Annotated in this window: 112 protein-coding genes, 2 tRNA genes and 4 pseudogenes (2 of these 118 running past the window's edge); 66 read left to right on the forward strand and 52 right to left on the reverse strand. The window is 65.4% G+C overall.

What is annotated here, in order from left to right; all coding sequences use genetic code 11:
• The 5 genes from PKB_RS29185 to PKB_RS16085 all read left to right on the forward strand — a co-directional run.
• Window positions 1-16: the final stretch of a DoxX family protein gene (locus PKB_RS29185; RefSeq protein ID WP_011489345.1), read on the forward strand. 404 nt of this gene lie to the left of the window's left edge; only the last 16 of its 420 coding nucleotides appear in the window; the start codon falls outside the window, past its left edge; it ends in the stop codon at window positions 14-16.
• 145 nt (window positions 17-161) lie between these two features.
• Window positions 162-1,106: an NAD(P)H-binding protein gene (locus PKB_RS16070; protein WP_038457521.1), complete on the forward strand. Its 945-nt coding sequence runs from the start codon at window positions 162-164 to the stop codon at window positions 1,104-1,106.
• A 430-nt stretch (window positions 1,107-1,536) separates the two neighbouring features.
• On the forward strand, window positions 1,537-2,223 hold the full coding sequence (locus PKB_RS16075) for a TetR/AcrR family transcriptional regulator (RefSeq protein WP_011489347.1): 687 nt from the start codon (window positions 1,537-1,539) through the stop codon (window positions 2,221-2,223).
• Window positions 2,220-2,744: a MarR family winged helix-turn-helix transcriptional regulator gene (locus PKB_RS16080; RefSeq protein WP_011489348.1), complete on the forward strand. Its 525-nt coding sequence runs from the start codon at window positions 2,220-2,222 to the stop codon at window positions 2,742-2,744. Before PKB_RS16075 ends, PKB_RS16080 begins: the two co-directional genes overlap by 4 nt.
• A gap of 21 nt (window positions 2,745-2,765) precedes the next feature.
• Window positions 2,766-3,677 (forward strand): LysR family transcriptional regulator, encoded by a 912-nt coding sequence (locus tag PKB_RS16085; protein ID WP_011489349.1) that lies wholly within the window; start codon window positions 2,766-2,768, stop codon window positions 3,675-3,677.
• Between the two features lie 25 nt (window positions 3,678-3,702).
• Here the strand turns inward: PKB_RS16085 and PKB_RS16090 are convergent, their stop codons facing one another.
• Entirely contained in the window at window positions 3,703-4,002 is a 300-nt protein-coding gene (locus PKB_RS16090) for a helix-turn-helix domain-containing protein (protein WP_011489350.1), read from the reverse strand.
• A gap of 121 nt (window positions 4,003-4,123) precedes the next feature.
• Between PKB_RS16090 and PKB_RS16095 the strand changes: the two genes are divergently transcribed.
• Both PKB_RS16095 and PKB_RS16100 read left to right on the forward strand, forming a co-directional pair.
• A complete protein-coding gene (locus PKB_RS16095; RefSeq protein ID WP_011489351.1) occupies window positions 4,124-4,765 on the forward strand; it encodes a substrate-binding domain-containing protein in 642 nt (213 codons plus the stop codon).
• A 314-nt stretch (window positions 4,766-5,079) separates the two neighbouring features.
• Window positions 5,080-5,690 (forward strand): annotated as a pseudogene (locus tag PKB_RS16100) (LysE family translocator).
• A gap of 143 nt (window positions 5,691-5,833) precedes the next feature.
• On the opposite strand, the gene PKB_RS16105 reads toward PKB_RS16100, so the two are convergent.
• Window positions 5,834-6,718, reverse strand: coding sequence for a LysR substrate-binding domain-containing protein (locus PKB_RS16105; RefSeq protein ID WP_012248462.1), 885 nt, complete (start codon window positions 6,716-6,718; stop codon window positions 5,834-5,836).
• Window positions 6,719-6,887: 169 nt separating this feature from the next.
• On the opposite strand from PKB_RS16105, the gene PKB_RS16110 reads away from it, so the two are divergent.
• The 11 genes from PKB_RS16110 (at window position 6,888) to PKB_RS16160 (ending at window position 18,286) form a co-directional block, all read left to right on the forward strand.
• The gene (locus PKB_RS16110; RefSeq protein ID WP_011489353.1) at window positions 6,888-7,670 is read left to right on the forward strand and encodes a chlorocatechol 1,2-dioxygenase; all 783 of its coding nucleotides are present in this window, start codon (window positions 6,888-6,890) and stop codon (window positions 7,668-7,670) included.
• Window positions 7,667-8,779, forward strand: coding sequence for a muconate cycloisomerase family protein (locus PKB_RS16115; protein ID WP_011489354.1), 1,113 nt, complete (start codon window positions 7,667-7,669; stop codon window positions 8,777-8,779). Before PKB_RS16110 ends, PKB_RS16115 begins: the two co-directional genes overlap by 4 nt.
• A gap of 26 nt (window positions 8,780-8,805) precedes the next feature.
• Complete coding sequence (locus PKB_RS16120; protein WP_012248464.1) at window positions 8,806-9,789, forward strand: Bug family tripartite tricarboxylate transporter substrate binding protein; 984 nt, start codon at window positions 8,806-8,808, stop codon at window positions 9,787-9,789.
• 21 nt (window positions 9,790-9,810) lie between these two features.
• Window positions 9,811-10,521, forward strand: a complete 711-nt coding sequence (locus PKB_RS16125; RefSeq protein WP_011489356.1) for a dienelactone hydrolase family protein — start codon at window positions 9,811-9,813, stop codon at window positions 10,519-10,521.
• Window positions 10,518-11,576 carry a maleylacetate reductase gene (locus PKB_RS16130; protein WP_011489357.1) on the forward strand — a complete coding sequence of 353 codons (1,059 nt, stop codon included), beginning with the start codon at window positions 10,518-10,520 and terminating at the stop codon, window positions 11,574-11,576. The genes PKB_RS16125 and PKB_RS16130 overlap by 4 nt, the downstream gene beginning before the upstream one ends.
• A 115-nt stretch (window positions 11,577-11,691) precedes the next feature.
• Window positions 11,692-12,675 carry an AraC family transcriptional regulator gene (locus PKB_RS16135; RefSeq protein ID WP_011489358.1) on the forward strand — a complete coding sequence of 328 codons (984 nt, stop codon included), beginning with the start codon at window positions 11,692-11,694 and terminating at the stop codon, window positions 12,673-12,675.
• A 795-nt stretch (window positions 12,676-13,470) separates the two neighbouring features.
• Window positions 13,471-14,733, forward strand: coding sequence for an anthranilate 1,2-dioxygenase large subunit AndAc (gene andAc / locus PKB_RS16140; RefSeq protein WP_011489367.1), 1,263 nt, complete (start codon window positions 13,471-13,473; stop codon window positions 14,731-14,733).
• A gap of 2 nt (window positions 14,734-14,735) precedes the next feature.
• Window positions 14,736-15,215: an anthranilate 1,2-dioxygenase small subunit AndAd gene (andAd, locus tag PKB_RS16145; RefSeq protein ID WP_011489368.1), complete on the forward strand. Its 480-nt coding sequence runs from the start codon at window positions 14,736-14,738 to the stop codon at window positions 15,213-15,215.
• Between the two features lie 97 nt (window positions 15,216-15,312).
• A complete protein-coding gene (locus PKB_RS16150) occupies window positions 15,313-16,290 on the forward strand; it encodes a PDR/VanB family oxidoreductase (RefSeq protein WP_011489369.1) in 978 nt (325 codons plus the stop codon).
• A gap of 204 nt (window positions 16,291-16,494) precedes the next feature.
• Window positions 16,495-17,880 carry an MFS transporter gene (locus PKB_RS16155; RefSeq protein ID WP_011489370.1) on the forward strand — a complete coding sequence of 462 codons (1,386 nt, stop codon included), beginning with the start codon at window positions 16,495-16,497 and terminating at the stop codon, window positions 17,878-17,880.
• Between the two features lie 61 nt (window positions 17,881-17,941).
• Window positions 17,942-18,286 (forward strand): YciI family protein, encoded by a 345-nt coding sequence (locus tag PKB_RS16160; RefSeq protein WP_011489371.1) that lies wholly within the window; start codon window positions 17,942-17,944, stop codon window positions 18,284-18,286.
• Between the two features lie 208 nt (window positions 18,287-18,494).
• Here PKB_RS16160 and PKB_RS16165 read toward each other — a convergent pair whose 3' ends face one another.
• The 5 genes from PKB_RS16165 to gacA all read right to left on the reverse strand — a co-directional run bounded on the left by PKB_RS16165 (window position 18,495) and on the right by gacA (window position 23,861).
• Window positions 18,495-20,426, reverse strand: coding sequence for a tyrosine-type recombinase/integrase (locus tag PKB_RS16165; protein WP_011489372.1), 1,932 nt, complete (start codon window positions 20,424-20,426; stop codon window positions 18,495-18,497).
• A 226-nt stretch (window positions 20,427-20,652) separates the two neighbouring features.
• Window positions 20,653-20,728, reverse strand: a tRNA-Gly gene (locus tag PKB_RS16170).
• Between the two features lie 66 nt (window positions 20,729-20,794).
• The gene (pgsA, locus tag PKB_RS16175; RefSeq protein WP_043253139.1) at window positions 20,795-21,355 is read right to left on the reverse strand and encodes a CDP-diacylglycerol--glycerol-3-phosphate 3-phosphatidyltransferase; all 561 of its coding nucleotides are present in this window, start codon (window positions 21,353-21,355) and stop codon (window positions 20,795-20,797) included.
• 34 nt (window positions 21,356-21,389) lie between these two features.
• On the reverse strand, window positions 21,390-23,216 hold the full coding sequence (uvrC, locus tag PKB_RS16180) for an excinuclease ABC subunit UvrC (protein WP_043253140.1): 1,827 nt from the start codon (window positions 23,214-23,216) through the stop codon (window positions 21,390-21,392).
• The gene (gene gacA, locus PKB_RS16185) at window positions 23,217-23,861 is read right to left on the reverse strand and encodes a response regulator transcription factor GacA (RefSeq protein WP_043253142.1); all 645 of its coding nucleotides are present in this window, start codon (window positions 23,859-23,861) and stop codon (window positions 23,217-23,219) included.
• Window positions 23,862-24,203: 342 nt separating this feature from the next.
• Here gacA and PKB_RS16190 point away from each other — a divergent pair, with 342 nt between their 5' ends.
• A complete protein-coding gene (locus PKB_RS16190; RefSeq protein ID WP_043253143.1) occupies window positions 24,204-25,124 on the forward strand; it encodes a pyridoxal-phosphate dependent enzyme in 921 nt (306 codons plus the stop codon).
• Here the strand turns inward: PKB_RS16190 and PKB_RS16195 are convergent.
• From PKB_RS16195 to PKB_RS16260, 14 genes are all read right to left on the reverse strand, one after another.
• Window positions 25,121-25,477, reverse strand: a complete 357-nt coding sequence (locus PKB_RS16195; protein ID WP_277914508.1) for a Rieske (2Fe-2S) protein — start codon at window positions 25,475-25,477, stop codon at window positions 25,121-25,123. The two genes, PKB_RS16190 and PKB_RS16195, sit on opposite strands and share 4 nt — an antisense overlap.
• A 2-nt stretch (window positions 25,478-25,479) precedes the next feature.
• Entirely contained in the window at window positions 25,480-25,791 is a 312-nt protein-coding gene (locus tag PKB_RS16200; protein WP_043253144.1) for a YciI family protein, read from the reverse strand.
• 2 nt (window positions 25,792-25,793) lie between these two features.
• The gene (locus PKB_RS16205; protein ID WP_043253145.1) at window positions 25,794-26,660 is read right to left on the reverse strand and encodes an intradiol ring-cleavage dioxygenase; all 867 of its coding nucleotides are present in this window, start codon (window positions 26,658-26,660) and stop codon (window positions 25,794-25,796) included.
• A 74-nt stretch (window positions 26,661-26,734) separates the two neighbouring features.
• Window positions 26,735-27,802 (reverse strand): maleylacetate reductase, encoded by a 1,068-nt coding sequence (locus tag PKB_RS16210; protein ID WP_043253146.1) that lies wholly within the window; start codon window positions 27,800-27,802, stop codon window positions 26,735-26,737.
• 8 nt (window positions 27,803-27,810) lie between these two features.
• A complete protein-coding gene (locus PKB_RS16215) occupies window positions 27,811-29,274 on the reverse strand; it encodes an aldehyde dehydrogenase family protein (protein WP_043253147.1) in 1,464 nt (487 codons plus the stop codon).
• An 82-nt stretch (window positions 29,275-29,356) separates the two neighbouring features.
• Window positions 29,357-30,376, reverse strand: a complete 1,020-nt coding sequence (locus PKB_RS16220) for a hydroxyquinol 1,2-dioxygenase (RefSeq protein ID WP_043253148.1) — start codon at window positions 30,374-30,376, stop codon at window positions 29,357-29,359.
• Window positions 30,377-30,407: 31 nt separating this feature from the next.
• Window positions 30,408-30,899 carry a cupin domain-containing protein gene (locus tag PKB_RS16225; RefSeq protein ID WP_043253149.1) on the reverse strand — a complete coding sequence of 164 codons (492 nt, stop codon included), beginning with the start codon at window positions 30,897-30,899 and terminating at the stop codon, window positions 30,408-30,410.
• Between the two features lie 150 nt (window positions 30,900-31,049).
• Entirely contained in the window at window positions 31,050-31,979 is a 930-nt protein-coding gene (locus PKB_RS16230) for a LysR family transcriptional regulator (RefSeq protein WP_043253151.1), read from the reverse strand.
• Window positions 31,980-32,621: 642 nt separating this feature from the next.
• A complete protein-coding gene (locus tag PKB_RS16235; protein ID WP_043253152.1) occupies window positions 32,622-33,641 on the reverse strand; it encodes a branched-chain amino acid ABC transporter permease in 1,020 nt (339 codons plus the stop codon).
• Complete coding sequence (locus tag PKB_RS16240) at window positions 33,641-34,504, reverse strand: branched-chain amino acid ABC transporter permease (RefSeq protein WP_043253153.1); 864 nt, start codon at window positions 34,502-34,504, stop codon at window positions 33,641-33,643. Before PKB_RS16240 ends, PKB_RS16235 begins: the two co-directional genes overlap by 1 nt.
• Window positions 34,505-34,506: 2 nt before the next feature.
• Complete coding sequence (locus PKB_RS16245) at window positions 34,507-35,199, reverse strand: ABC transporter ATP-binding protein (protein WP_043253154.1); 693 nt, start codon at window positions 35,197-35,199, stop codon at window positions 34,507-34,509.
• The gene (locus tag PKB_RS16250) at window positions 35,193-35,924 is read right to left on the reverse strand and encodes an ABC transporter ATP-binding protein (protein ID WP_043253156.1); all 732 of its coding nucleotides are present in this window, start codon (window positions 35,922-35,924) and stop codon (window positions 35,193-35,195) included. The genes PKB_RS16245 and PKB_RS16250 overlap by 7 nt, the downstream gene beginning before the upstream one ends.
• A 4-nt stretch (window positions 35,925-35,928) precedes the next feature.
• The gene (locus PKB_RS16255; RefSeq protein ID WP_043253157.1) at window positions 35,929-37,233 is read right to left on the reverse strand and encodes an ABC transporter substrate-binding protein; all 1,305 of its coding nucleotides are present in this window, start codon (window positions 37,231-37,233) and stop codon (window positions 35,929-35,931) included.
• A 17-nt stretch (window positions 37,234-37,250) separates the two neighbouring features.
• Window positions 37,251-38,600: an outer membrane beta-barrel protein gene (locus PKB_RS16260; RefSeq protein ID WP_084166660.1), complete on the reverse strand. Its 1,350-nt coding sequence runs from the start codon at window positions 38,598-38,600 to the stop codon at window positions 37,251-37,253.
• 321 nt (window positions 38,601-38,921) lie between these two features.
• Here PKB_RS16260 and PKB_RS16265 point away from each other — a divergent pair, with 321 nt between their 5' ends.
• A complete protein-coding gene (locus PKB_RS16265; RefSeq protein ID WP_043253159.1) occupies window positions 38,922-39,296 on the forward strand; it encodes an NUDIX hydrolase in 375 nt (124 codons plus the stop codon).
• Window positions 39,297-39,312: 16 nt separating this feature from the next.
• Here PKB_RS16265 and PKB_RS16270 read toward each other — a convergent pair whose 3' ends face one another.
• From PKB_RS16270 to PKB_RS16295, 6 genes are all read right to left on the reverse strand, one after another.
• Window positions 39,313-40,401, reverse strand: a complete 1,089-nt coding sequence (locus PKB_RS16270) for a M14 family metallopeptidase (RefSeq protein WP_043253160.1) — start codon at window positions 40,399-40,401, stop codon at window positions 39,313-39,315.
• Window positions 40,402-40,478: 77 nt separating this feature from the next.
• Window positions 40,479-41,750, reverse strand: a complete 1,272-nt coding sequence (locus tag PKB_RS16275; RefSeq protein WP_043253162.1) for an MFS transporter — start codon at window positions 41,748-41,750, stop codon at window positions 40,479-40,481.
• 21 nt (window positions 41,751-41,771) lie between these two features.
• Window positions 41,772-42,959, reverse strand: a complete 1,188-nt coding sequence (locus PKB_RS16280) for a M20 aminoacylase family protein (RefSeq protein WP_043253163.1) — start codon at window positions 42,957-42,959, stop codon at window positions 41,772-41,774.
• Between the two features lie 98 nt (window positions 42,960-43,057).
• Entirely contained in the window at window positions 43,058-43,966 is a 909-nt protein-coding gene (locus PKB_RS16285) for a LysR substrate-binding domain-containing protein (protein WP_043257429.1), read from the reverse strand.
• A gap of 305 nt (window positions 43,967-44,271) precedes the next feature.
• Window positions 44,272-45,630, reverse strand: a complete 1,359-nt coding sequence (locus tag PKB_RS16290; RefSeq protein ID WP_043253165.1) for a DUF1329 domain-containing protein — start codon at window positions 45,628-45,630, stop codon at window positions 44,272-44,274.
• Window positions 45,631-45,649: 19 nt separating this feature from the next.
• Window positions 45,650-47,512, reverse strand: coding sequence for a DUF1302 domain-containing protein (locus PKB_RS16295; protein WP_043253166.1), 1,863 nt, complete (start codon window positions 47,510-47,512; stop codon window positions 45,650-45,652).
• 275 nt (window positions 47,513-47,787) lie between these two features.
• Here PKB_RS16295 and PKB_RS16300 point away from each other — a divergent pair, with 275 nt between their 5' ends.
• The 11 genes from PKB_RS16300 to PKB_RS16350 all read left to right on the forward strand — a co-directional run bounded on the left by PKB_RS16300 (window position 47,788) and on the right by PKB_RS16350 (window position 57,475).
• On the forward strand, window positions 47,788-49,110 hold the full coding sequence (locus tag PKB_RS16300) for a CapA family protein (RefSeq protein WP_043253167.1): 1,323 nt from the start codon (window positions 47,788-47,790) through the stop codon (window positions 49,108-49,110).
• A 110-nt stretch (window positions 49,111-49,220) separates the two neighbouring features.
• A complete protein-coding gene (locus PKB_RS16305) occupies window positions 49,221-49,880 on the forward strand; it encodes a glutathione S-transferase family protein (protein ID WP_043253169.1) in 660 nt (219 codons plus the stop codon).
• Window positions 49,881-50,035: 155 nt separating this feature from the next.
• Window positions 50,036-50,428 carry a hypothetical protein gene (locus PKB_RS16310; protein WP_043253170.1) on the forward strand — a complete coding sequence of 131 codons (393 nt, stop codon included), beginning with the start codon at window positions 50,036-50,038 and terminating at the stop codon, window positions 50,426-50,428.
• Window positions 50,429-50,532: 104 nt separating this feature from the next.
• Window positions 50,533-50,985 carry a hypothetical protein gene (locus PKB_RS16315; protein WP_043253171.1) on the forward strand — a complete coding sequence of 151 codons (453 nt, stop codon included), beginning with the start codon at window positions 50,533-50,535 and terminating at the stop codon, window positions 50,983-50,985.
• Window positions 50,986-51,063: 78 nt separating this feature from the next.
• A complete protein-coding gene (locus tag PKB_RS16320) occupies window positions 51,064-51,312 on the forward strand; it encodes a DUF2933 domain-containing protein (protein WP_043253173.1) in 249 nt (82 codons plus the stop codon).
• 3 nt (window positions 51,313-51,315) lie between these two features.
• Window positions 51,316-53,499, forward strand: coding sequence for a copper-transporting P-type ATPase (locus PKB_RS16325; RefSeq protein ID WP_422613514.1), 2,184 nt, complete (start codon window positions 51,316-51,318; stop codon window positions 53,497-53,499).
• Between the two features lie 97 nt (window positions 53,500-53,596).
• Window positions 53,597-53,866 (forward strand): heavy-metal-associated domain-containing protein, encoded by a 270-nt coding sequence (locus tag PKB_RS16330; protein WP_043253174.1) that lies wholly within the window; start codon window positions 53,597-53,599, stop codon window positions 53,864-53,866.
• A gap of 15 nt (window positions 53,867-53,881) precedes the next feature.
• Window positions 53,882-54,331, forward strand: coding sequence for a DUF411 domain-containing protein (locus PKB_RS16335; RefSeq protein ID WP_156958040.1), 450 nt, complete (start codon window positions 53,882-53,884; stop codon window positions 54,329-54,331).
• Window positions 54,332-54,521: 190 nt separating this feature from the next.
• Window positions 54,522-56,222, forward strand: a complete 1,701-nt coding sequence (locus tag PKB_RS16340; protein WP_043253177.1) for a copper resistance system multicopper oxidase — start codon at window positions 54,522-54,524, stop codon at window positions 56,220-56,222.
• 9 nt (window positions 56,223-56,231) lie between these two features.
• The gene (locus PKB_RS16345; protein WP_043253179.1) at window positions 56,232-57,071 is read left to right on the forward strand and encodes a copper resistance protein B; all 840 of its coding nucleotides are present in this window, start codon (window positions 56,232-56,234) and stop codon (window positions 57,069-57,071) included.
• A gap of 44 nt (window positions 57,072-57,115) precedes the next feature.
• Window positions 57,116-57,475, forward strand: coding sequence for a copper resistance protein CopC (locus PKB_RS16350; protein ID WP_043253180.1), 360 nt, complete (start codon window positions 57,116-57,118; stop codon window positions 57,473-57,475).
• A gap of 7 nt (window positions 57,476-57,482) precedes the next feature.
• Here PKB_RS16350 and PKB_RS16355 read toward each other — a convergent pair whose 3' ends face one another.
• Entirely contained in the window at window positions 57,483-58,451 is a 969-nt protein-coding gene (locus PKB_RS16355; RefSeq protein ID WP_043253181.1) for a GlxA family transcriptional regulator, read from the reverse strand.
• Window positions 58,452-58,544: 93 nt separating this feature from the next.
• On the opposite strand from PKB_RS16355, the gene PKB_RS16360 reads away from it, so the two are divergent.
• Complete coding sequence (locus tag PKB_RS16360; RefSeq protein WP_043253182.1) at window positions 58,545-59,342, forward strand: MBL fold metallo-hydrolase; 798 nt, start codon at window positions 58,545-58,547, stop codon at window positions 59,340-59,342.
• A gap of 60 nt (window positions 59,343-59,402) precedes the next feature.
• On the opposite strand, the gene PKB_RS16365 is transcribed toward PKB_RS16360, so the two are convergent.
• The gene (locus PKB_RS16365; RefSeq protein ID WP_043253183.1) at window positions 59,403-61,109 is read right to left on the reverse strand and encodes an amidase; all 1,707 of its coding nucleotides are present in this window, start codon (window positions 61,107-61,109) and stop codon (window positions 59,403-59,405) included.
• Between the two features lie 547 nt (window positions 61,110-61,656).
• Between PKB_RS16365 and PKB_RS16370 the strand changes: the two genes are divergently transcribed.
• Window positions 61,657-62,466 carry a helix-turn-helix domain-containing protein gene (locus tag PKB_RS16370; RefSeq protein ID WP_043253184.1) on the forward strand — a complete coding sequence of 270 codons (810 nt, stop codon included), beginning with the start codon at window positions 61,657-61,659 and terminating at the stop codon, window positions 62,464-62,466.
• Here the strand turns inward: PKB_RS16370 and PKB_RS16375 are convergent.
• Together PKB_RS16375 and PKB_RS16380 are read right to left on the reverse strand one after the other, a co-directional pair.
• Entirely contained in the window at window positions 62,457-63,695 is a 1,239-nt protein-coding gene (locus PKB_RS16375) for a cytochrome-c peroxidase (protein ID WP_197539225.1), read from the reverse strand. The genes PKB_RS16370 and PKB_RS16375 overlap by 10 nt on opposite strands.
• 41 nt (window positions 63,696-63,736) lie before the next feature.
• Window positions 63,737-64,189: a FixH family protein gene (locus PKB_RS16380; RefSeq protein ID WP_197539226.1), complete on the reverse strand. Its 453-nt coding sequence runs from the start codon at window positions 64,187-64,189 to the stop codon at window positions 63,737-63,739.
• A 270-nt stretch (window positions 64,190-64,459) separates the two neighbouring features.
• Here PKB_RS16380 and PKB_RS16385 point away from each other — a divergent pair, with 270 nt between their 5' ends.
• Both PKB_RS16385 and PKB_RS16390 read left to right on the forward strand, forming a co-directional pair.
• Window positions 64,460-64,648 carry a YgaP family membrane protein gene (locus PKB_RS16385; protein ID WP_043253186.1) on the forward strand — a complete coding sequence of 63 codons (189 nt, stop codon included), beginning with the start codon at window positions 64,460-64,462 and terminating at the stop codon, window positions 64,646-64,648.
• Between the two features lie 25 nt (window positions 64,649-64,673).
• A complete protein-coding gene (locus tag PKB_RS16390; RefSeq protein WP_043253187.1) occupies window positions 64,674-65,120 on the forward strand; it encodes an OsmC family protein in 447 nt (148 codons plus the stop codon).
• Here PKB_RS16390 and PKB_RS16395 read toward each other — a convergent pair.
• A complete protein-coding gene (locus tag PKB_RS16395) occupies window positions 65,117-65,650 on the reverse strand; it encodes a flavin reductase family protein (RefSeq protein WP_197539281.1) in 534 nt (177 codons plus the stop codon). The genes PKB_RS16390 and PKB_RS16395 overlap by 4 nt on opposite strands.
• Window positions 65,651-65,842: 192 nt before the next feature.
• Between PKB_RS16395 and PKB_RS16400 the strand changes: the two genes are divergently transcribed.
• Window positions 65,843-66,517, forward strand: a complete 675-nt coding sequence (locus tag PKB_RS16400) for a nitroreductase (RefSeq protein WP_043253189.1) — start codon at window positions 65,843-65,845, stop codon at window positions 66,515-66,517.
• A gap of 257 nt (window positions 66,518-66,774) precedes the next feature.
• Complete coding sequence (locus PKB_RS16405; protein ID WP_043253190.1) at window positions 66,775-67,395, forward strand: FMN-binding negative transcriptional regulator; 621 nt, start codon at window positions 66,775-66,777, stop codon at window positions 67,393-67,395.
• Between the two features lie 91 nt (window positions 67,396-67,486).
• Here PKB_RS16405 and PKB_RS16410 read toward each other — a convergent pair whose 3' ends face one another.
• The gene (locus tag PKB_RS16410) at window positions 67,487-68,050 is read right to left on the reverse strand and encodes a DUF6436 domain-containing protein (protein ID WP_043253191.1); all 564 of its coding nucleotides are present in this window, start codon (window positions 68,048-68,050) and stop codon (window positions 67,487-67,489) included.
• Between the two features lie 239 nt (window positions 68,051-68,289).
• Between PKB_RS16410 and PKB_RS16415 the strand changes: the two genes are divergently transcribed.
• The 3 genes and pseudogenes from PKB_RS16415 to PKB_RS16425 all read left to right on the forward strand — a co-directional run bounded on the left by PKB_RS16415 (window position 68,290) and on the right by PKB_RS16425 (window position 71,458).
• On the forward strand, window positions 68,290-68,754 hold the full coding sequence (locus PKB_RS16415; RefSeq protein ID WP_043253192.1) for a winged helix-turn-helix transcriptional regulator: 465 nt from the start codon (window positions 68,290-68,292) through the stop codon (window positions 68,752-68,754).
• A gap of 13 nt (window positions 68,755-68,767) precedes the next feature.
• Window positions 68,768-69,892 carry an HlyD family secretion protein gene (locus PKB_RS16420; RefSeq protein ID WP_052355309.1) on the forward strand — a complete coding sequence of 375 codons (1,125 nt, stop codon included), beginning with the start codon at window positions 68,768-68,770 and terminating at the stop codon, window positions 69,890-69,892.
• Window positions 69,889-71,458, forward strand: a pseudogene (locus tag PKB_RS16425) (DHA2 family efflux MFS transporter permease subunit). The gene PKB_RS16420 and the pseudogene PKB_RS16425 overlap by 4 nt, the downstream one beginning before the upstream one ends.
• Before the next feature lie 10 nt (window positions 71,459-71,468).
• On the opposite strand, the gene PKB_RS16430 reads toward PKB_RS16425, so the two are convergent.
• The gene (locus PKB_RS16430; protein ID WP_043253193.1) at window positions 71,469-72,398 is read right to left on the reverse strand and encodes a MerR family transcriptional regulator; all 930 of its coding nucleotides are present in this window, start codon (window positions 72,396-72,398) and stop codon (window positions 71,469-71,471) included.
• Between the two features lie 153 nt (window positions 72,399-72,551).
• Between PKB_RS16430 and PKB_RS16435 the strand changes: the two genes are divergently transcribed.
• The 7 genes from PKB_RS16435 (at window position 72,552) to PKB_RS16465 (ending at window position 78,109) form a co-directional block, all read left to right on the forward strand.
• Window positions 72,552-72,998: a PAS domain-containing protein gene (locus PKB_RS16435; protein WP_043253194.1), complete on the forward strand. Its 447-nt coding sequence runs from the start codon at window positions 72,552-72,554 to the stop codon at window positions 72,996-72,998.
• Window positions 72,999-73,132: 134 nt separating this feature from the next.
• Window positions 73,133-73,555 (forward strand): nuclear transport factor 2 family protein, encoded by a 423-nt coding sequence (locus PKB_RS16440; protein ID WP_043253195.1) that lies wholly within the window; start codon window positions 73,133-73,135, stop codon window positions 73,553-73,555.
• Window positions 73,552-74,307: an SDR family NAD(P)-dependent oxidoreductase gene (locus tag PKB_RS16445; RefSeq protein WP_043253196.1), complete on the forward strand. Its 756-nt coding sequence runs from the start codon at window positions 73,552-73,554 to the stop codon at window positions 74,305-74,307. The genes PKB_RS16440 and PKB_RS16445 overlap by 4 nt, the downstream gene beginning before the upstream one ends.
• A 3-nt stretch (window positions 74,308-74,310) precedes the next feature.
• Window positions 74,311-75,558, forward strand: coding sequence for an NAD(P)/FAD-dependent oxidoreductase (locus tag PKB_RS16450; protein WP_043253197.1), 1,248 nt, complete (start codon window positions 74,311-74,313; stop codon window positions 75,556-75,558).
• Window positions 75,555-76,352 carry a DUF1365 domain-containing protein gene (locus tag PKB_RS16455; RefSeq protein ID WP_043253198.1) on the forward strand — a complete coding sequence of 266 codons (798 nt, stop codon included), beginning with the start codon at window positions 75,555-75,557 and terminating at the stop codon, window positions 76,350-76,352. Before PKB_RS16450 ends, PKB_RS16455 begins: the two co-directional genes overlap by 4 nt.
• Window positions 76,342-77,610, forward strand: coding sequence for an SAM-dependent methyltransferase (locus PKB_RS16460; RefSeq protein WP_043253199.1), 1,269 nt, complete (start codon window positions 76,342-76,344; stop codon window positions 77,608-77,610). The genes PKB_RS16455 and PKB_RS16460 overlap by 11 nt, the downstream gene beginning before the upstream one ends.
• A 1-nt stretch (window position 77,611) precedes the next feature.
• A complete protein-coding gene (locus PKB_RS16465; RefSeq protein ID WP_043253200.1) occupies window positions 77,612-78,109 on the forward strand; it encodes a DUF2878 domain-containing protein in 498 nt (165 codons plus the stop codon).
• Here PKB_RS16465 and PKB_RS29190 read toward each other — a convergent pair.
• From PKB_RS29190 to PKB_RS16485, 6 genes and pseudogenes are all read right to left on the reverse strand, one after another.
• Window positions 78,050-78,211 carry a DUF2256 domain-containing protein gene (locus PKB_RS29190; RefSeq protein WP_084166661.1) on the reverse strand — a complete coding sequence of 54 codons (162 nt, stop codon included), beginning with the start codon at window positions 78,209-78,211 and terminating at the stop codon, window positions 78,050-78,052. The genes PKB_RS16465 and PKB_RS29190 overlap by 60 nt on opposite strands.
• Complete coding sequence (locus tag PKB_RS16470) at window positions 78,208-79,749, reverse strand: cryptochrome/photolyase family protein (protein WP_043257439.1); 1,542 nt, start codon at window positions 79,747-79,749, stop codon at window positions 78,208-78,210. Before PKB_RS16470 ends, PKB_RS29190 begins: the two co-directional genes overlap by 4 nt.
• Window positions 79,746-80,051 carry a DUF6482 family protein gene (locus PKB_RS29895; protein WP_167333393.1) on the reverse strand — a complete coding sequence of 102 codons (306 nt, stop codon included), beginning with the start codon at window positions 80,049-80,051 and terminating at the stop codon, window positions 79,746-79,748. The genes PKB_RS16470 and PKB_RS29895 overlap by 4 nt, the downstream gene beginning before the upstream one ends.
• Window positions 80,052-80,071: 20 nt before the next feature.
• Window positions 80,072-80,732, reverse strand: a pseudogene (locus PKB_RS29900) (SDR family NAD(P)-dependent oxidoreductase).
• Entirely contained in the window at window positions 80,732-81,268 is a 537-nt protein-coding gene (locus PKB_RS16480; RefSeq protein ID WP_043253201.1) for a DUF3833 domain-containing protein, read from the reverse strand. The pseudogene PKB_RS29900 and the gene PKB_RS16480 overlap by 1 nt, the downstream one beginning before the upstream one ends.
• A complete protein-coding gene (locus tag PKB_RS16485; protein ID WP_043253202.1) occupies window positions 81,265-81,789 on the reverse strand; it encodes a chalcone isomerase family protein in 525 nt (174 codons plus the stop codon). The genes PKB_RS16480 and PKB_RS16485 overlap by 4 nt, the downstream gene beginning before the upstream one ends.
• A 254-nt stretch (window positions 81,790-82,043) precedes the next feature.
• On the opposite strand from PKB_RS16485, the gene PKB_RS16490 reads away from it, so the two are divergent.
• Genes PKB_RS16490 through PKB_RS16520 form a run of 7 tightly spaced genes read left to right on the forward strand, consistent with a single transcriptional unit; the run spans window position 82,044 to window position 88,365 of the window.
• Entirely contained in the window at window positions 82,044-82,721 is a 678-nt protein-coding gene (locus PKB_RS16490; protein WP_043253203.1) for a thermostable hemolysin, read from the forward strand.
• Window positions 82,711-84,177, forward strand: coding sequence for an AMP-binding protein (locus tag PKB_RS16495; RefSeq protein ID WP_043253204.1), 1,467 nt, complete (start codon window positions 82,711-82,713; stop codon window positions 84,175-84,177). Before PKB_RS16490 ends, PKB_RS16495 begins: the two co-directional genes overlap by 11 nt.
• A gap of 8 nt (window positions 84,178-84,185) precedes the next feature.
• Window positions 84,186-84,872, forward strand: a complete 687-nt coding sequence (locus PKB_RS16500) for an iron-containing redox enzyme family protein (RefSeq protein WP_043253205.1) — start codon at window positions 84,186-84,188, stop codon at window positions 84,870-84,872.
• A complete protein-coding gene (locus PKB_RS16505; protein ID WP_043253206.1) occupies window positions 84,859-85,665 on the forward strand; it encodes an SDR family oxidoreductase in 807 nt (268 codons plus the stop codon). Before PKB_RS16500 ends, PKB_RS16505 begins: the two co-directional genes overlap by 14 nt.
• Window positions 85,662-86,303 (forward strand): tetratricopeptide repeat protein, encoded by a 642-nt coding sequence (locus PKB_RS16510; RefSeq protein WP_043253207.1) that lies wholly within the window; start codon window positions 85,662-85,664, stop codon window positions 86,301-86,303. The genes PKB_RS16505 and PKB_RS16510 overlap by 4 nt, the downstream gene beginning before the upstream one ends.
• Window positions 86,304-86,305: 2 nt before the next feature.
• Window positions 86,306-86,968, forward strand: coding sequence for a response regulator (locus PKB_RS16515; RefSeq protein ID WP_043253208.1), 663 nt, complete (start codon window positions 86,306-86,308; stop codon window positions 86,966-86,968).
• On the forward strand, window positions 86,965-88,365 hold the full coding sequence (locus tag PKB_RS16520) for a sensor histidine kinase (protein WP_043253209.1): 1,401 nt from the start codon (window positions 86,965-86,967) through the stop codon (window positions 88,363-88,365). Before PKB_RS16515 ends, PKB_RS16520 begins: the two co-directional genes overlap by 4 nt.
• Window positions 88,366-88,370: 5 nt before the next feature.
• Here PKB_RS16520 and PKB_RS16525 read toward each other — a convergent pair whose 3' ends face one another.
• The 4 genes from PKB_RS16525 to PKB_RS16540 all read right to left on the reverse strand — a co-directional run bounded on the left by PKB_RS16525 (window position 88,371) and on the right by PKB_RS16540 (window position 90,531).
• The gene (locus PKB_RS16525; protein ID WP_043253210.1) at window positions 88,371-88,652 is read right to left on the reverse strand and encodes a DUF3303 domain-containing protein; all 282 of its coding nucleotides are present in this window, start codon (window positions 88,650-88,652) and stop codon (window positions 88,371-88,373) included.
• 271 nt (window positions 88,653-88,923) lie between these two features.
• A complete protein-coding gene (locus PKB_RS16530) occupies window positions 88,924-89,136 on the reverse strand; it encodes a hypothetical protein (protein ID WP_043253211.1) in 213 nt (70 codons plus the stop codon).
• Between the two features lie 102 nt (window positions 89,137-89,238).
• Window positions 89,239-89,583, reverse strand: coding sequence for a hypothetical protein (locus tag PKB_RS16535; RefSeq protein WP_043253212.1), 345 nt, complete (start codon window positions 89,581-89,583; stop codon window positions 89,239-89,241).
• 78 nt (window positions 89,584-89,661) lie between these two features.
• Window positions 89,662-90,531, reverse strand: a complete 870-nt coding sequence (locus PKB_RS16540) for a LysR family transcriptional regulator (protein WP_043253213.1) — start codon at window positions 90,529-90,531, stop codon at window positions 89,662-89,664.
• A gap of 168 nt (window positions 90,532-90,699) precedes the next feature.
• Here PKB_RS16540 and PKB_RS16545 point away from each other — a divergent pair, with 168 nt between their 5' ends.
• Complete coding sequence (locus tag PKB_RS16545) at window positions 90,700-91,692, forward strand: NAD(P)H-quinone oxidoreductase (protein ID WP_043257443.1); 993 nt, start codon at window positions 90,700-90,702, stop codon at window positions 91,690-91,692.
• 160 nt (window positions 91,693-91,852) lie between these two features.
• Here the strand turns inward: PKB_RS16545 and PKB_RS16550 are convergent.
• Window positions 91,853-91,940, reverse strand: a tRNA-Ser gene (locus tag PKB_RS16550).
• A gap of 129 nt (window positions 91,941-92,069) precedes the next feature.
• On the opposite strand from PKB_RS16550, the gene PKB_RS16555 reads away from it, so the two are divergent.
• The 7 genes from PKB_RS16555 to PKB_RS16585 all read left to right on the forward strand — a co-directional run bounded on the left by PKB_RS16555 (window position 92,070) and on the right by PKB_RS16585 (window position 96,318).
• Window positions 92,070-92,735: a Bax inhibitor-1/YccA family protein gene (locus PKB_RS16555; protein ID WP_043253214.1), complete on the forward strand. Its 666-nt coding sequence runs from the start codon at window positions 92,070-92,072 to the stop codon at window positions 92,733-92,735.
• 115 nt (window positions 92,736-92,850) lie between these two features.
• Window positions 92,851-93,243 carry a sulfurtransferase complex subunit TusD gene (tusD, locus tag PKB_RS16560; RefSeq protein ID WP_043253215.1) on the forward strand — a complete coding sequence of 131 codons (393 nt, stop codon included), beginning with the start codon at window positions 92,851-92,853 and terminating at the stop codon, window positions 93,241-93,243.
• Window positions 93,243-93,602, forward strand: a complete 360-nt coding sequence (gene tusC, locus PKB_RS16565; RefSeq protein ID WP_043253216.1) for a sulfurtransferase complex subunit TusC — start codon at window positions 93,243-93,245, stop codon at window positions 93,600-93,602. The genes tusD and tusC overlap by 1 nt, the downstream gene beginning before the upstream one ends.
• Window positions 93,602-93,901 carry a sulfurtransferase complex subunit TusB gene (tusB, locus tag PKB_RS16570; protein ID WP_043253217.1) on the forward strand — a complete coding sequence of 100 codons (300 nt, stop codon included), beginning with the start codon at window positions 93,602-93,604 and terminating at the stop codon, window positions 93,899-93,901. The genes tusC and tusB overlap by 1 nt, the downstream gene beginning before the upstream one ends.
• A complete protein-coding gene (locus PKB_RS16575; RefSeq protein WP_043253218.1) occupies window positions 93,898-94,233 on the forward strand; it encodes a TusE/DsrC/DsvC family sulfur relay protein in 336 nt (111 codons plus the stop codon). Before tusB ends, PKB_RS16575 begins: the two co-directional genes overlap by 4 nt.
• Entirely contained in the window at window positions 94,230-95,228 is a 999-nt protein-coding gene (locus PKB_RS16580; RefSeq protein ID WP_043253219.1) for a glycosyl transferase family protein, read from the forward strand. Before PKB_RS16575 ends, PKB_RS16580 begins: the two co-directional genes overlap by 4 nt.
• An 88-nt stretch (window positions 95,229-95,316) precedes the next feature.
• A complete protein-coding gene (locus tag PKB_RS16585) occupies window positions 95,317-96,318 on the forward strand; it encodes a glutathione S-transferase family protein (RefSeq protein WP_043253220.1) in 1,002 nt (333 codons plus the stop codon).
• Between the two features lie 153 nt (window positions 96,319-96,471).
• Here PKB_RS16585 and PKB_RS16590 read toward each other — a convergent pair whose 3' ends face one another.
• Genes PKB_RS16590 through ftsK form a run of 6 tightly spaced genes read right to left on the reverse strand, consistent with a single transcriptional unit; the run spans window position 96,472 to window position 103,966 of the window.
• Window positions 96,472-96,804, reverse strand: coding sequence for a lysozyme inhibitor LprI family protein (locus tag PKB_RS16590; RefSeq protein ID WP_043257445.1), 333 nt, complete (start codon window positions 96,802-96,804; stop codon window positions 96,472-96,474).
• A 14-nt stretch (window positions 96,805-96,818) separates the two neighbouring features.
• Window positions 96,819-98,204 carry a siroheme synthase CysG gene (cysG, locus tag PKB_RS16595; RefSeq protein WP_043253221.1) on the reverse strand — a complete coding sequence of 462 codons (1,386 nt, stop codon included), beginning with the start codon at window positions 98,202-98,204 and terminating at the stop codon, window positions 96,819-96,821.
• 1 nt (window position 98,205) lies between these two features.
• Entirely contained in the window at window positions 98,206-99,486 is a 1,281-nt protein-coding gene (gene serS, locus PKB_RS16600; protein WP_043253222.1) for a serine--tRNA ligase, read from the reverse strand.
• A gap of 42 nt (window positions 99,487-99,528) precedes the next feature.
• Window positions 99,529-100,854, reverse strand: coding sequence for a replication-associated recombination protein A (locus PKB_RS16605; protein ID WP_043253223.1), 1,326 nt, complete (start codon window positions 100,852-100,854; stop codon window positions 99,529-99,531).
• A gap of 40 nt (window positions 100,855-100,894) precedes the next feature.
• Window positions 100,895-101,518 (reverse strand): outer membrane lipoprotein periplasmic chaperone LolA, encoded by a 624-nt coding sequence (gene lolA, locus PKB_RS16610; RefSeq protein WP_043253224.1) that lies wholly within the window; start codon window positions 101,516-101,518, stop codon window positions 100,895-100,897.
• Window positions 101,519-101,530: 12 nt separating this feature from the next.
• Window positions 101,531-103,966 carry a DNA translocase FtsK gene (gene ftsK / locus PKB_RS16615; protein WP_197539227.1) on the reverse strand — a complete coding sequence of 812 codons (2,436 nt, stop codon included), beginning with the start codon at window positions 103,964-103,966 and terminating at the stop codon, window positions 101,531-101,533.
• 193 nt (window positions 103,967-104,159) lie between these two features.
• Between ftsK and trxB the strand changes: the two genes are divergently transcribed.
• From trxB to infA, 4 genes are all read left to right on the forward strand, one after another.
• Window positions 104,160-105,113 carry a thioredoxin-disulfide reductase gene (gene trxB / locus PKB_RS16620; protein ID WP_043253226.1) on the forward strand — a complete coding sequence of 318 codons (954 nt, stop codon included), beginning with the start codon at window positions 104,160-104,162 and terminating at the stop codon, window positions 105,111-105,113.
• Between the two features lie 37 nt (window positions 105,114-105,150).
• Entirely contained in the window at window positions 105,151-105,831 is a 681-nt protein-coding gene (gene aat, locus PKB_RS16625; protein ID WP_043253227.1) for a leucyl/phenylalanyl-tRNA--protein transferase, read from the forward strand.
• Between the two features lie 55 nt (window positions 105,832-105,886).
• Window positions 105,887-106,594, forward strand: coding sequence for an arginyltransferase (locus PKB_RS16630; RefSeq protein ID WP_043253228.1), 708 nt, complete (start codon window positions 105,887-105,889; stop codon window positions 106,592-106,594).
• 103 nt (window positions 106,595-106,697) lie between these two features.
• Entirely contained in the window at window positions 106,698-106,916 is a 219-nt protein-coding gene (gene infA / locus PKB_RS16635; RefSeq protein WP_002553999.1) for a translation initiation factor IF-1, read from the forward strand.
• A 92-nt stretch (window positions 106,917-107,008) separates the two neighbouring features.
• On the opposite strand, the pseudogene clpA reads toward infA, so the two are convergent.
• A pseudogene (gene clpA, locus PKB_RS16640) lies at window positions 107,009-109,061 on the reverse strand (ATP-dependent Clp protease ATP-binding subunit ClpA) (its annotated part continues 212 nt past the right edge of the window); the annotation flags it as partial.

The following is a 109,061-nucleotide window of genomic DNA, read 5'->3' on the forward strand; positions in this document are numbered from 1 at the left end:
TCGTTCCGGCAAATAGGCGCCCAACCGCCGTTTTAGTTGGCCCATGCGTTTAGACGGGTCTGGTGCAAGCTGGAGTTGCTCGTGCATTGATTGAGCTTTGCAGCCGGAGCGCTGTTATCTTGTGGTGGCATCTGATTTGATCTACGCCGCGGGAATTAATCATGTTCGATTTCTCCTATATTCGCATCCTCACTGCTTCTGGCGCCGTGCCTAGTCGCCGGATGGCAGAGGTACTGCTTGGCGCAGGAACCACCTCCATCGTCGCACAAGGCTTGCACGCAAAGCAGGTTACCCAGCTTGCCTCACGACACTCGACGAATTTGAAAGTCGACTTTCACGATGCCGCTTTGCTCAGAGATGCGCTGCATGGGGTCGATCGACTTTTGATAGTGCCGGCCAGTAGGGCTGATGCTGCCGTGTACCACTTGGCTCAGGTACAAGCGATTGTGCAGGCTGCAATCCAGGAGCGCGTACAACACCTTATCTATCCCTCGGTGGCGGCCGTCTCGCTGCCCTGGGCATATCGGCATCTGGCCTCGGAGCGCCTCATTGCGCAAAGCGGTATTGGATTTACGATCTTACGCATTGGCACCCTGGCCGACTGCATTTTTCATCGGTTGCCGATAGCCCTGAGATCCGGTGTATGGCCGACTTCCGCAGGCAAGGGCCGTACGAGCTACGTTTTACGTGACGACGCTTTCAGTGCCAGTGCTGCTGCACTAAATGCACACACTCTGCCAGGCGCTGACTTGGTTATTTCGGGCACGCAAGACTTTTCTATGGGTGAACTTGTGCGCGAGATCAACCTCATCTTTGGTGCACACATCGAGCCTGCCCATGTCGATGACGACGTCGTCCTGGCAACGCTCACGGGCGCCGGCGTGCCGGCATCGATTGCAGCAGGACTGGTAGCAACGGACCGAATCATGCGGCGCGGCGACGCTCACGCTGTCGGCGAAGGAGTTAGGCAACTGACTGGCAACCCCGCTGTTGCAGTGCGAGAGTTCCTTTTAGAGCGACGGATTGATGTCCTTCTGGCCAGCAAATACGGTTGGAGTCGGGATGTCGCCTTCACTCGCCCACCTTCGTCGGTGCAATTCCTCTAGGCGCACTTCACGGAAAGCCCTGATCGCGGCTTTGCGTTGTCCTCATCCGATTGACGGCCGTCGCTGCCTGCCAATCTCGGCATCTCACCACAGCACGAGCTGCGTGGCCTGCAATTGGGCTGCTGTCGCAGCAGCTCTTTTGGGCAAGTCGTTGGCGGCATCCTCGTCAAGGTCGGAAGAGCCCGCTGGCAGGAATGAACTGCGCCGACGCTGGCCAGACACTACTCGTCTACCACTGGCGGATGCAGCACGCTGGTGTACCGAATCGCTCGGTGTGCCATAGCGCAATTAAGATCAAACTGGCAGCTATCTCACAAGTCGATATAAGCAATGCGCCGGCGCGCTAGGGAATGTGCTATTCAAAGTTGAAGCGTACCGAGCGGTTTGGTACTATGCTTCATCTAGGCCCTTGTGTCGGGAATCCCGCTCCATGCAGATGCAACGCACTAACCAAGTCATGACCACCTTGCCACCGAGCAGCGGCGAGCTGAACGCCAAGGCTCTTACCGTCCTGCGCGCGGCACGCCACGTCTTCCTGACCCATGGGTTCAGCGCGGCAACTACCGACATGATCCAGCGCGAGGCTGGGGTGTCGAAGTCCACGGTATACGCACACTACGCGAACAAGGAAGCCCTCTTCACAGCGGTGATCGAGGCCGAATGTGCGGCGTTCACGAACACGGTGCATGGCATCGAGTTCCGCCCTGGAAAGCTGCGAGAGACGTTGACCATGTTAGCCCGGGCCTACCTGGACATCGTGCTTTCGCCCAGCGGGTTGGCCGTCTTTCGCGTCGTGATCGCTGAAGGCCCGCGCTTTCCCAAGCTCGCACGGACGTTCTACCTGGCTGGCCCGCAGGTCATGACGACGATGGTGGCCGAGCAACTGGCTAACGCAGCGGCATCCGGTGAGGTCGATCTTGGTGAGATTGGCCGTGAGACGGCTGCCAGTCTGTTTATCAACCTGGTTCGGGGCGAGCCTCAGCTTCAGTGTCTGACCCATCCGGATGCCGCGCCTTCCTCGGCGCAGATTGACCAGTGGGCGAACGCGGCGGTGGTGACATTCATGCGTGCCTATGGCCGCCGTGAGGAAGCGTCCAGTAAACGCTCCCGATCATGATGACGAGTGGGTCAAGCGGCACACAGCAATTTGATGCGGCCCTTCGGCTGATGGAGCTTTCTACGGCCATCACGCGACTTTTTGCTGCACGGAATCAAGTGCTGAATCGCTTGGCTGCTCCATTTGGTTTGACTGCGGTTCAAGTGATGGCGCTACACCACATGTCGGCTATTCCAGCATGTACGCCCAGCACGTTGGTTCGTAGTCTGGTAGTCGATTCCTCTTCGGTGACGAGGCTGTTAGATCGGCTTGAGAAGAAGGGCATGATCCAGAGAGCGGCGCAAGAGCGCGCCGATCGCCCGCACGATCGAAGAGTGATCGAAATTGTTCTGACTGAGCGCGGAAACAAGGCGATAGACGAGTTGAAGTCTCATTGGCGCTCCGCGCTTGCGGAATTGACGGAGGCGCTCAAACAAAGCGAGATACATGCCTTATTGCGCCTGCCGCAATTGTGCAATCAGGACGCGCTTCAACTTGACCTCGATAGCAAACCGTTGTCCCTCACAGAACCACGGCCGTGAAACGGGAATCGGGGGCGCTTCATGGAGCTACGTCACCTTCGCTACTTTGTTGCCCTCGCTGAAGAACTGCATTTCACTCGTGCCGCCGAACGTCTGCATATCGAGCAGCCCCCCTTATCCCGGGCCATCAAGGAGTTGGAAGATGAGCTAGGGGTCTTGCTCTTTGATCGGGACCGCAGGGGAACCCGGTTGACCGCAGCAGGCACCGCGTTCCTGCAAGACACTCGCCGATTGTTCACCGTCCTGGAGCAAGCAAGAGAGAATGCCAAGGCCGTTGCGGCGGGCTCGCGAGGCAGCCTGCGCATCGCAGTATCCGATGGCGCGATCGATCCCTGGCTATCGGATTTTCTCGCCAGTTGCCGCGCTGAAGAGCCAGACATCGAGATCCGCTTGTCCGAGGTACCTTTGTCCGAGCAACTGCGTGGCCTGCGAGCCGGCGACTTCACCCTCGGGTTCGCGCACACGGCCGAAGTCGGCGAGGGCATTGTTGCTGAGCCGATCTGGCAAGACCCGCTGGTGATCGCAGTACCTGTCAGGCATGAGCTGCTTGCCCACAAGGCAGTCCCGCTCCATGAACTCGGCGGCCATCCCCTTGTACTCTGCGATCCACAGGTGTGCGAAGGTTACTGCCGTGAACTGGCTCGGCTTCTACTGCTTCTGGAGCGCGAACCGAATGTGGTCGAGCACGTATCTTCGCTGGAGATGATGCTTACCTTGGTCAGCGCGGGCTTTGGCGTCGGCTTCACGACGGCGACCAGGGTTGCTGTCAGTCCACGACCAGATGTGCTGACCCGCCCCCTGGCGGTGGATTCGGCAGTAATCACGACCTATCTGCTCCGACTCGGCGGCGGCGATGACGTGCCGGCGTCGTTGGAGCGCTTCATCGTTCGTCTGCGTGATCTCGTCCGCCTACGTGAGAATCTAGGTGGCTGACAGAGCCAACCACGGACGTTCAGCTTCAAGAATCGGTCCGGGCGCCGATGCCAAGGTAGTGCTCCGTTGCAGCCATCAGGTCAGCGGCGCTTATTCTGAGCGCCATGGCAATTTTCAATATGACAGGAAGCGTGGGCACGTGCTCCCCGCGCTCGATCTTGCCCATGTGCGAGCGCGAGATGCCTGCCCGGGATGCAAATTCGTCTTGAGCAATACCTTGAGCGACGCGCGCAACGCGCACGGCCTGTCCGAAGGCCAACGCTGGTTCGGATTCATACGTCGATGTGCCAGCGGGGCGGCCTGGCTGAATAGTGGGCTTCTGCATTTGCAGAAGCGTCGGACAAACCTCTGAAATTAACCACGTTAAATTTATAGACGTTAAAGTTCACTCTTGCTTATCATATGGGCTCCTCCTTGACCTGATTAGCCGCCTCTGCGGTGCCCTTATGCACAACGCTACCGGCCAGTCCCCCCGTCTCAGGCTCGCCATAGCGCCAGGCGCGCCGTCGCCACAGTTGTCGGCACTGCTGGCGCTGCAACGCGCGGAAGAGCCCGATGTCGCTCTCGCCTTCTTTGAGGTTTCAGGTCGCGATCTGCATGCGGGACTACATGACGGCCGTTACGACGCGGGGGTTTCAATTCAGGTATCGAGCGACGCGGCGCTTAAAGCGCAGCCGTTGTGGGCCGAGTGCATGGCCGTCGCCATGCCGCTACGATTTCCATTGCTTGATCAGGCGACACTCACGATCGCCGATCTGCTGGACTTCGCCCTGTATCGCTGGCAGGCGGAAATCTGTTCCAAGTTGGATGAGCGGCTTTCCACGCCCCTGCCGACAGGTCGACAGAACATCCGGTACGTCACTTCGTTTGGCCTGTTGGCCACGTGGGTCGCGGCCGGCTACGGCGTCGGGGTGTCCGCGCAATCGCGCATCGAGCACGCTCACAGATGGGGGATCACGATGCGGCCGCTCATCGATGGCCCCTACGAGATCGTGACACACCTGCAGCGGCCCCAGGAGCCAACCAGTTCCGTTGTGGAGCGATTCGAGCGAAGAGCGTTGCAGGTCGCAAGGGCGAGTGCTGCATAGTGGACGCGCTCTTGAGGACTGGATTGGTCAGGAATACGCGCCGGCTACGCTGCTCACGCTACCGCGATGCGTTTTCGAGTGAACGTGCCACGCGGTTGACTGCGCCGTGGGTTAGATGCGACTCGACCATCGCACGGCTGAATTCTCCAAGTGGGCGGCAGCCTCGAAACAGCGTAGCACCCGCTAGGAAGGCTGACGCGTACCGGAAGATGTCGAATTCAGTTCTCCATTATTGGCCGGAAAGATCGATATTCCTTCACGTTGATTTTGAATATCATCTGCCTTAATTTCATTGTTTCCGACCGGATACGCCAATGACCGAATTAATAGCTGTCGTCACAATCACCTTGCTGGCCGTCATCAGCCCTGGGCCGGACTTTGCAACGGTTACGCGCAATAGCTTGATGCTGTCGCGCCGCGCGGGCGTGCTGACCGCATTGGGCATAGGCTTAGGCATACTGGTACATATCACCTATACGTTGATCGGCGTGGGCCTGCTAATCCAGCAATCGCTTTGGTTGTTTAACACCATCAACTGGTCGGTGCTGCCTATCTAATTTATCTCGGCATAAAAATGCTGTGCACGAAAGCTGGCGGCGCACTGACCGAAAAGCGTATGGCGCCGCTCTCGGATGGCGCTGCGCTGCGTACCGGTTTCCTGACCAATACGCTGAACCCCAAAGCCACGGTATTCATCGTCAGCCTGTTTATGCAGGTGGTGCGGCCCGACACTCCGCTGGCAGTGCAGATTGGCTATGGCGCTTTCATCGCTGCGGCGCACATGGGCTGGTTTAGCCTGGTGGCCTTATGCTTCTCTGCCGGTGCCGTGCGCGATCGTCTGCTGGCTTTCCGCCATTGGATCGACCGTGCCTTCGGCGGGCGGCTGGTCGGCTTCGGAGTACTGATAGCGGTGGCCCGGCGCTGATTGCGTCGGGCATTGCCCTCGCTGCGCGTGCCTTCCTTTTAGCGTGAGCCATGTCGCAGTAAGAGTTGGAGTACAGCGATTGATGCCCGCTTTACGGCCAGTGTTATGCCGAATTGCGGGCTCGACAACCTAACGATTGGCATCTATTGCGATTCTCGAATAGGTAGCAAGTTCAAGAATGTTTTCAGAATCGGCGCAATGTGATCGTGACGGTAGATACAACTGACCGGTACAGTGGCCTTGGAGCCCACGAGTTCAGTGAAGCCGAAGTCAGGCCACGAAATCATGGCTACTGTCTCGGGAACAATTGTCACGCCGACGCCGGCCAACGCCAGAGCCATGGCTGCATTGACGTCTTCAACTATGGCGACAACCTTTGGCTCCACTCGCGCGTTTTTGAATACGCCGATGACTTCGTCTGCGAAACTGGGGCGTCCTTCTCGCGGGAACAGGATCAAGGGCTCGTTACGAAGCGCGCTGCAATGAACTTGCTCACCAAACGAGCGAGCGCGCGACTTTTGCGCACCCAGAAATAGCCTCTCATTGGTTACGTTTCGGACAACTACACCCTCCTGATAGGGGTAGAAACGCCCGAACCCGATATCGATGGTGCCAGCGTCCAGCGCTTCAATCTGGCGGTTCTTGCTCATCTGCGTCAAGGACACAGTTGCCGAGGGAGCAACCGACAAGAGTTGCCGCAGCAGTAGCGGTAGCGTATGCAAAACGACGGTTCCGAAATAGGCGACGCGCAATTCCCCGATTTCACCGCGCGATGCTGCACGTGATCTCACCCTTGAGATCTCGGTAACGTGCAGTAGGCGCCTGGCATCCTCTAAAAATGTTGTACCCGCTGCCGTCAATTCGACGCCGCGGTGCGTGCGTTCAAACAGCACCACGCCGAGATCCTGTTCCAGGGCCTGTATTTGGCGGGTAATGGGCGGCTGGGAAATATGCAGGCGTCTTGCCGCAGCACCGATATTTCCCTCTTCTGCGACCGCGATGAAATAGCGAAGCTGCCGAAATTCCATTTAAGACCTCTGGTTTTCCCTAGGGGTGGACACCGCTAAGCCATACCGATCCCGTATTGCAAAGGCTAAAAAAAGGTATTGGACCGCATGACACGCGAATCTTAGCATTCATGTTTGAAGCACCAACTCATCGGTGTTTCAACCATGAGATCTTGAAAGGAGACGAGTCATGGATAAACGAGTTGCCGAGGTCGCAGGCGCGATCGTCGAGGCAGTACGCAAAATTTTGCTGGACAAGCGCGTCACGGAAGCCGAATACCGCGCGGGTGTCGACTATCTCACCGAGGTCGCACAGACGCGGGAAACCGCGCTGCTTCTGGACGTTTTCCTGAACAGCACCATCATCGAAGGCAAGGCGCAGCGCTCGCGGACCTCTGCGCCTGCGATCCAGGGGCCGTACTTCCTGGAAGGTGCTCCTGTAGTTGAAGGCGTCCTCAAGACCTACGATACCGACGACCACAAACCGCTGATCATTCGCGGTACGGTGCGCTCGGACACGGGCGAGTTGCTCGCTGGCGCTGTCATCGACGTGTGGCACTCGACGCCTGATGGCTTGTACAGCGGGATCCACGACAACATCCCCGTGGACTACTACCGCGGAAAACTCGTGACGGATTCCCAGGGCAACTATCGCGTGCGCACCACGATGCCAGTGCCATACCAGATCCCCTACGAGGGGCCGACTGGGCGTCTGCTGGGCCACCTGGGCAGCCATACCTGGCGTCCGGCGCACGTGCACTTCAAGGTGCGCAAGGACGGTTTCGAACCGTTGACCACGCAATACTACTTCGAAGGGGGCAAATGGGTGGACGATGACTGCTGTCACGGCGTCACCCCCGACCTGATTACGCCCGAGACGATCGAGGACGGGGTGCGGGTCATGACCCTGGACTTCGTAATCGAGCGTGAGCAGGCCGAGCAACGCAAGTCGGCTACGGAGACAGTGGCATGAAGATCGAAGCGATCGATGTGACGCTGGTGGACGTCCCAGCTTCGCGTCCCATCCAGATGTCGTTTACCACGGTGCAGAAGCAGAGCTATGCGATCGTGCAGATCCGTGCGGGCGGGCTTGTCGGCATCGGCGAGGGCAGCAGCGTAGGTGGGCCGACTTGGAGTTCCGAATGCGCTGAAACCATCAAGGTCATCATCGAAACGTACTTGGCGCCGCTCCTGATCGGCAAGGACGCGACAAATCTGCGAGAGCTCCAGCACTTAATGGAGCGCGCCGTAACCGGAAACTATTCGGCCAAGGCGGCCATCGACGTTGCGCTGCATGATCTGAAGGCACGCTCTCTGAACCTGCCGCTGAGCGATTTGATCGGCGGCGCGATCCAGCAGGGCATCCCCATTGCCTGGACCCTGGCGAGCGGCGACACGCAGCGGGACATCGCAATCGCCGAGGAAATGATCGAGCGGCGCCGGCACAACCGGTTCAAGATCAAGCTTGGCGTGCGCTCCCCGGCAGATGATTTGCGCCATATCGAGAAGATTATCGAGCGCGTCGGTGACCGTGCTGCGGTGCGGGTCGATATCAACCAGGCCTGGGATGAGAACACGGCATCGGTGTGGATTCCGCGCCTGGAGGCGGCCGGTGTCGAACTGGTCGAACAGCCGGTGGCACGCAGCAACTTCGATGCGCTTCGGCGCCTGTCGGCCGACAACGGGGTGGCCATCCTGGCCGATGAAAGCCTGAGCTCGCTGGCGTCCGCCTTCGAACTGGCGCGCCATCATTGCGTCGACGCCTTCTCGCTGAAGCTGTGCAACATGGGCGGGGTGGCAAATACCCTCAAGGTCGCTGCGATCGCGGAAGCCTCGGGCATTGCGTCCTATGGGGGCACCATGTTGGATTCATCAATCGGCACCGCTGCTGCTCTCCATGTGTATGCCACATTGCCGACGATGCCCTTCGGATGTGAACTGCTAGGGCCCTGGGTGTTAGCCGACACGCTTACGCAGACCCAACTCGAGATCAAGGACTTCGAGATTCGGTTGCCCTCGGGTCCTGGGTTGGGTGTTGATATCGATCCGGACAAGCTGCGCCACTTCACCCGCGCGGGTTGATTGAAGTCAGTTAGGGGAAAATCACCATGTTGTCTCGTTTATCAATTCGTTTGGTCGTCTGGCTAGGCTGCGTAGGCTTGAGCTTGCTGGCAGTAACGGCGAGTGCTGCAGACTACCCGAGCAAGCCCATTCGATGGATCGTTCCATTCCCGCCGGGCGGTGCAATCGACATGGTTTCTCGTGTCTTGGCCCAGCGCGTGTCGCAAACGCTGGGGCAGCCGGTGACAGTGGAGAATCGTCCGGGCTCGGGCGGGATCATCGGCAGCGCGGAGGTCGCGCGCTCCCCGGCTGACGGTTATACGCTGCTGGTGAACTCGACAGGGCTGGCAGTGGACAAGTGGTTTTATCCGAACGTCGCCTACGATGCTCGGAAAGCATTTGCCCCCGTGGCGCTGTTGGCAACTATCCCCAGCGTTCTAGTGGTGCCGGCTGATTCCCCATACAAGGATGCCAGGAGCCTACTAGCGTACGCAAAGGCCAACCCCGGTAAGGTGTCATTCGCCTCTGCAGGCATGGGGACGTCGATCCATCTGGCGGCCGCTCTGCTGGCCGCTCAGGCCGGGGTTGACCTGCTCCACGTGCCCTACAAAGGGAGCACGCCAGCTGCCGCCGACCTGATCGCGGGGCGAGTCTCCATGATGGTCGATTCGATCACCGCACAGCAGTCGTTTATCAAATCTGGACGGGTGCGTGCGCTGGGTGTCACCAGCTTGCAACCCGCGCCCTCATTGCCTGGGATTCCTCCCCTGGCGCAAGCAGCCGACCAACCGAAGTTCGAGGTCCTGACATGGTTTGGCTTATTTGTGCCGTCACGTACCTCGCCGGACATCGTCAAGGTGCTCAACACAGCAATGAATGAAGCACTGAAGACCCCGGAGGTACAAAAGGCGCTGGCGGATATCGGCGCTTCAGCGCAGGGGGGAACATCGCAAGCTCTGGGCGTCTTATGGGACAACGAGATCGACCGATGGGGCCAGTTGATCGTCCACCATCGACTCAACACCCAATGAACTGTAATCGGAGAGATGAAGATGTTGACTGAAGGGATATCGATTCAATCGTATGACGGGCATACATTCGGCGCGCTCGTGGGCTCGCCGGCCAAAGCGCCCGCTCCCGTGATTGTGATCGCTCAAGAAATATTTGGTGTGAACGCGTTCATGCGAGAAACGGTGTCATGGCTGGTCGACCAGGGGTATGCGGCAGTTTGCCCTGATCTGTACGCGCGCCAGGCGCCAGGTACAGCACTCGATCCGCAGGATGAGGCGCAGAGAGAGCAAGCCTACAAGCTCTGGCAGGCCTTCGACATGGAGGCCGGCGTGGGCGATCTGGAGGCTGCTATCCGCTATGCGCGACACCAACCCTACAGCAACGGCAAGGTGGGATTGGTGGGGTATTGCCTGGGCGGTGCGCTTGCCTTTCTAGTGGCCGCCAAAGGATACGTGGATCGCGCCGTAGGCTACTACGGTGTTGGACTGGAGAAGCAGCTCAACAAGGTCCCGGAAGTCAAGCATCCGGCGTTGTTTCACATGGGCGGCCAAGACCACTTCGTGCCCGCGCCAAGCCGCCAGCTGATTACTGAAGGCTTCGGTGCCAATCCATTGCTGCAAGTGCACTGGTACGAAGAGGCCGGACACTCGTTCGCCAGGACGAGCAGTTCGGGCTATGTGGCGAGTGCCGCGGCGTTGGCCAACGAACGTACACTGGATTTCCTGGCGCCCTTGCAGAGCAAGAAGCCATGAATTTCATTCACGACTATCGTTCCCCGCGGGTGATTTTTGGACCCGACAGCCTCGCCCGATTGCCGCAGGAACTGGAACGTCTCGGCATTGACCGGGCGCTCGTGTTGACCACGCCTGAGCAGGCGCCCCTGGGACGGCAAGTAGCCGAGCCGGTCATCGGCCACGTGGCAGCCTTCTACGATGGTGCGACCATGCATGTACCCGCTTTGGTGGCTGAGGAGGCCTGCAAGATTGCGCGCACGAGTGAGGCTAATGGCGTCATTGCGATTGGTGGGGGATCTACTATCGGACTCGCTAAGATCGTGGCGCTCCGTACAGAGTTGCCCATCGTCGCTGTGCCCACGACATATGCAGGTAGCGAGATGACGTCCATCTTCGGTATCACAGAGGGTGGCGTCAAGAAAACCGGCCGCGACGCGCGTGTCATGCCCCGTGCAGTTATCTACGAGCCCCGGCTGACCCTAGAGCTACCCCTTAGCATCAGCGTGACCAGCGCGATCAATGCAATAGCCCATGCAGTTGAAGGCCTGTATGCGCCAGATGCCACGCCGCTGCTTACCATCATGGCCCAGGAAGGAATCGCAGCGACGGTACGCGCGATTTCCAGAATGTATCAATCACCAAGAGATCTTCAGGCTCGCGGCGACGCGCTTTATGGCGCTTGGCTCTGCGCGAGCGTGCTTGGCAACGTCAGTATGGCATTGCACCACAAGCTGTGCCACACGCTGGGAGGAACGCTCGATCTCCCTCATGCCCAGACCCATACGGTCGTGCTGCCCCACGCGCTGGCCTATAACGCGCGCGCGGTGCCAGACGCAATGCGTGTGCTGCGCATTGCCCTGGGGCATGACGATCCACCCACGGCCTTGTACGAATTGGCTCGCGACAATGGCGCACCCGTGGCCTTGCGCGATCTCGGAATGCGCGAGGAGGATATTGAGCATGTTGGCGACCTGGCATTGCAGGACCGCTATCCCAATCCGCGGGAACTGGATCGAGACGCATTGCTTGCATTGCTGCGCGATGCGTACCACGGACGCCCGCCTTCCGCTTGAGGAGGTTGGCATGGAATTTTCTTTTGATACAAGTTGACGCCCCAGGCGTTGGCCACTCCAGCCGCACAGCCGGGCGGAGTGAACACAACAACACCACCACCACCACGAGGTTGCGATGGCGCATCTGTCCTACTCTCCTCCGAGGAATTTCGACGCCCTTTACCGACAACGTGTATTCCAGTCCCATCAGGCCGTGCGCATGCATGACGCGGCAGCGCGAGAGTTGGCCGACCATAGCCTGACATGGCGTTCGGGCAACGTCGATGCGGCTTTGTACAAGGCACGCGCGCGGCGCCTAACCCTGTTCTCCTTTCGCTATGGTGCAGAGGTCGAAATTGCACCAAGACCGAGCGAGGAGTTCATCGTGGTGCATCATTCGATCAGAGGCGCCGCAGAATTGAGCGTTGACGGCCAGCATATGGTATTGCCCCAAGGGCGCACCGGCTGGATGGCCCCACGGCGAAATTGGCGCATGCGCTGGGAGGCGGGGTGTGAGCAACTCATCCTGAAAATTCCGCGCGACATGATCGAGGCGGGTGGTATCGCACCGATGGCACCACTTGCGACTTTGCCAGCAGGGCTGGATACGCAGTGGCTGCTGCTGGTCCAGGTGTTGCTGGGCGCGTCGTCCGCACCGACCTGCGCGGGAGAGCCCGCCGCGTGGGTGGAGCATATCGAGCAGGGCTTGGCTTCGCTGCTGCGCGCGGCCAGTTCCTGTAGTTTGCCGCGCGAGTCGAGCGATCGGAACTTCGTTGCGCGCGACCCCATCGCCCGGCTTCAGGCCATGGAAGACTATATGCGTGAGCGCCTTGGGGCGCCTATCGGACTGGCAGACCTATCAGGTGCGGCCGGCGTCAGCGCCCGGGTCCTGCAGCAGACCTGTCAACGTCACCGGCAGATGAGCCCCATGGAGTTGCTACGAGACATGCGCCTGGATGCTGTCCATGCGTGGCTATCCGAGCACCCGAGTGCCAACATCACCGAGACAGCCCTGTTCTACGGATTCGGCCACCTCGGCCGATTCGCCGCCTACTACCGGCAACGCTTCGGAGAGTCACCGCACCAGACGGCGCAGCGCCGGTGTTGCGCTCTCTCCTGACTGCGATATCGCAGCGTCAGTGCATGCCGAGCGCTACGGCGTGGCGACGGCCGGTATGTCTCTCGCGAGCACGACTGGTTTGCGCGCTGCAGGATCTGCAGGATGGGCTGCCGCTGTTGCGGGGCCGAACCGTTCGAGGCCTTGGCACCGTCCTTCCAGACCGGCTCAAATCCTTGCTGACCCGCGTAACGGCAACTGGAGTCAATGTTGCCTGACGGATGGGCTGTGGCGTCTTGCCTGGTGTTAGCGAACCGGATTCCCCCATCCATCGCTTCATCGCTTATCTCGGTGCCGCAGACGTGGTGATCCTGATCCTGCCCTTGGTCTATGCCCCATGCTTACGCAGGCGGCGGAGGCAGCCAAGACAGCACCGTAGCAGTACCAGCCTGAGAGCGTGTGTGGACGCCCCGGAGTGCCAAGCCCTCAGTTCGTTAAGGCAATGGATCGCGGTGCGGAGCGTCCTCGGCCATGAAGGCAAGCAAGGTACGGCGCAGCAAAGCTCCACTCTTCATCGCTGACATCCGTCTGATACGGCCTTCTTGGCGCCGCTCCAAGGTACGGAATCGCCCAGCCGATCAATTCAACAATTAAGAAAGTACGCGCACGCGCTAAGGCCGGCCGCATGGCATGTCGCCTGGGGTCTTTCTATTTTCACCAGTTTCGGACTCTGGGGATATCCCTTGGATTTTCGCAATCCGGATTCTGATTCATATACATATTCGCGCAGCGGATAGCTGAGATGAGCAGGCGTTCCTAGACTCCATTCAACGCAATGTTGAAAAAGGAGACTAAGCCATGTCCGAAATGGTCGCCAAGCCGTCTGCGCATGCCGAGCGCACAGTGTCTTTTTTACAGCCCAATGGTTCCGAAGTGCCTTTTCGGGTCTTTAGTTCGCAGGAAGTGTATGACCGCGAGCAGGAGCGAATCTTTCGCGGTGCGACCTGGTCCTTCCTCGGCTTGGAGGCGGAGATCCCGAACGTGTACGACTTCAAGAGCACTTTCATCGGCGACACGCCGGTAGTCGTGACGCGCACGCCCGATGGGTTGTCATGCTGGGTCAATCGATGCGCGCACCGCGGCGCGCAGGTCTGCCGCGAGCTGCGTGGCAACGCCCGCTCCCATGCGTGCGTGTATCACCAGTGGGGCTATTCGGCAAAGGGCGATCTGCTGGGCGTCCCGTTCCGCCGGGGCCAGAATGGAATGGCCGGCATGCCGGCCGACTTCAAGACCGAAGAGCATGGTCTGCAGCAGGTGCGCGTCGCCAGCTACCGTGGGCTGGTGTTCGGCACCTTTCGCCAAGACACGCCGTCGCTGGAGGACTACATCGGTCCGATGATGCGCCCCTGGATTGACCGCATCTTTCACAAGCCGGTGGTCTATCTCGGCTGCACGCGGCAGTATTCCAAATCCAACTGGAAGCTGTACCTGGAAAACGTCAAGGATGGCTACCACGCGAGCCTTCTGCATCTGTTTCACACAACCTTCAACATCTACCGCGTGGGGATGAAGGTGCGCCAGATGGCGGATGTGGGCGGCCTGCACAGCCTCTTGACCTCGACCAAGCCTGAAGTCGATACCAATACCGCTGCGGCCTACGAGGCCCAGAAGGTGCGCACGATGAACAACAAGCTCGTGCTGGAAGACCCAACCCTGCTCGGGCAGATCCAAGAGTACGAAGAAATCACCACCAACAACATCCAGGCCATCTTCCCCCAATTGGTGATCCAGCAGATCCACAACACGCTGGCGGCGCGCCAGTTGCTCCCCAAGGGTCCGAACAACTTCGAGCTGATCTTTCATTTCTTCGGCTACGAGGACGATACCCCGGAGTTGCGCGAACTGCGCCTCCTCCAGGCCAACCTCGTCGGTCCCGCAGGCTACATCTCGATGGAGGACACGGAGGCCACAGAACTGGTGCAGCGCGCCACGCGCATGGATCCGGACAGCCATTCGTACATCGCTATGGCCCAGGACGTTCCAGAGGAGACGGACTCTTCGATCACGGAATACATGATCCGACGCTTCTGGACCAGCTACCAGGCATTGATGGGGTACTGAGCATGGATACGAACAACGCACAACTCTGGACCGAAATCGCAATCTTGCAGCACCAGTACGTGAGCGCGCTCGACAGCGGAAACCTTGAGGCGTGGCCGCAATTTTTCACAGAGGACTGTCGATACGAAATCATTCCAAAGGAGAACGTGGATGCAGGGCTGCCGGCGCCGGTCATCTACTGTCGCAATCAGAAGATGCTACGCGACCGGGTGACCTCGCTGCGCAATGCCAACATCTACGAAAGCCACACCTACCGGCACCTGGTTTCGGGCCTGGTTCTGACGAACGTGGCACAGGACACCGTGCAAACGACGTCAAGTTATGTCGTGGTCATCACCGGCCTGACTGGCGAGTCCTCTATCTATCAGGCGGGGGCCTACCAAGACGAAGTAGTCAAGGCGAACGGCGTTTGGCGTTATCGCGCCAAGCGTGTGATGTACGACACCTTGCGCGTACAGACTCTGCTGGCCACTCCGATCTGAGACTTGGCGGCGATGTTGAGAATGCCGATTTCCGTATGCAACCTCTCAATGCAGGCCGCCACTCAAACGGTGAGGCAATGACTATTTTGTGAGAACGATGAATACTGCCTTCCTTCCCGATCCTGCTTCATTGCGTGTTCGTGTCGTGCGCAAAGAGGCTCTAACAAAGGACATTGTCCTGATTGAGTTGGCCAGTGTGGACGGCCAGCCTCTTCCCACGTTCACCGCGGGGGCACACATCGATGTGCAACTGCCGGGCGGCCTGACGCGCCAATATTCGCTATGCGACACCGCTGCAGAAACCTACCAGATCGCCGTTCTCAAGGAGCCGCAGGGACGAGGGGGATCGGTGGCGATGCACGACCTTGTGCATGCAGGCAGCGAGCTCGTTGTCGGCACGCCAAGAAACCTCTTCGAGTTGAGTGCATCAGCCCAGAGCAGTCTCCTGCTTGCAGGAGGAATCGGAATCACGCCATTGCTTTGCATGGCGCAATCACTGGCGACTGCCCGCCGGCCGTTTTCTTTGCATTACTGCACTCGCTCTGCCGAAGCGACGGCCTTCCGCGGCGCGCTCGCGGCAGCGCCTTACGCGGCGCAGGTGCACCACCACTACGATGATGGCACGCCCGAGCAAAAGCTGGATCTGCCTGCTCTGCTGTCCTGCCCTCAGCCTGGGATGCATCTGTACACCTGCGGGCCATCCGGCTTTATGGATGCGGTCCTCGCAGCGGCGCGGGCCTCGGGCTGGCCCGAGTCTCAGTTGCACTACGAGTTCTTCAAAGCCGAGCCTCCGCAATCAGAGAACGATGGCAGCTTTGAGGTCCAGGTGGCGAGCACCGGCGAGGTCATCCCTGTAGCCGCCGATGAGACGGTGCTAATGGCTTTGGCCGCACACGGGATCGAACTGCCCGCCTCGTGCGAACAAGGCGTCTGCGGTACTTGCCTCACGCGTGTACTGGGTGGCGAACCCGATCACCGTGATATGTACCTCACCCCGGAGGAGCAGGCCCAGAACGACCAGTTCCTACCGTGCTGTTCCAGGTCGAAGTCCGCTCGTCTGGTGCTCGATATCTGAGTTCAGGAGCAATCGCGTAGCACGTGGCCACTGCCAGGCGATTGCCTTTGATCCAGAGTGTCCTGGTGGATCGAAAACGGAGCCTCGATCCGATATCGCGCGTCTGCGTTCAGTGCACCCCCAAAAGCAGGGACTGCAACAACGAAGAGGATGGGGTCGAAAAGGTCCTCATGAGCCCACGTAAATTCTTAACCGGAGAATCGGATGCGTACGATCAACCTTGCCTCCCTCACCGCGGACGCGAAATTCAACCGATTCCATCTCAGCATATTGCTGTGGTGTGCATTGATTATCGTCATGGACGGCTACGACCTTGCCGTCGCCGGAATTGCGCTACCGAGCATCATGCAGGCGATGTCGATCGAGCCGGCGCATGCCGGTTTAATGGTGAGTTCGGCGCTCTTTGGCATGTTGTTCGGAAATCTGCTCTTCGGCACGTTGGGTGAGCGCATCGGCCGCCCCAAAGCCATTGCGATCTGCGTGTTTTTGTTCAGCGCGTTCACGGCCGCGGCCGGCCTGACCAACGACCCCAAGACCTTTGCGCTGGCCCGCTTCGTGGCAGGCCTGGGCATCGGTGGAGTGATGCCCAATGTGATCGCGCAGATGACGGAGTACTCGCCAAAGCGCATGCGAGCCATGTTGGTCGCGCTGATGTTCAGCGGATATTGTGTTGGTGGGGTGCTGGCGGCAGTGCTTGGAAAATCGCTGATTGAGGTCCATGGCTGGCAGTCGGTCTTTCTCTTGGCCGCCGCGCCGATCGTGTTGATCCCGTTCATCCTCCGCAGCATGCCTGAGTCGGTGCCGTTCCTCATTCGGAGGAAGGACGCGCGCGCGTTGCAACAGCTCGCCGCGAAAATTGATCCCACGTACACACCCCATCAGGATGACACCTTTGTCGGCATCGGCGCCGAGCAAGCCGGTGCAACCGCGCCGGTCAGGCAGCTCTTCCAGGACGGTCGCACGCCGAGCACCGTACTGTTTTGGCTGTCATGCGTGATGTGCCTGTTCATGGTGTACGCGCTGAGCTCCTGGTTGACCAAGCTGATGGCTTCGGCGGGCTACAGCATCGGCTCAGCCTTGACTTTCGTGATCGTGATGAACCTGGGAGGAATTTTGGGCGCGATCGCTGGCGGCTGGCTAGCGGATCGGCTCCACATCAAGTACGTGCTCGCAAGCATGTATCTGATTGCGGCAGGCTCGTTGGCCATGCTGGGGCAGGAGGTCAGCACTAGCCTGCGTTATGTGCTGATCGGTCTTGCAGGCGGAACGACCATCGGTACGCAGATCGTAGGCTGCGCCTACGTGGGCCAGTTCTACCCGAACACGATTCGTGCAACCGGGCTGGGATGGTTCCTTGGTGTCGGGCGTGTGGGAGCCATTGTGGCGCCGATCGTGATTGGTGCGCTTGTGGGCGCCGAATTGCCTCTGGGGCTCAACTTCGTTGCCATCGGCATTCCAGGCTTGCTGGCGGCGATCTTGATCTTCTGCATTGACCATGCGAAGTCGGCATCGAATGAAAAGGAGGCGGCCAAGGAATCGTGGGCGACAGGGCGGCCTGCTGCAGGCGTGGTATTGGGCCGCGACTCTTGATCGCTGTGATCTAACGACTCTTCATAGAACATGCCCCACCACAGCTCCGAAAGAACTCGCCATGAATGCCAATCAGCCAGCATCGCCGGAAGGCGCGCCTAGTATTGCTTCTTTCTTCATCGTCATTGCAACCGATCATCCTGGCATGTCTGAAGTGCGTGCGCGGGTACGGCCGTCGCATCGCATTTGGCTGCGCGAGCATCCGGGCCACGCGATCAATGTTGTCCATGGGGGGCCGTTGCTGGACACGCAAGGCGCCATGGATGGCACGCTTCTCGTTGTGCAGGCGGCGCATATCGACGACGTGCACGCCTTCGTGGCCCACGACCCCTACGTACAGGCAGGTCTGTTTGCCGAGCTGTCGGTTCGCACATGGGAATGGACCTTGGGGCGGGGAACCTCATAAATCCTGGGTACAGGCCTCCTACCCGCCGCTCAAGGAACGGACATCCGGACGCGGAGGCGAAAAACCTTACCGGGAGGAATTGCAGTCGGTCTTGGCCGTCTGGTTGATCAGTTCGTTGCAATAGCCGCCCACGACGGGATTTAACGCACTCCTAGCGTCTAGGTAAACACGCGTTGCGGCACGCCGTTGGCGTCGAAGTCCTGGCTCGTCAGCACGGCGCTTCTTCGAGCGCATTCACGTGGCGTTGCAACTGGCGAACGAACTCGGAGAACTGGGGTGTCTCGTCTGTACTGGAGCGCTCGAACTCCTTATAGGGCGTGACGGCTTGCAATACTTTGCCCACGTTGGTCGGTGTGACGACATCGATGGCTGCACGGTTTCCGAGGTTGGAATGGGGCTTGGTCAACAGACGATACAGCGCCCAAGAATCTACATGCGGGCATTGGTTCATGAGCGCTTGGGCCAGCCGGCGCTTGAGCGGCACCAGTTGCCAGTCGGGAACGCGCTGCCCCCGGTTGCCCAAGCTGATGGACAGTAGCTTGCCTGCCTTCAGCTCGCGGTTGATCTGGTCTTTGGACTTCCCAGCCAGCTTCCCGAACAGCGCGACCGGCAGATTGTTCGGCGACTCGTACATGGCCAGCATTTCCTCACGCTCGCGCTGGATGGCAGAGACCTCCGACTCAGGAGCATGCGCCGGAGGCGGCGGCACCTGCGACAGGCGCTGGAACGTGATTCCGCCGCTGTTGGGGGTCACGACGATGGGCGTGGCCGCCACGGGCGGTGAGCCGGAGACACCGGGCTCGGCGACCGTCGGGGCCACGTCCACCGCTTCCTCCACTTCCGCCATCGCTGGCACCCCGTCGATACGGATGGTCAGGTGCGCGCTCGCAGCTTGCACTTCGCCCTGTTCGAGCAGGTCCAGGCGATCGGCCCAGTCCTGCATCATGCGGCGACGCGGCTCCACGTACTTGGCGTGGTTGTAGGCCGAACTCACCTTGTTGGGGTCGGAGTGCGAAAGCTGCGCGTCCACCCAAATCTTCGGGTAGCCGATCTCGTTGAGTGCCGTCGAGATGGTGCCGCGGATGCCGTGCCCGGTCAGGCGCCCCTCGTAGCCCATGAGCTGCACGGCCTTGTTGAGGGTGTTCTCGCTGATGCGTTTCTTGAGTTCGCTGCGGTGCGACAGCAGGTACTTCTGCGCCGGCCGCATCACGCCCAGGAGATAGCGCACGATCTCGATGGCCTGCAGGGACAGGGGCACGATGTAGGGCGGCACGTCCTGCGGCCGCTTGCCGGCCTTGCGCATTTCGTCCTGGAGTTGCTTGACGACCTCCGGCGGGATGATCCAAAAGCCCCGGTCGAGGTCGAACTGCTCGGGTTCGGCCAACCGCAGCTCGCCCGTGCGCACCCCCGTCAGGAACAGTAGCCGCACGCCAAGCTGGGTCTGCCAGCCCCGGGGGTTGTAGCGTCGCAGCTTCTGAAGGAACTCGGGCAGTTCGGGCAGGTGCAGATAGGGGTTGTGGGCCACCGGGGGCTTGGGCTCGGCCACCACGTCCAGGTCCGCAGCCGGGTTGACTTCCAGCCCCTCGGCGATGACCAAGGCATAGCGGAACATCTGGTTGAACCAGGTGCGGACCTTCTCGGCCGTGGTGAACGCCTTGCGCTTCTCGATCGCCGCCAGGACGCCCAGGAGCTGGGGCCGGCGAATGTCATAGATGGACATCTTCCCTAGGGTGGGCAGCACGTCCTTGTTGAAGATGCGCAGGATCTGCGAAAGCGTACTCTGGCGGCCTTCCTTGAGTTCCTTGCGGCGATGCTCGACCCAGGCATCGAAGACGTTCTTGAAGGTGTATTCGCCGGCCAGCTTGGCCGCGTGCCGACGCTGATCGCGTTCGATTTGGGGATCGATCCCCCTGGCGATCAGGGCCTGGGCCTTGTCCCGCTCGGCGCGGGCCTCGCGCAGGCTGAGGGCAGGATAGCCGCCCAGGGCCATGCGCTTTTGCTTGCCCAGCCAGGAGTAGCGGAACATCCAAGACTTGCCGCCTGCGGCAGAGACCATCAGGCTCAGGCAGTCGTTGTCGTAGAGGGTGTAGCGTTTGCCGGTGGTCTTGGCCTGCCGGACGATCAGATCAGAGAGTGCCATTTCGAGGCTCCTAAGTAATGACTTAGGCCCTATGCTCGTCATGGTTCCCGCTCAGCCCCAGCAACTATCCGGAAGCCGCCTCACCCGTATTCCTGTGCCTAGATTGGCGCCTAAAAAAGGCTGGCTGTGGGTGGATTTCCGTGGCGCTCGCTGGAATGAAAAAAGGGGCCGAAGCCCCTCTTTTCAACGACTTACAGACGTCAGTAGAAGTCTGTAGATCATAACTTGGAGCGGGAAACGAGACTCGAACTCGCGACCCCGACCTTGGCAAGGTCGTGCTCTACCAACTGAGCTATTCCCGCGTCGCGTTGACGGGCGCCATTCTAACTTTTTCTGATGCCTCGTCAACCCTTTGATTCAAAAAAAGTTTATTTCTCTTTCGGGGTGGTGCTCAGGTGCGGCCAGGCGGCCAGCAGATAATGCAGCATCGACCACAGGGTAAGTGCGGCGGCGATAATAAGCAGCGCATAGCCGGTCACTACCCAGAACGAGATTACTGGCGAGTTGGCCAACAGGATGACCAGCGCCGCCATTTGCGCGGCGGTCTTCCATTTGCCGAGGCTGGATACCGCTACATGCGCGCGGGCGCCGAGTTCGGCCATCCATTCGCGCAGGGCCGAAACCACGATCTCGCGGCCGATGATGATTACCGCCGGCAGGGTCAGCCAGAGGTTGGCGTGCTCTTCCACCAGCAGCACCAGGGCCACCGCGACCATCAGCTTGTCTGCCACCGGGTCGAGGAAAGCACCGAACGGCGTGCTCTGCCCCAGCTTCCGCGCGAGGTATCCATCCAGCCAGTCGGTAGCCGCCGCCAGGGCGAACACTGCGCTCGCCGCCAGGTGACTGGCCGGGAACGGGAGATAGAACAGCAGGATGAAGAACGGAATCAGGAAGACACGAAGCAGGGTTAACAGGTTCGGAATATTCATCGGGACCACTGGCCGGTGAGTTGAGCCCGGCATTCTACTCGCTGTGCAAAGCAGCATAAATCTGCTCGGCCAGCTTTTTGCTGATCCCCGGGGCTTTGGCGATTTCATCGATACTGGCGCGCCCGAGTTCCTGCAACCCGCCGAAATGCTTGAGCAAGTCGCGGCGCCGCTTCGGCCCCACGCCCGGCACCTCTTCCAGGCTCGACGTACGCCGCGCCTTGCCCCGGCGCGCGCGGTGGCCGGTGATGGCGAAACGGTGCGATTCGTCACGGATCTGCTGGATCAGGTGCAGCGCCGGGGAATTGCCCGGCAGGGTGAACTCGTGCTCGGCGTCGTTCAGGTAGAGGGTTTCCAGGCCCGGCTTGCGCGTCACGCCCTTGGCCACGCCCAGCAGGATGAGGCCCACCACCGAAAGCTCCTGGAGCACTTCCTGGGCCATGGCCAGTTGCCCCTTGCCGCCGTCCACCAGGAGGATGTCGGGCATCTTACCCTCGCCTTCCTTGAGCCGACTGAAGCGTCGCGTGAGCGCCTGGTGCATGGCGGCGTAGTCGTCGCCGGGGGTGATGCCTTCGATATTAAAGCGACGGTAGTCGGACTTCAGCGGGCCCTCGGGGCCGAACACCACACAGGAGGCCACGGTCGCCTCGCCGCTGGAATGGCTGATGTCGAAGCACTCCAGGCGCTGCGGTGGTTCGTCCAGGTCCAGCGCTTCGGCCAGCGCCTCGAAACGCGCGGCCACGTGCTGCCGGTTGGCCAGGCGCGCGGCCAGGGCCTGTTCGGCATTGGTCACCGCCAGTTGCTGCCAGCGCGCCCGCGTGCCGCGCACGCGGTGGCTGATCTCCAGTTCGCGGCCGCGCGCGGTGGCGATGGCTTCGATCAGTACCGGGAAGTCCTCGTGGACCGCATTGACGATCAACTCGGCCGGCAAGTCGCGCTCGTGGTGGCTCAGGTAGTACTGACCAAGGAAGGCCAGCAGCACTTCGTCGAGTTCTTCCTCGATACCGACCTGCGGGAAGAAGTTCTTGCTGCCCAATACGCGCCCGCCACGCACGCTGATCAGGTGCACGCAGGCGCCGCCCGGGTTGACGATGGCGGCGATCACGTCGACGTCGCCGCTACCGCCTTCCATGCTCTGCTGGTCCTGCACACGGCGCAGGATCGCCACCTGGTCGCGCAGTTCGGCGGCTTTCTCGAAGTCCAGGCGCATCGCCGCCTGCTCCATGCCGCTGTTCAGCTCATCGGCCAGCTGGTTGCTGCGGCCTTCGAGGAACATCACCGAGTGACGCACGTCCTCGGCGTATTCCTCCGGGCTGACCAGGCCGACACAAGGCCCCTTGCAGCGCTTGATCTGGTATTGCAGGCACGGCCGGGTACGGTTGCGGAAGTAGCTGTCTTCGCACTGGCGCACCAGGAACGCCTTCTGCAGCAACGCCAGGCTCTCGCGGATCGCTCCGGCACTGGGATACGGGCCGAAGTACCGACCCTTCTGCTTCTTCGCCCCGCGATGGATCGACAGCCGCGGGTACTCGTCCTCGCTGGAGAGGAACACGTATGGGTACGATTTATCGTCGCGCAGGAGGATGTTGTAGGGCGGCCGCCATTCCTTGATCAGCGTCTGCTCGAGCAGCAGCGCCTCGGTCTCGTTGGCGGTGATGGTCGTCTCGACCTGGCTGATGCGCGCCACCAGGGCGGCGGTCTTGGGCGCGAGGCCGGTCTTGCGGAAGTAGCTGGCCAGGCGCTTCTTCAGGTTCTTCGCCTTGCCGACGTAGAGCAGCTTGGCGTCCACATCGAACATGCGGTAGACGCCGGGGCGGCCGCTGCAGGTGGCGAGGAAGGCCGCCGAATCGAACACCGCGCTCATCTAGTTGCTGGCATCCACCATGCCGTGGCGCACCGCCAGCAGGGCCAGCTCGACGTCGCTGGTGATGGAGAGCTTCTCGAAGATGCGGTAGCGGTAGGTGTTCACCGTCTTCGGCGACAGGCAAAGCTTGTCGGAGATGCTCTGCACCTTGTGGCAGTTGGCGATCATCAGGGCGATCTGGATTTCGCGTTCGGACAGCGCGTCGAACGGCGAGCCGTTCTTCTCCGGCTCGAAGGACTTCAGCGCGAGGGTCTGGGCGATCTGCGGGCTGATGTAGCGATGCCCGGCGAACACCTGGCGGATGGCCTGGACCATTTCCTCCAGCGCCGCACCCTTGGTCAGGTAGCCGGAGGCGCCGGCCTGCATCAGGCGCGTCGGGAAAGGATCGTCCTCGCACACGGTCACGGCCAGCACGCGCACGTCCGGCTGGCTGCGCAGCAGCTTGCGGGTGGCTTCCAGGCCGCCGATGCCCGGCATCTTCACGTCCATCAGGACCACGTCGGGCTTGAGCTCGCGGGCCAGCTTCAGGGCGTTCTCGCCGGAATCGGCCTGCCCTACCACCTGCAGGCCGTCGATGTCGGCAAGCATGCGAGAAATACCGGTGCGCACCAGATCGTGATCGTCGACCACCAGCACCTTAATCACGCAGCACCTCATTGCACAGAATTGGGAATTCGGTCGCTCGTCGGAGCACCGTGGAATCCGCGAACCTTAACAGAAAGCAATGCTCTGACCTAGCTTGGAACATGGGTGCCAAAAAGCAAACGCCAGGAAAATATCATGCGTCCCGAGCCGCGGGGCGCACACTTCGCCTGGAAGTCGGCAAGCTGTCAAGGACGGGCATTTCGAGCCTTTCGCTCGGGAACGCGCAAGTCGTCGGTTGACCCGCACGTCGAGAACGCACCGCAGCGCGCCAGGTGCCATGCTGGAGGCATGATTCGACGAGCTGCGTCACCGCCCGTCCCCTGCCCATGAGGACCGTCGACCATGTCCCTGCACATCGAAACCCCTCTGATCGAATCCCTGCCGCTCAGCCGCCAGGCCGGGCGCAGCATCTGGCTGAAGCTGGAGGCATTGCAGCCCAGCGGTTCCTTCAAGCTGCGCGGCATCGGCCTGGCCTGCGAAACCTATGCGCAGCAGGGCAAGCGACGTTTCGTGTCGTCCTCCGGTGGCAATGCCGGCGTCGCAGTGGCCTACGCTGGCCAACGTCTGGGTGTGCCGGTAACCGTGGTGGTGCCGGAATCCACCACCGAGCGCGCGCGGAACCTGCTGCGCGAGCTGAACGCCGAGCTGATCGTGCACGGCGCCAGCTGGGCCGAAGCCAATACCCTGGCACAGTCGCTGCTCGACGATGAGAGCGCTTTTCTCCATCCCTTCGACCACCGCCTGCTCTGGCGCGGCCATGCCAGCCTGGTCGACGAGGTTGCGCGCAGCGGCTTCAGGCCGGATGCCGTCGTCCTATCCGTCGGCGGCGGCGGCCTGCTCTCCGGTGTCATCGAGGGGCTCGAACGCAACGACTGGGGCGAGCTGCCAGTGATCGCCGTGGAAACCCGCGGCGCCGACTCGCTCAACCAGGCGCTGCGCGCCGGCACCCGCATCACGCTGGAAGCCATCACCAGTATCGCCACCTCGCTGGGCGCCAAGCAGGTGTGCGAGCGCGCCTTCGACCTCGCCCGAAGCCATGATGTGCGCAGTGTCGTGGTGTCCGATCGCGCTGCGGTAAATGCCTGCGAGCGCTTCCTCGACGACCACCGCCTGCTGGTCGAACCAGCCTGCGGCGCCAGCCTGGCCATGGCCTACGAAGGCGCCGAGGCGTTGGAAGGCTTCGACAAGGTGCTGATCGTGGTCTGCGGTGGCGTCACCGCGACGGTCGACAACCTGCGCGAATGGGCACGGGTCTGCGCCTAGAAATCCGCATTCGCGGCGGCCGTCAGCAACCACAGGCGGCCCTCCTCCAGGCGAAACGGCTGCGCCTGCAGGTGGGCGCCGGTACAGGGACCGTCGACACACAGGCCATCCTCGAAGCGGAACATAGCGCTGTGATGGGCGCACATCAGCCATTGCCGGCCGTAGGTGCAGAACTCCCCGGAACGAAAATCCAGCGGCACCGAGAAATGCGGACAGCGATTGCGATACAGCCAGGCCTCGCTGCCACGCCGCACCGCCACCAGCGCCAGGCGCTCGCCATCCAAGGCCAGCTCCAGGGACTTGGCGCCGCCGTCGGGGATCTCCTCCAGGGCGCAGAGCTCAGTGGCGTCCACCATCAGCTCCTCAGTTCCGGGTTGCCCAGGCCCCAGTTCCACGGGCGGATCTCGATGCGCTCGAAGATGCCCGCGCGCACATAGGGGTCGTCGTCGAGGAAGGCGCGCACTTCATCCAGTGAAGCGGCCTGCACCACCAGCAAGGTGCCGTTCATGCAGCCATCGGCGGCATCCAGCGTCGGCCCGCCAAGGCGCACGACGACCCGATGGGGCGATGGATCACGCAAGTGCTCCCGGTGCGCCGAACGTATGCGCTGGCGCAGGGCCAACTGCTCCGGCTTGTCGGTGGCGAACACGGCGAAGTACTGGTGCATCGTCAGCCTCGCTCCAGCACGAAGTCGTAGCGCGCCAGGCGGAACTCCCCGGCGAAGTCGAACTCGGCGGCCAGCGCGTGATCGGTCCCGCAAGGCTCGTAGACCACCCGCAGGGAATCCTTGACGCCAAATACCGCGTCGGAATCCAGGTACGGATCGTCGTGGTTGAACAGGTGGGTCACCAGGGTGCGCTGGCCGGCGGCCTCGATCATGAAATGCAGATGCGCCGGACGCCACGGATGGCGGCCGGTGGCCGCGAGCAACTGGCCGACCGGGCCGTCGGTGGGAATCGGGTAGCTGACCGGGACTATCGTGCGGATGGCGTAACGCCCTTCCGCGTCGGTGCGGTAGCGTCCGCGCAGGTTGCCCTGCGGCTGTGCCTCGTCCTGGCCGGAATACATGCCGTTCTCGGCGGTCTGCCAGACGTCCAGCAGCGCCCCGACGACCGGCCGGCCATCGGCATCGAGCACACGGCCGGTGACCAGCGCCGGTACGCCGGGGCTGAAGGCCATGTTCTCGCCATGGCCGCGCTCCGGCATGCCGGCAATGTAGAAGGGACCGAAAACGGTGCTTTCGGTGACGTGCTCGGCGGCGCGGTGGTTGATCGCATCGACCAGCATCGACAGGCCGATCACATCCGACAGCAGGATGAATTCCTGGCGCACCAGGCCGTCGCACTTCTGTCCGGTGGCGGTGAGAAAGCGGATGCCTTCGAACCATTCGGCCTCGGTCAGCTCCACTTCGCTGGCGAAGGCGTGCAGATGGCGCACCAGGCTCTGCACGAGCTGGCGCAGGCGCGGGTCGGCGGTGCCGGCGAAGCTGGCGACCGCCTGGGCAGTGATTCGGGATTCGGGGCTGAGGGTTGTCATTGTTGTTCTCGCTCTCGACGGACGGCGGCGCCCCGCCTGCCAGCCACGGCCGGCAGCCGGGGCGCCGGCGACGATCAGGCCGGTGGCAGGCCCAGGCGGGCGCGCTCGAGCAGCGCCTCGATGGCCGCCTGCTCGAACGGCCGCGGGTTGTAGTAAGGGCTGGCGCAAGCGATGCGCGCGGTTTCCGCGGGGCCGTCCGGCGGCAGGCCGATGGCCTCCAGCGCCAGCGGGATGCCGAGCTTGCGGTTGAGGGCGAACAGCAGTGCCCCCACCTCCTCCGCCCGCTCGCCGCCCAGCGCACGCGCCGCGCGGGTCAGCGGCCCGGCGGCAGCTTCGCGGTTGTAGTGCGCGGCATGCGGCAGGACGATGGCGTGGGCCTGGGCGTGCGGCAGGTTGAAGGTGCCGCCGAGGGTATGGCAGAGCTTGTGGTGGATGGCCATGCCCACCGAGCCCAGGCAGATGCCCGCCAGCCAGGCGCCGTAGAGCGCGCGGCCACGCGCATCTTCGTTCAGCGGATCGGCGACCACCTCCGGCAGGGCTTCGGCCAGGGCGCGGATCGACTCCTCGGCCATCAGGCTGACGATGGGGTTGGCGTCCTGGGCATACAGCGCCTCTACCGCATGGGCCATGGCGTTCATGCCCGAGCAGGCGGAAATCGCCGGCGGCAGCGTCAGGGTCAGCTGCGGGTCGTAGATCACCGTCTTCGGCAGCACCCGCAGGTCGCGCCCGGTCTTCTTCAGACGGTTCTCGGTGAGCCCCCAGATGGGTGTCATCTCGGAGCCGGCGTAGGTGGTTGGGATCGCCAGGATCGGCAATCCGGAATCCAGCGCGATGGCCTTGCCCAGGCCGATGGTCGAACCGCCGCCGACGGCCACACAGCAATCGGCCCCCAGGCGCGCGGCCTCGGCGCGGGCGGCCTGGGCCACTTCCAGTGGTACATGCATCACCGCCTGCGGGTAGACGCCGGCGCTGCGCGCGCCGAGCAGTTCGGCGACGCGCTCACCCTGGGCGCGCTGCTCCGGTGTTGTGAGGATGAGCGCGCGTTCGGCGCCCAGGCGCTGGATCTCCTCGCCCAGGCTGGCCAGCGAACCGGCACCGAAGACCACGCGGCTCGGCATGCCCTGGTAGATGAATGACTGCATGGCGGACCTCAGCGTTTGAAATGCGGCGGAATCTGCGCGTCCACGTTGACCCAGACCGAGCGTGCCTCGGTGTAGTCGTGGATCGCCTCGAAGCCCATCTCGCGGCCATAGCCGGACTGGCCGACGCCACCGAAGGGGCTGCCGGGGCTGACGCGCTTGTAGCAGTTTATCCAGCACATGCCGGCCTGGATGCGCTCGGCCATCCGGTGGGCACGCTGCAGGTCGCGGGTCCAGAGGCCGCTGCCCAGGCCGTAGGCGGTCCCGTTGGCGATGGCCAGCGCCTCCTCGTCGGTGGAGAAGCGCAACACGGTGACGAACGGACCGAACACCTCTTCCTGGGCCACGCGGTCGCCCGGGCGCGCCTCGACCACGGTCGGCTCGACGTAGTAACCGCCGGCCAGCGCCGGATCGCTGGGCGCCTTGCCGCCGGTGAGAATCCGCCCGCCCTGCTCCTTCGCCACCTCCACATAGGACAGCACGCGATCGCGGTGCAGCGCCGAGGTCAGCGGGCCCATCTCGGTGTCCGGGTCCAGCGGGTTGCCCAGGCGGATCGACCGCGCCAGTTCGACGAAGCGGCCGAGGAAGTCGTCGGCGATGCGCTCGTGGAGGATCAGCCGCGAGCCGGCGATGCACGCCTGGCCCTGGTTGTGGAAGATCGCCCAGGCCGCGCCGTTGATCGCCGCGTTGAGGTCGGCGTCGTCGAAGACGATGTTCGCCCCCTTGCCGCCCAGCTCCAGCTGCACGCGCTTGAGGTTGCCCTGGGAGGCTTCGACGATGCGCCGGCCAGTGGCGGTCGAGCCGGTGAAGGCGATCTTGCCCACGTCCGGGTGCTCGGCCAGGCGCTGGCCGGCGGTGTGGCCGTAGCCCGGCACCACGTTGACCACGCCGGCCGGGAAACCGACTTCGTGCATCAGCTCGGCGATGCGCAGGGTCGACAGCGGGGTGATCTCCGAAGGTTTGATCACCACGGTGTTGCCCGCCGCCAGTGCCGGGCCCATCTTCCAGCTGGTGAACATCAGCGGGAAGTTCCACGGCACGATCTGGCCGATTACGCCGATGGGCTTGCGCTGCACATAGTTGAGGAAGCCCGCGTCAACCGGGATCACCGCGCCTTCGATCTTGTCGGCCATGCCGCCGAAGTAGCGGAAGCAGGCCGCGGTGCGCGGCACGTCGAGGTTGCGCGAATCGCGGATCGGGTGCCCGGTGTCCAGCGACTCCAGCTGGGCCAGCTCCTCTGCGTTGGCCTCGATGGCATCGGCCAGCCTGAGCAGCAGGCGGCCGCGCTCGGCGGCCGGCAGCGCCGCCCAGGCTGGGAAGGCGCGCTGCGCCGCGGTTACGGCCAGGTCGATGTCCTCGGCTTCGGCCGCGGCGATGCGGGTGATCAGCGAGCCGTCGGCCGGGCACAGCACGTCGATCTGCCCGCCGTTGATAGCGGGCACGAAGCGGCCGTCGATGAACAGTTGGTTCTGCATGCGGAAACTCTCCATGCGCCACCGGCCAGGCTGGCGGCGTTGGGTTGAACGATCAGCGAAGCCCCCGGTCGGGGGCGGGACTTCAGAAATCCACCGGGTACGGTTTGAGCTCGCCGCTCTCGTAGCGCTGCGGCAGGTTCGGCGTGGCGTTCTCCCACACCAGCAGCATCGAGCGCTTGGTGGAGTAGCCCTGGTGGCGGATATCGGCGGGCATTGCGGCGATGTCGCCGGCGCGCATGGTCAGGCGCGCACGAGGGGTGCCATCGTCCTTGTCGCCAACATCCCAGATGATTTCGTCGGACAGCTGCAGGAACCACTCGATGCGGTCGTTGCCGTGGAACACCGGGAGGATGAATTCCTCGGTGGTCGGGCAGAACAGGCTGGCCTTGCACACCGAGCTGACCGAGGGGTTCCAGGTCACGTCCGAGCGCGACAGGTACTTGAACAGGTTGATCGCGTGCAGCTCGCCCTCGAAACCTTCGGCGGCGTGTACTTCCGGCTCGTCCTGGGGCACGTCGGCGAACTGGCGGTTCACCGGCAGGTCGTCGCGCAGCGGCGAGTCGTCCGGCAGCCCCGGCATGCGCCGGGTGGCGATGCGGAAGCGCTCGATGGCCTCGATGTTGTCGCCATGCTTGCGGCCGAAGGCGCTGCCGGTTTCCTCCGGCGCGGCGAAGGGATCGAAGCCGGCGTTGGTCCAGTCGCGCAGGATGGCCTTGAAGGTGGCCATGATCTTCGGCGTCTCGAACTGCTCGATGTAGTCGACACCGGCCTCCTTGAGCACGCCATTGAAGGTGCCGGCGTAGAGGTCGACCTTGCCGTAGTGGTTGCGGGTGCCGATCACCGCATCGAAGTTCACCCAGCCGTAGAAGAAGCCCCAGGCCACGTCGCGCATCATCGCGCGGAGGAAGGCGTCGGCGGGGATCAGGTGCGAGCGCAGCTGGCCCTTGGCCGGCCACTCGACGCGGGCGAAGTACTCATCGCGGGACAGGGTGAAGGCGCCGAGACGGAAACTGCGGTAGCCGGTGACGGAATCGGGCTGGCTGGCCTCCACCTCGTCGAGGGCGAAGGTGCGGGTCGGTTCGGGGGTTTCGAGCATGGCCATGGTGGGCTCCTTTTATTGTTCGCGGGCGGGCTTACTTGAGGCAGATGTCCGCCCACTTCTCGACCGAGAGCGGGCCCTTGATGGTCTGCTGCAGCAGCACGCCGGGACGCGGGCTCTCGAAGCGGTAGGCGCAGCCGGCCGGCAGCAGCGCCTGGTGGCCGCGCTTGAGCAGGACGTAGCCCATCGGCTTGCCCAGCGGCTGCTCGCCGGCCAGCTCGGTGCCCTCGCCTTCGCGCAGCGGCGCGTCGAGCTTGAGGAAATCGATGCGCACTTCGCCGTCCATGCAGATGGCGAACTCGTCGTGGGCGCAGTGGAACCAGGGGGAGCGGCCTTCGGCGCGCAGTACCTCGATGACGTAGCCGAGGTTCAGGCCGACCACCACCTTCTCGTAGGCGGCGGACTGGCTGGCGACTTCGAAGACGTTGGAGAAGGCATAGTGGCGGGCGTCGCCCTTGACCAGTTCGATGGAGCCCTTGCGATAGTCGTCGAGGGATCCGAAGACAGTACGGAATGCGGCACTCATGTCGTTCACCGTTTGTTGTTGTAGTCGTTGCAAACAAGGTACGAGCCCTCGGCCCCGCCAACAATCACAGGCGGTCCGACAGGAGTGTTCGCAAATCGCAAACAAAAACGGCGCCACCAGGGCGCCGCGAAAGCCTTCGCCGGGCGAGCCTCAGCGCACCCAGCCCTTTTCCAGCAGAGGCCGGTCCCAGGCGGGTTCGTCGCTGATCCGCTCGACCAGGAAATCGATCAGGCTGCGCACCTTGAGTGCGCGCCGCTGGGTGGCGGGGAATACCGCGGAAAAATTGAACGACGACAGCGGATAGTCGATCAGCAGCGGCACCAGCCGGCCGCTCTGCAGGTCGCCGCCGGCCACCAGGGTCGGCAGGCAGACCAGCGCGGAACCGGTCAGCGCATAGTCGCGCAGCAGGTGCACGGAGTTGGAGCGGATCTGCCCCGGCAGGCTCAGTTCGATCACCTCGTCGCCGTGGTGGAAGTGCCAGCGGTTGCGCGTCGGGTAGCCTTCGTAAAGAGCGATGCGGTGCTGCAGCAAATCTTCCGGGTGCAGCGGCGCCGGGTGCCGCTGCAGGTATTCGGGGCTGGCGAGGAATAGCCGGCGCACGCTGAACAGCTTGCGCTCGATGAGCGTCTCGGCCTGCGGCGGGAACATCTGGAAGGCGACGTCGAAGCCTTCCTCGATGGGGTCGACGACGCGGTCGTTGACGATCACGTCGACCTCGATGTCCGGATATAGTTCGGTGAACTCGGCGAGCAACGCGCCAAAGTGGTGAATCGCGAAGCCCGGCAGCATCTGCACGCGCAGCTTGCCGGTGGGCTTGGCGCGCAGGTCGCGCATCTGCTCGGTGAGGGCGTTGAAGCCGGCGACCATGTCGGCGCATTCCTTGTAGTAGGTCTCGCCTACTTCGGACAGGCGCACGTGGCGGGTGCTGCGGTGGAACAGCGGCGCGTTGATGAACTGCTCCAGCTGCTGGATGCGATGGGTGATCACCGAGCGGGTCACGCCCAACTGCTGGGCGGCGCGGGCGAAGTTGCCGGTCTCGGCGACGCGGACGAACGCCTCGATGCTGAGCAGGCGGTCCATGGGTACCTCCGGTTCTTGTTCTTATGAATGCGGCAACGCCGGCCAGAACGGAGTCTAGCCGGCGTCATGCGCGGGCACGATGGGCGGTTCACTGCAGGAGCAGGCCATGCGCGTAATTATTTCGTGGAAAAGGTCCGCTCCTATACATCCCGTCATCCCCGCGAACGCGGGACAGCGCTTGCGCTGAACGCGCTTTAGCGCGGCCCGAAGGGCGAGCGGAGCGAGTCACCCAGAAGCTCGCCGCTTGGTGTCGCGCGCCGCTTCGGCGTGCTCGGATAGTTCCTGTTTCGCCCCCTCGGGCGAGTCCCTTTTTCAAACGCCAAAAAGGAACCAAAAGGCTTGCCCCGACATACGGGTCCGGCGGAGCCGGACTTCCCTCGCACATCCCCACGCACCCGGAGGCCCGCCCCGACAGTACGTCCCTGTACTGATCGGGGCTTTTGCGACATCCATGTCGCGCAACCTCCTCTGCGTGGGCTTAGCTCGGCCTTCTGTAAGGGGCGGCCTGGCGTGCGCGGATGTTTATCTGGAAGACCTAAAGGCTAGAACCAGAGCCTCATGTAGCGCAGATCTTCGTAGGAGCGAGCTTGCTCGCGAACCGATTCGGCACGCGGCCGTTCGCGAGCAAGCTCGCTCCTACAGCTACCGCTGCTCGCTGAGCGTCCGGCGCATCGGCAGCAGTTGCCAGCCGTAGCGCTCGGCGAGCAGCCCCCAGATGCCCTGCGGGGCCTTGAGCATCATCAGCACCGCGACGCTGCCGAGAATGATCATGTACAGCGGCCCGTAGTCGGCGAAGCAGGCGCGCAGGGCGAAGTACACCAGGGTGCCGATCAGCGGCCCTTCCAGGCTGCCGATGCCGCCGATGATGACGATGAAGATCACCGCGGCGGTCCAGTCCTGCACGCTGAAGGCGGCGTCCGGGGAGATGCGCAGTTTCTGCAGGAAGATCAGCGCGCCGACCAGCCCGGTGCCGCCGGCGGCCAGCACGTAGACCAGCAGGCGCGTGCGCCGGGTGTTCACGCCCAGGCTGCCGGAGGCCGCCTCGGAGTCGCGGATCGCGGTCAGCGCCAGGCCCTGCCGCGAACGCAGCAGGAGGAACATGGCCGCCATCAGCGCCACGGCGATGCCCAGGGCGCTGAAGTACAGCAGCGCCTCGCGAGCGTCGCGGCTGGCACCCAGGCTGCGGATCACCGTCGCCGGCAGGCTCTGCCCGGAGCCGCTGCCCAGGCTGCCGACCTGCGCCAGGCCGAGGCGGAAGACTTCGGCCAGGACCCAGGTGCCAATGGCAAAATAGGCGCCGCGCAAACGGAACAGCAGCAGCGCCGAGGGGACCGCCAGCGCGGCGGTAAGCGGCCCCGCCGCCAGCAGGGCGAACAGCGGCGGCAGGCCCAGCTTGCCGGCGAGCAGGAACAGCAGGTAACCGCCGAGGCCGACGAAGGCCTGCTGGCCCACCGAAACCATGCCGCCGTAGCCGGCCAGCAGGTTCCACAGTTGCGCCAGCGCCAGGTAGTAGGCGAACTCGATCACCGCGTGCTGCAGCGCCGGGGACGCCCAGGCCGGCAGCGACAGCAGCAGGCACAGCAGGCCGCCGAGCAGGCCCAGGCCGACGCGGCTGCTGCGGGTGGCGCGTTGCACTCGCCAGACGGGATTCATGGCATTCATCAGTCGACACTCCGGGGGAACAGGCCGCGCGGGCGGACCAGCAGGATCAGCAGGAACATCAGGTGGCCGGCGAGGATCTGCCAGCCGGGATCGATGCGCGCGCCTACCGCCTGCGCCACGCCGAGGATCACGCCACCGGCCAGGGTGCCCCAGAGGCTGCCGAGGCCGCCGATGATCACCGCCTCGAAGCCGTACAGCAGGCGCCCCGGCCCTATCGCCGGGTCGAAGCTGGTGCGGATGGCGAGGAACACCCCGGCGATGGACACCACCGCCATCGCCAGGCCCATGGCCAGGCCGAACAGCTGGCTGTTATCGATGCCCATCAGGCGCGCCGTCTGCGGATCGTCCGAGGTGGCGCGCAGGGCGCGGCCGAGTGCGGTGCGGTAGAACAGCAGCTGCAGGCCGCCGATCACCAGCAGCGCGCAACCGAACACCAGCAGGGGCATGACTCCGACGCTGATTTCGCCGACGCTGACGCTGGCGACTTCCAGCGCGCCCTGGGACAGCTTGCGGCTGTCGGCGCTGAAGCCGGCGAGCAGCGCGTTCTGCACGATCACCGAGAGGCCGAAGGTGACCAGCAGCGGCGGCAGGATGTCGCCGCCGAGGGTGCGGTTGAGCAGCAGGCGCTGCAGCAGGTAGCCCAGGCCGAACATCGCCGGTACCACCAGCACCAGGCTGGCCAGCGGCGACAGGCCGAGACCGTTGCACAGCACCAGCGCCAGGTAGGCGGCCAGCACGATGAAGTCGCCGTGGGCGATATTGACCAGGCGCATGATGCCGAACATCAGCGACAGGCCGACCGCGAACATGGCGTACAGGCCGCCCAGCAGGACGCCCTGGATGAGGGTATTGAGCCAGTCCATATCTAGATTCCGAAGTAGGCCGCGCGGATCTGCTCGCGGCTCGCCTGGTGCGGGCGGCCACTGAGGGACACGCGTCCCTCCTGGAAGCAGTAGAAGCGGTCGGCGACGCCAAGCGCCTGGTTGATGTCCTGCTCGACGAGGATCAGCGAGGTGCCGCCTTCCTTGATCGTCGGCAGTGCCGCGTAGATGTCCTTGATGACCGTAGGCGCCAGCCCCAGGCTGATCTCGTCGCACAGCAGCAGCGCCGGGTTGGACATCAGCCCGCGGCCGATGGCGACCATCTGCTGCTGCCCGCCGGACAGCGCCGTGCCGGGCCGCCGGCGCAACTCGCCGAGCACCGGGAACAGCCGGTAGATGCGCTGCAGGTCCCAGGCGCCGCGGCGTTTGCCCCAGGCACCGATCTGCAGGTTCTCCTCCACCGACAGCGAGGGGAACAGCCGCCGGCCCTCCGGCACCAGCGCGATGCCACGGCGCAGCACCTGGTTCGCCGGCAGCGCGCCTATGGCTTCGCCGCGAAAACGGATGGCTTCGGGCTCGTTGCGGATCAGCCCCGCCAGCGAGCGCAGGAAGGTCGACTTGCCGGCGCCGTTGGCGCCGATGATCGCCAGGGTCTCGCCCTCCTCCAGTTCCAGGTCGAGGTCGAACAGCGCCTGGAAGTCGCCATAGCCGGCGCGCAGCCCGTTCACTGTCAGCATGCAGCACCTCCCATGCCCAGGTAGATTTCCTGCACCCTGGGGTTGGCCATCACCGCCTGCGGTTCGCCTTCGTCCAGCTTGCTGCCGAAGTTGATCACCAGCAGGCGGCCGACCACCGCCAGCAATGCGTGGACGATGTGCTCGATCCAGATGATCGCGGTGCCGCCGCGGTGGATGCCCTGGATGGTTTCCACCAGCTCATGGCATTCGGCCTCGGTCAGTCCGCCGGCGATCTCGTCGAGCAGCAGCAGGCTTGGGCGCGTGGCCAGGGCACGGGCCATTTCCAGCCGCTTGCGTTCGAGCAGCGTCAGCGAGCCGGCCAGCACGTTGGCCTTGCGCATCAGGCCGGTCATCTCAAGCACCTGCGCGCACCACTCGTTTGCGCCGCGCTCGTCCTTGCCGCCACCGAAGGCCGCACCCACCAGCAGGTTCTCGAACACCGTCATCTTCACGAACGGATGCGGGATCTGGTGCGAGCGGCCGATGCCCAGCCGGCAGCGCCGGTGCACCGGCTCGCCGGTCACCTCGACTCCGGCGAAGTGGATGCGCCCGGCGTCGGCGCGCACGCCGCCGGCGATCAGGTTGAACAGGGTGCTCTTGCCCGCCCCGTTCGGGCCGATGACGCCCAGCGCCTCGCCCGGTGCGAGCTGCAGGCTCAGGTCATCGGTCACGGTGACCGAGCCGTAGCGCTTGCGAAGGCCGTCGACGGCCAGCAATGGCTGCATGGCTTCAGCCTCCATAAGTGATGGGCTGCATCTCGCCGCCCAGCGGGATGTTCGGTGCCGTGCGGTTGGCGGTGATCACCAGGTCGTAGCCGAAGGCCCCGCCCTGGCGCCATTGCCCGGCCACCAGCGGGGTCTTGGCGACGTTCTTCACCGGGCCGTGCTTCCAGCTGACCGGACCGACCACGGTGTTCAGTTCGGTCGCCAGCAGCGCCTCGCGCACGGCGTGCGGATCGCCCACCTGGGCGGTGCGGCGGAGGATATCCACGGCCAGTTCGAACAGCGCGTGGACGAACCCCAGCGGCTGGGTCCACTGCTTGCCGGTGGCCTGGGTGTAGGCCGTGGCCAGTTGCGCCGAGGTGCGCCCGTCGAGGGACGAGCTGAACGGGTGCTGCGGGCTCCACCAGATTTCCGTCGACAGGTTTTGCCCGGCCGGGCCGAGCGCCTGCACCGCCGAGGGGAACAGCAACGCCTTGCCCACCGACACCACCTTGGGCCGGAAACCCTGCTGGCGCGCCTGGGTCCAGAAGGTGGCGAGGTCCGGCGGGATGACCACGCCGGTGACGATCTCCGCCTCGCCCTTGCGGAAGGCGGCGATCTGCGCGGAGAAGTCGTCGGTCAGGCTCTGGAAGCGCCCCGGATCGACCAGCTGGAAACCCTTCTGCGCCAGCACCGGCGGGAAGCCCAGCTTGCTGTCGCCCCAGGCGTTGCCGTCGCCGTCGTTGGGGAACAGGCCGCCGACCACCTTGTCGCCGGGCAGTCCTTCCCACATCGCGGTGTAGGCGCCGATCACGTCCTCCAGGCCCCAGAAGAAGTGGTAGGTCCACTCGAAGCCCTGGTCGGGCTTGCCGCCCCGGGTGAAGAACCAGGGCTGCCAGGGGGCCACGGTGGAGATGCACGGCACCTCGTTGATCTCGCACTGGTCGGACACCGGGTTGGTGGTTTCCGGGGTGGAGGACACCAGCATCAGATCCACGCCGTCGGAGAGGATCAGTTCGCTCGCCACCTCGGCTGCGCGGTTCGGGTTGGACTGGCTGTCGCGGACCAGCACCTCCAGGCGATAGGCCTTGCCGGCGATGTCGATGCGGTTCTTCAGCAGCTGCGTCACGCCATCGAGGATGAACCGGTCGGCGGCGGCGAAGGGTGCCAGCGGGCCGGTCTGCGGGCTGACGTAGCCGATGCGGATGACCTTTTCGCCGGCCAGCGCCGGTACGCCCGGCAGGCCGGCCAGCATTGCCCCGCCGGCGACCACGCCGCTGGCGCGCAGGAAGTCGCGGCGGCTGAAGCCACCGGGCAGTTTCTTGTCGTTCATGGGAGACCTCGCGGGGCTCAGAAGAAGAAGGTGACGTCGAAGGAGCCGATCAGCTGGCTGTCCTTGCGGCCGTCGCCGAAGGCATCGCGGCCACTGCCGTTGTGGATGTCATAGCGCAGCTCGGGGCGCAGGCGGACGTTGGAAACCGGGGTCCAGGCCAGGTTGGTGGTGAAGCCGTAGAAGTTGCCCCAGCTCGGGTCGGGGATGCCGGTGTCCGGGTCGATGTTGGCCATCAGCACATGCACCGGCGCGGTGGTGTGGAACCACTCGGCGCGGCTGTTCCACATCAGTTTCGGCGCCAGTTGGTGGTACCAGTTGAGGTCGGTGCCATACCAGCGTCCGACGCGCTCGTTGGCGAAGGCCGCGAAGGCGGCGTCCTCCTGGTAGCCGTAATTGAACTCGACGGCCACGCGGTTGCGTTCGTCCAGCACGTGGCTGACGGTGAGGAAGGAGTCGTAACGGGTCAGGTCCTGGTGCTTGTCGCCGGCGGGAATCGGCGAGCCACACGCGCAGTCGGCAAAGCTGTCGCCGGCACCGTTGCCATAGATGTTTTCCCAGTCGACCCAGGTGCGGAAGTCCGCCGAGCGCCAGCGCATGTTGGCGATCACGTCCGGATCGTGGTTGGGGTCCTGCAGGTTGTTCCAGCCCTGTACCAGGCCCAGCTCGAAGCCGAGCATGCTGCCGCCTTCCTCCTGCGGCAGCTTGAATGAATAGAGCGCGCCGGCGTGCTTGGCCGGGCCGTGCATGAACGAATAGGTGTGCGTATAGAAGTCCGCCGGCGCCGGGCTACCGAGGGCGAAGCCGATCTCGTTCTCCAGCGGCGTGTGGAAGATCCCGACCATCAGGTCGGAACCGCCGAGCACCGGGAAGTAGAGGTCCATGTACGCCTGGGCGATGGTGAAATTCTCGTCCTCGGGACCTGCCGAGCGGTTCACGCCCAGGTCCTCGTCCCAGCCGTAGGTCTTGAAGTAGCGCGCGTCCTTGCCGTAGAGCGCGGTGACGTTGAAGCCCCAGTCCGCTTCCTGCGGCATGGGTCCGGGGAAGGGACCGACGCGGCCGATCACGTTGCTCTTGGGCGCCTTCTCCACCGCGACCGCCAGCTGGTTGAGGTTGAAGCCCTCGTCGTCGTTGAAGAACGCCTGTTTGCTGACGTCGTCGCTGCCGTTGTTGTTGTAGATCCAGCCGGCTTGCGCCCACCCGTGCACCTTGATGCCGTAGTCGCGTTCGAGGCTGTCGCCGAACAAATGGCGGAACAGGGAACCATTGGGGTCCTCGCCGTCGGCGAGGGCCAGGGAGGAGCAAAGCGTTGCGCCCATCGCCACGGGGACGAGCAGGCGCCTGGCAAGCGAAGGCTTGAAGGCGGGCATGGCAGCTTCCTTATTTTTATCGGGCCTATGCCGGAGACCGTGCCGGGCGGGAGCCCGACGTTGTCCGGTGTGGGGAAGCTACAAGCCGGCCGACTGCTCAACAATTAGGCATTCAATGACTGCAGTGTTCGCAAAATCAGAACAGTGCGGCGCGGCGCCGGGCCGACCTTCCGTGTCAGCCCAGACCCCCAGGTGCCGTAAGACGGCGAACAGGCGCGCCGGGCGGCTGGCGCCGTTCTTGCTTGATAAATGTGACAACTTCATGACAACGGTTGTCTGCTATCAAGAAGAGTAGGGCCAGGTCGTATTCGGGGGGTGCCCATGGGAAGCGTGACGAAGGAACGGGCAACTGTAATTTGCCGGCAGGACGACAAGATCCTTTTCGTGCGCAAGGCGCGACGCAAATGGAATCTTCCTGGCGGACGCATCGAGGCCGATGAGGCGCCGCAGCAGGCGGCGCTGCGCGAACTGGCCGAGGAGACCGGCCTGCAGGTCGACGGTCTGGCGTATCTCGCGCCTCTAGAGCTGTACCAGACGCTGCACTACGTCTTCGAAACGGCCTTGCTGGAACCCCAGCGGCCGCAACCGCTCAACGAGATCGCCGACTGCCGCTGGTTCTCCCTCGAAGAACTTGAGCAGCGCAGCGTGAACAAGTCCATCCGCCGCCTGCTCAAGGACTGCCAGCGCCCCGATTGAGCCGGGGCGCCGTGCTTCAGGCCGGTGCGCAGAGCCCGGCCAGGCCCTGCCGCGAGGCTTCCGCGGCCTGCTCCAGGACGCGGCGCTTCCAGCCATCCTCATCGACATAGAAGGCGTCGCGCAGCCGGCGGCGGATGCGCTGCGCCTTTTGCGGCGACGCTTCCTTCGTGTTGCTCAGCCACTGTTCGGCGCAAAGCGCACTCAGCACCTTGGTGCCTGGCAGGGTGCCGTATTCCAGGGTGATGGCGGTCAGCTCGGCCTGCGGGCACTCCTCGCTGGCGGCTCGAATCATCTGGCCCTGCAGCGGCACCGAGATCGAGTCGCCGTCGTAGGAACTGGTCACTTCCCTGCCCCACCAACGGCGCGTGCGCTCCAGCGCCTGCGGATCGTTGGCGCCGACGAAGATGCGCTCGCCGTGGCCCTTGGGGCCGAGCCCGGTGTGCAGGTCGATCCAGCACAGGCGCCGGCACTGGCGGCCATGCTCGCGCAGCACCTCGCGCACGGTCTGGTTGCTCCAGGTGGCTTCCTGGCCGATGAAGAACAGCCCTTGCGGGTGGCTGTTCTGGCCACCGGCGACGGCGCTGTGTACGCCCTTGCGCCCGTGCTTGAGGAGGAAGCCGATGAGTCGCGCGCGGCTCAACAGGCCCGGCGGCCACTGGCGCGGCAGCAGGATGGGGTCGAGCTTGGCGTAGTTCTCGTTGCGCTGGCGCGGCTTGGAGAAGTCGATGAAGTTGCGGTTCAGGTCGACGTTCTCGTGGGTCCAGCGCCGCCACCAGGAAAAGCCGTAGGGGTTCGCCGCATGCAGGTAGAGCACCGCGCAATTGGCCTTCTCGCACTCGCGCAGCCACTCCGGGTCGCTGAGCAGCGCGATCTGCACCGCCGAACCGCAGAAGCCTTCGACGCCATGGCAGCCGCTGCTGATGATCAGCAGGCGCTCGGCGTCGGCCGGGCCCATGCGCGCCACGTCCAGGGACAGAAGTTCACCTTCGCGGCCCGCCAGCGGGTGGCGGTGCGACTGCACCGTCAGGCCGGCGTCCAGGCAGGCGGCCAGGAATTTGCCACGCGCCTCGGCGTAGCTCTGGGAAAAACACGCAGAAGGAAGCATCACCGCTCCGATGATCAGGCAGTTTTCGAGAGAGCCCCGGCGGTACCGGGGCGATGGGAAAAGGAGGAAGTGCGCGGTCAGCTGCTGGCGGCTGCCACCAGCGCGGCGTCGGGCTGCTGTGCCCGGCGGGTACGCTCCGGGTCGACGATGCGCAGGCCGAGCAGCCCGCAGACCAGCGCACCCAGGCCGAACAGCGCAAGGCCGGTCTCGAAGCCGCGGGCGATGTCGCCGCCGCAGGCCTCGACCAGACGGCCCACCAGCCAGGGGGCGAGCATCCCGGCGCTGGTCATGCCGCCGATGTGGATCGCCAGCATGGAGCCGCGCTGCGCCGTCGGTGCGATGTGCGCAACGATGGTGTTGCAGAAGGTCGGCAGCGCGTTGATCAGCACCGCGCCCACGCAGTACAGGCCCAGCACCAGCGGCAGGTCGCCGTGGAACAGCAGCAGTCCGCAGAACGCGAGGCCCGCCAGCGCCGCGCAGACCATCGGCGGTGCCACCAGGGCGCGCTGCACCGACGCTCCGCGCTTGAGCGCACGCTGCGAAAGCGCCGAGATCACCAGGTTGAAGGCCATCACCCCGAGGGTCACGCCCATCACCAGGTAGCCCGACTGCATTGGCGTCATGCCCTGCCCTTTCTGCAGGTACACCGGCACCCAGCTGTAGACCAGCGCGTTGGGCAGGTAGCCGACGAAGCCGACCAGGGTCACCCAGAGGAAAGTGCGGTTGAGCAGCAGGCGGCGGTACGGTTGGCGCTCGCCCGCAGGGCTCCGCCCGACCTCATCGACCTGGTTGCCTTCGCGACCGAACAGCAGCCAGGCCAGCAGCCAGGCCAGCCCGAGTCCGGCCAGCCCGACATAGGCCGCGCGCCAGCCCAGGTGCTGGATCGCCAGCGGCAAGCTGACCGCGCCGAGGGTGGCGCCGAGCATGATCGACACCTGGATCATCGATGACGGCAGTACGCGCTCGCGCGGGCCGAACCACTTGAAGCAGGCGTGCTGGGTCACCGCCGTGCCCGGTCCGGTGCCGGCGCCCAGCAGCAGGCGCCCGGCGACCAATCCGAGGAAGCCATTGGAAAGCGCCACCAGCAGTTGCGCGGCCATCCACACCAGCGACATGCCGGCGAGGATCCAGCGGGTCGGGAAGCGGTTGGCGAGAAAGCCCACCAGCACCCCGGAGATCGAATAGAGAAAGAAGAAGGCACTGCCGATGAAGCCGAACTCGCTGGGGCTGAGTTTCAGCTCGTCGATGATCTTCGGCCCGGCGAAGGCGAAGATGGTCTTGTCCATCACGCTAATGACCATCACCAGCATCAGCAGGACCAGCACCAGGGTGCGACGGGAATTGCCCATGAATCGATTCTCCACCCCGCCTCAGGCGACCAGGTATTTTTCGGCCAGGCGTGCCCAGAGGCTGGCGCCGAAGGGAATGGCCGCGTCGTTGAAGTCATAGCCGGGGTTGTGCACCATGCAGCCGCTCGGCCCGCTCTGGCCGTTGCCCAGGGCGATGTAGCAGCCCGGCCGGCGCTGCAGCATCCAGGCGAAGTCCTCGCTGCCGAGGAAGCCTGCCGGCGGGTTGGACAGCAAGCGCTGCGGCCCCACCAGTTCGCTTGCCACCTCGCGCAGCAGACGCGTCTCCTCCGGCGTGTTGACCAGCACAGGCATCAACTCCTCGTAGCGATAATCCAGTTCGATGCCATGCACCGCCGCTACGCCGTGGGCCACTTCGGCGATGCGCTTCTTCAGCAGCTCGCGTACCTCCGGAATGGTGGCACGCACGCTCAGTTGCAGCACGGCCTGGTCGGGAATCACGTTGGGCGCATCGCCCGCGTGGATCGACCCCACAGTGACCACAGCGGTTTCGGTGGACGGCACGTTGCGCGAGACGATGGTCTGCAGCGCCAGCACCATTTCGGCGGCGGCCACCACCGGGTCCTTCGCGGTATGCGGCATGGCACCGTGGCCGCCGACGCCGAGCAGGCGGATGCTGACCCGGTCGCTGGAAGCCGACAACGGTCCCTCGCGGGTCAGGAAGCAGCCCACCGGCAGGCCCGGGGCATTGTGCAGGGCGTACACGGCATCGCACGGGAAGCGCTCGAACAGGCTGTCGTCCATCATCGCCACGGCGCCGCCGAGCTGCTCTTCGGCCGGCTGGAAGATCAGGTTGAGGGTGCCGTCGAAAGACTTCGACTCGGCCAGGTAACGCGCCGCGCAGAGCAGGATGGCGGTGTGCCCGTCGTGACCGCAGGCGTGCATTTTACCGGCGTGCTGGCTGCAGTGCGGCACGCCGCTGGCTTCCTGGATCGGCAGTGCGTCCATGTCGGCGCGGATGCCCAGGCTGCGCGAGCCGTTGCCCAGGCGCAGCACGCCAACCACGCCGGTGCCGCCGACGCCTTCGTGCACCTCGTAGCCCCACTCGCGCAGCAGGCCGGCGACGAGCGCGCTGGTGCGGTGCTCCTCGAAACCGAGTTCGGGATGCTGGTGGATCTGCCGGCGAATGCGGGTGAATTCATCCTGCAGTTCGACGATTCGCGCAATGGGTGCGAAGAGTGCCTGGCTCATGCCGCGTCCTTGTTCTTGTGATGACGGCGCGCAGCATGCCCCACCCCCGATGCGGCTGGATAATGACCTTCGCACATGCTTATCCAGGCTGGTTATCGTCAGGCGCCGGGCTTCTGCAGGTGGGGCCCCTTGAAGGCGTAGACCAGGTCGTCGACCAGCATCTGCGCCTCGCGGGTCATCAGTTCCGCCGGCCGCGAGACCAGGGAAATGTCGGTACCCGGCACGCGCTCGGCGATGTTCAGCGCATCCAGGGTGCTGGAGACGATCGGCAGGTCGAACACCCGCCGCGACCAGAAGCTCACCGCATCGGTATGGGCCGCGAGCTCCGCGTAGAGCACCACTGAGGCACATTCGACGATGCGTTGCGGCGGCTCCACGCCCTGTTCGCGGAACATCTCGCCGGCCAGGGAGACTTCAAGGGAATCGGGGATCAGCCACTCCTGATCGAGCAGCTCGCGCAGCGAACGCACCGCGCGCAGCGGATGGCCCTTGCGCACCGCCAGGGTGGTCGGCTGGGCGTACAGCTCCTGCCACTGGAAACCGTCGATGTTGCGCGAGGCCGGTTGCGAGGTCAGCACCAGGTCCAGCTGACCTTCGCGCAGGCCTTCCAGCAGCTTGGCCGGGCGCAGTTCGTTGATCTGCAGCTGCACCTTCGGGTAGCGCTTGCGATAGCGCAGCAAGCAGGCGGCGAACTGCTGGCTGGGCGTCACCGGCGAAACGCCGATGGCCACGCGGCCGTCCATCGCGCCCTTGAGCGCCTCGATCTCGTCGCGCGCACGGCGCACCTCCTCCACCACCAGGCGCGCGCGGCGCACCAGGCGGTCACCGTATTCGGTGGCGGTGATGCCGCGATTGGAGCGCACCAGCAGCGGCACGCCGAGCTCGGCCTCGAGTTCCTTGATGCTCTTGGACAGGGCCGGCTGGGAGATGTGCAGCAGGCGCGAGGCTTCCTGGATGCTGCCGCTTTCGCAGATGGCGACGATGGCGCGGAGTTGATGCAGCTTCATGATCGGAGTGCGCATGTTCGAGTGAGGGGGCGCAAGGTAAAGCAAAAATGGGGCCCTGGGACAGCCGGGCGGGTGACCGGTCGGTATCGCCCCCCTGTAGGAGCGGCCCATGGCCGCGAATCGCGGGCGTGGCCCGCTCCTACAAGGTAGGCATGGCGCGGTGCGTTTCGCGGATGAGATCCGCTCCTACGGGACCATTGCCCCCCGGTCTTCGCCGATGAAATCCGCAGCTACGCCCCCACCGAAAAAAAACGGGCGGCCTTCCGGCCGCCCAAATAGAGCTTCGGTGGAGTTGCTCGTTGTTGTCAGCGAATCCCGGTGGCGCGCAGGGCGCTCGGGGTGAAGTCGTTGCTCGAGGTGCGCTGGTCGAAGCTGTAGCTGTGCTTCTCCTCGTTGCGCAGGCCCGACACCGTGTAGCGGCCGGAAATCACGTCGTAGTGGGTTTCCGCGGTCAGCCAGGTGAACTGCTGGTCGTAGAAAGGCCGCGCATGGCCTTCGGCGACGCGCCAGAGGCTGCCATGGCCGTCGTAGGCGTCGGCTTCGGCGATCTGCCAGCTGTCTTCGTCGATGTACAGGTCACGCTTGCTGTAGACGTGCCGCTGGCCTTCCTTCAGGGTCGCCACCACGTGCCACACGCGGTGCAGCTCGTAGCGGGTGTAGTCGGGGTTCAGGTGGCCCGGCTTGACGATGTCGGCGTACTTGGCGGTCGGCGAGTCGAGCTTGAAGCTGTTGTAGGGGATGTACAGCTCCTGCTTGCCCACCAGCTTCCAGTCGTAGCGGTCCGGCGCGCCGTTGAACATGTCGAAGTCGTCGTAGGTGCGCATGCCTTCCGCGCCGGGGCTGTCGTAGCCCACTTGCGGGGCGCGGCGCACGCGGCGCTGGCCGGCGTTGTACATCCAGGCCATGCGCGGTTCCTTGACCTGGTTGATGGTCTCCAGCACCAGCATCACGCTACCCGCGCGGCGCGGCGGCGACAGAATTTCCTGGCGGAAGTAGTAGAGGATGTTGTCCATCTTCGCCGGGTCGTAGTCGCTCAGGCCGAAGGGGAAGGCGAAGTCCTCCTTCATGTAGCTGATGGTGTAGTCGCCGTTGGTCTGCGGGTTCATCTGCGCGGTGGTGCGCTCCATCGTCTTGCCGCGGTAGCGGGTGACGTGGTTCCAGATCGCTTCCAGGCCGTTCTGCGGGATCGGGAACGGGATCGACAGCTTGAAGTGCTCCAGGCCGTTGCCGCCTTCGGCGAGGCTGGTCTGGGTAGCGTTCTGCTTGGCCGCCGCGAGGACGTCCGCCGGCAGGCTCACGCTGCGGTGGCTGGGGTAGACCGGGATGCGGTAGGTATCCGGGAAGCGCTTGAACATCGCCAGCTGGCCGGGGGTGAGCCTGGCCTTGTACTGCTCGGCGTTCTGGGCGGTGATGGTGAACAGCGGTTTGTCGCTGGCGTACGGGTCGGGCAGGAAACCGCCCGCGTCGGCCGCGCCGGCGCTGGCGGTCAGGCCGCCGGTCCAGGCCGGGATGCTGCCGTCGGCGTTGCCGGCCTTCTCGGCGCCCACCGGGGTGAGGTCGGCGCCCAGGCGCGCGGCCTGGTCGGCGGGAACGGCGGCCATGACCTGGCCAGCGAGCAGGCCGAGGCTGAGGCAGCCGGCCTGGATCAGGAGCTTGTGCTTCATCGTGGAGTCTCCAGGGGCGTCAGAAGCTGACGCCCACGCTTACGGCGAGGAAATCGCGGTCGGTGTTGGTGTTGTAATCGCCACCGAAGTAGTCGGTGTAAGAGATGCTGGCGTTGTAGCGGCTGAGGTATTCGCCATCCAGGCCGATGCTCACCGCCTTCTCGCCTTCGCTGAAGGTCGGGCCGTAGCCCTGCACGTCCTGGGCGAACGACAGGTTCGGCTTGAGGGTGATGCCGCCGAGCATGTCGTTGTATTCCAGCTGGCCGCGCAGGCGATAACCCCAGGAGTTGGCGGTGTAGAAACCGTCGTCGTTGCACTCGCCCGGGTTGGCGGTGTTGACCACCTTCTGGCACAGCGCGTTGCCCGACAGGCCGAGCAGCGAGGAGCTGCCGGCCGCGGCCAGTTCGCCGTTGCCGTAGACGCTGCTGCGGCCGAAGCGCAGGTCGCTGCCGTCGGTGGAGCCAAGGTCGCTGATGTGGGTGAAGCCCACTTCGCCGACCAGGGTCAGGCGATCGGCGCGCACCACCGGCAGGTTGTCGAAGGTGTTGGTCAGGGTCACCTGCGCTTGGGTCACCGGCATGCGCTTGTAGCCCTGGATCTGCGAGCCGTAGGCCGAGTCGGCCCAGCCGCTGGCGAAGATCGGCAAGCCGGCGTTGACCAGCGAACTGGTCGAGGCCGAGCCGAGGGTCGCGGCGGCGGAAACGTCGGTGCCGTTGATGCCCAGCGGCATGTTCGGGCGGTAGCTGATCTCGCCGGACACCGCGGTGGTGCCGACCGTGGTGGCGAAGCTCAGGCCGTAGAGGCGGATGTCTTCCGGGTAGGTCAGGTAGTAGCGCGCGGTGCTCTTGCCGCCCTGGCCGATGATGCCGCCGACCGGGTCGCTGAACGCGCCCTTGCCGACCAGCCAGTTACTGTAGGGCGTGCGGCTGTGGTAGTTCATCGCGTAGAGGCCGAACTCGGTCTCGTTCAGCGACTCGGCCATCCAGTGCAGGGCCACGCCGTACTGGCCGCCGTCGCGGGCGTCGTCGTCGCCCAGGCGCGGCACGTAGCCGTAGCCGCCCTTCACGCCGGTGCCGTCGACGTTGCGGTCGAAGTCGCTGCCGTTGATTGCCATGCCGGTGTCGCAGCCCTGGGCCGCGATGTCGCTACCGAAGAAGGTGCCGCAGTTGTCGAGGACGGTCTTCTCCCACTTCAGCTGGTAGAAGGCCTCCATCGACAGGTCCTCGGTCAGGCCCTGGTTGAAGTAGAACATCGGCACCGGAATCAGCGCTTCCTTGACCTCGGAGCCGGGACGGCGCAGGGCCGAGACGTCCACCGGGTTGATGCTGTTGATGCCGTTCTGGATGAAGGTGCTCTCGCCCCAGCTCACCACCTGCTTGCCCAGGCGCACGGTGCCCGGCAGTTCGGCGATGCTGTAGTTGTGGTAGGCGAAGGCGTCCAGCAGTTGCGCGCCGGAGGAGCGCGCGGCCTGGTCGCGGCCGTTGTCGTCGATGTCGTAGAGGTGCTGGTGGCCGTCCTTCAGCTCGAAGTCGTACCAGTACTTGCCACGCAGGAACACGCCGCTGTCGCCGTACTTCAGCTCCAGGTCATGCACGCCCTTGAACAGCTTGGAGAAGGGCTCGCCCTTCTTGAAGTTCAGGCGGTTGTCGTCGGAGGTGGCGCTGGAGGCGGTGCCGCCGTTGCGCGAACCGATGAATTTCTTGTCCGGGTTGTCCATCGCCCAGCTGGCGCCGACCGACAGGGTCGAGTCGAAACGCCCTTCGATCTCGCCGATGTTGAAGGTCGCCGCGTGCACGGCCGGTACGCCGCTAACCGCCATGCCCACTGCCATTGCCAAAGTCGAAGGGCGCATTGCTCCGCCGCCGGCTCTTGTTCTTCTCATGTCGTTCTCCGCCTGGAACCTGCTGGTAAGAGGCGGACCCACCGGGCCCGCCGCCCGGCCCGGCGCCACGAAATAGCGCGGCGATCCTGGGGGGCGGTCGCATGGTAAGAGCCGTGTCACATCGCTGACTTCTGAAAAAAACTTATGCCCATAGCCAAATACGAAGCGCGCATGGCTCGATAACCGGCGGCTATCGCGATAAGCAGGATTCAGCGCAGGCGCGGGCGCTTGTTGCCTATAGTGCGGCGCCATCCCACCCGGCCGATGGAGCCCCCATGAAGATCGCACTGACCGGCGACAGCATCCTGCAACGCCGCCTGAACAGCCGCGAGGACGAAACCCTGCGTCCGCTGTTCGACCTGATCCGCGCGGCGGACGTCAGCTTCACCAACCTGGAAGTGCTGCCCAACGATTTCGAGGGCGACCCGGCCCTGGAAAGCGGCGGCTCGCACTTCGGCGCACCCTCGTGGGTCCTCGATGAGCTGGTGCAAGGCGGCTTCGACCTGTTCTCCACCGCCAACAACCACGCGCTGGACTACAGCATCGCCGGCCTGCACGCCATGCACCGCGAGCTGGACAAGCGCGAGTTGCTCTACGCCGGCACCGGACGCAACCTGGAAGAAGCGCGGCGCCCGGTGTACTGCACCCGCCCCCAAGGCACCGTCGCCCTGCTCGCTTGCAGCGCCACATTCGGCAAGGGCCAGGAAGCCAGCGACCAGACCCGCGACATGCCCGGCCGCCCCGGCCTCAACCCGCTGCGCTATGACACCGTGCACGAGGTGAACCCGACGCAGATGGCCCAGGTCCGCGAGCTGATCGCCAGCCTCGGCCTCGACCGCCTGTACCAGGGCGCCGTCGACCTGGGCTTCGCCCACCCGCTGCCGCATCCGTCGCTGGCGGTGTTCGGCCCCTTCACCCCGCTGCTGTTCCGCGAGGGCCAGCAGACCCGCGTGCGCACCGCGCCACGCAAGAAGGACGTCGACGACATCCTGCGCTGGGTCGAGGAAGCACGGGTGATGTCCGACGTCGTGGTACTGAGCATCCACGCCCACGAACTGGGCTTCAACGCCGAGGGCGACTGGGACCTGGAAGCCCCGGCGGAATTCCTCCAGCCGGTGGCGCGGCGGATGATCGAGGCCGGCGTCGACATCGTCGTCTGCCACGGCCCGCACCTGCTGCGCGGCATGGAGATGTACAACGGCAAGCCGATCTTCTACAGCCTGGGCAACTTCATCGGCCAGAACGAGCTGGTCGAGCGCCTGCCGATCGACAGCTACGAGCAATTCCGCGTCGAGCGCAACCAGACCCCGTCGAAGGTGTTCCAGCAGCGCACCCAGAACGACACCCGCAGCTTCCCCTCGGACGCGCGCTTCTGGGAGTCGCTGGTGCCGGTCTGCCGGTTCGACGGCAACCGCCTGGCGAGCATCGAACTGCACCCGGTGAGCCTCGGCCTCGGCGAGTCGATCCATCGCCGTGGCCGTCCGCGCCTGGCGCAGGGCGAGCACGCGCAGCAGATCCTGCAACGCTTCGCCAAGCTCAGCGCGCCCTACGGCACCGAGCTGCAGTTGGACGGCGACATCGCCCGCATCGCGCTCTGAGCCGGCGGTCCGGACTCGGACCGCCAACAGCCCTTCCGTCAGCAAACCACAAACGCGCCAGCCAGTGGCTAGAGTGGATTGGACTTCCTCTCCTGCCAGGTGCCGCCGCCATGTCGCTCGCGCTCTACGGTCATCCGTTTTCCTCATACACGCAGAAGGTCCTGATCGCGCTCTACGAGAACGCCACGCCGTTCGAGTTCCGTTGCGTCGGGCCCGACTGGCCACAGCACACCGCCGACTGGCTGAACCTGTGGCCGTTGCGCAAGTTCCCGGTGCTGCTCGACGGCACGCGCAGCCTCGCCGAGAGCAGCATCATCATCGAGTACCTGCAGCTCATGCATGGCGGCGCGGTGCGGCTGTTGCCGGACGATCCGCAAGCAGCGCTGGAGGTGCGCTTCCTCGATCGCTTCTTCGACCTGCATGTGATGAGCCCGGTGCAGCATGCCGTCGGCGGCGCGATGAGCGGCGATGAAACCAAGCGCCGGGAGGCCATGGAGAACGCCGTGGAAAAGCTGAGCCTCGCCTACGCCTGGCTCGAAGACGAACTCGCCGGCCGCGCCTGGGCGACCGGCGACACCTTCACCCTCGCCGATTGCGCGGCGGCGCCGGCGCTGTTCTACGCCGACTGGACGCACCCGATCGACGACGGCTACCACACCCTGCGCGCCTACCGCGCCCGACTGCTAAAACGCCCGTCGTTCGCCCGCGCGGTCGATGAGGCCCGCCCCTATCGCCCGCTGTTCCCGCTCGGCGCACCCGACCGCGATTGAACCCGGCCCGCGGCAGGATATGCCGGCGCGAATGACGCAAAGGTGCAACCCGATGGATTTGCACCTTTGGCGAAGAGCAACTTTGCTTGACGTGGATCAAATGGCGCCCGGCTGCCGGCGCTAGTGTCGTGGTACTCATTGGGCGGAATTGACCGATGTCCTGGTTCCGGAACCATCAACGCGCATTGCTCCGCATGGCCCTGATGCTGTGGGTGCTGGCGTTCGCGGTTGCGGTCAGCCATGGCTGCCTGTCCTACCTGGCGCACGATCCTCTGGTCGCCCATCCCGAGGCATCGGCCAGCGCGCATGATCGCTCGCACCAGCTGCATGCCAGCGGTTGCCTGCAGTTCTGCGAGGACGGCGCGTCGGCGCTGAAGCTGTCGCCCGGTCAGCTTTCCTTCGACCAGGTCCTCTGGGCTCTGCTGATCACCCTCCCCGTCCTCCTTCTCCCCGCCGCCAGCCGGCCACGCTTCGCCGCCCGCGCCATCCACCTGCCCGGACCGCCACGCCCGCCGGCACGCCTGAGTTTCGTCCGCTTCAACGATTGACCCGCCTTCCGTGCGCCCGTCCTGCGGACGCACTGCCTCGCCTCGCCTGCCCTGCATGGCGCGGCCACGTTTCGCCTCATTCGTCCCGACACCTGGAGTTCACCATGAACATGACCCTGAAATCGCTTGTCGCCGCCCTGCTGATCAGCAGCCCGCTCATAGCCGTCGCCACCGACGAAAAGACCCCCGAGCAGCCCCCGGCGAAAACCCAGAGCAAGCCTGCCCCGGCACCGGCGCAGGAAGCGGCCATCGCCGAGCACATGAAGAAGATGCAGGCGATCCACGACAAGATCGCCGCCGCCAAGACCCCGGAGGAACGCCAGGCAGCCATGCGCGAAGGAATGCTGGCGATGAAGGAAGGCATGGGCATGATGCAGAACGGCTGCGCCGGCAAGGGCATGGGCCCGCACATGCGGATGATGGACTCGAAGATGATGGGAATGATGATGCAGATGATGGATCAGCAGGCCGGCATGATGGGGCCGCAGACAGGCATGCAAGGCATGCCCATGCAGGGTATGCCCATGCAGACGCCGGCCGAGAAACCCGCGCAGTGATCCTTCGGCGTGGCCTGGTGGGCGCAGGCTCCACCGGGTCGCGTCGGGGTGTCCCGCTTCCACCGCCGGAGAATGGCCATGAACGGTTTACCCCCCGCCAATCGGCAACCTTCCTTCTGGCGCAGCAAGCCCGGGATCGCCATGGGCATGTTGCTTGTCATCGGGATCTTCTACCTGGCCCGCGAGCACTACGGCCATATATCCCTGCTGCTGCCATACGCGATCCTGCTGCTGTGCCCGCTCATGCACCTGTTCGGTCATCACCACGGCGGCCATGGCCATCATGGCCGGACAGGCACCACTCCCAAGGACGATGAAAGAGGCTGAGTCATGCACGGACACCAGCATGCGCATCCGACGCCCCGCGGCGAGCCCCTGGCGGCCGAAGCGGACGTCACCTGGTACACCTGCCCGATGCACCCCGAGGTGCGCCAGCCGGGTCCGGGCAACTGCCCCAAGTGCGGCATGACCCTGGAACCGGTGCTGCCGGAGCTGGAGCAGGAAGAGAATCCCGAGCTGAAGGACTTCTCCCGGCGGTTCTGGTGGACCCTCCCGCTGACCGTCGTCGTCACCCTGCTGGCCATGGGCGGCCATGCCCTGTCCCTGTTCCACGGCGCCACGCAGAACTGGATCGAACTGCTGATCGCCAGCCCCGTCGTCCTCTGGGCGGGATGGCCGTTCTACGTGCGCGCGGTGCGCTCGGTGATCCAGCGCAGCCCGAACATGTGGACGCTGATCGGCCTCGGCACATCCGCCGCCTACCTCTATAGCATCGCGGCCACCCTGGCGCCGTCGGCCTTCCCGATGACCTTCATGATGGAAGGCCGCATCGGCGTCTACTTCGAGGCCGCCGCCGTCATCATCTCGCTCACCCTGCTGGGCCAGATGCTCGAACTCAAGGCGCGCTCGCAGACCTCCGCGGCGATCCGCTCCCTGCTTGGCCTGGCGCCGCGGACGGCGCGGCGGATCAACGCCGACGACAGCGAAGAGGACATCCCGCTGAGCCATGTCCACCCCGGCGACCGGCTGCGCGTCCGCCCCGGCGAGAAGGTCCCGGTGGACGGCCTGGTCGTGCAGGGCGAGAGCGCCGTCGACGAATCGATGCTGACCGGCGAGCCCATCCCGGTGCTCAAGCGCGCCGGAGGCACGTTGATCGGCGCCACCCTGAACACCCACGGCAGCCTGGTGATGCAGGCGCAGAAGGTCGGCTCGGCGACCGTCCTTGCGCAGATCGTGCAGATGGTCGTGCAGGCGCAACGCTCGAAGGCGCCGATGCAGCGCCTGGCCGACGTGATCGCCGGCTACTTCGTGCTGGTGGTCATCGCCATCGCGGTCCTCACCCTGATCGGCTGGGGACTGTGGGGGCCACAACCGGGCTGGGTGTTCGGCCTGATCAACGCGGTGGCGGTGCTGATCATCGCCTGTCCCTGCGCGCTGGGCCTGGCCACGCCCATGTCGGTGATGGTGGCCAGCGGCAAGGCCGCCGGCAGCGGCGTGCTGTTCCGCGACGCGGCGGCGATCGAGAACCTGCGCCGGATCGACACCCTGATCGTCGACAAGACCGGCACCCTCACCGAGGGGCGCCCGGCCTTCCAGGGGCTCGAAGCGGCCGCCGGCTTCGACGCCGACGAGGTGCTGCGGCTGGCCGCCAGCCTAGACCAGGGCAGCGAGCATCCGCTGGCCCACGCCATCGTCGAGCAGGCTCGGGCGAAGGGGCTGGCATTGAGTGCCGCGCAGGAATTCGAGAGCGCCTCGGGCATCGGCGTGCGCGGCCGGGTCGATGGGCATCGCCTGCTGCTGGGCAACACCGCCTTGCTCGCCGATGCCGGGGTGTCCTGCGAGGCGCTGCTGCCGCGCGCCGAGCAGCTGCGCAGCGAAGGCGCGAGCATCATGTACCTGGCGGTGGACGGCCGCGCGGCCGGCCTGCTGGCAGTGGCCGACCCGATCAAGCCGACCTCCCGGCAGGCCGTGGAGCGTCTGCAGGCGGCCGGGGTGCGGGTCATCATGGCCACCGGCGACGGGCCGACGACGGCACGTGCCGTAGCCCGCCAGCTGGGCATCGAGGAAGTGCACGGCGAGGTCAGGCCGCAGGACAAGGAGCGCCTGGTGGCCGACCTGCAGGGCGCCGGACGCCTCGTGGCGATGGCCGGCGACGGCATCAACGACGCACCCGCCCTGGCCCGCGCGGATGTCGGCATCGCCATGGGCACCGGCACCGACGTGGCGATGAACAGCGCCCAGGTGACCCTGGTCAAGGGCGACCTGCTCGGCATTCTGCGCGCCCGCAGCCTGTCCATGGCGACCGTGCGCAACATGCACCAGAACCTGACGTTCGCCTTCGCCTACAACGCCATGGGCATTCCGCTGGCGGCCGGGCTGTTCTACCCGCTGACCGGGCATCTGCTGTCGCCAATGGTGGCGGCGCTGGCCATGAGCGTGAGTTCGGCATCGGTCGTCTTCAACGCCCTGCGCCTGCGCAACGCCTCGCTCGATGGCCAGGCTCGGCAGGCTTGACCTTGCCACGGTGGCAAGGTCGAGGATGGTTTCAGGCCAGGACGGATCGAGTCGCCGTCCCTGGCACAAAGCGTTTTTCCATTGAGGAGTCACCGCGATGAAAAGCACCGATCTGCAAGTTGAAGGAATGACCTGCGCTTCCTGCGTCCGTCATGTGAATGCCGCGCTGGCGCCGATCGCCGGGGTTGCCGATGTTTCGGTGGACCTCGCGGCGGGCCGCGTAAAAGTCAGCGGTGACGCCGACGTCGCGGCGCTGCTGGCCGCCCTGCAGGAAGCCGGTTACCCGGCCACGCTCGCGGCCGCCGCCCAGGCCCCGGAAGCCACCAAGCCGCGCGGCGGCTGCGGCAGTTCCTGCGGCTGCCACTGAGCGAGGAGAAGCATCATGCGCAAGGCACTTCGTCTGACCGCCCTCGCCGGCCTGTTCATGGCGTCCTTCGCCCAGGCCGCCACCCCCATCGACGTCTACCGCGATCCCAACTGCGGTTGCTGCAAGAGCTGGATCAAGTACCTCGAGGCCAACGGCTTCAGCGTGAACGACCACGTCGAGCCGAACATGAGCGCGCTCAAGCAGCGCCTCGGCGTGGCGCCACGGCTGCCGCCCTGCCACACCGCCGTGATCGGCGGGAAGTTCGTCGAGGGGCATGTTCCGGTGGCGCAGATCCGCGAACTGGAGAAGCATCCGGAGCTCCGTGGCATCGCGGTTCCGGGCATGCCGGCCGGCTCGCCCGGCATGGAAATGGGCCAGGCCGCGCAGGCCTACCAGGTCATCGGGCTGACCCAGGACGGCACGGACGAGGTACTGGCCAGCTATCCGGCGTCGTCCACCCAGTGAGCGCGGCCCTCGGACAGCGATGCGCCCTCCCCGGCCATCGCGTCCGCGGGGCTGGCTGACACGAATGTAATCCACACTTCAGCCAGGCGTCAGGCGCAGGCTTCTAGGGTAGTCGGCAATTCGCCGGGGCCTTCGTCGCACAGACGCAGGCCCGGCCACGAACACGATCAAGCGGGAGGGACACCACGACATGCAAGGCGGAACGTCGAGACGCACATTCGTCAAAGGGCTGGCCGCGACCGGCCTGCTCGGGGGCCTGGGCCTGTGGCGCTCGCCAGTCTGGGCGGCCGATGCCGCTGGCCAGGCGAGCGTGCTCAGCGGCAATGCATTCGACCTGTTCATCGGCCAGACGCCGGTGAACCTGACCGGCAAGGCGCGCAGCGCGACCACCATCAACGGCTCGCTGCCGGGCCCCACCTTGCGCTGGCGCGAGGGCGACACCGTGACGATCCGCGTGCGCAACCGCCTGGCCGAGGACACCTCGATCCACTGGCACGGCATCCTGCTGCCGACCGACATGGACGGCGTGCCCGGCCTGAGCTTCGCCGGCATCGCCCCGGGCGGTGTCTACGAATACCGTTTCAAGGTCCGCCAGCACGGCACCTACTGGTATCACAGCCATTCGGGCGCCCAGGAGCAGGTCGGCGTCTACGGCGCGCTGGTCATCGAGCCGAAGGAGCCCGAGCCCTTCACCTGCGACCGCGACTACGTCGTCATGCTCAGCGACTGGTCCGACGAAGACCCCGCGCGGGTCCTGGCCAAGCTGAAGAAAGACTCCGGCTACTACAACTTCCACAAGCGCACGGTCGGTGACTTCATCGATGACGTCGGTGCCAACGGCTGGGCCGCGACCCTGGCCGACAGGAAAATGTGGGCCGAGATGAAGATGAGCCCCACGGACCTGGCCGACGTCAGCGGCTACACGTACACCTACCTGGTCAACGGCCATGCGCCGGACGCGAACTGGACCGGCGTGTTCCGCCCGGGCGAGAAGGTCCGCCTGCGCTTCATCAACGCCTCCGCGATGACCTACTTCGACGTGCGCATTCCGGGGCTGAAGATGACCGTGGTCGCCGCCGACGGCCAGCCGGTGCACCCGGTCGGCGTCGATGAATTCCGCATCGCCGTGGCGGAGACCTACGACGTGATCGTCGAGCCCGCCACGCAGCAGGCATACACCATCTTCGCCCAATCCATGGACCGCACCGGCTATGCGCGCGGCACCCTCGCCGTGCAGGCCGGGCTGGCTGCGCCGGTGCCGCCGCTCGACCCGCGCCCGAAGATCGGCATGGACGACATGGGCATGGGTGGGATGGACCACGGCGACATGGCCGGCATGGACATGTCGGCCATGGATCACGGCGGCATGCAAGCGCATCCGGCGTCGGAGAACGGCAACCCGCTGGTCGACATGCAGACCATGAGCCCCACGCCGAAACTGAACGATCCGGGCCTCGGCCTGCGCGACAACGGCCGCCGCATCCTGACCTACGCCGACCTGCGCAGCACCTTCGAGGACCCCGACGGCCGCGAGCCCTCGCGCAACATCGAGCTGCACCTCACGGGGCACATGGAGAAGTTCTCCTGGTCGTTCGACGGCATCCCCTTCGCCGACGCCAAGCCCCTGCTGCTGACCTACGGCGAGCGCGTGCGCATCACCCTGGTGAACGACACCATGATGACCCACCCCATCCACCTGCACGGCATGTGGAGCGACCTGGAGGACGAGGACGGCAACTTCCTGGTGCGCAAGCACACCATCGACATGCCGCCGGGCTCGCGCCGCAGCTACCGGGTGACGGCCGATGCCCTGGGCCGTTGGGCCTACCACTGCCACCTGATGTACCACATGGAATTGGGCATGTTCCGCGAAGTGCGGGTGCAGGAGTAGAGGATGCGTATGGACCTTCGACAGACCCGCAAGAACTGCCTGGCCGGCCTGTTGCTGCTCGGCATCGCCGGCGCCAGCCACGCCGAATCGATGGACGACGACAGCGACATGCAGGGCATGCAACCCGCCGCGCCCACGCAGAGCCGCACACCGATTCCGCCCGTCACCGACGCCGACCGCGCGGCCGTGTATCGCGGCGAGATGAACCATCACATGGGCGCGCCGCTCAACTCGCTGTTGGTCATCGACCAGCTCGAGTGGCAGGACGCCAACGCCGGCAGCGCGCTGAACTGGGAGGCGCATGGCTGGATCGGCGGCGACATCGACCGCCTGTGGCTGCGCTCGGAAGGCGAGCGGCTCAACGGAATGACCGAGAAGGCCGAACTGCAGGCGCTCTGGGGGCACGCCATCGGCCCCTGGTGGGATGTGGTCGGCGGCGTGCGCCAGGACTTCAAGCCCGGCTCACCGCAGACCTGGGCGGCCCTGGGCATCCAGGGGCTGGCGCTGTACGACTTCGAGACCGAGGCCACCGCCTACCTCGGCGAGGGCGGCCAGAGCGCCCTGCGCCTGAAGGGCGACTACGACATCCTGCTGACCAACCGGCTGATCCTCCAGCCGACCGCGGAAGTGAATCTCTATGGCCGCAACGACCCGCAGCGCGGCGATGGCTCGGGCCTGGCCGACAGCGAGATCGGCCTGCGCCTGCGCTACGAGATCGTCCGCGAATTCGCGCCCTATGTCGGCGTGACCTGGAACCACCTGTACGGCAAGACCGCGGACTATGCCCGCGAGGAAGGCGCCGATCGCAGCGACACGCGCCTCGTGGTCGGCGTGCGCATGTGGTTCTGACCCCATTCCCCACCCCACAGGCGCCCAGGCGCCAGGAGAAAGCCATGCATATCATCCGTAATACTGCCCTCGCCCTGGGGCTGCTACTGAGCGCAGCCGCCCAGGCCGAGCAGAAGCTGGTCGCGTCCTCGCCTGCCGATGGCAGCACGGTCGAGGCACCGGCGAAAGTCGAGCTGCGCTTCGGCGAGAAACTCGACCCGCAGCACTCCGCCGCGAAGATCGTCATGACCGAGATGGCCGGCATGTCCCACGCCTCGCCCATGCCGGTGAAGGCACGAGTCTCGGCCGGTGCCGAGCCGACCGTCATGCTGATCACCCCCGCCTCGGCGCTCACCAGCGGTACCTATCGCGTGGACTGGCGCGCTGGCGAGGCCAAGGGCTCGACGACCTTCAAGGTGAAATAAGCGCCGACTAGAAGCGGGCGAAGCGCTGCCGATACTGCGCCGGGGTGAGCGCGGTCAATCCCTTGAACATCCGCCGCATGTTCGAGTCGCTGCTGAAGCCCAACTCCGCGCTGATCGTATTGACGGGCGTGGAGGTCAGCGTGAGGCGCTCGCCGACCTGGTTCAGCTTGATGCGGCGCGCGTAGGCGGCGAGCGGGATGCCGGTCTCGCTCCTGACCTTGCGCGCCAGGGTGCGCTCGGCCAGGCCGAGCGCGGTGGCCAGGGTCGGCGCCGTCAGCTGCTCGGCGGGCAGCCGCTCCACCAGAGCATGCAAGCGCCGCAACAGCGCGCTGGGCTGCTCGATCAGGCTCATGGCCTGGAAGGCGTCATGCGCCTGCGCCGGACGCGGCAGCACCATCAGCCGTGTGAGGTCATGCAACACGGCCGGGCTGACGACACGCTCGATCAACTGCTGGGCGATCGGCAGATAGCCGTTGACGCCACTGGCGCTCGCGCCTCGTTCATCGAAGATGCAGCTCTGCTCGCTTTGCCAGCACACCTTGGGGAAGCGCCTGAGCACGCTGTCTGCCAACCACCAGGTGACGGTCGCGGCGCGGCCATCGAGGCGGCCGCTGGCGGCGACCAGGCACACGCCGACGCAGTAGCTCCACAAGCGGCAACGCTTGCCCAGGCGCGCCAATGCCGTCACCAGCTCGGCATTGGCCAGCAAGGTCGCCTCGACCTGCTCCGCCGACTCCGCCCAGAAGCCGGGCACCAGCAGCGCGTCGAACGCACCCTCGGCAAAGCCCGCCTGCGCCTGCAAGCGTACGCCGTGCGCGCACTCGACGACGCCGGGCCGCAGCGCCACGAAGTGCAGCTCGAACAGCGCCGCACCGGCACGCCGGTTAGCGGCATGCAGCAAATCGGCAAAAGCCAGCAGCCCAGCGGGCATGCAGCCGGGGAACAGCAGGAGACCGATACGAAGGGTTTTGGGCATTGGCTGAAAATGAATTGATTATGTCCAGGCTCGCCATTATGGACGCGGATGCGCAACGGCACCATGAGGCCACACTGCCAAGGAGGCTTCGTGATGAAGATTCAGCAACTGCGCAACGCAACCATCGTCGTCGAACATGGGCCGTACCGCGTCTTGGTCGACCCCATGCTGGCAGCCAAGGGCGCGCTGCCGCCGCTGCGGTTGTTCAAGGCGCGCCAGCGCAACCCGCTGGTCGAGCTGCCGGAATCGGCGGCGCAGGCCCTGGACAGCGTCACCCACTGCCTGATCACCCACTGCCAGAAAGGCCACTTCGACCACCTGGACCGCGCCGGCACGCGCTGGCTGCGCGAGCGCCAGGTGCCGGTCATCTGCACCCCGCACGATGCGGCCTTCCTCGCCGAACGCGGGCTGAACGTGCAGCCGCTGCCGGCCAATCACGCGGCGCCAAGCCCTTTCCTCGGCGGGCGGATTCACACGGTCCGCTGCACCCATGGCGAAGGCCTGGTCGGCAAGCTGATGGAACATGGCGTCGGCTACCTGATCGAGTGGCCGGGCGAACCCAGCCTGTACCTGGCCGGCGACACCCTGCTGACGCCGACGGTGCGCGACTTCGTGCAGCGTCACCAGCCGCAGGTAAGCGTGATACCGGCCGGCGGCGCGCGCTTCGATATCGGCGACGACATCATCATGGGCATCGACGACGTCCTCGCCTTCGCGCAGATGAGCCACGGCCAGGTCATCGCCAACCATCTCGAAGCCATCAGCCATTGTCCGGTCGGCCGCGCGGAACTCGCCGCCGCGGCGCAAGCGGCCGGAGTGGCGCAGCGGCTCTCGATTCCCGCGGATGGGCAAACGCTGGCGCTGCACGGCCAAGCCGTTGCAGCCCTTTGAAAGGCAAAACGGGGCGGACGCTTGCGCGTCCGCCCCGTTTCAGTTGCCGCAGGCGGCCCGTCAGGCGCCCAGTTTCGGCGTGCGCGGCGGGATCATGCGCTTGCTGCCGGTGGCCTCGAAGGCCGCGGCGAAGGTCAGCAGCGCCGAGTCGTCGTAAGCGCGACCGGCGAAGGTCAGGCCTACCGGCATGCCGATGTCGGCCATCACACCCATCGGCACGGTGACGGTCGGCACGCCCAGGTGACGGATCGCCAGGTTGCCGTTGGCGACCCAGATGCCGTTGCTCCAGGCGATGTCGGCGGACTCCGGGTTGACGTCGGCGTCGGCCGGGCCGACGTCGGCGACGGTCGGGAACAGCACCGCGTCGAGCTTCAGGCCGTCCATCCAGTCTTCCAGGTCGAGCTTGCGGGTCTTCTCCAGGCCACGCAGGCCGTCGGGCAGGGTCTCGATCTGGTCCCAGGTCTTCAGGCCGCGCTTGGCCATGTTCACGTACTCGTCCATGCCCGCGCAGAGGTCGTCCTCGCGGTTCGGCAGGGTGCCCGGGTCGTGCGGGAAGATCTTCGGACCGTCGACGTCGGCCAGCTTGTTCAGCTTCGGATCGCCGTTGGCGCGCAGGAAGTCGTCGAAGCCCCAGCCCGAGAGCTCCCACAGCTCGTCATGGAGGAATTCCTTGGAGACGATGCCGCGGTTGTACACCGTGGGCGCGCCGGGACGGTCGCCCTCGCAGTTGGAAACCAGCGGGAAGTCCACTTCGATCACTTCGGCGCCGGCCGCTTCCAGGGCCTTGCGGGCTTCTTCCCAGAGGGCGATGACCGAGGCGCGGGTGTTGATGCGCTGGCCGGTCGGGCCGCCGATGCCGGGCTTCTCGCTGGTGCCGGCCAGTTCGTCCTTGTTGATGTACATGCGCGGCACGCCCAGGCGCTTGCCTTTCAGGGCTTCGGGGCCGGCGGCGAGGTCGAGGTAGGAGGCCGGGCGCACTTCGCTCACCGGAGGGATCGGCACCCAGGGCTGCAGGCGCCAGAGATCGCCGCGCTTCTCGGTGTCTTCGGCGACGACCACGTCCAGCACTTCGAGCAGGTCGGCCATGGTGCGCGCGTAGGGCACCACCACGTCCATGGTCGGGGTGAGCGGCCAGTTGCCGCGCACCGAGATCACGCCGCGCGACGGGGTGTAGGCGCACAGGCCGTTGTTCGAGGCCGGGCCGCGGCCGCTCGACCAGGTTTCCTCGGCCAGGCCGAAGGCGGAGAAGCTGGCCGCGGTGGCGGTGCCGGCACCGTTGGAGGAGCCCGAGGCGAAGGGCGCGGTCAGGTACTTCTCGTTGTACGGGCTTTCGGCGCGGCCGTAGACGCCACGCTGCATACCGCCGTTGGCCATGGGCGGCATGTTGGTCTTGCCCAGGCAGATGGCGCCGGCGGCGCGCAGGCGCTCGATGGTGAAGGCGTCGCGGTAGGCGACCAGGTCCTTGAAAGCCGGGCTGCCGGAGGCGGCGGTCAGCCCCTTGACCAAGTAGCTGTCCTTGGCCGTGTAGGGGATGCCGTCCAGCGGGCCGAGGGTTTCACCGCGGGCGCGACGGGCATCGGAAGCCTCGGCTTCCTTCAGTGCGTCGGGGTTGCGGACCACCACCGCATTGAGCTTGGTGGGCGTCTCCGGGCCGTCGTAGGCATCTATCCGGGCGAAATAGGCCTTGACCAGCTCGACCGCAGTGGTGCGGCCGGTCTCGAGCGCGTCGCGCAGCTCGGCGATGGAAACCTCAGTTACTTCGATCATGCTGTCACCGCTTTTTGTTCGTTTCTGATGCAGTTGTTGTAGTCGACAATCCCGGTTGCCTGCCCGGCTCCCTGGGCACCGGTGTCGTCTTTTAGTTCGTGGCGGGCCCGCATTCCCTGCCGCTTGGCCGTGCGCAAGGCAGTTGCGCCTGTTACTGGCACCCGCGTCGCTTCTGCACAGAATTTCGAACGCGAGCCAACGCCGGGCGCAGGAGTGTATCAAGTTGCCAGCCCTTGTCAGCTGGTGGCGACAGGGTACCTCAGTCGAAGCCATCTGTAGAAAATTTCTTACACCTTATGGAAAATGGCGTGTATGAATTTTCCGTGAGCCGCTGGCCACCCCGCGCATGCCCACCAGTGCCTGGCCGGGATGCGAGGCTGAACACAGCCGGCGCCCGGATTCTGGACAGCGCGCCCGCGATCTCCGTAGATTGCCGCCAGTTGTGCCCCACCCGCCGGACCGACTTCGTGCCTGATCACCGCTTTTTCCCGCCTTCTTCGCCTGTTGCCCACCGCGCAGCTATCGTCCTGCTCGGAGGCACACGGCGATGAGTGAGAAACTTCCGCGCTACGAAGGCGACTTCCTGGCCTGGACCGGCGGCGGCCTGTTCATCGGCTGCGGCGGCGGCCAGGTAGCGCCCCATGCGCACTATGCGATCCAGCTCGTGGTCGGGGCCCCTTCCGGACTCAAGGTCCAGGAGGGTTCGCGCGGGGCCTGGAAGGCCTGCGCCGGCGCACTGGTGCCGTCGCGCGCGGTGCACAGCATCGATGTCAGCGACTGCGAATGGAATGCCGTGCTGTTCATCGAGCCGGAAACCCCGCAGGGGCGCACCCTGGCGGCCCGCCTGAACGGGCAGATCGAAAGGCTCGAGGGAGAGGAACTGGCGATTCGGGTCGATAGCCTGGGCCACGCCTGGCGTGAGTGCCGAAACAGCAAGACCGTGCAGCAAGCCGCGCAGGCCCTGGTCGACTGGCTGTCCGGCACCCTGCCCCACCTTCCCTCCGATCCACGCGTCCTGCAGGCGATCGAGCACATCCGCGGGCGCGCCGGGGAGCCGGCGAGTCTGGAGGAAGTCGCCGGCGTGGTGCACCTGTCGCCCAGCCGCTTCCGTCATCTCTTCGTCGAGCAGACCGGCATGCCGCTGCGGACGTACCAGCTGTGGCGGAGGCTACTGCTCGCCTGGGAGTTCCTCATGCAGGGCGCCAGTGTGGCGAGTGCCGCCCATGCCGCCGGCTTCGCCGATGCCGCGCACCTCACGCGGACCTGCCGCAGCATGTTCGGCCTGGCGCCCTCGGCGATGCGCATGGCCGGCCCGCTGAGCGACAGGCTCCGCGAGCCGCCGGCGGCTCAGGGCTGAACGACCGGGCCGGTCAGCGAACCGAGAAAGGCCACCAGGTCGTCGATCTCTTCCGGTGCCAGTCGAATGGGCGCGCGCTGGGCGTCGCCTTGACCCGCTCGGGCCAGCTCGCTCCGCCCCAGTGCTGCCGCAGGGGCCTCCACGTAATGCCGGATCACCTCGGCCAGGCTCCGCAATTGCCCGGCGTGCATGTACGGGGCGCGGGCAGCGACGTTGCGCAGGCTCGGCGTGCGGAAAGCGCCAAGTTGGCGCGGATCGGCCGAGACGAGGAAGCTCAGCTCCCCGCACTGATCGGGCCGGGCGTCGCTGAAGGCGCCGAGGCAGTTGAACGGGTCATCGAGCAGCAGGCCAACGGCGGCGGCGCGGCCCGGGTCCGGGTGCTGCGGGTCCAGAGGCGGCACGCCAGTGTTGTGGAAGGCCTGGTCGGAAAGCATGGGGCCGTTGTGGCAGGTGCTGCACTGACCCTTGCCGAGGAACAGCCGCAAGCCCCGGACCTCTTTCGCGGCGAGCGCCGACTGGCCCGCCGCATCCCCGGCCAGGGTCGCGCGGATGTATCGGTCGAAGCGTGCCGGGCCGTATTGCACGCGGCTCTCGTAGGCGGCGATGGCCTTGCCCAGGTTGGCGAAGACACGGTCGACCTGATCCCGCGTCTCCTTCGGCATTGCCCACCAGGCGGCCTGCTCGGACGGCGAACCCAGCGGCGAAGCCGCCGCGGGCAGCGCGTTCAGCGCCGGCAGCGGGCCGAACAGCGCCGCATAGCGGGTGGCATATCGCGCCCGGACGAGGCCCACCAGCCGCACGCGGTTGGTGCCCTGCTCCAGCGGGTTCTCCAGCGGCCCCAGGGCCTGGGACCAGAGGCTGTCCTTGCGCCCATCCCAGAACAGGAAGGGCGCGCCCATCGCCCCCATCACCGGCTGGGTGCGGCGGCTTCCACTGCCCAGCCCCTGCCCCTGGGGCCGGCCATCCTCGAACTGCGCGGATGGCGAATGGCAGCTGGCGCAGGCGATCTGCCCGTTTCGGCTCAGTTGCGGGTCCCTGAACAGGTCACGACCGAGGCTCACTGCCTCGGCGCGTCCCTCGAAGGCATTGGAGGGATCGGCCGAACGCGGTTCGGCCCGGCTCAGCTGCATCGACGCCAGCACCTCCCGCTCGGCCGTCGACCAGGCGTCACGCAGCACTGCCGGCGCCGTCGTCGGCTCGGCAATGGCGAGGGGTATCTCGATCAGCATGCAGGCGACCGCGAGCGTGGCTTTGAGGCGGAGCTTCATGGTCACTGCCCCGAGTCAGAGCCGACGACGAGGTTGAAGGTCACGTGGTCGGCGCCGGGCGCCGCGCGGATGCCGAGCTTCAGCTCCCACCAGCCGGTCATGCTGAACTTCATGCCTTCGAGCAGGTAGGTGCCGGCCTCCAGCTCGCGGGTCACCCGCGGCTGCGTCGGATAACCGTGCCCGTGTTGCGGCATGCCGCCACCGACCAGGAACTGGGCATTGGAGACCGGCTGGCCGCCGGCCGTGAACAGGCGGACCTTCCAGCTGTGCAACTGGTTGATGCCGGCAGCGGGCGAAGGGGCGACGACGGACACTCGATAGAGGCCGCCGTCGCTGGGCTTGTCGCGGGACAGGTCGAGGTCCGTCGGTGGCGTGCTGCAGGCGGCCAGCAAGGCGAGAGCGACGGGAAGGATGGCGAGAGGCGAGCGAAGCATTCGCTCGACAACGATGGACATGGCGAACTCCAGGGGTGTGTATCTGCCCGCCGATTATTCGCACCTGCTCGGGTGCGGGATTGAACGAAAAGGCCAGGGGTACAGCCCTTTCGTTCAAGTACGCCGTCATCCAACCGCCGATGGCAGGCCTTCATCTGGGACGGCGTCGCCGCCGACGGCGCTCGACGGAGAGAGCGGCCGGCCTTTTCCTTGCGGCGAGTTGATGCACCTCAATAGCGCAACGACAGCCTTCTGAAATGCTGGACTCAGCTACCAAGCGAGGAGAGCGTCATGAAGGCAAACGTTGGCAAGGTCGATCGAGTGTTGCGGATCGTCGTGGGCGTGCTGCTGATCCTGCTCAGCCTGTCCGGGGTGATCGGCTGGTGGGGCTGGATCGGCGTGATCCCGCTGCTGACTGGCATCGTCCGTATCTGCCCGGCGTATTCGCTGCTGGGCTTCGACACATGCAAGCGCACCTGAGCGCTGCGCGTCCAAGGGGGGAAACATGAGCCTCAAGACCATCCAGGTGGAAGGCGCCATGGGGGCGGGCTTCGCCGTCGAGGTGAACTGCGGGTCGCACCGGCTGGTCATGGACCAACCGGTTGCCGCCTTTGGTCAGGATGCGGGCCCTACTCCGCTGCTGGTGCTGCTCGGCGCGCTGGCCGGGTGCTTCGGTACCATCGGCCGTTTCCTGGCTCATCAGCGCAAGATCGAACTACGCGGCATGCGCTTCGCCATTGAAGCGGACTACGACCCGGCCGGATTGCTTGGGCGGGATACTGCGGTTCGGGCGGGCTTCGAGGAAATACGCCTGCGCGTCGAGATCGACGCGGACCTCGGTCCGGAGGAGAAACGGGCCTTCCTGCAGGAAGTGGAGCGCCGCTGCCCACTGGCCGACAACCTGCTGCATGGCACCCGTCTGGTGAGTGAGCTGGCGACAGAGGCCGGCTAGACACCCGCCGGCAGCTTGGAGCGCATTGCCTCGCTCCGATCGAACACCTCGCCGTCCGCCACGAAGGTGCCGTCACCCACGGCGTGCAGCCTCCGCTGTTCCGGGCGCGCGTCATCGACATAGGCGGCCACGCCTTCGAGCACCACGATGTTGTGCGCTTCGACGATGTCCACTACGCGGCATTCGATGTTGGCCAGGCACTCGCCGACGAGGGGCGCGCGAACATGCCTGGCCGGAACGGCGGTGAGTCCGAAGCGGGCGAACTTGTCGGTGTCGGCACCCGAGCAGGTGCCGATGCCGACCAGGGTGTCGAGCAGGTCCGCGCCGGGAATGGCGATGACGCACTCGCGGGTGCTTTCCAGCGCCGTGTAGGAGAAATTCCAAGGTCCGGTGGTGAAGGCAAATCGCGGAGTGAAGTCGACCACCAGGGTCCAGGACAGGGTCATGAGGTTAGGCCGCTCGCCGTCGTAGGTGCTGACCAGCACCACCGGGCCGGGTTCGAGCAAGGTAAAGGCCTTGCCGATCTTCATCCGCTTCACGGTCCCCTCCTTCGCCTGCGCGAGTTGGCGTTCGCAGTGTCAGCGCAGGAAGCCTAGCAGCGGGTTCGCCGCCGCAGGCCCCCAGGCGGAATCCACCGCGAATGTGGCGCAATCTGCGCCTGCCGACGCGCGGCCAAGGCGATACCTTAGGAGCCCGTTCCCACCCTGTATCGAGGATCGCGCATGTCCATCGCCGAACTGCTCAAGCAACGCACCTCCATCCGCGCCTTCACCGACCAGCCGGTGGACGCCGCCACCGTCCGCGCACTACTGGACGACGCGCGCTGGGCGCCTTCGGGCGGCAACCTGCAGCCCTGGAAGGTGCTCGCGGGGGCGGGGGGGGGGGGGCAGGCGGTGCAGCGCCTGGCGGTGGAGACGCTGCTGAGGAATCCGGGCGGCGAGGCCGGTGAATACCCGATCTATCCGGCGAACCTGGGCGAGCCCTATCGCTCGCGGCGCTTCAAGGTCGGCGAGGACCTCTACGCGCTGCTCGGCATTCCCCGTGAGGACAAGCCCGGTCGGATGCGCCAGTTGGCGCGCAATTACCAGTTCTTCGGCGCGCCCGTGGGGCTGTTCTTCGTCATCGACCGGCAGATGGGCCACGGCCAGTGGGCGCACCTGGGCATGTTCATGCAGTCCGTCGCCCTGCTCGCCGAGGAGCGCGGGCTGTCGACCTGCATGCAGGAGGCCTGGGGCATGCTGCGCCAGAGCCTGCACCGGCATTTCGAGCTGGCCGAGCATGAGCTGCTGTATTGCGGCATGGCGCTGGGCTATGCCGACCGCTCGGCAGCGATCAACCAGCTGCGCTCCGAGCGCGCGCCGCTGGAGGAGTTCGCCCAACTGCGCGGCTTCGATTGAGCCCGCCGTTACGGCAACAGGGCTGTCACGAAAAAATAATGGCCAATTAGTGGCACCGCTCTATACTCAAGTTCAGGCCGACGGAACGGCCGCCCCTCGAAGTGGCAGTCCGAAAGGCCCCGCGCAGTCCAGCGGGGCCTTTTGTTTGGTGCGCCCTCTGCGGGCGAATTGGCTCCTTCACTCAGGGTCGAAATGGATCTTGGCGAAGGACCACTGCCGGTCGATGATGCCGCTTTCCCCCTGCACTGGATGACCGGATGTACCTGCCAGAACACTTCAGCGAAAGCGACCCCGCGGCGCTGCACCGCCTGATCGAAAGCCATCCGCTGGGCATCCTGGTGACCCGCCAGGACGATCTGCTCGACGCCAACCACCTGCCCTTCGAACTCGACGCCGAGGCCGGCCTGCTGCGCTGCCACGTGGCGCGCGCCAATCCGGTCTGGCGCGAAGCCGATGGCAGCGAGGTGCTGGTGATCTTCCGTGGCGCCGAGGCCTACATCTCGCCGACCTGGTATCCCAGCAAGCATGAGCACCACCGCCACGTACCGACCTGGAACTACCAGGTCGTGCATGTGCGCGGACGCCTGCGGGTGATCGACGAGGAACGCTTCGTACGCGGCCTCGTCGGGCGCCTGACGCGCACCCACGAAGCCGGCGAGGAAAAGCCGTGGAAGATGGCCGATGCGCCGCGCGAGTACATCGAGCAGATGATCGCCGCCATCGTCGGCATCGAGATCGACATCAGCGAGATGACCGGCAAGTTCAAGGTCGGCCAGAACCGCGAAGCGCGCGACCGCCTGGGGGCGGCGGCCGAACTGCAGGCACGCGGCGCCGAGGAGCTGGGCAAGGCCATGCAAGGCGCCGGCAAGGCCGAGTGACCCCGTTACCTCGGCCAGGTCATTCACGAACCCGCCATCGAGCGTCGCGTCGGCGCGGGCCCTGACGGTCATTGCGGCGCGGTTAGGCCGCTCACTTCTTCCAGGCGCAATAGCAGCCGGTGGCCAGGGCGCTCGGCGCCTTCACCGGGCGACCGGCGACCAGCGCCTCGAGCACCGGCTCGATGAAGCTGTTCGCCGAGGTGCAGGTCGCGCCTTCGCTGTACGGGCCGAAATAGGCCAGGTGGCCGTCGCGGTCCCAGATCGCCACCGCCGGGCTCGCCTCGATCGGCGGTGGCCCCGGCATGTCGAGCTCCTTCAGGTCCCACAGGGCGTCCTGCAGATGGCCCTTGGTGCCCGGCTTGCGGAAGGCATAGAAGGTCACGCCCTGCGGCCCGAAGCGCTTGAGCAGCGCGGTCAGGTGCGCCTGGTTGGCGACGTTGCACGGGCACTCCGGGTCCCAGAAGTGCACGACGCGGATCGGCCCGGGCCCGGCCAGGTCCTTCGGCAACTGCAGCGCCTGGCCGTCGAAGAAGCGGGTGGTGTTGGGGTACGGCCGCAGGTACTGCCCGCTGAAGGACCAGAAAGCGGCGGCGAGGATGCCCAGCCAGGCCACGACGAGCACGACGGCCAGGACGACTTTGCGATTGACTTGCATGGCGAACACGGAAAACGAGGGGCCGCTAGCTTGCCACGGATCGGCGAAAGGGCAAGCCTCGGCCGCCGTTCTGCTGCCCTACCGCTCGTCCAGAACCCTTCGAGAAGTCACTTGCATGATGCAAGTGACCGGGTTAGATTACAGTCATCATCCTAAAACCGGATGCGTCTTTCCCCAGGTGCAACCGGTTTTCTGTGGACCTATTGAATGTCGACCTTAATACAAAGCAGGTGACAGCCATGAAGCGAGCCTCCTTCGAACACATGCCCTGCCCCGCCGCCCAGGCCATGGAGCTGATCGGCGATGGCTGGAACCTGCTGATCCTGCGCGAAGCCTTCTACGGCGCCAGCCGCTTCGACCAGTTCGCCGCGCACCTGGGCATCGCCAGCAACACCCTGAGCAACCGCCTGAAGACCCTGGTCGACAACGGCCTGTTCGAGCGTCGCCTGTACAGCACCCGACCCGCCCGCCACGAATACCTGCTGACCGCCAAGGGCCGCGACTTGCGCCCGGTGATCCTGACCCTGATGCAGTGGGGCCGGCGCCACGGCGCACAGGCTGGCCGTCGGGTGCAACTGATCGACACGCGCAACGGCGCGCCGGTCGAAATCGCCCTGGTCGACGCCCGCAGCGGCGAGCCCATAGGCCCGCACCACCAGATCCGCCGCGGCGCCGACGCCGTTGCCCTCCCCGCCACCGCCTGACCGGAATGCCGCCATGAACCAGCCCGTCCAGATTCCCGCCGCCGAAGCCGCCACCCCGGTCAAGACGAAATCCCGCAAGCCGTTCAAGCTCGCCGCCGCCACCCTGCTGCTGATCGGCGCCGGCCTCTACGGCGCGCACTGGTGGACCAGCGCGCGCTTCCTGGAGACCACCGACGATGCCTATGTCGGCGGCGACGTCACCGTCATCGGCCCGCGCGTGGCCGGCTACATCGCCGAGCTGCAGGTGAACGACAACCAGTTCGTCCACGCCGGCGACCTGCTCGCCCGCATCGACGACCGCGACTACCGCGCCGCCCTGGCCAAGACCGAAGGCGCGGTGCACGCCGAAGAAGCGCTGCTGGGCAACATCGACGCCCAGGCCGCGCTGCAGGACGCGGTGATCCGCCAGAGCCAGGCGGAAATCGACGCGGCGGCGGCGGAAGAATCGCGCTCGCGCGACGACAACCGGCGCTACCAGACCCTGGTGCAACGCAACGCCATTTCCGTGGAAGCCGCGCAGCGCGCCGAAGCCACCTGGAAAACCGCCCGCGCCAACAGCGACAAGGCCCATGCCACCCTGCTCGCCGCGCGGCGCCAGCTCGACGTGATCCAGAGCCAGCGCCAGCAGGCCCAGGCCGCCCTCGAACAGGCCCAGGCCGAACGCGAGCGCGCCCGTCTCGACCTCGGCTACACCGAACTGCGCGCCCCGGTTGACGGCTACATCGGCAACCGCCGCGCGCGGGTCGGCAGCTACGTCGCCGCCGGCACCCAGTTGCTCGCGGTGGTGCCCGCCCAGGGGCTGTGGGTCGACGCCAACTTCAAGGAAGACCAGCTCGCGCACATGAAGGCCGGCCAGGCAGTGACGGTGGAAGCCGACATCCTCCCCGGCAAGGTCTTCCACGGCCACCTCGACAGCCTGGCGCCGGCCACCGGCGCGCAATTCAGCATCCTGCCGCCGGAGAACGCCACCGGGAACTTCACCAAGATCGTCCAGCGCGTGCCGGTGCGCGTGCACCTCGACGCGGCCGACGGCAAGCTCGGCGACCTGCGCCCGGGGCTGTCGGTCGTGGTCGAGGTGGATACCCGCAAACCGGGGCATGAGCAGGACGAGCGCGTTGCCCAGGCTGGCCGGCCATGAATTTCTGGTCCTCGGAGACGGTGCCGGTCGAGAGCCTTTCGACTGGCCAGAAGGTCGTCGCCTTCGCCTGCATGTGCGTGGGCATGTTCATCGCCCTGATCGACATCCAGATCGTCTCCGCCTCGCTGCGCGACATCGGCGGCGGCCTGTGGCCTGTCCGCCGCCGCCGACGAAACCGCCTGGGTGCAGACCAGCTATCTGATCGCCGAGATCATCGTCATCCCGCTGTCGGGCTGGTTGTCCAAGGTGTTTTCCACGCGCTGGCTGTTCGCCGGCTCGGCGCTGGGCTTCACCCTCACCAGCCTGCTCTGCGCGCTGGCCTGGAACATCCAGAGCATGATCGCCTTCCGCGCCCTGCAGGGCTTCCTCGGCGGCTCGATGATCCCCATGGTGTTCACCACCGGCTTCATCTACTTCGACGGCAAGCAGCGCGTGGTGGTGGCCGCCACCATCGGCGCCATCGCCTCGCTGGCGCCGACCCTGGGCCCGGTGGTCGGCGGCTGGATCACCGACATCTCCTCCTGGCCCTGGCTGTTCTACGTCAACCTGGTGCCCGGCCTGTTCGTCGCCATCGTGGTGCCGCTGATGGTGCGCATCGACAAGCCCGACCTGTCGCTGATCAAGGGTGCCGACTACCTGGCCATGCTGCTGATGGCTGTGTTCCTCGGCTGCCTCGAATACACCATGGAAGAAGGCCCCCGCTGGAACTGGTTCAGCGACGACACCATCCTCGCCACCGCCTGGATCAGCGGCCTCGCCGGCGTCGCCTTCATCTACCGCAGCCTGACCGGCGCCAACCCGATAGTCGACCTGCGCGCGCTCAAGGAGCGCAACTTCGCCCTCGGCTGCCTGTTCTCCTTCGTCACCGGCATCGGCATCTTCGCCACCATCTACCTGACCCCGCTGTTCCTCGGCCGTGTGCGTGGCTTCAGCGCGCTGGATATCGGCGCGGCGGTGTTCTCCACCGGCATCTTCCAGATCTGCAGCATCCCGTTGTACGCCTTCCTGGCGCGGCGCTACGACCTGCGCTGGATCCTCATGGTCGGCATGGCCATGTTCGTCGGCTCGATGTGGGACTTCACCGCCATCACCCACGACTGGGGCGCACACCAGCTACTGCTGCCACAAGCCCTGCGCGGCATGGGCCAGCAGTTCTGCGTGGCGCCGACCGTGACCCTCGCCCTCGGCGCGCTGCCGCCGGCCCGGCTGAAGCTCGCCTCGGGGCTGTTCAACCTGATGCGCAACCTCGGTGGCGCCATCGGCATCGCCGCCTGCGCCACCGTGCTCAACGACCGCACCAACCTGCACTTCCAGCGCCTGGCCGAGCACCTGAATGGCAGCAACGAGGCGCTGAATCACTGGCTGGTCCCGGCGCTGGACGCCACCGGCAAGGCCTCCGAACAGGCCCTGCAGCAACTGTGGAACCTAACCTACCGCGAGGCGCTGACCATGACCTTCTCCGACGCCTTCCTGCTGGTGGGCCTGTGCTTCGCCGCGACCCTGCTGCTGGCGCCGCTGATGCACAAGATCGCCCCGCCCAGCCAGCCGTCGGCGGATAGCCACTGAGGGCAAAGGATCAGGTGTCCAGACGGCCGTCGATGAAGGCGCGCAAGCGCCGGCCCATGCTCGCGGCGCCGCCGCCGAGGCAGGCGATGGGGCTTTGCTGGACACCCTCCAGGCCGATCTCCGCTGCCTCGCCGGCAAGCGCCAGCAGGCAGTCCAGGCCCAGTTGCAGGCGATGCACCCGGCGCAGTTGCTCGGCATCCAGCGGTGCTTGGGCAAGCAGCACCAGCGCCTGCGGCTGGCGAGCTTCGCAGACCAGCGCCAGCTCGTTCAGCGGCTGCCCTGGGGCCAGCACCTCGACGCGCAGGTCCTCCCCGCCCAGCAGCAGCCCCACGCACAGCAACTCCAGTTCACGGCAGCCGCCCGGCAACGCGGCGAGCAGAACCGGGGCGCCGCTCGCGCGGTTCATCTGCAGGCGCATCAGCACCCTTGCGCGAAGGAAGGCATCGAGGAACAGCCACTGGCTGGTGGCGCCGAAGTCGCTGCGCTGCAGCAGGTCGCGCCACAGCGGCAACAGCACGCTTTCGAACACCACGGCAGGTGGATAGAGGGTGAACAGCTGGCCGTAGAGACGCTCAAGCTCGGTACTGTCGAAACGCGAGACGGCGGCCAGGAAGGACGCGCGCCAATGCTGTCGCTCATCCGCCTCCCCGTGCTGCGCCGCTGCAGACTCGGGGGCACTGTCGCGCTGGCTGGCGAGCAACTCGCCCACCTTGCTGACCGCCACGCCGCGGCCGGTCCAGGTCAGGATGCGGCGGATGGCGTCGACATCCTCGCGCGAATACAGCCGATGCCCGCCCTCGGTGCGCACCGGGCAGATCAGCCCATAGCGCCGCTCCCAGGCACGCAGGGTGACGGGATTCACCCCGGTCTGGCGCACGACCTCGCGCATCGGTATCAACTCGGGGTGGGCGGAGGAAGCAGTTTCGCTGAATTCGGTCATGGCGCGATTCGCGGCGGCGGAAATGGCGCAAGTGTAAACCAGACCGCATGCCGCGCAGACAGGTCCGCGAACGCCTAGGCAGACACACGCAGCAGGGATAACCTTGGGCGGACAACCTTTCCCCCGCCGTACTCGCCGAGGTCCCGCGCCGCCATGATCAACGCCAAGCTCCTGCAACTCGTGGTCGAAGCCTCGAACGACGGTATCGTGGTAGCCGAACAGGAAGGCGAGGACAGCATCCTCATCTACGTCAATCCGGCCTTCGAGCGCCTGACCGGCTACGCCGGCGCCGACATCCTCTACCAGGACTGCCGCTTCCTCCAGGGCGAGGACCATGACCAACCGGGCCTGACCGCGATCCGCCAGGCGATCCGCGAAGGGCGCCCGTGCCGCCAGGTGCTGCGCAACTACCGCAAGGACGGCAGCCGCTTCTGGAACGAGCTGTCGATCACCCCGGTTTACAACGAGGCCGACCAGCTCACCTACTTCATCGGCATCCAGCGCGACGTGACCGGCGAGGTCGAGGCGCTCGAGCGCGTGCGCGAGCTGGAGGCGGAAGTCAGGTCCTTGCGCGAGCGGCTGGCCGGGCAAGACGCCTGAGGCAACCGGAATCTTGTACAACTTTTGAGATAATATCTGTACAAGACCAATTGACACGTACAAGTTTTACGATAGGCTCCGAAAATAGTTGTACAGAATAATCGTCCTGTACAACATTTTTTCGGAGCGCTCGCATGTCCCCCTTTCTGCAACGTTTCGCACAAGACTTCGCTGCGCTCGACCGCCATAACCTGGACAGGCTCGAGCAGCTGTACAGCCCGGACATCGAATTCCGCGACCCGCTGCATCGCATCCACGGGCTGCCCGCCTTGCGCGGCTACTTCGAGCAGCTCTACTCGAGCGTCACGACCCCGCACTTCACCTTCCACAGCTTCGACGAAAGCGGTGAAGGCCAGGGATACCTGCGCTGGACCCTGCAATTCAGCCATCCGCAGCTGCGCGGAGGCCGCCCGATCCGCGTCGACGGCTGCACCTACCTGCGCTGGTCCGATCGCGTCTACCTGCACCACGACTACTTCGACAGTGGCGCCCTGCTCTACGAGCACCTGCCGCTGCTCGGCCGGGTCATCGCCTGGCTGAAGCGGAGGCTGGCATGAGCCGCATCTGGCTTACCGGTGCCAGCAGCGGCCTGGGCGAGGCACTGGCGCAATTGCTGCTGCGCGAAGGTCACAGCCTGGCGCTCAGTGCCCGCCGCATCGCGCCGCTGCAATCGCTGTACGAACGCTTCCCCGGCCAGGTGCTGCTGGCGCCGGGAGACCTGGGCGATCCACAACAGGTCGCCGGCATCGCGCAGCGCATCGAGCAGACCTGGGGCGCGCTCGACATGGCGATCCTCAATGCCGGCACCTGCGAATACCTGGAACCGGGACGATTCGACAGCGCCCTGGTGGAGCGCGTCATACGGACCAACCTGCTCAGCGCCAGCCTCTGCCTGCAGGCCGCCCTGCCCCTGTTGCGACGCGGCCAGCGCCCCTCGCTGGTGGCCATGTGCAGTGCCGTGACCTGGCTGGCGCTGCCGCGCGCCGGGGCCTATGGAGCGTCCAAGGCGGCACTGCGCTACCTGTTCGAGTCGCTGCGCATCGACCTCGCCGCCGAGGGCATCGCCGTCACCCTGGTGAGCCCCGGATTCGTCGATACCCCGCTGACCCGTCGCAACGACTTCCCCATGCCGCAGCGCTGGCCGGTCGAACGCGCCGCCCGCCACATCGCCGAACGCCTGCCGGCGCGCCCGCTGGAGATCGTCTTCCCGCTGGCCTTCACCCTCGCCCTGCGCCTGCTGGGCCGGTTGCCCGCCACCTGGCGCCTGGCCCTGGGCAAGCGCCTGGCGCGCCCGCCACAAGGACGCTGAGACATGCGCATCGCCATCATCGGCAGCGGAATTTCCGGGCTCACCTGCGCTTACCTGCTGGCGCGCCGGCACGCGGTGACCGTCTTCGAATCCAGCGACTGGATCGGCGGCCATACGCACACGGTGGATGTCGACTGGCAGGGCCGCCGGTATGCGGTGGACACCGGCTTCATCGTCTTCAACGATTGGACCTACCCGAACTTCATCCGCCTGCTCGACCGCCTGGGGGTCGCGTCGCGGCCGACCGAGATGAGCTTTTCCGTGCACGATCCAAACGGCGGCCTGGAGTACAACGGGCACAGCCTCGACAGCCTCTTCGCCCAGCGCCGCAACCTGCTCTCGCCGGGCTTCTGGGGCATGCTGCGGGACATCCTGCGCTTCAACCGCGAGGCGGTGGACGACCTGCAAGGGCAGTTGCTCGGCGACGAAGCCTGCCTCGGCGACTACCTGCGCAGCAATGGCTACGGCGCGCGCTTCATCGACCACTACATAGTGCCCATGGGTTCGGCGATCTGGTCGATGTCGCGCGCCGACATGCTCGACTTCCCGCTGGAGGCATTCGTCCGTTTCTTCCGCAACCACGGCCTGCTGTCGGTCAATCGACGTCCCCAGTGGCGCGTCGTCGAGGGTGGCTCGCGCAGCTACGTGGAGCCGCTGTGCGCCGGCTTCCGCGAACATATCCGGCTGAACTGCCCGGTGCAGCGCGTGAGCCGCGACGACACCGGCGTGACGCTGCACAGCGCCGCCGGACCGGAGCGCTTCGACAAGGTGATCTTCGCCTGCCACAGCGACCAGGCCCTGGCCCTGCTGGATGAGCCCAGCACGACCGAAACACAGGTCCTGGGCGCATTGCCTTACGCGCAGAACGAGGTCCTGCTGCACACCGACACCCGCGTCCTGCCGCGCCGGCGCAAGACCTGGGCGAGCTGGAACTATCGGCTCGGCGGTGCGCCCGGCCAACCCGCCGCCGTCACCTACGACATGAACATCCTCCAGGGCCTGGAGGCGCCGGTGACTTTCTGCGTGAGCCTGAACCTGGGGGAGATCATCGATCCGTCCAAGGTGCTCGCGCGCTTCTCCTACGCGCACCCGCAATACGGCGCCTCCACCGTTGCGGCGCAAGCCGCCTGGGCCGCGCTGCAAGACCGGCAGCACAGCTTCTATTGCGGCGCTTACTGGGCGAACGGTTTCCATGAGGACGGCGTGCTCAGCGCCCTGCGCGTGGCCCGCTATTTCGGAGAACAGCTGTGAACAGCAGCCTGTGCCAGGGCTGGGTCCAGCATCGCCGCTGGGCGCCCCGCCCCCACGCATTCCGCTACCGCGTCGGCATGCTCTGCCTGGACCTCGACGAACAGCTGGACCTGCTCGCACTGTCCCCCCTGCTGGGGCGCTGGCGCTTCGCCCCGCTGTGCTGGCGAGAGCGCGACTATCTGCCGGCCTACACCCGCCAGGGCATCCCGTTGAGCGAAGCGGTGCGCGAGCTGGTCGGCGAGGCGTTGGGCGAGGTGCCGCGCGGGCGCATCGAGCTGCTGACCCAGCCGCGCTGCTGGGGGCTCTGGTTCAACCCGGTGAGTTTCTACTTCTGCCACGACGACGACGGCCGCCTCGCGGCGATCCTCTGCGAGGTGCGCAACACGCCCTGGCGCGAGCGCTATCACTACGTGGTGAGCGTGCGTCCGGGCGGCGCCATCGACCAGTGGTTCGACAAGCGCTTCCACGTGTCGCCCTTCCTGCCGCGGGATACCCGCTACCACATGCGCTTCCTGCTCGAGGGGCCGCACATCCGCGTGCACATCGAGAGCTGGCGCGACGAACACAAGCTGTTCGAGGCAGGACTCGCCGTCGAGCGCCAGCCTCTGAGCGCCGAAGCCTTGCGCCGGCATGTGGCGGCCTTCCCGTGGACGACCCTGAGCACCCTGTCCGCCATCTACTGGCAAGCCCTGCGCCTATTGATCAAAGGCACGCCCATCCACGACCACCAGGCGCCGGACGGGCACCTGGGCAGCGGTCGCGACACCCCGGAGGATACCCAGCATGTCCAGTGACGGCCTCATCGCAATCAGGTCCGGCAGCCGTTCGACCCTGGGCCTCGGCCTGTTTCGCCGCGCCGTGCTGGCGCAGCTTGGCGGCTTGCGCCATGGCGGCCTGCAATTGCTGCTGGGCGAGCGCCGGCTGGCCTTCGGCGACCCCGCCAGCCCGCTGCAGGCGGAGATCCAGGTGCTCGACGACGCGGTCTGGGGCCTGGTCGCCGGCAACGGTTCGATCGGTGCGGGCGAGGCTTATATCCACGGCTACTGGCGCAGCCCGGACCTTACCGCGGTGATCCGCGTGTTCGTCGCCAACCTCGAGGTGCTTGATTCCATGGAGGGCGGCCTGGCGCGACTCGGGCGCCCGGCCCTGCGCCTGCTGCACTGGCTGAACCGCAACAGCCGCCGCGGCTCGCGGCGCAACATCACCGCCCACTACGACCTGGGCAACGCCCTGTTCGAGCGCCTGCTCGACCCGACCATGATGTACTCGGCAGCGATGTTCCAGCACCCCGAACAGAGCCTGGAACAGGCCCAGCTCAACAAGCTCGAGCGCATCTGCCGCAAGCTCGACCTGCAGCCGGGCGACCACCTGCTGGAGATCGGCACCGGCTGGGGCAGCCTGGCGCTCTATGCGGCCAGCCACTATGGCTGCAGGGTCACCACCACGACCCTGTCCGAGGAGCAGTACGCCCATACCCGCCATCGCGTCGAAGCCCAGGGCTTGCAGGGACGCATCGAAGTGCTGCGCGAGGACTACCGCGACCTGCGCGGCCGCTACGACAAGCTGGTTTCCATCGAGATGATCGAGGCCGTGGGGCACCGCTTCCTGCCCGAGTACTTCCGTCGTTGCGCCGCGCTGCTCGAAGACGACGGCCTGATGTTGCTGCAGGCGATCACCATCCGCGACCAGCGCTACGAGCAGGCCTGTCGCTCGGTGGACTTCATCCAGCGCTACATCTTCCCCGGCGGCGCCCTGCCCTCGCTGACCGCCCTGCTGCAGACCGCCAGCCGGGAGACCGACCTCAACCTGCTGCACATGGAGGACTTCGGCGGGCACTACGCACGCACCCTGGGGCACTGGCAGGAGAACCTGCGGCAGTCGCGCCAGGCCCTGGCGCAGCTGGGCTACGACGAACGCTTCCAGCGCCTCTGGGAGTATTACCTGAGCTACTGCGAAGGCGGTTTCCTGGAGCGCAGCATCGGCGTCGCCCAGTTGCTCTGGGCACGCCCGGCGGCCCGTCGCGCGCCGCTGCTGGAGTACCTGGACGCCTGAGATGTCGCGGGCCTGGCTGGTCGCAAATGCGCTCTGGCTGCAGGCAGGCTGGTGGGCCTGCGTACTCGGCGCCCACCATCCGCTGTTGCTGATCGGCGTCATAGGCGGGCTGGCCGTCCACCTGGCCGGCTGTCCGCATCCACGCGCCGAAACGGCAGCAATCCTGCGCGTCGCGCTTTGCGGTTGCGCGCTGGACGCCAGCCTCGGCGCCATGGGTCTGTTCGCCTTCGGCCAGGTGCTGCTGCCACCCTGGCTGGTACTGCTCTGGCTGGTATTCGCCAGCGGATTGCGCCACAGCCTGGCCTGGCTCAGGCGCCCACTTTGGCTCGCCATGCTGGTCGGCGCCCTGGCCGGTCCGCTGGCCTATATCGCTGGCGCCAGACTCGCGGGAATCGGCCTGCCGCTAGGGACCGTCCAAAGCGCATTGCTGCTGGCGCCGCTATGGGCGCTCTGGCTGCCGCTGAGCCTGCGCCTGGCGCATGCCCCGGCACCGCGCTGAGCAATAGCGCACCGCGTCCCAGCAGCGCGCCCAGCGCTTGCGCCAGTTGAACGGCCGGCCGCACACCGGGCACAGCTTGCTCGGCAGGTCGGCCTTCTTCACAGAGCCTCCCCGGCATCCAGCCGCGCCAGCAATTCCTCGCCGCGTTGCCAGAGCGCTTCGCGCCGAACCTCGTCCATGCGCCGCAGGTTGCGGTAGGCCATGGCCATGCGCGGGTTGCGTTCGAGGCGCTCGGCATGGCGCATGAGAAAGTGCCAATAGAGCGCATTGAACGGGCAGGCCCGCGGCCCGGTCGCCTCGTCCACCCGGTAGGCGCAACCGCCACAGTAGTCGGACATCCGCTGGATGTAGCGGCCGCTCGCGCAATACGGCTTGGAGCCGAGGTAGCCGCCGTCGGCATGCATCACCATGCCCAGGGTATTGGGCAGCTCGACCCAGTCGAAGGCGTCCAGGTAGACCGCCAGGTACCACTCGCAGATGGCCTTGGGCGCGATGCCGGCAAGCAGCGCGAAATTGCCGGTAACCATCAGCCGCTGGATGTGGTGGGCGTAGCCCAGCTCCAGGGTCTGGCCGATGGCCTCGGCCATGCAGCGCATGCCGGTGGCACCGGTCCAGTAGAACTCGGGCAGCGCACGGCGGTTGCCGAAGGCGTTCAGCTCGGCGTACTCCGGCATGCGCAGCCAGTAGATGCCGCGCACGTATTCACGCCAGCCGATCAGTTGGCGGATGAAGCCTTCGGCGGCATTGAGCGGCACACGGCCCTGGCGATAGGCCGACTCGACGTCCGCGCACAGCTGGCGCACATCGAGCAGGCCGATGTTCAGCGCCGCGCTGATCCGTGCATGGAACAGGAAGGGTTCGCCGCAGGCCATGGCATCCTGGTAGTCGCCAAACGCGGCCAGGGCGAAGTCGAGGAAATGCTGCCAGAGCGCCTGCGCCTCGGCATGGGTCACCGGGTAGTCGAAGCCCTCCAGGCGGCCGTAATGGTCGCCGAAACGTTCCGCCACCAGTTCCAGCACCTCGCGGGTGACATCGTCAGCCAGAAAACGTGCCGGGAACGGCCCGCGCAGCCCCTTGGGCAAGGCCTTGCGGTTCTCCGCGTCGAGGTTCCAGCTACCGCCGCAGGGCTGGCCGTCGGGCTCCAGCAGCAGGCCGCTGCGCCGGCGCATCTCGCGGTAGAACAGCTCCATGCGCAGTTGACGTCGCCCCGCTGCCCAGCGGGCAAAGTCCGCGCGGGAACAGAGAACGCGCCGGTCTTCGTGCCAGTTCAACGGCAGGCCGCTGTCCTCCAGCGCCTGCTGCAGGCGCCATTCGCCGCATTCGGTGATGTGCACTTCGCGGGCCCGCAGCCGATCGCTCCAGCGGCGCAGCTCGCCGGGCAGGCTGCCGCTGTTGTGCGGATCGTCGAAGCGTACGTAGATCACCCGCCAGCCACGCTCTCGCAGCGCGTCGGCGAAGTGCCGCATGGCGCTGAAGATCAGCGCGATCTTCTGCGGATGATGGGCGACGTAGCGCGCCTCTTCGGCGACCTCGGCCAGCAGCAGCACGTCCTCTTGCGGGTCAAGCGCATCGAACAGCGACAAGTCGAAGGACAGCTGGTCGCCCAGGACCAATCCCAGGCGTCGAGCGCTGTCGATCACCACTGCTGCACCAGCGAAAACGGCACTCGCAAGGGTTCGATGGCACCGCTGCGGCTGCCGCACATCTCGTCGTGGATCGAATGCTGCACCAGCTCGCAGGGCACCGCTGGAAGGTCGCGGAGGTATTCGCGGACATGGGTGACCGACAGCAGCCGGAGGACTCCGCCGTGCTCGTCGTGAAGTGCCTTGATGGTGTCTGCGGTATGCACCTGGACGACGTAGAAACCGCCCTCCAGCGACACCACTTCCAGCAGGCGTATGTTCCCGGCTGCTGCCAGCTCGGTCAGTTCCAGCAGATTCATGAGACTCTCCTGTTTCGTCGTCACCAGGGCAGGCGCGCCCCGTCGTAGGCGAAGAAGAGCCGCCTGCGCCGCCGGCCGGGCGTTGGCGGCGCCGTGGAACGGTTGCGACAGGGCCGAGGCCACGGTGCCCGGATGCAGGCAGAGCAGCCGGGCCTGCGGATGCGTGCGCGCCAGTTCGATGGATGCCGTCTTCACCAGCATGTTCAGCGCCGCCTTCGAGGCACGGTAGGCGTACCAGCCGCCCAGGCGGTTGTCGCCAACGCTGCCGACCTTCGCCGACAGCAGCGCCATGGCGCCCCGTCGGTCCAGCAGCGGCAGGAAGTGCCGCAGCACCAGGACCGGCCCGATGGCGTTCACCTGGAACACCTGCTGCAACGCAAGGGCATCGAGATCGGCCAGGCGCTTCTCCGGGCGCAGGCCGTCACGATGCAGCAAGCCGGCGGCGTGCAGGATCAGTTGGAACGGCGCATGCACCGCCACCTCGTGGGCGGCTGCGGCGATGCTCGGCGGGTCCTCGAGGTCCAGGCGCGGCGAACTACGGCGCCCCAACTCCACAACCCGGGCGCAGCGCGGATCGTCCCGCAGCAAGGCGCAAAAGGCCGCGCCTATCGCTCCGCTCGCGCCTATCACCAGTGCCCGATAGCCGTCGCCCAGCGAGGCCATGCCCGCTTCGCCGGCCATCATGGCTGACCACCCGGCGACCGGCGGAAGAACAGGCTGACCTGCCCGAGTTCAACACCGAACTTGCTCATGCTCGACCGGTTGACCAGGGTGTCGGCGTCCATCAGGTACATCCAGTCGTCGAAGTCCACTTCGTAGGTCGAGCCATCCACCGGCAGTTGCATCCGATAACGCCAGCGCAGGGCGTTGCCGGCGACTTCGCCGCGCGCCACCCCGACCACGTCGGCAGCCTGCCCACGCCACCGTCCGGCGCCCTCCGGCGTCAGCGTCCAGACCCGGCGCTGGCGGGTGCCGTCGCTATACAGGAAACGCTCGTCGAGGATCAGTCGCTCGCCTTCGCGATGGCTGGCGATCTGCACGTGGAAACGCTTCGCCACCTCGCCCGAGCGTTTCTGGAAGATGCCCCACGCCTCCACCGGCGCGGCGAAGAACTGCGCGAGGTCCAGCCGCGGTTGCTCGGCGGCATAGCGCTCGACGCCCACACCACCACAGCTGCCCAGCATCAGCAGCAAGCACAGCCCGAGCAGGCGTTTCATGGTTGCTCTCCTGTAGCGATGCCGGGCCCGGCGAGGCCCAGCAGCTCGCGGCGCAACTCCGGCTTGCGGGTGCGCGCATCGAGCCAGATGGCGAAGAAGGCACGGGCGAACTGCGGGTCGTCCACAACCCGTTGCAGGCGCCCGTCGGTGTAGAAGCGGCAGCCTTTACCGGGCAGGTACAGGCCGCTGATGCGCTGTCCCGGACGCACGTCGACGAATGCCGAGCGCATCAACGCTGCCCAGGCCGCGAGTTGCACGTCGTTGGGCGGTAGTGGCGCCAGCCTGCGCATTTCCTCGAGGCTGGCGTCAACCAGGGTGGCGCGGCTGAGTGAACGCCAGTAGGTCAGCTCCAGCACAAAGGGCTGCGTCAAGTCGGGGCGGACCACCGGGCTGAACAGGCGCGCGGAATACACCCGCAGTCCATACCAGTGAAAGTCGCCGGCCCCCACCAGGCGCGCCTCGGGCAGTTGCTCGCGCCAGTCCGCGGCGCCCACGGGGCCGCCCAGCAGCGCCAGCCCCATCAGTAACGCTGCTGCCCGGTTGCCTCCGAATGAGAAACCACGCCATGCCATGACCGCTGCCTCCCGCCGTCAAAAGCTGTACAAGCCATCCTCGACGCACCCTGCCGATAATTGTACATATTTTATTTTTGTACAACTTTTACCATGCCAACCGTCGTCGACGGGAGGTTTCCGGGACGCCGGAGGGCTTCAGATTCCATTCAGACTCCCGCCCGATACTGCTCCCATCGACAGTTCCTGTTGGGGGGAACGACATGAATCACGCCGAATGGGGCGCCCTTTTTCCCTTTCGCTTCGGCCCTGGCGCCGAACGTCAGTCCAGCCTGACGCTGCAACATGAAGGCGATCCTCAGCGCACACAGCTGGAAGCCTTCGTCCATGACTGTTTCGAGCATGTCCACCATGCCGACGTCCATCACTTCCTGCCCGAACTGCTCGGCCTGCACGACAGCCATGGGCGCCTGACCGCAGTCGCCGGCATTCGCCCGGCCAGCAGCGGCAGCCTGTTCCTCGAGCGCTACCTGGACCATCCCCTGGAAGTGCATGTCTCGCGCATCGCTGGCCGCCCGGTGGCGCGCGACGAATTGGTAGAGGTCGGCAACCTCAGCTCGCTGAGCGCCGGCAGCGCGCGCCTCATCATCATCGCCGTGACCTGGCTGCTGGCCGCCCGCGGGCTGCACTGGGTCGCCTTCACCGGCGCCGCGGGGCTGATCAACAGCTTCCACCGCCTGGGCCTGGAACCCACGCTGCTGGCCGACGCCGACCCGATCCGCCTCAACGGCGACCATGAAAGCTGGGGCACCTATTACGAACAGCACCCGCATGTCTTCGCCGGCAACATCCGCTACGGCCACGACGAGCTGGAGCGCCAGGGCGTGTACCAGCGCCTGGGTTTCCCCATGCTGCTCACGGAGGCCGGACATGCAGCCTGAACTGAACCACTTCCACGAACGGTTGCGCGCCCACGCCAGCGAGCGCGGCGACCAGTTGGCCGTGCGCGGCGCCAGCGAAAGCCTCAGCTACCGCCAGCTGTTCGACGAGATCGAGCGCCGCGCCGCCTTGTTGCGCGCGCAACCGCCGGGCGTGTTCGCCCTTGCCCTGGAGAATGGCCCGCAGGCCCTGCTCTGGGACCTGGCCGCGCTCTTCGCCGAACGCCCCTGCGTGATCCTGCCGCCCTTCTTCAGCCCGGCGCAGCGCGCCCATTGCCTGACACAGAGCCAGGCGACCCTGGCGCTGACCGGCGAAGACCTGCACGCCGAGCTGGACGCCAATGGTTTCACCGGCGGCGAGCCGTTCTGGCAGCGCCCGGCGGGGGTCGCCGCTGGCGTCCCGGCCAGCACCGCCAAGATCACCTACACCTCCGGCAGCACCGGCGCGCCCAAGGGTGTCTGCCTGTCCGCCGAGGCCATGTTGCGGGTCGCCCGCGAACTGGAGCTGGCCAGCCGCCCCACCGCCCCACGCAAGTACCTCGCCGTGCTGCCGCTGGCCGTGCTGCTGGAAAACCTCGGGATCTACGCCGCGCTGCTGGCCGGTGCCAGCCTCACCGTGTTGCCGCAGGCGCAATTGGGCATCAGTGGCGCCAGCGGCGTGGACTGGAGGCGCCTGCTTGGCTGCATCGCCCTGAGCGGCGCGGAAAGCCTGATCCTGGTGCCGCAACTGCTGCTCGGCCTGGTCACCGCCATCGAGCGCGGCCTGATGCGCGTCGGCCCGCTGCGCTTTGTCGCGGTCGGCGGTGCGCGGGTTGCCCAGAGCCTGCTGGACCGCGCCGCTGCGGTCGGCCTGCCGGTATTCGAGGGCTACGGCCTGTCCGAATGCGCCTCGGTGGTCTGCCTGAACCACCCCGGGGCCAACCGCCCGGGCAGCGTCGGCAAACCGCTGCCGCACGTGCAGGTGTCGCTGGCCGACGACGGCGAAGTGCTGGTGCGCGGCTCGACCCTGCTCGGCTATCTCGGCGAGCCCGCGTTCACCGGCCAGTGGTGGCCGACCGGCGACCTCGGCCGCTTCGACGACGACGGCTACCTGTACCTCGCCGGGCGCAAGAAGAACCAGTTCATCACCAGCTTCGGCCGCAACGTCAATCCGGAATGGATCGAGGCCGAGCTCACCCAGGGCGGCGTCCTGCTGCAAGCCTTCGTCCACGGCGAAGGCCTGCCGCACAACCTCGCCCTGCTCTGGCCGCTGGACCCGCAGGCCAGCGACGAAACCCTCGAGCAGGCGGTGCAGCAGTGCAACGCCACGCTTCCCGACTACGCCCGGGTGCACGCCTGGAAACGCCTGCCCGAGCCCTTCGGCAGCGCCTCCGGGACGCTCACCGCCAATGGCCGGCCGCGCCGCGAGGAAATCCTCCGGCGCTACCAGACCACCCTTTCCGAACTTGCCAACGATTGAGGTTCGCCATGTCTTTCTTCGAACACCTGCAACAGGCCACTGCCGACGAACGCGCCGCGCTGTTCGGCGTTCCCGTGATCCGTGATGCCTTGGGCGGCGCGGTCAGCCTGGAGGGCTACGTCGCCTTCCTCACCCAGGCCTATCACCACGTCCGCCATACGGTGCCGCTGATGATGGCCTGCGGCGCCAAGCTGCCGACTCGCCTGGAATGGCTGCGCGGCGCGGTTTGCGAGTACATCGACGAGGAATACGGCCACGAGCAGTGGATCCTCAACGACATCGCGGCCTGCGGCGGCGACCCGGACCAGGTGCGCAACAGCCGACCGGCCCTGCCCATCGAGCTGATGGTGGCCTTCCTCTACGACCTGATCGCCCGCGACAACCCGGTGGGCCTGTTCGGCATGGTCAACGTCCTCGAAGGCACCAGTATCGCGCTGGCCACCCAGGCCGCCGGGACCATCCAGAAGAGCCTCGGACTGCCGGCGAACGCCTTCAGCTACCTGAGCTCCCACGGTGCGCTGGACCAGGACCACATGGCCACCTACCGCGGCCTGATGGATCGCCTGGAAGATGCGCGCGACCAGGAAGCCGTCGTGCACTCGGCGAAGGTCGTCTATCGCCTGTACGCCGACATGTTCCGCGGGCTGCCCCGTGCCGAGGCCTCCCGCAGCGAGGTGAACCATGCGCTTGTCTGAATGCCGCGCGGTACTCACCGGCGCCAGCGGCGGCATCGGCCTGCAACTGGCCGAGCAGCTCTGCGCCGCCGGCGCCCATGTGCTTGCCATCAGCCGCCAGCAAGGTGCACTCGCCGCATTGTTGCAGCGCTACCCGCAGCAACTGCGCTGGCAGGCGGCCGACCTGCGCACCGGCCAGGGCCGCCAGGCAGTGGTCGCCGCCGCCCACGAGATGGGCGGCGTGAACCTGCTGCTCAACGCCGCCGGGGTGAACCGCTTCGCCTTGCTCGAGCAGATCGACGAGAGCGGCCTCGACGACCTGCTCAGCCTGAACATCAACGCGACCCTGCAACTGACCCGCGTGATGCTGCCGCTGCTACGCGCCCAGCCGCACGCGCTGGTGGTCAACGTCGGTTCCATCTATGGCTCCATCGGCTATCCCGGCTACGCAGCGTATTGCGCGAGCAAGTTCGCCCTGCGCGGTTTCTCCGAGGCGCTGCGCCGGGAGCTGGCCGACACCGCGGTCGACGTGCTCTACGTCGCGCCACGCGCCACCCGCACCAGCATGAACTCGGCTGCCGCCACCGCCCTCAACCTGGCGCTGAAGGTCGGCATGGACGATCCCGCCGACGTTGCCCGCTCGGTGCTCAGCGCCGTACAGAGGAACCTCAGCGAGTTGTACCTGGGCTGGCCGGAAAAGCTCTTCGTGCGCCTGAACGGCATGCTGCCCGGGTTGATCGACCGCGCGCTGCGCAAGCAACTGCCGATGATCCGCCGCTACAGCGACGCGAATACCAAGGAGCCACTCAAATGAAGCGCCTGATCCTGCTTTGCCTGCTTGCCGCCACGCCTTTCGCCTGGGCTCTCGACCAAGGCGGCGCACACCGCCTGAGCGTCATCCAGGAGCGCTGGGCGGAGATCCAGTACCGCTTCCCGGAAGACCAGCGCGCCGCCGCCTTCGAGAAACTGGCAGCCGACAGCGCGGCCTTCACCCGCGACCAGCCGAACGCGGCCGAGGCCTGGATCTGGAACGGCATCGTCACCAGCAGCTGGGCCGGCGCCGCGGGCGGCCTCGGCGCGCTGAGCAAGGTCAAGGCGGCGCGCGCCAGCCTGGAGAAGGCGCTGCAGATCGACCCCAACGCCCTCCAGGGTTCGGCGTACACCAGCCTGGGCGCGCTCTACGACCGCGTGCCGGGCTGGCCGATCGGCTTCGGTGACGCCGACAAGGCCGAGAGCATGCTGCGCAAGGCACTGGCGCTGAATCCCGACGGCATCGACAGTCTCTACTTCTGGGGCGACCACCTGTATCGTCAGGGACGCTACGCGGAATCCCGCTCGGCTCTGCTGAAGGCCCTGCAGGCGGCTCCGCGACCGGGCCGGGAACTGGCCGACCAGGGCCGACGCGGCGAAATCAATGCTTTACTGCAGGCAATCAAGGAAAAACAGGACTGACCATGCGGCTGCTGCTGGTAGAGGACGACACCGCCCTGGGCGAAGGGGTACGCACCGGATTGCTGCAGGAGGGCTACACCATCGATTGGCTGCAGGACGGCGTCAGCGCCCTGCACGCCCTGCAACAGGAAAGCTTCGACCTGGTGGTGCTCGATCTCGGCCTGCCGCGCCTGGACGGCATCGAGCTGCTCAAGCGCCTGCGCGCTGGCGGCTCGGCCGTACCAGTGCTGATCCTCACCGCGCGCGATGCCACCGAGGACCGCATCGCCGGCCTGGACGCCGGCGCCGACGACTACCTGATCAAGCCCTTCGACCTCAACGAACTGAAAGCCCGCCTGCGCGCGCTGCTGCGCCGCAGCGCCGGGCGCGCCCGGGTGCTGATCGAGCACGCCGGGGTCAGTCTCGATCCGGCCACCCAGCAGGTCAGCTACCAGGGCAAGCCGGTGACGCTCACGCCCAAGGAATACGTGCTGCTGCACGAACTGCTCGCGCAACCGGGCAAGGTCTTCACCCGCGAGCGCCTCACCCAGCTGCTCTACGGCTGGGACGAGGAAGCCGAGAGCAACACACTGGAAGTGCACATCTACCACCTGCGCAAGAAACTCTTCAGCGAACTCATCCGCACCGTGCGAGGCATCGGCTACCTGGTGGAAGGCCAGGCATGAACTCGCTGCGCCAACGCACCCTCTGGCGGGTCATGCTGCTGATGCTGATCGGCAACGGCCTGCTCACCCTGTACAACTACCACGACAGCAGCCACGAGATCGCCGAGGTCTACGACGCCCACCTGGCGCAGAACGCCCGCCTGCTGCAGGGCGTGATGAGCCTGCCGCTGGGCGATGCCGAAAGCCATGTGCTCTACAGCGCCTTCGACAATGCCCTCAGCCAGGCCGGCAAGCACAAGATCGGCCACCCTTACGAGAACAAGCTGGCCTTCCAGGTGTGGCGCGAAAGTGGCGAAATCCTGGTGCACACGCCCAGCGCGCCAACCTTCACCGCGCCGCTGCGCAAGCCCGGTTTCGCCAACTACAAAGTCGAAGGCCACCAGTGGCGCGGCTTCCTGCTGCCGGTGCCGGAGCAGAAACTGCTGATCTGGGTCGGCGAGCGCAACGACGTGCGCGACGACCTGGTGTCGCGCATCGTCCGCCACACCCTGCTGCCTTTCCTGATCGGCAGCCTGGCGCTGGTGCTGCTGGTCTGGCTGGCCATCGGCTGGGGCCTGCAGCCGTTGCAGAACATGGCGCGGGTGATCCGCGCGCGGCACGCGGAATCCCTCGAGCCGCTGCAACTGGTGCCGCTGCCGAAGGAGCTGGAGCCGATGCAGGCCGCGCTCAACCGCCTGCTCGGACAGATCGACAGCCTGCTGCGCCGCGAGCACCGCTTCATCGCCGATGCCGCCCATGAGATGCGCACGCCCCTGGCGATCCTCCGCCTGCATGCGCAGAACGCCCTGCAGGCGCGCAGCGACGAAGAGCGCCAGGCGGCCCTGGACTTCCTCATCGGCGGCGTCGACCGCCTGAGCCGGGTGGTCAACCAACTGCTGACCCTGGCGCGCATCGAGCCCCAGCTCAGCCAGCGCCAGTGGAAGCCGGTGGACCTCGCCGGCGTGGCCACCGATACCCTCGCCGAGCTGACGCCCTGGATCCTCGGCCAAGGCCAGGAGCCGAGCCTGGATATCGCCGAAGGCGACTACCGCCTGGAGAGCGACGGCAACGCCCTGGGCATCGCCCTGCAGAACCTGGTGACCAATGCAGTGAAGCACTCGCCGCCGGGTGGCCAGGTACGTGTGGGCCTGCGGCGCGACGGCGAGCATTTCGAACTGAGCGTCGAGGACGACGGCCCCGGCATCGCCGAAGACAAACTGGAGCGGGTGTTCCAGCGCTTCTACAGCGAGGGCCGCCAGGACGGCGCGGGACTCGGGCTGTCGATCGTCGCCATGATCGTGCAGCGCCTGGGCGGCACCGTGGCGCTACGCAACCGCGAAGGCGGCGGCCTGTGCGCCACCTTGCGGTTGCCCCGCCGCCACGATGCGGCCGACGAGCCCTTGGCCCCGCCCCTGTAGCACCCTCAGCGCTTGGCCGCCAGCGCCGCCAGCAGCGGTGCGGCCTGCTCGTCAGTGAGGGCCGGATACACCTCCATGTGCATGATGTCGTTCCACTCGAGCAACCAGGTCTGCAGCAGCGCCGGGTCGTCCGCCTCGGCCAGGCCGAAGCCGCCGACGCGCCCGACCGCATGCCAGCGCCCTTTCATGGTGACGCCCGCCGGCGGCAGCGCGCCGGTCTTGAGGAAGCGCCCGATGGCGATGTCGCGTTTATCGGGCATGACTGTCCAGCTGACGATGAAAAGCATTTCCCACCTTCTGTCCGGATGGACCATGGGTCTTCGCGTGCCCAGTACGGCACCGCAGCCATGGCACGCCGGTGTTAGCCAAGCGTTACAGCCAGGGGGCTTGGAGCGGTCTCTCAGGCATAGGCATAGCAGGATTCGGCGCGCCGGCAGTGCCGCTCATCCCTAGCTGTTCACGCGAGCGGCAGCAACAGACGGAAGGCCTGGGCCCGTGTCGGGCCGCCAGGACGGCGGGGAAATCAGCAACGGGCCAAGCGCCGTTGCGTAAGGACATTCAGACCGCCACGACTCCGCCGGCCTTCACGCGGTTGGCCAGGTCGTGCGCCTTGTCGACGCATTCATGCACCAGCCCGATGGCCTGCATGAGCGCCTCGATCTGATCCTCCGGCAGCGTCTTGACCACTTGCCAGATGACATGCGCGGCCTCCTCGCCCATCTGTGCGATGTCCTGCAGTTCACTGCGCAGCTGCTGATTGGGTCTGTTCATGCTCTGCCTCTCTTGGGTTTTCCAGGAGGTTAGCCGCTCCTTCGGCGAGCGACCAAACCGACGTCAGGTCCCTGAAACGATCAGACCGTCAAGGGCAGCTATTTAGCCCTTGTTGTTGAGTGCAGTCATGGCTCGTTGCTCTGAAATCGCCACGAGCACCGGATCTGAATATTCGACGTGCATGTAGACAAACCAACGATCCGGCGCGCTGTGAAGGATTCTGTGGACCTCGAACAGCCGTTTCCCGCCCATGCGACGGCTCCCCAGATTCATGTGCTCCTGAAGGGTTTCCACACTTGCAATACCATGCTGCGCCATGGCCTCGCGGAAGGCCTGGTCGATGCTGCTCTTATTGCGGCGCTGATAAGCCAGCCCCTCCTGGTGCAGCCCCAAGCTGAATAAAGCGATGAACACCACCACTCCGAGTCCGAACCAGTACCCACTCATCTTCAGCTCTTCCTTGCCAATGGAGCCAAGATCCTACCTTTCTCCAGCTTTTTTCCGATAGAACTCAACGCCCCCCGCTCAAGCCTCGGCGAACACCTGCACCACCTGCTCGATGACGGCCCGAATCCGCGCGGTGTGGCGCAGGTCTTCGTGGGTCACCATCCAGACTTCGTAGGGCTTGCTGCGCTCACGCTCCGGCCAGATGCGCACCAGGCCGTCCCGCTCGCCTATGTACAGCGGCAGCTCGCCGAGGCCGAGGCCGGCGCCGACGGCCGTGCGCACCATCATGCTGGAGTTGACCGCTGCCACTATCCGCCCTGCGCTTGCCGATTCGCCCACCAGGGTCAGCGCCCGGCCCTCGCTCAGGTAGGGTTCGTAGGCCACCAGGTCATGTCCCCTGAACGCCGTTCCCGGCTCCGGCATGCCATGGCTGTCGAGGTAGGCCTGGGACGCGAAAAGGCACATCGGCCAACGGGTGAGGCGCCGGACGATCAGATCGGGGTTGTCGGGCTTCTGCGTGCGAATGGCGATGTCCGCCTCGCGTCTGGAAAGGTTCAGCAGCTGCGAGGAACTCGTCAGCACCACCCGCACATCCGGATGCTCGGCATGCACCCGGGCGATGGCCGGGATGACGAAGTCGACGGCGAGGAAGTCGGTGGTGGTCACCCGCACCTCGCCCGACAGCGCCTTGTCCAGCCCCTGGGTTCTGCGCACCAGCTCCGTGGCTGCAGCCTCCATGCTTTCGGCGGCCTCGAACGCGGACTCGCCGGCCTCAGTCAGCAGGTAGCCAGTGGACGTGCGCAAGAACAGCGTGGAGCCCAGGGCGCGCTCAATCGCGGCAATGCGCCGCCCTACGGTTGCCTGGTCGACATGCAACACGCGGGCGGCCCCACGTAGCGTCTGCGCTCGGCCGAGCGCCAGAAGCACCCGGGCATCGTCCCAGTTCATGGGTTTACCTCGTGATGCATTTTTGCATCCTCCAGATGAGATAACACTGCGCGACTGCATCATACAGGGCTACTAGCATGGCGAGCGTCCTGACCCGGCCGGCATCGGCCAGGTCCTTCTACCGAGGAAGCCCGAATGCGTGAATCCACTGCCCCCATCCCCGCCCACATGACCGCCATCGAGATCACCCAACCGGGTGGCCCCGAAGTCCTGATGCCGGTGCAACGGCAGACGCCAAAACCCGCGCCCGGCGAAGTGCTGGTTCGTGTTCTTGCAGCGGGCGTGAATGGTCCTGACGTGCTGCAACGCAAGGGCTTCTACGCCCCGCCGGCGGGGGCTTCCGACATCCCCGGGCTGGAAATCGCGGGAGAAGTGGTTGCCCTCGGCAGCGAGCCCAGCCGCTTCGCCATCGGCGACAAGGTCAGCGCGCTGATTCAGGGCGGCGGCTACGCCGAGTACGCGGTGGTCAACGAACTCACCACGCTGCAATGGCCTGAAGGCCTGAGCATGATCGAGGCGGCGGCACTGCCGGAAACCTTCATGACCGTCTGGGTCAACCTCTTCCAGCGCGGCCAGTTCAAGCCAGGCGAAACACTGCTGATCCACGGCGGCGCTTCGGGTATCGGAACCACGGCGACCATGCTGGGCAAGGCGTTCGGCGCGGCGAAGATCATCACCACGGTGAGGAACGAACCGCAGCGCCAGGCCAGCCTAGCACTGGGTGCGGACCTGGCCGTCAATTACCTGCAGGAGGACTTCGTCGAAGCAGTGATGAAGGCCACCGATGGCCGAGGAGCTGATGTGATCGTCGACATCATCGCCGGCGACTACGTGGGCCGGAACTTCCAGGCCGCTGCGCTGAACGGCCGCGTGGTGCAGATCGGCGTCATCAAGGGCGCAGCGAAAGAACTGGACCTCATGCCCCTGCTGACCAAGCGGCTGACCCTCATCGGCTCGACCCTGCGCGTCCGCAGCCCCGAAGACAAGGCACAGATCATCGGCGAGCTGGAAGCGCAGGTATGGCCGCTGATCCAGGCCGGAAAGCTCAAGCCGGTGATCTTCCAGACGTTCGATCTCGCCCAGGCCCGCGAAGCCCACGAGCTGATCGACAGCAGCGGCCATATCGGCAAGATGGTGCTGACCGTGCAGCATCAAGGCTGACAATGGATGGCCCGCTGCGCAGCAGTGGGCCCTCGCACGGAGCCTATAGTTTCGGAACAATCTTAAGGTTTCGGAAATGAACCACTGGCATTGTCTGCGCCAGAAGCCAGGGCCAGAAAAGCAAAAGCCCCGCAGTGCGGGGCTTTCAGCTTGAAGCAGATGGCGGAAGCGTAGAGATTCGAACTCTAGGACGGTTGCCCGTCGGCGGTTTTCAAGACCGCTGCCTTAAACCACTCGGCCACACTTCCGGAAGGGCCGCCATAGTACCGGATCGCAACACACTGTCAAACACTGATCCTGTACGGCCTACCGACGTTTGTTATGATTCCTACAACTACGGTCACGGAGTCCTACTCCGATTACAGGAGTTTCTAGCCATGCAAGAACGGCAATTCATCAGCCCCGCCGCGATCGAGCAGAAAGAGGTCAGTGGCGTTCTGCGCAACACCTACGGCCTGCTCGCCATGACCCTGGCCTTCAGCGGCCTGGTCGCCTATGTCTCGCAGCAGATGCGCCTGCCTCACGTGGGCCCGCTGGTCACCCTGGTCGGCTTCTACGGTCTGTTCTTCCTCACCATGAAGCTGCGCAACAGCGGCTGGGGCCTGATCAGCACCTTCGCCCTGACCGGCTTCATGGGCTACACCCTCGGGCCGATCCTCAACCTGTACCTGGGCATGGCCAACGGCGCCAGCATCATCTCCTCGGCGTTCTTCATGACCGCCCTGGTGTTCTTCGGCCTGTCCGCCTATGTGCTGACGACTCGCCGGGACATGAGCTTCCTCGCCGGTTTCATCACCGCGGGTTTCTTCGTCCTGCTCGGCGCCACCCTGGTTTCGCTGTTCTTCCACATCAGCGGCCTGCAACTGGCGATCAGCGCCGGCTTCGTGCTGTTCTCCTCGGCGGCCATCCTGTTCCAGACCAGCGCGATCATCCATGGTGGTGAACGCAACTACATCATGGCGACCATCAGCCTCTACATCTCGATCTACAACCTGTTCCTCAGCCTGTTGCAGATCTTCGGCATCATGGGTCGCGACGACTGATCGAGCTGATATGTAGGCAAAAGGCCCGTTTCGACGGGCTTTTTGCTTTTTCCGGCCAGCGAAATTTCCACAAGCGCCGTATCATTGCCGGCACGTCCGCCGTACGACTTCAGCCATGAAATTCGCCATTGCCCTCTTCGCTCCCCCGCACTCGCCCGCGGCCCGGCGCGCCCTGCGTTTCGCCGAGGCGACGCTCGCCGGCGGCCATGAAATCGTCCGCTTGTTCTTCTACCAGGACGGCGTGCACAGCGCGTCGAGCAATCCGGTGACCAGCCAGGACGAGCTCGACGTCGCCGCCTCCTGGAGCCGCTTCGTCAGCGAGCACAAACTGGACGCTGTGGTCTGCATCGCCGCCGCGTTGCGCCGTGGCGTGCTCAATACCGAAGAGGCCAGCCGCTATCAGCGCCCGGCAGCCAACCTGCAGGCGCCCTGGGAGCTGTCCGGCCTGGGCCAGCTGCATGAAGCGGCACAACTCGCCGACCGCCTGGTCTGCTTCGGAGGCGACTGATGGCCAAATCCCTGCTGATCATCACCCGCCAGGCGCCCTGGTCCGGCCCCGCGGCCCGGGAAGCGCTGGACATCGCGCTCGCCGGCGGCGCCTTCGACCTGCCCATCGGCCTGCTCTTCCTGGATGACGGCGTTTTCCAGCTCGCGCCGGGGCAGAAGCCCACCAACCTGGAACAGAAAGACCTGCAGGCAAACCTCCAGGCACTCCCGCTGTTCGGCGTCGAAGATCTCTATGTAGCCGCTCGCAGCCTCGCTGAGCGCGGGCTTGCCGCCGACGGGCTGAGCCTGCCGGCACAGGTGCTGGACGACACCGCGCTGCGGCAGCTGACCCAGGACTACGACCAGGTGATCACCCTCTGATGAGCACGCTGCATCTGCTATCCCATTCCCCGTTCGGCGACGGTCGCCTGGACAGCTGCCTGATGCTGCTTGGCAGCGACGACGCCATGCTGCTCAGCGGCGACGCCGTCTACGCCCTGGCCACCGGCAGCGCACCGCGCCAACGCCTGGAGTCGCTGCCCAACGCACTCTTCGCCCTCGACGAAGACCTCCAGGCCCGCGGCCTGCAGGACGCACTGCCGGCCAATGCAAAGGCGGTCGACTACCCCGCTTTCGTCGAACTCTGCACCCGCTACGACAAGGTCAACGCCTGGCTATGAATACGCTCTCGGTCAACGGTCATAGCATCGCCCTGGACAAGGACGGTTACCTGCAGCATCTGGGCGACTGGTCCGAGGCCACCGCCGAGGCCTTGGCACTGCAGGAAGACCTGCACCTCTCCGCCGACCACTGGGAAATCATCACCCTGCTGCGAGAGTTCTATGCCGAGTTCCAGCTGTCGCCGGCCAACCGCCCGCTGATCAAGTTCGTCGCCCAGCGCCTGGGCCCGGAAAAGGGCAACAGCCTGCACCTCAACCTCCTGTTCAAGGGCACCCCGGCCAAGCTTGCCGCCAAGCTTGCCGGCCTGCCGAAGCCGACCAATTGCCTATGACAGTCGCCCCGCTCGTCCTGCAGACTCCCGCCGAACACCCTTTCGCCCAGTTCGTCCGCATCCTCGGCAAGGGCAAGCGCGGTGCACGCAGCATGACCCGTGAAGAGGCCCGCGAAGCGCTCGGCCTGATCCTCGATGGCCAGGTGGAAGAGACCCAACTGGGCGCCTTCCTGATGCTGCTGCGACACAAGGAAGAAAGCGCTGACGAGCTCGCCGGTTTCACCGAAGCGGTGCGCGCTCGTTTGCAGGCTCCGGCCATCCCCGTCGACCTCGACTGGCCCAGCTACGCCGGCAAGAAGCGCCACCTGCCCTGGTACCTGCTGGCCGCCAAGTGCCTGGCCGGCAGCGGTACGCGCATCCTCCTGCATGGGGGCGGCGCACATACCGCGGGGCGCCTGTACACCGAACAACTGCTGGATGTGCTGAACATTCCGCTGTGCCGCGACTGGCATTCGGTTGGCAGTGCCCTAGACGAACACGGCCTGGCATTCGCACCGCTGGTGGACTGGATGCCGACGTTGCAGCACATGATCGACCTGCGCAACACCCTCGGCCTGCGCTCGCCGATCCACTCGCTGGTGCGCCTGCTCAACCCGCTGGGCGCGCATTGCATCCTGCAGAGCATCTTCCACCCCGGCTACCAGGACACCCACCGCGAAGCCAGCCGCTTGCTCGGCGACCGCGCCATCGTGATCAAGGGCGAAGGCGGCGAGATCGAGATCAACCCGGACGGCCCGGCGCAACTCTATGGCGCCGAAAACGGCGAGAGCTGGGATGAGGAGTGGCCAGCCCTTTCCGCGCTGCGCCACGTCAAGCCGGAGCGCCTGGACCCGCAGGTGCTGAAAGACGTCTGGACCGGCGCAAGCGACGATGCTTATGGCGAGCTGGCGGTAACCGCCACAATGGCGCTCGCCCTTCGCGGCCTCGGCCGAGACCGCGAGACTGCCTTTGCAGAGGCGCGCGAGCGCTGGGCCGCCCGAGACAAATCGATCTGATCGATACATAGAAGCGTATTTTTGCGCTTATCTATCGACAGCAAATGAATAGACTGGCTCCCATCGCTTACTTACACGGGAGCCCGTCATGGGACAGCTCATCGATGGCCGCTGGCACGACCAGTGGTACGACACCAGCAAGGATGGCCGCTTCCAGCGCGAGAACGCGCAACGCCGCAACTGGGTCACCGCCGACGGCCGTCCCGGCCCCAGCGGCGAAGGCGGCTTCCGCGCCGAGGCCGGGCGCTATCACCTCTACGTCTCCCTGGCCTGCCCCTGGGCACACCGCACGCTGATCTATCGGAAGCTCAAGGGCCTGTCCGGCCTGATCGACGTCTCGGTGGTCAGCTGGCTGATGCTGGAAGAGGGTTGGACTTTCGACCGCGACTTCGGCTCCAGCGGCGACGCCCTGGAAGGCCTGCGCTTCCTCCACCAGCGCTACACCAGCGACGACCCGCACTACACCGGTCGCGTCACCGTGCCTGTGCTGTGGGACAAGCAGGAGAAACGCATCGTCAGCAACGAGTCGTCGGAAATCATCCGCATGTTCAACTCGGCGTTCGACGGGCTGACCGGCAACGACCTGGACCTCTACCCCGCCGAACTGCGCGAAGAGATCGACGCCCTCAACGCACGCATCTACCCGGCAGTGAACAACGGCGTTTATCGCGCTGGCTTCGCGACCACCCAAGGTGCGTACGAGGAAGCATTCAATACGCTGTTCGACGAACTCGACCGTCTGGAAGCCCTGCTCGGCGAGCGGCGCTACCTGGCTGGTGAATACCTGACCGAAGCCGATGTCCGCCTGTTCACCACGCTGATCCGCTTCGACGCGGTGTATCACGGGCACTTCAAATGCAACCTGAAGCGCCTGGCGGATTACCCTAACCTCTCCGGCTGGCTGCGTGAGCTGTACCAGTGGCAGGGCGTGGCCGAAACCGTGGACTTCCAGCACATCAAGAACCACTACTACGGCAGCCATCGCACCATCAATCCAACCGGCGTGGTACCGCTCGGCCCGCAGCAGGATTTCAGCGCACCGCACGGGCGCGAGCATCTGCCGGGCAAAGGGATCGCGCGCAAAGGCTGAGGCGAGCGAAGGGCGGATAACCTTCGAGGTTATCCGCCGCTTGACCTTACCTGTCGGCACACACGGATTCGAACCAGACGTTTATCGCAGGCGTGCATCGAGCAGATGCCTGGCAGTTCGCCTCCCCGGTTCAGCCAAGAAATGGCCGATACGTCAGAGTGGCTTGTCGATCTTGTCGTAGATCTTCTGCAGTGCAGCCAGGCGCTCCTGGTAACGCTGTTTCAGGCAAGCCTTGTTAGCGCCGCAGGCGCGGCGCTCATCCAGCCAGGCAAGCTGGGCGTCGCCCATATCGCCCCGCACACCCATGGCGAACAGGCCACTGAGCAGGCGGTAGGTGGTAGCCATCTGCACATCCAGCTCGGACAACTGGCGATCGGCACAAATGGCCTTCTCATCTGCGTGCCGGGCCTGCTTGCAATCGAAGCTGGCCGCACTGGCCGGAAGCGCCAAAACAGCCAGGGCACAGGTCGCACCGAAGACTGCCATGGCGCGCCCCCCCATCATTGCTGGCCTTCGAACCAGGCGAGCTTGTCGCGCAGGGAAACCACTTCGCCGACGATCACCAGGGTCGGCGCATGTACTTCGTGCTCAGCGACCAGTTGTGGCAGATCGGCCAAGGTGCCGGTGAACACCCGCTGATGCACCGTGGTGCCTTGCTGCACGAGAGCTGCCGGCGTACTCGCAGCACGACCGTGGCGCACCAACTGCTCGCAGATCACCGGCAAGCCAACCAGGCCCATGTAGAACACCAGGGTCTGACCAGGCGCGACCAGGTCGTTCCATGGCAGATCGGTGCTGCCGTCCTTCAGGTGACCGGTAACGAAACGCACCGACTGCGCGTAATCGCGATGGGTCAACGGAATGCCGGCATAGGCTGCACAGCCGCTGGCTGCGGTAATGCCCGGCACCACCTGGAACGGAATGCCATTGGCCGCCAGTTCGTCGATCTCCTCGCCACCGCGACCGAATATGAAGGGATCGCCGCCCTTCAGACGCAGCACGCGCTTGCCTTCCTTAGCCAGCTCGACGAGCTTGCGGTTGATCTCGTCCTGCGGAACGGCATGGTCGGCACGGCGCTTGCCGACATAAAGACGGTCGGCATCGCGGCGGCACAAATCGAGGATGGCCGGAGCGACAAGACGGTCATAGAGCACCACGTCGGCCTGCTGCATCAGGCGCAGGGCGCGGAAGGTCAGCAGGTCAGGATCGCCCGGGCCTGCGCCGACCAGGTACACCTCGCCACGCGCATCAGCCTGGCCGCCCGCCAGCTTCTCGACCAACAGGCGTTCGGCTTCCGCGGGCTGCCCGGAGAGCGCGCGCTCGGCCACCGGCCCCTGGAAGACTTCTTCCCAGAACTGGCGGCGCTGCTGCAGGTCTGGCAGGCGCTGCTTGACCGCCTCGCGGAAGCGGCTTGCCAGCCCGGCCAGCTGGCCATAGGTAGAGGGAATCCAGGTTTCCAGCTTGGCCCGCAGCAGGCGCGCCAGCACCGGCGCGTCGCCGCCGCTGGACACTGCCACGAGCAGCGGCGAACGATCGACGATGGCCGGGAAGATCACGCTGCATAGCGCCGGCGAATCGACCACGTTGACCGGCACGCTGCGCACATGGGCGTCGCGCGATACCTGTGCGTTCAGCGGCTCGTCGTCGGTGGCGGCGATGACCAGTACGCAATTGCCGAGGTCGCCCTCGGCATAGCGGCGTTCGAGCAGTTCGCCACCGCCCTGCTCCACCAGCTCGCGCAGCTCGCTGTGAACCTGTGGTGCGACCACGCGCAGGACGGCGCCCGCGCTGTCGAGCAGGCGTGCCTTGCGCAGCGCGACTTCACCGCCCCCGACCAAGAGCACGCGACGCCCGCGCAGGATGTGGAACAGCGGCAGCGAATCCATCTCAGCCGATGACCTCGACGCCGCCCATGTAGGGCTTCAGCACTTCCGGTACGCGGATCGAACCGTCGGCCTGCTGATAGTTCTCCAGCACCGCGACCAGGGTACGACCGACCGCAAGGCCCGAGCCGTTGAGGGTGTGCACCAGCTCCGGCTTGCCGGTTTCCGGATTGCGGAAGCGCGCTTGCATGCGGCGCGCCTGGAAGTCGCCGCAGTTGGAGCAGGAAGAAATCTCGCGGAACTTGTCCTGGCTCGGCACCCAGACTTCCAGGTCGTAGGTCTTGGCCGCGCTGAAGCCCATGTCGCCGGTGCACAGGGCCAGCACGCGATACGGCAGCTCCAGGGCCTGCAGGACCTTCTCGGCGTTGCCGACCAGGCTTTCCAGGGCATCCCAGGATTTCGACGGCTCGACGATCTGCACCATCTCGACCTTGTCGAACTGGTGCTGGCGGATCATGCCGCGGGTGTCACGGCCCGAGGCACCGGCTTCGCTGCGGAAGCACGGGGTGTGGGCGACGAACTTCAGCGGCAGCTCCTTCGCATCGAGGATCTGCCCGGCGACGATGTTGGTCAGGGAGACTTCGGCGGTCGGGATCAGGTACAGGTCGGCCTCGTTCTCACGGCCGATCTTGAACAGATCTTCCTCGAATTTCGGCAGCTGGCCGGTGCCCTGCAGGGTCGGCGCCTGCACCAGGTAAGGGGTGTAGGCCTCTTCGTAACCGTGCTCGCGGGTATGCAGGTCGATCATGAACTGCGCCAGCGCGCGGTGCAGGCGGGCAATCGGGCCGCGCATCAGGGCGAAACGCGCGCCGGACAGGCGAGCGGCGGTCTCGAAGTCCAACCAGCCATTACGCTCGCCGAGAGCGACGTGATCCTTGATCTCGAAATCGAAGCTGCGCGGAGTGCCCCAGCGGCGGACTTCGACGTTCTGCTCTTCGTCAGCGCCGACCGGCACCGACTCGTGCGGCAGGTTGGGGATGTTCAGCAGCAGGTTGTCCAGCTCGGACTGGATCATATCCAGCTCGCGCTTGCCGGATTCCAGCTCCTCGGCCATGCGATTGACCTCGGCCTTGAGCGGCGCGACGTCCTCGCCATTCTTCATGGCCAGGCCGATCGCCTTGGAGCGCGAGTTGCGCTCGGCCTGCAGGGTCTCGGTACGGGTCTGCACGGACTTGCGCTGGTTCTCCAGCGCCTCGATGCGCGCCACGTCCAGGGTGAAACCGCGTGCGGCAAGGCGTTCGGCCACTTCCTGCGGCTGGGTACGTACCAGTTTGGAATCGAGCATGGTCTGTTCTCGTGTCTAGTGTCGGCGGCGTGCGGGCGCCGCTCAGGATTTTCTGCGTTTTCTCGGGCTGGCCCGATCCAGGGCCGCCAGGTGTTTGAGCTTCTCGCCGATCTTCAGCTCCAGGCCACGGGGCACGGGCTGGTAATACTGGCGCGGTTCGAGCTGCTCGGGGAAGTAGTCTTCCCCGGCGGCGTAGGCGTCGGGCTCGTCGTGGGCATAACGATACTCTTCGCCATAGCCGAGGTTCTTCATCAGTTTGGTCGGTGCATTGCGCAAATGCAGCGGCACTTCCAGCGAGCCGTTCTCGGCAACATCGCGACGCGCTGTGTTGTAGGCGTTGTAAACGGCATTGCTCTTCGGCGCGCAGGCGAGATAAACGATGGCCTGCGCGATGGCCAGCTCGCCTTCGGGGCTACCCAGGCGCTCCTGTACGTCCCAGGCATGCAGGCACAGGGTCAACGCGCGCGGGTCGGCGTTGCCGATGTCTTCGCTGGCCATGCGTACCACGCGACGGGCGATGTAGAGCGGATCGCAACCGCCATCGAGCATGCGGGCGTACCAGTAGAGCGCACCGTCCGGACTGGAGCCGCGCACCGACTTGTGCAGCGCGCTGATCTGGTCGTAGAAGGCCTCGCCGCCCTTGTCGAAACGACGGCGGCTATCGCCCAGCAGGTTTTGCAGCAGCTCGGCGCTGATCTCGCCACCGTCCTCGGCCAGGTCGGAGGCATTCTCCAGCAGGTTGAGCATGCGTCGGCCGTCGCCATCGGCAGCCGCCATCAGGATGGCGAAGCTCTCGTCCGGCAGGCTCAGGCGACGCTTGCCGAGGCCCTTGTCCTCGTGCAGCGCGCGGTCCACGAGCTTGCGCAGCGCCGCTTCGTCCAGGCTTTTAAGCACATAGACGCGCGCCCGCGAAAGCAGTGCGTTGTTCAGTTCGAACGAGGGGTTCTCGGTGGTCGCGCCGATGAAGATCAGGGTGCCGTCTTCGACATACGGCAGGAAGGCATCCTGCTGGCTCTTGTTGAAGCGGTGCACTTCGTCGACGAAGAGAATGGTGCGGCGGCCGTATTGCGCCGCCTGCTGTTTGGCCATCTCCACCGATTGGCGGATTTCCTTGACGCCCGAGAGCACCGCCGAGAGGGTCTCGAAGTGCGCATCGGAAACCTGTGCCAGCAGCTTGGCCAGCGTCGTCTTGCCGACGCCCGGCGGCCCCCAGAAGATCATCGAGTGCAGCGCGCCCTGCTCCAGCGCCTCGCGCAACGGCTTGCCGCGGGCGAGCAGGTGCTCCTGGCCGACGTATTCGTCCAGGCTGGCCGCACGCAGGCGCGCTGCCAGGGGCTGGGCTACGGGTTCGGAACGAAACAGGTCCACGCTGACTACCTCACGGGCGCCGCGCTCGGGCGGCGACCCTTCACTCCTGGATGACGTCGACGCCCTTGGGCGCTTCGAAGACGAACTGCTTGGCGTCCACCGGCTCGTTCATCTTCACGTCGAAGAACAGGATGTTGGTGCGCTGGCCGACGCTGTCGATCAGTTGCATGTCGTTGACCACGCCGTTGCGGAAGGAAATCCGCAGGCTGTCGAACAGCGTGTCCTTGTCCTTCGGCTTGAGGATGAAGTCGACCACGTTGCCGCCGTCCTTGCCGGTGATGTCGAAGCTCTCGTGGATCTTCGAGATATCGCCGGAAAGCAGCAGCGCCGGGGTCTGGGTCAGGCGCTGGTCGAGCTTCTGGATGGTCACCTGCTGCAGATCCGGGTCATACAGCCAGACCTTCTCGCCATTGGAGATCAGCAGTTGCTCCTGCGGCGCATCGGTGTGCCAGCGGAACAGGCCCGGACGCTTGAGCGCCAGGTTGCCGGCGGTTTCCTGCAGGCGAGTGCCGCTGCCGTCCAGCGTCAGCTGGGAGAAGCGTGCGGTCATGGTTTGCGCCTTGCTCAACAGCCCGCTCAGGCGTTGGGTGGAGGCATCGTCGGCGTGGGCCTGAACGCCGGTAAAAGTCAGCGCAGCAAGCAGCAGCATGCGGATCAAGCGCATGGAATTCCTCGATCAGTCACGAATGGGGGCCGGCGCGACCACTTCGCGCGAGCCATTGGTATTCATCGGAGTGACCACGCCGGCCATCTCCATCGCCTCGATCATGCGCGCGGCGCGGTTGTAGCCGATCTTCAGCTTGCGCTGAACCGCGGAAATCGAGGCGCGGCGGCTCTCGGTGACGAAGCGCACAGCCTCGTCGTACAGCGGATCGTCTTCGCTGCCCTCTCCGCCTTCACCGCCTTCGCCGCCACCGAAGCTGCCACCACCGCCGCCTTCTTCGGCACCGGCGAGGATGTCTTCGATGTAGTCGGGCGCGCCGCGCAGTTTCCAGGCCTCGACCACGCGATGCACTTCATCGTCGGAAACGAAGGCGCCATGCACGCGAATCGGCAGGCCGGTGCCCGGCGGCAGGTAGAGCATGTCGCCATGGCCGAGCAGTTGTTCAGCGCCACCCTGGTCGAGGATGGTGCGCGAGTCGATCTTGCTGGATACCTGGAAGGCGATACGGGTCGGGATGTTGGCCTTGATCAGACCAGTGATCACGTCCACCGACGGGCGTTGGGTCGCGAGGATCAAGTGGATACCCGCCGCCCGCGCCTTCTGGGCGATACGCGCGATCAGCTCTTCGACCTTCTTGCCGACGATCATCATCATGTCGGCGAATTCGTCGACCACCACGACGATGGTCGGCAGCGTCTTCAGCAGCGGCGCCTCGTCTTCCATGCTCTCGCGGCGGTACAGCGGGTCGGTCAGCGGCGCGCCAGCCTCCTCGGCGTCCTTCACCTTACGGTTGAAGCCTGCCAGGTTGCGCACACCCATGGCCGCCATAAGCCGGTAGCGCCGCTCCATCTCGGCGACGCTCCAGCGCAGCGCGTTGGCCGCCTCCTTCATGTCGGTGACGACTGGGCAGAGCAGGTGCGGAATGCCCTCGTAGATCGACAGTTCGAGCATCTTCGGGTCGATCATGATCAGCCGCGCCTCTTCCGGCGTCGACTTGAACAGGATCGACAGCAGCATGGCGTTCACGCCCACCGACTTACCGGAGCCGGTGGTACCGGCTACCAGCAGGTGCGGCATCTTCGCCAGGTCGGTGATGATCGGCCGGCCACCGATGTCATGACCCAGAGCCAGCGGCACGGTGGACTTGTGCTCGTCGTACTCCGGCGACGACAGCACTTCCGAGAAGCGCACCATCTGCCGGTCTTCGTTGGGAATCTCGATACCAACGGTGGTTTTGCCGGGAATGACCTCGACCACGCGCACGCTGATCACCGCCAGCGAACGCGCCAGGTCCTTGGCCAGGTTGGAGATGCGGCTGACCTTTACACCGGCGGCTGGCTGGATCTCGAAACGAGTGATCACCGGGCCCGGGTGCACGGACTCCACCAGTACCTCGACGCCGAACTCTTTGAGCTTGATCTCGAGCAGGCGCGACATGGCCTCCAGCGATTCGGGCGAGAAGCTCTTCTTCTTCTCACCGGCCGGGTCGAGCAGCGAAATGGGCGGCAGCGTGCCTTCCACAGCGGTGTCGATGAACAGCGGCGCCTGCTTTTCTTTCAGGACGCGCTTGCTGGGCTCTGCCGGTGCAGGCGGCGGCGGAGTGTCGATCTTCGGCGCCGGGCGCTTCTCGCGCTCCTGCACGCTTTTGACCAGGGCCTCCTCGCGCTCGATCAGGCGCTCCTTGACCTTGGCCTGCTCGCGGCGGTCGGGCACCACGGGCGCCGCGACTTCGGCCACTACCTCATCCACTTCACGCAGCTGAGCGATCAGTTGGCGATGCTCGTTTCGCGCGCTCCACCAGCGGTTGAAGGCGTTCTGGATCAGTTCGAAGAGGTCGAGCGTGATCTTCCCGGTGATATCCATTACCTGGAACCACGACAGGTCGGCGAACACGGTCAGCCCGAACAGGAAAAGCGCGATGAACAGCAGGGTGCTTCCCTGCACGTTCAAGGCGTTCATCGCCAGTTGACCGAGGCTTTCGCCCACGGCACCGCCAGCCGAAGCTGGCAGGTGGTTGCCGCCGATGTGGAAATGGATATAGGCCAGCGCCGAACCGGAAAGGATCAGGAAGACCAGGCCGATCAGGCGCCAGGAGAACAGCCAGCCGCTCCATTCCCAGGGCATGTGGCGCTTGCGGAAGACCTGCCAGGTCTTGACGCACAACAGCAGCGGGAACAGATAGGCGAAATAGCCCAGCGCGACGAACAGGATGTCGGCACTCAGGGCCCCGAGACGTCCCGCGGCATTCTGCACCTGCTCAACGTGACTGGAATGGCTCCAGCCCGGATCCGACGGATCGTAGGTGAGCAGCGCCATCCACAGGTAAAGGCAGAGCGCGCCGAGCGCGATCAGTGCGCCTTCCTTCAGGCGGATATGCAGTTGCTGACGCCAGGCGGCGGCATGGCTTGCAGTGGTCGAGTCCTTCAAAACACGTCTATTCCTGCGCACGGGGCGCGTCCGAGGGTCTTATGACGGCAAAACGCGCCTATTGTACGGCTTTGGCCGATCGTTGCCACAGGTGCCGCCCTGACGCCTTTTGCCGCTCTTTCAAGGTTCGGTGTAGCATAGCCCACCTAGGTTTCACGGCTGCTCAATTGGAGCATGCAATCTCTTACGTGACAAAGGCTTATGGAGTCTTTTTATGAGTGACGTCAAGCATTCGCGCCTGATCATCCTGGGCTCCGGCCCGGCCGGCTACACCGCCGCCGTTTATGCCGCGCGCGCCAACCTCAAGCCTGTTGTCATCACCGGCATCCAACCCGGCGGCCAGCTCACCACCACCACCGAAGTAGACAACTGGCCGGGCGATGTCGAAGGCCTGACCGGTCCGGCGCTGATGGAGCGTATGCAGCAGCACGCCCAGCGTTTCGATACCGAGATCGTCTACGACCATATTCATACCGCCGAGTTGCAACAGAAGCCTTTCATCCTCAAGGGTGACAGCGGCACTTACAGCTGCGACGCACTGATCATCGCCACCGGCGCCTCTGCTCAATACCTGGGCATGAGCTCGGAAGAGGCCTTCATGGGCAAGGGCGTTTCCGCCTGCGCCACCTGCGACGGCTTCTTCTATCGCAACCAAGTGGTCTGCGTGGTCGGCGGCGGCAACACCGCGGTCGAGGAAGCCCTGTACCTGGCGAACATCGCCAAGGAAGTTCACCTGATCCACCGTCGCGACAAGCTGCGCTCGGAAAAGATCCTCCAAGACAAGCTGTTCGAAAAAGCCAAGAACGGCAACGTGCGCCTGCACTGGAACACCACCCTGGACGAAGTACTGGGCGACGACATGGGCGTCATCGGCGTACGCTTGAAAGACGCTAACACCGGCGAAACCCGCCAGCTGGACCTGTCCGGCGTGTTCATCGCCATCGGCCACAAGCCCAACACCGACCTGTTCACCGGCCAGCTGGCCATGCGTGACGGCTACCTGGTGGTCAAGGGTGGCGGCGAAGGCAACGCCACCGCCACCAGCATCGAAGGTGTGTTCGCCGCCGGCGACGTGGCCGACCACGTCTACCGCCAGGCCATCACCTCGGCTGGCGCCGGCTGCATGGCCGCGCTGGACGCCGAAAAATTCCTCGACGACCAGCACTGACAACGCCTGGGGAGGGCCCGCCCTCCCCTACTCCGCCATGCTCAGCTGGCTCTCCCGCCGAAATTTCGACTTCCCTCCGCTGGATCAGGCGCTGCACGAGCCCAATGGTTTGCTCGCTGCCGGCGGCGACCTGGACCCGCGTCGACTGATCGCTGCCTATCGGCACGGCTGCTTCCCCTGGTACCAGGATGACCAGCCGATCCTCTGGTGGTCGCCCGATCCGCGCACCGTTCTTTTTCCCGACGAACTGCATGTCTCTCGCAGCCTGGCAAAAGTCATGCGACAGGAGCGCTATCGAGTAAGCATCGACCAGGCCTTCGACCGCGTCATCGCCGCCTGTGCGGCGCCGCGGGACTATGCCGATGGCACCTGGATCACCCAGCCCATGCAGGATGCTTACCGCCAATTGCATCGCCTCGGCGTCGCGCACTCGGTGGAAACCTGGCAAGGGGACGAACTGGTGGGCGGGCTCTACGGCCTGGCTATTGGCCGACTGTTCTTTGGCGAATCCATGTTCAGCCGGGCCGACAACGCCTCGAAGGTGGCGTTCGTCACCCTGGTCCGCCGCCTGCGCGAAGCCGGATTCGAACTGATCGACTGCCAGATGCCCACCCAGCACCTGCACAGCCTCGGCGCACGCGCCATAACACGCAGTCAGTTCGCCGACTTGCTCGCTCGCCACCTTGATCAGCCGCCGCTCTGCGATTGGCGTTCGTAGGCGGACTGGCTCCGGCTGACATAAACTTGCCAGAGGGTTATCGCAGGGGTTGATCATGACCGAACTGGCCCGACTGAAGTTCTACGCGACGCAACCGCATCCATGCAGCTATCTGCCCGAGGAACAAGCCACCACGCTGTTCCTCGACCCCAGCCAGCCCATGGACGCGCAGCTGTACGCCTCGCTTTCCGAAGTCGGCTTCCGCCGCAGCGGCGAACACCTCTACCGCCCGCACTGCCAGCACTGTACAGCCTGCATCCCTGCGCGCATTCCGGCCGCTGACTTCCTGCCGAATCGCCAGCAGAAGCGCATCATCAAACGCAATGCCGACCTCAAAGTACTCAAGCGCCGCCCGGCTTTTACCGAGGAGTACTACGGGCTCTACATGCGCTACATCGAGCAGCGCCATGCCGACGGCGACATGTACCCGCCCAGCCGAGACCAGTTCAGCACCTTCCTGGTGCGCGATCTGCCGTTCAGCTGCTTCTACGAGTTCCGCCTGCAAGGTCGCCTGCTAGCAGTGGCGGTCACCGACGTCCTGCCCAACGGCCTGTCTGCGGTTTACACCTTCTACGACCCCGACGAGGAGCGTCGCAGCCTGGGCCGATACGCCATCCTCTGGCAGATTGCCGAGACTGCCCGCATGGGCCTGCACGCTGTCTATCTCGGCTACTGGATCAAGAATTGCCGAAAGATGAACTACAAGACCCAGTACCGACCGATCGAACTCTTCGTCAACCAGCGCTGGGTGGCTCTAAACTGAGCCATTTCTGCGCCCCTTGGCGCGGAGCGGGTATATCAGGCACAATATCGGCCTTTTTTAGGGCCACCCTGGCCATTCATATAGACACCGAGGGTTCTACTGCATGTCGAAAGAAGACAGCTTCGAAATGGAAGGCACTGTCGTCGACACCCTGCCCAACACCATGTTCCGCGTGGAGTTGGAGAACGGGCACGTCGTTACCGCGCACATCTCCGGCAAGATGCGCAAGAACTACATCCGCATCCTGACCGGCGACAAGGTTCGCGTCGAACTGACTCCCTACGACCTGAGCAAAGGTCGCATCACCTATCGCGCTCGCTGAGCCACAGGTGACGCTGGGCAAAAGCCCAGACAGATAGCAAAACGCCCGGCAATGCCGGGCGTTTGCTTTTCCGAGCCGGCAATTACGCCGGCCTCGGCAGCCACCACTTCGAACTCGAAGAAGAGCTCGTCATCCTTCAGATCGACGTGCGCCACACCGCCACGCTCGGCCAGTTCTCCGAACAGGATCTGCTCGGCCAGCGGCCGCTTGATCTTGTCCTGAATCAGCCGCGCCATTGGACGAGCGCCCATCTGCGGGTCGTAGCCTTTCTCCGCGAGCCAGTTGCGCGCCGTATCGCTGACTTCGAGCTGGACACGTTTGTCTTCCAGCTGCGCCTGCAGCTCGGTGAGGAACTTGTCGACCACACTCTTGATCGTCTCGTGACTGAGTCGACCGAACTGGATGATGGTATCCAGGCGGTTGCGAAACTCCGGCGTGAAGCTCTTCTTGATCACTTCCATGGCATCGCTGGTGTGGTCTTGCTGGCTGAAGCCAATGGAGGCCCGAGCCGCCGTTTCCGCGCCAGCGTTGGTGGTCATGATCACGATGACATTGCGGAAGTCCGCCTTGCGCCCGTTGTTATCGGTCAGGGTGCCGTGATCCATCACCTGCAGTAGCAGGTTGAAGACTTCTGGATGCGCCTTCTCGATTTCGTCGAGCAGCAATACGCAGTGGGGCGTCTTGGTGATGGCTTCAGTGAGCAAGCCACCCTGATCGAAGCCCACGTAACCCGGAGGCGCACCGATCAGCCGCGACACGGTATGCCGCTCCATGTACTCGGACATGTCGAAGCGCACCAGCTCCACGCCCATCGCCTTGGCAAGTTGGCGAGCCACTTCAGTCTTACCCACACCAGTGGGACCCGCGAAAAGGAAGGAACCGACCGGTTTGTCTGGCGACTTCAGACCGGCACGCGACAACTTGATGGCAGTGGAGAGCGACTCGATAGCCGCATCCTGACCGAACACCGTCAGCTTGAGGTCACGTTCGAGATTGCGCAGTAACTCCTTGTCCGATGTCGTGACATGCTTCGGCGGAATGCGCGCGATCTTGGCCACGATATCTTCGACCTGAGCCACCTCGATGCGCTTCACGCGCTTCTCTTCCGGCTGCAGGCGCTGATAGGCGCCTGCCTCGTCAATTACGTCGATGGCCTTGTCCGGCATATGCCGATCATTGATGTAGCGTGCCGCCAACTCGGCTGCAGCGCGCAGGGCCTCGTCGCTGTATTCGATGTGGTGGTGCTGCTCGAAGCGTGGCTTGAGCCCCTTGAGGATGCCAACGGTGTCTTCAACCGAAGGTTCTGTGACATCGACCTTCTGGAAGCGCCGCGCCAGAGCACGATCCTTCTCAAAGATGCCACGGAACTCCTGGAAGGTAGTCGAGCCAATGCAGCGGATCTCCCCGGAGGAGAGCAGCGGCTTAAGCAGGTTCGACGCATCCATCACACCGCCGGACGCCGCTCCGGCACCAATGATGGTGTGAATCTCGTCGATGAACAGCACCGCATGCGGACGCTTGCGCAGTTCGTTGAGCAGGGCTTTGAAGCGCTTCTCGAAATCGCCGCGATACTTTGTGCCGGCGAGCAGCGCGCCAAGATCCAGGGAATAGACGACGCTGTCAGCTAGCAGATCGGGCACCTGGCCGTCGACGATACGCTTGGCCAAACCTTCTGCGATGGCCGTCTTGCCAACACCCGCTTCGCCAACTAGCAGCGGATTGTTCTTGCGGCGACGCGCAAGAATCTGGGCAACACGCTCGACCTCGGACTCACGCCCAACCAGCGGATCGATACGCCCCTGGCGCGCCAGGTCGTTCAGATTGCTGGCATAGGCATCCAGCGGATGGCTGGAGGTGGAGGACTCGCCACCCTCTTCATCCTGCATGTCCTGGTCGTTTTCCTGATGCTCGGCATGGCCAGGCACCTTGGAGATGCCATGGGCGATGTAGTTGACGACATCAATGCGCGCGACGCTCTGCTGCTTAAGCAGGAAGACCGCCTGGCTTTCCTGTTCGCTGAAGATCGCCACCAGCACGTTGGCGCCAGTCACTTCGCGCTTACCGGAACTCTGCACATGGAATACCGCGCGCTGCAGAACGCGCTGGAAGCCCAGCGTCGGCTGGGTTTCTCGATCCTCGTCGTGC

It is taken from the genome of Pseudomonas knackmussii B13, from assembly GCF_000689415.1.
Lineage (GTDB): Bacteria > Pseudomonadota > Gammaproteobacteria > Pseudomonadales > Pseudomonadaceae > Pseudomonas > Pseudomonas knackmussii.

What these genes read in the sequence shown, in the direction of transcription:
- PKB_RS16165 (WP_011489372.1), bottom strand. Translation starts at nt 20,426, where the DNA reads ATGGCACTCTCTGATCTGATCGTCCGGCAGGCCAAGACCACCGGCAAA.
- PKB_RS16330 (WP_043253174.1), top strand. Translation starts at nt 53,597, where the DNA reads ATGAAAAGCACCGATCTGCAAGTTGAAGGAATGACCTGCGCTTCCTGC.
- PKB_RS16585 (WP_043253220.1), top strand. Translation starts at nt 95,317, where the DNA reads ATGGGACAGCTCATCGATGGCCGCTGGCACGACCAGTGGTACGACACC.
- PKB_RS16130 (WP_011489357.1), top strand. Translation starts at nt 10,518, where the DNA reads ATGAATTTCATTCACGACTATCGTTCCCCGCGGGTGATTTTTGGACCC.
- PKB_RS16210 (WP_043253146.1), bottom strand. Translation starts at nt 27,802, where the DNA reads ATGCAGTCATTCATCTACCAGGGCATGCCGAGCCGCGTGGTCTTCGGT.
- PKB_RS16385 (WP_043253186.1), top strand. Translation starts at nt 64,460, where the DNA reads ATGAAGGCAAACGTTGGCAAGGTCGATCGAGTGTTGCGGATCGTCGTG.
- PKB_RS16380 (WP_197539226.1), bottom strand. Translation starts at nt 64,189, where the DNA reads ATGTCCATCGTTGTCGAGCGAATGCTTCGCTCGCCTCTCGCCATCCTT.
- PKB_RS16460 (WP_043253199.1), top strand. Translation starts at nt 76,342, where the DNA reads ATGTCCAGTGACGGCCTCATCGCAATCAGGTCCGGCAGCCGTTCGACC.
- PKB_RS16070 (WP_038457521.1), top strand. Translation starts at nt 162, where the DNA reads ATGTTCGATTTCTCCTATATTCGCATCCTCACTGCTTCTGGCGCCGTG.
- PKB_RS16200 (WP_043253144.1), bottom strand. Translation starts at nt 25,791, where the DNA reads ATGCACCAGTACTTCGCCGTGTTCGCCACCGACAAGCCGGAGCAGTTG.
- pgsA (WP_043253139.1), bottom strand. Translation starts at nt 21,355, where the DNA reads ATGAATATTCCGAACCTGTTAACCCTGCTTCGTGTCTTCCTGATTCCG.
- PKB_RS16430 (WP_043253193.1), bottom strand. Translation starts at nt 72,398, where the DNA reads ATGACCGAATTCAGCGAAACTGCTTCCTCCGCCCACCCCGAGTTGATA.
- PKB_RS16075 (WP_011489347.1), top strand. Translation starts at nt 1,537, where the DNA reads ATGCAGATGCAACGCACTAACCAAGTCATGACCACCTTGCCACCGAGC.
- trxB (WP_043253226.1), top strand. Translation starts at nt 104,160, where the DNA reads ATGAGTGACGTCAAGCATTCGCGCCTGATCATCCTGGGCTCCGGCCCG.
- tusD (WP_043253215.1), top strand. Translation starts at nt 92,851, where the DNA reads ATGAAATTCGCCATTGCCCTCTTCGCTCCCCCGCACTCGCCCGCGGCC.
- PKB_RS16110 (WP_011489353.1), top strand. Translation starts at nt 6,888, where the DNA reads ATGGATAAACGAGTTGCCGAGGTCGCAGGCGCGATCGTCGAGGCAGTA.
- PKB_RS16490 (WP_043253203.1), top strand. Translation starts at nt 82,044, where the DNA reads ATGAATCACGCCGAATGGGGCGCCCTTTTTCCCTTTCGCTTCGGCCCT.
- PKB_RS16290 (WP_043253165.1), bottom strand. Translation starts at nt 45,630, where the DNA reads ATGAAGCACAAGCTCCTGATCCAGGCCGGCTGCCTCAGCCTCGGCCTG.
- PKB_RS16630 (WP_043253228.1), top strand. Translation starts at nt 105,887, where the DNA reads ATGACCGAACTGGCCCGACTGAAGTTCTACGCGACGCAACCGCATCCA.
- PKB_RS16450 (WP_043253197.1), top strand. Translation starts at nt 74,311, where the DNA reads ATGCGCATCGCCATCATCGGCAGCGGAATTTCCGGGCTCACCTGCGCT.
- serS (WP_043253222.1), bottom strand. Translation starts at nt 99,486, where the DNA reads ATGCTCGATTCCAAACTGGTACGTACCCAGCCGCAGGAAGTGGCCGAA.
- PKB_RS16285 (WP_043257429.1), bottom strand. Translation starts at nt 43,966, where the DNA reads ATGAAGCTGCATCAACTCCGCGCCATCGTCGCCATCTGCGAAAGCGGC.
- PKB_RS16320 (WP_043253173.1), top strand. Translation starts at nt 51,064, where the DNA reads ATGAACGGTTTACCCCCCGCCAATCGGCAACCTTCCTTCTGGCGCAGC.
- PKB_RS16540 (WP_043253213.1), bottom strand. Translation starts at nt 90,531, where the DNA reads ATGAACTGGGACGATGCCCGGGTGCTTCTGGCGCTCGGCCGAGCGCAG.
- PKB_RS16525 (WP_043253210.1), bottom strand. Translation starts at nt 88,652, where the DNA reads ATGCTTTTCATCGTCAGCTGGACAGTCATGCCCGATAAACGCGACATC.
- PKB_RS16530 (WP_043253211.1), bottom strand. Translation starts at nt 89,136, where the DNA reads ATGAACAGACCCAATCAGCAGCTGCGCAGTGAACTGCAGGACATCGCA.
- PKB_RS16090 (WP_011489350.1), bottom strand. Translation starts at nt 4,002, where the DNA reads ATGCAGAAGCCCACTATTCAGCCAGGCCGCCCCGCTGGCACATCGACG.
- PKB_RS16575 (WP_043253218.1), top strand. Translation starts at nt 93,898, where the DNA reads ATGAATACGCTCTCGGTCAACGGTCATAGCATCGCCCTGGACAAGGAC.
- PKB_RS16445 (WP_043253196.1), top strand. Translation starts at nt 73,552, where the DNA reads ATGAGCCGCATCTGGCTTACCGGTGCCAGCAGCGGCCTGGGCGAGGCA.
- PKB_RS16510 (WP_043253207.1), top strand. Translation starts at nt 85,662, where the DNA reads ATGAAGCGCCTGATCCTGCTTTGCCTGCTTGCCGCCACGCCTTTCGCC.
- PKB_RS16245 (WP_043253154.1), bottom strand. Translation starts at nt 35,199, where the DNA reads ATGCTGACAGTGAACGGGCTGCGCGCCGGCTATGGCGACTTCCAGGCG.
- PKB_RS16555 (WP_043253214.1), top strand. Translation starts at nt 92,070, where the DNA reads ATGCAAGAACGGCAATTCATCAGCCCCGCCGCGATCGAGCAGAAAGAG.
- infA (WP_002553999.1), top strand. Translation starts at nt 106,698, where the DNA reads ATGTCGAAAGAAGACAGCTTCGAAATGGAAGGCACTGTCGTCGACACC.
- PKB_RS16205 (WP_043253145.1), bottom strand. Translation starts at nt 26,660, where the DNA reads ATGACAACCCTCAGCCCCGAATCCCGAATCACTGCCCAGGCGGTCGCC.
- PKB_RS16345 (WP_043253179.1), top strand. Translation starts at nt 56,232, where the DNA reads ATGGACCTTCGACAGACCCGCAAGAACTGCCTGGCCGGCCTGTTGCTG.
- PKB_RS16340 (WP_043253177.1), top strand. Translation starts at nt 54,522, where the DNA reads ATGCAAGGCGGAACGTCGAGACGCACATTCGTCAAAGGGCTGGCCGCG.
- PKB_RS16125 (WP_011489356.1), top strand. Translation starts at nt 9,811, where the DNA reads ATGTTGACTGAAGGGATATCGATTCAATCGTATGACGGGCATACATTC.
- PKB_RS16505 (WP_043253206.1), top strand. Translation starts at nt 84,859, where the DNA reads ATGCGCTTGTCTGAATGCCGCGCGGTACTCACCGGCGCCAGCGGCGGC.
- PKB_RS16295 (WP_043253166.1), bottom strand. Translation starts at nt 47,512, where the DNA reads ATGAGAAGAACAAGAGCCGGCGGCGGAGCAATGCGCCCTTCGACTTTG.
- lolA (WP_043253224.1), bottom strand. Translation starts at nt 101,518, where the DNA reads ATGCGCTTGATCCGCATGCTGCTGCTTGCTGCGCTGACTTTTACCGGC.
- PKB_RS16115 (WP_011489354.1), top strand. Translation starts at nt 7,667, where the DNA reads ATGAAGATCGAAGCGATCGATGTGACGCTGGTGGACGTCCCAGCTTCG.
- andAd (WP_011489368.1), top strand. Translation starts at nt 14,736, where the DNA reads ATGGATACGAACAACGCACAACTCTGGACCGAAATCGCAATCTTGCAG.
- tusC (WP_043253216.1), top strand. Translation starts at nt 93,243, where the DNA reads ATGGCCAAATCCCTGCTGATCATCACCCGCCAGGCGCCCTGGTCCGGC.
- PKB_RS16275 (WP_043253162.1), bottom strand. Translation starts at nt 41,750, where the DNA reads ATGGGCAATTCCCGTCGCACCCTGGTGCTGGTCCTGCTGATGCTGGTG.
- PKB_RS16315 (WP_043253171.1), top strand. Translation starts at nt 50,533, where the DNA reads ATGAACATGACCCTGAAATCGCTTGTCGCCGCCCTGCTGATCAGCAGC.
- PKB_RS16395 (WP_197539281.1), bottom strand. Translation starts at nt 65,650, where the DNA reads ATGAAGATCGGCAAGGCCTTTACCTTGCTCGAACCCGGCCCGGTGGTG.
- PKB_RS16095 (WP_011489351.1), top strand. Translation starts at nt 4,124, where the DNA reads ATGCACAACGCTACCGGCCAGTCCCCCCGTCTCAGGCTCGCCATAGCG.
- PKB_RS16495 (WP_043253204.1), top strand. Translation starts at nt 82,711, where the DNA reads ATGCAGCCTGAACTGAACCACTTCCACGAACGGTTGCGCGCCCACGCC.
- andAc (WP_011489367.1), top strand. Translation starts at nt 13,471, where the DNA reads ATGTCCGAAATGGTCGCCAAGCCGTCTGCGCATGCCGAGCGCACAGTG.
- PKB_RS16080 (WP_011489348.1), top strand. Translation starts at nt 2,220, where the DNA reads ATGATGACGAGTGGGTCAAGCGGCACACAGCAATTTGATGCGGCCCTT.
- PKB_RS16225 (WP_043253149.1), bottom strand. Translation starts at nt 30,899, where the DNA reads ATGAGTGCCGCATTCCGTACTGTCTTCGGATCCCTCGACGACTATCGC.
- PKB_RS16255 (WP_043253157.1), bottom strand. Translation starts at nt 37,233, where the DNA reads ATGAACGACAAGAAACTGCCCGGTGGCTTCAGCCGCCGCGACTTCCTG.
- PKB_RS16215 (WP_043253147.1), bottom strand. Translation starts at nt 29,274, where the DNA reads ATGCAGAACCAACTGTTCATCGACGGCCGCTTCGTGCCCGCTATCAAC.
- tusB (WP_043253217.1), top strand. Translation starts at nt 93,602, where the DNA reads ATGAGCACGCTGCATCTGCTATCCCATTCCCCGTTCGGCGACGGTCGC.
- PKB_RS16440 (WP_043253195.1), top strand. Translation starts at nt 73,133, where the DNA reads ATGTCCCCCTTTCTGCAACGTTTCGCACAAGACTTCGCTGCGCTCGAC.
- PKB_RS16500 (WP_043253205.1), top strand. Translation starts at nt 84,186, where the DNA reads ATGTCTTTCTTCGAACACCTGCAACAGGCCACTGCCGACGAACGCGCC.
- PKB_RS16220 (WP_043253148.1), bottom strand. Translation starts at nt 30,376, where the DNA reads ATGGCCATGCTCGAAACCCCCGAACCGACCCGCACCTTCGCCCTCGAC.
- PKB_RS16375 (WP_197539225.1), bottom strand. Translation starts at nt 63,695, where the DNA reads ATGCTGATCGAGATACCCCTCGCCATTGCCGAGCCGACGACGGCGCCG.
- PKB_RS16335 (WP_156958040.1), top strand. Translation starts at nt 53,882, where the DNA reads ATGCGCAAGGCACTTCGTCTGACCGCCCTCGCCGGCCTGTTCATGGCG.
- PKB_RS16085 (WP_011489349.1), top strand. Translation starts at nt 2,766, where the DNA reads ATGGAGCTACGTCACCTTCGCTACTTTGTTGCCCTCGCTGAAGAACTG.
- PKB_RS16325 (WP_422613514.1), top strand. Translation starts at nt 51,316, where the DNA reads ATGCACGGACACCAGCATGCGCATCCGACGCCCCGCGGCGAGCCCCTG.
- PKB_RS16120 (WP_012248464.1), top strand. Translation starts at nt 8,806, where the DNA reads ATGTTGTCTCGTTTATCAATTCGTTTGGTCGTCTGGCTAGGCTGCGTA.
- PKB_RS16265 (WP_043253159.1), top strand. Translation starts at nt 38,922, where the DNA reads ATGGGAAGCGTGACGAAGGAACGGGCAACTGTAATTTGCCGGCAGGAC.
- PKB_RS16135 (WP_011489358.1), top strand. Translation starts at nt 11,692, where the DNA reads ATGGCGCATCTGTCCTACTCTCCTCCGAGGAATTTCGACGCCCTTTAC.
- PKB_RS16355 (WP_043253181.1), bottom strand. Translation starts at nt 58,451, where the DNA reads ATGCCCAAAACCCTTCGTATCGGTCTCCTGCTGTTCCCCGGCTGCATG.
- aat (WP_043253227.1), top strand. Translation starts at nt 105,151, where the DNA reads ATGCTCAGCTGGCTCTCCCGCCGAAATTTCGACTTCCCTCCGCTGGAT.
- PKB_RS16365 (WP_043253183.1), bottom strand. Translation starts at nt 61,109, where the DNA reads ATGATCGAAGTAACTGAGGTTTCCATCGCCGAGCTGCGCGACGCGCTC.
- PKB_RS16260 (WP_084166660.1), bottom strand. Translation starts at nt 38,600, where the DNA reads ATGCCCGCCTTCAAGCCTTCGCTTGCCAGGCGCCTGCTCGTCCCCGTG.
- PKB_RS16580 (WP_043253219.1), top strand. Translation starts at nt 94,230, where the DNA reads ATGACAGTCGCCCCGCTCGTCCTGCAGACTCCCGCCGAACACCCTTTC.
- PKB_RS16515 (WP_043253208.1), top strand. Translation starts at nt 86,306, where the DNA reads ATGCGGCTGCTGCTGGTAGAGGACGACACCGCCCTGGGCGAAGGGGTA.
- uvrC (WP_043253140.1), bottom strand. Translation starts at nt 23,216, where the DNA reads ATGAGCGCGGTGTTCGATTCGGCGGCCTTCCTCGCCACCTGCAGCGGC.
- PKB_RS16360 (WP_043253182.1), top strand. Translation starts at nt 58,545, where the DNA reads ATGAAGATTCAGCAACTGCGCAACGCAACCATCGTCGTCGAACATGGG.
- PKB_RS16235 (WP_043253152.1), bottom strand. Translation starts at nt 33,641, where the DNA reads ATGAATGCCATGAATCCCGTCTGGCGAGTGCAACGCGCCACCCGCAGC.
- PKB_RS16270 (WP_043253160.1), bottom strand. Translation starts at nt 40,401, where the DNA reads ATGCTTCCTTCTGCGTGTTTTTCCCAGAGCTACGCCGAGGCGCGTGGC.
- PKB_RS16305 (WP_043253169.1), top strand. Translation starts at nt 49,221, where the DNA reads ATGTCGCTCGCGCTCTACGGTCATCCGTTTTCCTCATACACGCAGAAG.
- PKB_RS16350 (WP_043253180.1), top strand. Translation starts at nt 57,116, where the DNA reads ATGCATATCATCCGTAATACTGCCCTCGCCCTGGGGCTGCTACTGAGC.
- PKB_RS16240 (WP_043253153.1), bottom strand. Translation starts at nt 34,504, where the DNA reads ATGGACTGGCTCAATACCCTCATCCAGGGCGTCCTGCTGGGCGGCCTG.
- PKB_RS16590 (WP_043257445.1), bottom strand. Translation starts at nt 96,804, where the DNA reads ATGGCAGTCTTCGGTGCGACCTGTGCCCTGGCTGTTTTGGCGCTTCCG.
- PKB_RS16370 (WP_043253184.1), top strand. Translation starts at nt 61,657, where the DNA reads ATGAGTGAGAAACTTCCGCGCTACGAAGGCGACTTCCTGGCCTGGACC.
- PKB_RS16410 (WP_043253191.1), bottom strand. Translation starts at nt 68,050, where the DNA reads ATGCAAGTCAATCGCAAAGTCGTCCTGGCCGTCGTGCTCGTCGTGGCC.
- PKB_RS16390 (WP_043253187.1), top strand. Translation starts at nt 64,674, where the DNA reads ATGAGCCTCAAGACCATCCAGGTGGAAGGCGCCATGGGGGCGGGCTTC.
- PKB_RS16480 (WP_043253201.1), bottom strand. Translation starts at nt 81,268, where the DNA reads ATGAAACGCCTGCTCGGGCTGTGCTTGCTGCTGATGCTGGGCAGCTGT.
- PKB_RS16415 (WP_043253192.1), top strand. Translation starts at nt 68,290, where the DNA reads ATGAAGCGAGCCTCCTTCGAACACATGCCCTGCCCCGCCGCCCAGGCC.
- PKB_RS16485 (WP_043253202.1), bottom strand. Translation starts at nt 81,789, where the DNA reads ATGGGGCTGGCGCTGCTGGGCGGCCCCGTGGGCGCCGCGGACTGGCGC.
- PKB_RS16545 (WP_043257443.1), top strand. Translation starts at nt 90,700, where the DNA reads ATGACCGCCATCGAGATCACCCAACCGGGTGGCCCCGAAGTCCTGATG.
- PKB_RS16190 (WP_043253143.1), top strand. Translation starts at nt 24,204, where the DNA reads ATGTCCCTGCACATCGAAACCCCTCTGATCGAATCCCTGCCGCTCAGC.
- PKB_RS16160 (WP_011489371.1), top strand. Translation starts at nt 17,942, where the DNA reads ATGAATGCCAATCAGCCAGCATCGCCGGAAGGCGCGCCTAGTATTGCT.
- PKB_RS16280 (WP_043253163.1), bottom strand. Translation starts at nt 42,959, where the DNA reads ATGAGCCAGGCACTCTTCGCACCCATTGCGCGAATCGTCGAACTGCAG.
- PKB_RS16520 (WP_043253209.1), top strand. Translation starts at nt 86,965, where the DNA reads ATGAACTCGCTGCGCCAACGCACCCTCTGGCGGGTCATGCTGCTGATG.
- PKB_RS16465 (WP_043253200.1), top strand. Translation starts at nt 77,612, where the DNA reads ATGTCGCGGGCCTGGCTGGTCGCAAATGCGCTCTGGCTGCAGGCAGGC.
- PKB_RS16155 (WP_011489370.1), top strand. Translation starts at nt 16,495, where the DNA reads ATGCGTACGATCAACCTTGCCTCCCTCACCGCGGACGCGAAATTCAAC.
- PKB_RS16105 (WP_012248462.1), bottom strand. Translation starts at nt 6,718, where the DNA reads ATGGAATTTCGGCAGCTTCGCTATTTCATCGCGGTCGCAGAAGAGGGA.
- PKB_RS16400 (WP_043253189.1), top strand. Translation starts at nt 65,843, where the DNA reads ATGTCCATCGCCGAACTGCTCAAGCAACGCACCTCCATCCGCGCCTTC.
- PKB_RS16435 (WP_043253194.1), top strand. Translation starts at nt 72,552, where the DNA reads ATGATCAACGCCAAGCTCCTGCAACTCGTGGTCGAAGCCTCGAACGAC.
- PKB_RS16535 (WP_043253212.1), bottom strand. Translation starts at nt 89,583, where the DNA reads ATGAGTGGGTACTGGTTCGGACTCGGAGTGGTGGTGTTCATCGCTTTA.
- PKB_RS16310 (WP_043253170.1), top strand. Translation starts at nt 50,036, where the DNA reads ATGTCCTGGTTCCGGAACCATCAACGCGCATTGCTCCGCATGGCCCTG.
- PKB_RS16405 (WP_043253190.1), top strand. Translation starts at nt 66,775, where the DNA reads ATGTACCTGCCAGAACACTTCAGCGAAAGCGACCCCGCGGCGCTGCAC.
- PKB_RS16150 (WP_011489369.1), top strand. Translation starts at nt 15,313, where the DNA reads ATGAATACTGCCTTCCTTCCCGATCCTGCTTCATTGCGTGTTCGTGTC.
- PKB_RS16300 (WP_043253167.1), top strand. Translation starts at nt 47,788, where the DNA reads ATGAAGATCGCACTGACCGGCGACAGCATCCTGCAACGCCGCCTGAAC.
- PKB_RS16230 (WP_043253151.1), bottom strand. Translation starts at nt 31,979, where the DNA reads ATGGACCGCCTGCTCAGCATCGAGGCGTTCGTCCGCGTCGCCGAGACC.
- PKB_RS16250 (WP_043253156.1), bottom strand. Translation starts at nt 35,924, where the DNA reads ATGCAGCCATTGCTGGCCGTCGACGGCCTTCGCAAGCGCTACGGCTCG.
- cysG (WP_043253221.1), bottom strand. Translation starts at nt 98,204, where the DNA reads ATGGATTCGCTGCCGCTGTTCCACATCCTGCGCGGGCGTCGCGTGCTC.
- PKB_RS16420 (WP_052355309.1), top strand. Translation starts at nt 68,768, where the DNA reads ATGAACCAGCCCGTCCAGATTCCCGCCGCCGAAGCCGCCACCCCGGTC.
- PKB_RS29895 (WP_167333393.1), bottom strand. Translation starts at nt 80,051, where the DNA reads ATGAATCTGCTGGAACTGACCGAGCTGGCAGCAGCCGGGAACATACGC.